Source organism: Bradyrhizobium sp. WSM1253 (genome assembly GCF_000244935.1).
Classification (GTDB): Bacteria; Pseudomonadota; Alphaproteobacteria; order Rhizobiales; family Xanthobacteraceae; genus Bradyrhizobium; species Bradyrhizobium canariense.
In genome coordinates this window covers 481,794-595,305 of record NZ_JH600073.1, presented here as the reverse complement: position 1 = coordinate 595,305, position 113,512 = coordinate 481,794, and the positions used below count along the sequence as shown (strand labels likewise).

The 113,512-nt window shown below is 64.1% G+C and carries 97 protein-coding genes (2 of these 97 only partly in view); 49 read left to right on the top strand and 48 right to left on the bottom strand.

Features of this window, described 5'->3' with window-relative positions; genetic code table 11:
* Positions 1-3,147 carry the 3' portion of an efflux RND transporter permease subunit gene (locus BRA1253DRAFT_RS04690; RefSeq protein WP_007591654.1) on the top strand. Its footprint begins 39 nt before the window's first position, so the window shows 3,147 of its 3,186 coding nt (coding positions 40-3,186); the start codon falls outside the window, past its left edge; its stop codon occupies positions 3,145-3,147.
* A 43-nt stretch (positions 3,148-3,190) separates the two neighbouring features.
* Here BRA1253DRAFT_RS04690 and BRA1253DRAFT_RS04685 read toward each other — a convergent pair whose 3' ends face one another.
* Together BRA1253DRAFT_RS04685 and BRA1253DRAFT_RS04680 are read right to left on the bottom strand one after the other, a co-directional pair.
* A complete protein-coding gene (locus BRA1253DRAFT_RS04685; protein ID WP_007591652.1) occupies positions 3,191-3,673 on the bottom strand; it encodes a DoxX family protein in 483 nt (160 codons plus the stop codon).
* A 220-nt stretch (positions 3,674-3,893) separates the two neighbouring features.
* Complete coding sequence (locus BRA1253DRAFT_RS04680; protein WP_007591650.1) at positions 3,894-4,865, bottom strand: tripartite tricarboxylate transporter substrate binding protein; 972 nt, start codon at positions 4,863-4,865, stop codon at positions 3,894-3,896.
* A 291-nt stretch (positions 4,866-5,156) separates the two neighbouring features.
* Here BRA1253DRAFT_RS04680 and BRA1253DRAFT_RS40400 point away from each other — a divergent pair, with 291 nt between their 5' ends.
* The gene (locus BRA1253DRAFT_RS40400) at positions 5,157-6,095 is read left to right on the top strand and encodes a LysR family transcriptional regulator (protein WP_157158544.1); all 939 of its coding nucleotides are present in this window, start codon (positions 5,157-5,159) and stop codon (positions 6,093-6,095) included.
* Positions 6,096-6,509: 414 nt separating this feature from the next.
* On the opposite strand, the gene BRA1253DRAFT_RS04670 is transcribed toward BRA1253DRAFT_RS40400, so the two are convergent.
* Together BRA1253DRAFT_RS04670 and BRA1253DRAFT_RS04665 are read right to left on the bottom strand one after the other, a co-directional pair.
* The gene (locus BRA1253DRAFT_RS04670) at positions 6,510-6,704 is read right to left on the bottom strand and encodes a hypothetical protein (RefSeq protein ID WP_007591646.1); all 195 of its coding nucleotides are present in this window, start codon (positions 6,702-6,704) and stop codon (positions 6,510-6,512) included.
* Between the two features lie 429 nt (positions 6,705-7,133).
* Positions 7,134-7,361, bottom strand: coding sequence for a hypothetical protein (locus BRA1253DRAFT_RS04665; protein WP_007591641.1), 228 nt, complete (start codon positions 7,359-7,361; stop codon positions 7,134-7,136).
* Between the two features lie 337 nt (positions 7,362-7,698).
* Here BRA1253DRAFT_RS04665 and BRA1253DRAFT_RS04660 point away from each other — a divergent pair, with 337 nt between their 5' ends.
* Positions 7,699-8,634 carry an arginase family protein gene (locus BRA1253DRAFT_RS04660; RefSeq protein ID WP_007591639.1) on the top strand — a complete coding sequence of 312 codons (936 nt, stop codon included), beginning with the start codon at positions 7,699-7,701 and terminating at the stop codon, positions 8,632-8,634.
* On the opposite strand, the gene BRA1253DRAFT_RS04655 is transcribed toward BRA1253DRAFT_RS04660, so the two are convergent.
* The 3 genes from BRA1253DRAFT_RS04655 to BRA1253DRAFT_RS04645 form a co-directional block, all read right to left on the bottom strand.
* Positions 8,631-10,883, bottom strand: coding sequence for a CHASE3 domain-containing protein (locus BRA1253DRAFT_RS04655; protein WP_007591638.1), 2,253 nt, complete (start codon positions 10,881-10,883; stop codon positions 8,631-8,633). The two genes, BRA1253DRAFT_RS04660 and BRA1253DRAFT_RS04655, sit on opposite strands and share 4 nt — an antisense overlap.
* Positions 10,880-11,302 (bottom strand): response regulator, encoded by a 423-nt coding sequence (locus tag BRA1253DRAFT_RS04650; RefSeq protein WP_007591637.1) that lies wholly within the window; start codon positions 11,300-11,302, stop codon positions 10,880-10,882. Before BRA1253DRAFT_RS04650 ends, BRA1253DRAFT_RS04655 begins: the two co-directional genes overlap by 4 nt.
* Before the next feature lie 239 nt (positions 11,303-11,541).
* On the bottom strand, positions 11,542-12,213 hold the full coding sequence (locus BRA1253DRAFT_RS04645; protein WP_007591636.1) for a BA14K family protein: 672 nt from the start codon (positions 12,211-12,213) through the stop codon (positions 11,542-11,544).
* 247 nt (positions 12,214-12,460) lie between these two features.
* Between BRA1253DRAFT_RS04645 and BRA1253DRAFT_RS04640 the strand changes: the two genes are divergently transcribed.
* Positions 12,461-12,868 (top strand): NADH:ubiquinone oxidoreductase subunit NDUFA12, encoded by a 408-nt coding sequence (locus tag BRA1253DRAFT_RS04640; protein WP_007591635.1) that lies wholly within the window; start codon positions 12,461-12,463, stop codon positions 12,866-12,868.
* A gap of 493 nt (positions 12,869-13,361) precedes the next feature.
* Here the strand turns inward: BRA1253DRAFT_RS04640 and BRA1253DRAFT_RS04635 are convergent, their stop codons facing one another.
* On the bottom strand, positions 13,362-14,048 hold the full coding sequence (locus BRA1253DRAFT_RS04635) for a DJ-1/PfpI family protein (protein ID WP_007591634.1): 687 nt from the start codon (positions 14,046-14,048) through the stop codon (positions 13,362-13,364).
* A 91-nt stretch (positions 14,049-14,139) separates the two neighbouring features.
* On the opposite strand from BRA1253DRAFT_RS04635, the gene BRA1253DRAFT_RS04630 reads away from it, so the two are divergent.
* Together BRA1253DRAFT_RS04630 and BRA1253DRAFT_RS44305 are read left to right on the top strand one after the other, a co-directional pair.
* Positions 14,140-15,081: a GlxA family transcriptional regulator gene (locus BRA1253DRAFT_RS04630; RefSeq protein WP_007591632.1), complete on the top strand. Its 942-nt coding sequence runs from the start codon at positions 14,140-14,142 to the stop codon at positions 15,079-15,081.
* 164 nt (positions 15,082-15,245) lie between these two features.
* Entirely contained in the window at positions 15,246-15,422 is a 177-nt protein-coding gene (locus BRA1253DRAFT_RS44305) for a hypothetical protein (protein WP_007591624.1), read from the top strand.
* Positions 15,423-15,500: 78 nt separating this feature from the next.
* On the opposite strand, the gene BRA1253DRAFT_RS04625 is transcribed toward BRA1253DRAFT_RS44305, so the two are convergent.
* Both BRA1253DRAFT_RS04625 and BRA1253DRAFT_RS04620 read right to left on the bottom strand, forming a co-directional pair.
* Positions 15,501-16,517, bottom strand: coding sequence for a hypothetical protein (locus BRA1253DRAFT_RS04625; RefSeq protein WP_007591623.1), 1,017 nt, complete (start codon positions 16,515-16,517; stop codon positions 15,501-15,503).
* A gap of 13 nt (positions 16,518-16,530) precedes the next feature.
* Positions 16,531-17,466, bottom strand: coding sequence for an alpha/beta hydrolase (locus BRA1253DRAFT_RS04620; RefSeq protein ID WP_007591622.1), 936 nt, complete (start codon positions 17,464-17,466; stop codon positions 16,531-16,533).
* Positions 17,467-17,672: 206 nt separating this feature from the next.
* Here BRA1253DRAFT_RS04620 and BRA1253DRAFT_RS04615 point away from each other — a divergent pair, with 206 nt between their 5' ends.
* A complete protein-coding gene (locus BRA1253DRAFT_RS04615; RefSeq protein WP_007591621.1) occupies positions 17,673-18,719 on the top strand; it encodes a DUF2155 domain-containing protein in 1,047 nt (348 codons plus the stop codon).
* Between the two features lie 61 nt (positions 18,720-18,780).
* Here the strand turns inward: BRA1253DRAFT_RS04615 and aat are convergent, their stop codons facing one another.
* The 10 genes from aat to BRA1253DRAFT_RS04565 form a co-directional block, all read right to left on the bottom strand.
* On the bottom strand, positions 18,781-19,461 hold the full coding sequence (gene aat, locus BRA1253DRAFT_RS04610) for a leucyl/phenylalanyl-tRNA--protein transferase (RefSeq protein WP_007591620.1): 681 nt from the start codon (positions 19,459-19,461) through the stop codon (positions 18,781-18,783).
* Positions 19,462-19,512: 51 nt separating this feature from the next.
* Positions 19,513-20,628 carry a sensor histidine kinase gene (locus BRA1253DRAFT_RS04605; protein ID WP_007591619.1) on the bottom strand — a complete coding sequence of 372 codons (1,116 nt, stop codon included), beginning with the start codon at positions 20,626-20,628 and terminating at the stop codon, positions 19,513-19,515.
* The gene (locus BRA1253DRAFT_RS04600) at positions 20,625-21,065 is read right to left on the bottom strand and encodes a response regulator (RefSeq protein WP_007591617.1); all 441 of its coding nucleotides are present in this window, start codon (positions 21,063-21,065) and stop codon (positions 20,625-20,627) included. Before BRA1253DRAFT_RS04600 ends, BRA1253DRAFT_RS04605 begins: the two co-directional genes overlap by 4 nt.
* A complete protein-coding gene (locus BRA1253DRAFT_RS04595; RefSeq protein WP_007591615.1) occupies positions 21,062-22,579 on the bottom strand; it encodes a CHASE3 domain-containing protein in 1,518 nt (505 codons plus the stop codon). The genes BRA1253DRAFT_RS04600 and BRA1253DRAFT_RS04595 overlap by 4 nt, the downstream gene beginning before the upstream one ends.
* A 105-nt stretch (positions 22,580-22,684) precedes the next feature.
* Positions 22,685-24,043, bottom strand: coding sequence for an acetyl-CoA carboxylase biotin carboxylase subunit (accC, locus tag BRA1253DRAFT_RS04590; protein WP_007591613.1), 1,359 nt, complete (start codon positions 24,041-24,043; stop codon positions 22,685-22,687).
* A gap of 60 nt (positions 24,044-24,103) precedes the next feature.
* The gene (gene accB, locus BRA1253DRAFT_RS04585) at positions 24,104-24,592 is read right to left on the bottom strand and encodes an acetyl-CoA carboxylase biotin carboxyl carrier protein (protein WP_007591611.1); all 489 of its coding nucleotides are present in this window, start codon (positions 24,590-24,592) and stop codon (positions 24,104-24,106) included.
* A 37-nt stretch (positions 24,593-24,629) separates the two neighbouring features.
* Positions 24,630-25,097 (bottom strand): type II 3-dehydroquinate dehydratase, encoded by a 468-nt coding sequence (aroQ, locus tag BRA1253DRAFT_RS04580; protein ID WP_007591609.1) that lies wholly within the window; start codon positions 25,095-25,097, stop codon positions 24,630-24,632.
* Between the two features lie 228 nt (positions 25,098-25,325).
* On the bottom strand, positions 25,326-26,201 hold the full coding sequence (locus tag BRA1253DRAFT_RS04575) for a DUF1236 domain-containing protein (protein ID WP_007591608.1): 876 nt from the start codon (positions 26,199-26,201) through the stop codon (positions 25,326-25,328).
* 248 nt (positions 26,202-26,449) lie between these two features.
* Positions 26,450-27,217 (bottom strand): DsbA family protein, encoded by a 768-nt coding sequence (locus tag BRA1253DRAFT_RS04570; RefSeq protein WP_007591607.1) that lies wholly within the window; start codon positions 27,215-27,217, stop codon positions 26,450-26,452.
* 108 nt (positions 27,218-27,325) lie between these two features.
* On the bottom strand, positions 27,326-28,729 hold the full coding sequence (locus BRA1253DRAFT_RS04565; RefSeq protein WP_007591606.1) for a M48 family metalloprotease: 1,404 nt from the start codon (positions 28,727-28,729) through the stop codon (positions 27,326-27,328).
* Between the two features lie 216 nt (positions 28,730-28,945).
* Between BRA1253DRAFT_RS04565 and BRA1253DRAFT_RS04560 the strand changes: the two genes are divergently transcribed.
* The 3 genes from BRA1253DRAFT_RS04560 to BRA1253DRAFT_RS04550 all read left to right on the top strand — a co-directional run bounded on the left by BRA1253DRAFT_RS04560 (position 28,946) and on the right by BRA1253DRAFT_RS04550 (position 32,194).
* Positions 28,946-30,133: a pyridoxal phosphate-dependent aminotransferase gene (locus BRA1253DRAFT_RS04560; RefSeq protein ID WP_007591605.1), complete on the top strand. Its 1,188-nt coding sequence runs from the start codon at positions 28,946-28,948 to the stop codon at positions 30,131-30,133.
* Between the two features lie 87 nt (positions 30,134-30,220).
* On the top strand, positions 30,221-30,775 hold the full coding sequence (locus BRA1253DRAFT_RS04555) for a biotin transporter BioY (RefSeq protein WP_035992783.1): 555 nt from the start codon (positions 30,221-30,223) through the stop codon (positions 30,773-30,775).
* An 84-nt stretch (positions 30,776-30,859) separates the two neighbouring features.
* Positions 30,860-32,194 (top strand): dicarboxylate/amino acid:cation symporter, encoded by a 1,335-nt coding sequence (locus tag BRA1253DRAFT_RS04550; protein ID WP_007591601.1) that lies wholly within the window; start codon positions 30,860-30,862, stop codon positions 32,192-32,194.
* A 26-nt stretch (positions 32,195-32,220) separates the two neighbouring features.
* Here BRA1253DRAFT_RS04550 and BRA1253DRAFT_RS04545 read toward each other — a convergent pair whose 3' ends face one another.
* The gene (locus BRA1253DRAFT_RS04545; protein WP_007591600.1) at positions 32,221-33,099 is read right to left on the bottom strand and encodes an SDR family oxidoreductase; all 879 of its coding nucleotides are present in this window, start codon (positions 33,097-33,099) and stop codon (positions 32,221-32,223) included.
* Between the two features lie 89 nt (positions 33,100-33,188).
* Here BRA1253DRAFT_RS04545 and BRA1253DRAFT_RS04540 point away from each other — a divergent pair, with 89 nt between their 5' ends.
* Positions 33,189-34,025: a helix-turn-helix transcriptional regulator gene (locus BRA1253DRAFT_RS04540; protein ID WP_007591599.1), complete on the top strand. Its 837-nt coding sequence runs from the start codon at positions 33,189-33,191 to the stop codon at positions 34,023-34,025.
* Positions 34,026-34,096: 71 nt separating this feature from the next.
* Here the strand turns inward: BRA1253DRAFT_RS04540 and BRA1253DRAFT_RS04535 are convergent, their stop codons facing one another.
* From BRA1253DRAFT_RS04535 to BRA1253DRAFT_RS04525, 3 genes are all read right to left on the bottom strand, one after another.
* Positions 34,097-35,329, bottom strand: coding sequence for an FAD-binding oxidoreductase (locus BRA1253DRAFT_RS04535; RefSeq protein ID WP_007591598.1), 1,233 nt, complete (start codon positions 35,327-35,329; stop codon positions 34,097-34,099).
* Positions 35,330-35,346: 17 nt separating this feature from the next.
* Positions 35,347-36,573, bottom strand: coding sequence for an MFS transporter (locus BRA1253DRAFT_RS04530; RefSeq protein ID WP_007591597.1), 1,227 nt, complete (start codon positions 36,571-36,573; stop codon positions 35,347-35,349).
* A gap of 84 nt (positions 36,574-36,657) precedes the next feature.
* Positions 36,658-38,154, bottom strand: a complete 1,497-nt coding sequence (locus BRA1253DRAFT_RS04525) for an amidase (RefSeq protein WP_007591596.1) — start codon at positions 38,152-38,154, stop codon at positions 36,658-36,660.
* Positions 38,155-38,363: 209 nt separating this feature from the next.
* On the opposite strand from BRA1253DRAFT_RS04525, the gene BRA1253DRAFT_RS04520 reads away from it, so the two are divergent.
* The gene (locus tag BRA1253DRAFT_RS04520; RefSeq protein WP_007591591.1) at positions 38,364-39,047 is read left to right on the top strand and encodes a helix-turn-helix domain-containing protein; all 684 of its coding nucleotides are present in this window, start codon (positions 38,364-38,366) and stop codon (positions 39,045-39,047) included.
* Positions 39,048-39,112: 65 nt separating this feature from the next.
* Here BRA1253DRAFT_RS04520 and BRA1253DRAFT_RS04515 read toward each other — a convergent pair whose 3' ends face one another.
* Positions 39,113-42,187, bottom strand: a complete 3,075-nt coding sequence (locus tag BRA1253DRAFT_RS04515; RefSeq protein WP_007591589.1) for a ribonuclease E/G — start codon at positions 42,185-42,187, stop codon at positions 39,113-39,115.
* A 705-nt stretch (positions 42,188-42,892) separates the two neighbouring features.
* Here BRA1253DRAFT_RS04515 and BRA1253DRAFT_RS04510 point away from each other — a divergent pair.
* From BRA1253DRAFT_RS04510 to BRA1253DRAFT_RS04485, 6 genes are all read left to right on the top strand, one after another.
* Positions 42,893-44,185, top strand: a complete 1,293-nt coding sequence (locus tag BRA1253DRAFT_RS04510; RefSeq protein WP_007591588.1) for an N-acetylmuramoyl-L-alanine amidase — start codon at positions 42,893-42,895, stop codon at positions 44,183-44,185.
* A 251-nt stretch (positions 44,186-44,436) separates the two neighbouring features.
* Positions 44,437-46,938: a penicillin-binding protein 1A gene (locus tag BRA1253DRAFT_RS04505; RefSeq protein ID WP_007591587.1), complete on the top strand. Its 2,502-nt coding sequence runs from the start codon at positions 44,437-44,439 to the stop codon at positions 46,936-46,938.
* Positions 46,939-47,049: 111 nt separating this feature from the next.
* A protein-coding gene (gene prfB / locus BRA1253DRAFT_RS04500; RefSeq protein WP_007591586.1) for a peptide chain release factor 2 occupies positions 47,050-48,181 on the top strand; the annotation gives its coding sequence in 2 pieces (ribosomal slippage) (positions 47,050-47,118 and positions 47,120-48,181; 1,131 coding nt in all).
* Positions 48,181-49,062: an NAD(P)-dependent oxidoreductase gene (locus BRA1253DRAFT_RS04495; protein ID WP_007591584.1), complete on the top strand. Its 882-nt coding sequence runs from the start codon at positions 48,181-48,183 to the stop codon at positions 49,060-49,062. Before prfB ends, BRA1253DRAFT_RS04495 begins: the two co-directional genes overlap by 1 nt.
* A gap of 138 nt (positions 49,063-49,200) precedes the next feature.
* On the top strand, positions 49,201-50,112 hold the full coding sequence (locus BRA1253DRAFT_RS04490) for a DMT family transporter (protein WP_007591582.1): 912 nt from the start codon (positions 49,201-49,203) through the stop codon (positions 50,110-50,112).
* Positions 50,113-50,218: 106 nt separating this feature from the next.
* On the top strand, positions 50,219-51,454 hold the full coding sequence (locus tag BRA1253DRAFT_RS04485; RefSeq protein ID WP_007591580.1) for an ABC transporter substrate-binding protein: 1,236 nt from the start codon (positions 50,219-50,221) through the stop codon (positions 51,452-51,454).
* A gap of 18 nt (positions 51,455-51,472) precedes the next feature.
* Here BRA1253DRAFT_RS04485 and BRA1253DRAFT_RS04480 read toward each other — a convergent pair whose 3' ends face one another.
* Both BRA1253DRAFT_RS04480 and BRA1253DRAFT_RS04475 read right to left on the bottom strand, forming a co-directional pair.
* On the bottom strand, positions 51,473-52,831 hold the full coding sequence (locus BRA1253DRAFT_RS04480; RefSeq protein WP_007591578.1) for a M23 family metallopeptidase: 1,359 nt from the start codon (positions 52,829-52,831) through the stop codon (positions 51,473-51,475).
* A gap of 110 nt (positions 52,832-52,941) precedes the next feature.
* Positions 52,942-53,634: a peroxiredoxin gene (locus BRA1253DRAFT_RS04475; RefSeq protein WP_007591576.1), complete on the bottom strand. Its 693-nt coding sequence runs from the start codon at positions 53,632-53,634 to the stop codon at positions 52,942-52,944.
* A gap of 204 nt (positions 53,635-53,838) precedes the next feature.
* On the opposite strand from BRA1253DRAFT_RS04475, the gene BRA1253DRAFT_RS04470 reads away from it, so the two are divergent.
* Entirely contained in the window at positions 53,839-57,642 is a 3,804-nt protein-coding gene (locus BRA1253DRAFT_RS04470; RefSeq protein WP_007591574.1) for a DUF3971 domain-containing protein, read from the top strand.
* 185 nt (positions 57,643-57,827) lie between these two features.
* On the opposite strand, the gene BRA1253DRAFT_RS04465 is transcribed toward BRA1253DRAFT_RS04470, so the two are convergent.
* From BRA1253DRAFT_RS04465 to tyrS, 4 genes are all read right to left on the bottom strand, one after another.
* On the bottom strand, positions 57,828-59,522 hold the full coding sequence (locus BRA1253DRAFT_RS04465; RefSeq protein ID WP_007591573.1) for a methyl-accepting chemotaxis protein: 1,695 nt from the start codon (positions 59,520-59,522) through the stop codon (positions 57,828-57,830).
* 399 nt (positions 59,523-59,921) lie between these two features.
* On the bottom strand, positions 59,922-60,326 hold the full coding sequence (locus tag BRA1253DRAFT_RS04460) for a DoxX family protein (RefSeq protein ID WP_007591572.1): 405 nt from the start codon (positions 60,324-60,326) through the stop codon (positions 59,922-59,924).
* Between the two features lie 220 nt (positions 60,327-60,546).
* Positions 60,547-61,818: an MFS transporter gene (locus BRA1253DRAFT_RS04455; RefSeq protein ID WP_007591571.1), complete on the bottom strand. Its 1,272-nt coding sequence runs from the start codon at positions 61,816-61,818 to the stop codon at positions 60,547-60,549.
* A gap of 57 nt (positions 61,819-61,875) precedes the next feature.
* Positions 61,876-63,129: a tyrosine--tRNA ligase gene (tyrS, locus tag BRA1253DRAFT_RS04450; protein ID WP_007591570.1), complete on the bottom strand. Its 1,254-nt coding sequence runs from the start codon at positions 63,127-63,129 to the stop codon at positions 61,876-61,878.
* 164 nt (positions 63,130-63,293) lie between these two features.
* Between tyrS and BRA1253DRAFT_RS04445 the strand changes: the two genes are divergently transcribed.
* From BRA1253DRAFT_RS04445 to BRA1253DRAFT_RS04435, 3 genes are all read left to right on the top strand, one after another.
* Entirely contained in the window at positions 63,294-64,397 is a 1,104-nt protein-coding gene (locus BRA1253DRAFT_RS04445) for an anhydro-N-acetylmuramic acid kinase (RefSeq protein WP_007591569.1), read from the top strand.
* Positions 64,398-64,505: 108 nt separating this feature from the next.
* Positions 64,506-65,183 carry a glutathione S-transferase family protein gene (locus BRA1253DRAFT_RS04440; RefSeq protein WP_007591568.1) on the top strand — a complete coding sequence of 226 codons (678 nt, stop codon included), beginning with the start codon at positions 64,506-64,508 and terminating at the stop codon, positions 65,181-65,183.
* A 10-nt stretch (positions 65,184-65,193) separates the two neighbouring features.
* A complete protein-coding gene (locus tag BRA1253DRAFT_RS04435) occupies positions 65,194-65,517 on the top strand; it encodes a multidrug efflux SMR transporter (protein ID WP_007591566.1) in 324 nt (107 codons plus the stop codon).
* Here the strand turns inward: BRA1253DRAFT_RS04435 and BRA1253DRAFT_RS04430 are convergent.
* Together BRA1253DRAFT_RS04430 and BRA1253DRAFT_RS04425 are read right to left on the bottom strand one after the other, a co-directional pair.
* The gene (locus BRA1253DRAFT_RS04430) at positions 65,514-66,026 is read right to left on the bottom strand and encodes a DUF1697 domain-containing protein (RefSeq protein WP_007591564.1); all 513 of its coding nucleotides are present in this window, start codon (positions 66,024-66,026) and stop codon (positions 65,514-65,516) included. The genes BRA1253DRAFT_RS04435 and BRA1253DRAFT_RS04430 overlap by 4 nt on opposite strands.
* A gap of 7 nt (positions 66,027-66,033) precedes the next feature.
* Positions 66,034-66,681 carry an alpha/beta hydrolase gene (locus BRA1253DRAFT_RS04425; protein WP_007591562.1) on the bottom strand — a complete coding sequence of 216 codons (648 nt, stop codon included), beginning with the start codon at positions 66,679-66,681 and terminating at the stop codon, positions 66,034-66,036.
* Between the two features lie 344 nt (positions 66,682-67,025).
* Here BRA1253DRAFT_RS04425 and BRA1253DRAFT_RS04420 point away from each other — a divergent pair, with 344 nt between their 5' ends.
* The 8 genes from BRA1253DRAFT_RS04420 (at position 67,026) to BRA1253DRAFT_RS04385 (ending at position 74,655) form a co-directional block, all read left to right on the top strand.
* Entirely contained in the window at positions 67,026-68,165 is a 1,140-nt protein-coding gene (locus BRA1253DRAFT_RS04420; protein WP_007591560.1) for a cysteine desulfurase family protein, read from the top strand.
* Positions 68,166-68,281: 116 nt separating this feature from the next.
* Entirely contained in the window at positions 68,282-69,778 is a 1,497-nt protein-coding gene (sufB, locus tag BRA1253DRAFT_RS04415) for a Fe-S cluster assembly protein SufB (RefSeq protein WP_007591558.1), read from the top strand.
* A gap of 131 nt (positions 69,779-69,909) precedes the next feature.
* Positions 69,910-70,662, top strand: coding sequence for a Fe-S cluster assembly ATPase SufC (gene sufC / locus BRA1253DRAFT_RS04410; RefSeq protein WP_007591556.1), 753 nt, complete (start codon positions 69,910-69,912; stop codon positions 70,660-70,662).
* Between the two features lie 11 nt (positions 70,663-70,673).
* Positions 70,674-71,996 carry a Fe-S cluster assembly protein SufD gene (sufD, locus tag BRA1253DRAFT_RS04405; RefSeq protein ID WP_007591553.1) on the top strand — a complete coding sequence of 441 codons (1,323 nt, stop codon included), beginning with the start codon at positions 70,674-70,676 and terminating at the stop codon, positions 71,994-71,996.
* Positions 71,993-73,240 carry a cysteine desulfurase gene (locus BRA1253DRAFT_RS04400; protein ID WP_007591552.1) on the top strand — a complete coding sequence of 416 codons (1,248 nt, stop codon included), beginning with the start codon at positions 71,993-71,995 and terminating at the stop codon, positions 73,238-73,240. The genes sufD and BRA1253DRAFT_RS04400 overlap by 4 nt, the downstream gene beginning before the upstream one ends.
* A complete protein-coding gene (locus BRA1253DRAFT_RS04395; protein WP_007591551.1) occupies positions 73,237-73,608 on the top strand; it encodes an SUF system Fe-S cluster assembly protein in 372 nt (123 codons plus the stop codon). Before BRA1253DRAFT_RS04400 ends, BRA1253DRAFT_RS04395 begins: the two co-directional genes overlap by 4 nt.
* 74 nt (positions 73,609-73,682) lie before the next feature.
* Positions 73,683-74,093 carry an iron-sulfur cluster assembly accessory protein gene (locus BRA1253DRAFT_RS04390; protein WP_081747958.1) on the top strand — a complete coding sequence of 137 codons (411 nt, stop codon included), beginning with the start codon at positions 73,683-73,685 and terminating at the stop codon, positions 74,091-74,093.
* 136 nt (positions 74,094-74,229) lie between these two features.
* Positions 74,230-74,655 (top strand): TfoX/Sxy family protein, encoded by a 426-nt coding sequence (locus BRA1253DRAFT_RS04385; protein ID WP_007591550.1) that lies wholly within the window; start codon positions 74,230-74,232, stop codon positions 74,653-74,655.
* A 74-nt stretch (positions 74,656-74,729) separates the two neighbouring features.
* Here BRA1253DRAFT_RS04385 and fabA read toward each other — a convergent pair whose 3' ends face one another.
* The 4 genes from fabA to BRA1253DRAFT_RS04365 all read right to left on the bottom strand — a co-directional run bounded on the left by fabA (position 74,730) and on the right by BRA1253DRAFT_RS04365 (position 79,460).
* Positions 74,730-75,260, bottom strand: a complete 531-nt coding sequence (gene fabA / locus BRA1253DRAFT_RS04380; protein ID WP_007591549.1) for a bifunctional 3-hydroxydecanoyl-ACP dehydratase/trans-2-decenoyl-ACP isomerase — start codon at positions 75,258-75,260, stop codon at positions 74,730-74,732.
* A 108-nt stretch (positions 75,261-75,368) separates the two neighbouring features.
* Positions 75,369-76,436 carry a GGDEF domain-containing protein gene (locus tag BRA1253DRAFT_RS04375; protein ID WP_007591548.1) on the bottom strand — a complete coding sequence of 356 codons (1,068 nt, stop codon included), beginning with the start codon at positions 76,434-76,436 and terminating at the stop codon, positions 75,369-75,371.
* Between the two features lie 173 nt (positions 76,437-76,609).
* Complete coding sequence (locus BRA1253DRAFT_RS04370) at positions 76,610-78,196, bottom strand: DEAD/DEAH box helicase (RefSeq protein ID WP_007591547.1); 1,587 nt, start codon at positions 78,194-78,196, stop codon at positions 76,610-76,612.
* Between the two features lie 298 nt (positions 78,197-78,494).
* Positions 78,495-79,460: a helix-turn-helix transcriptional regulator gene (locus tag BRA1253DRAFT_RS04365; RefSeq protein ID WP_007591546.1), complete on the bottom strand. Its 966-nt coding sequence runs from the start codon at positions 79,458-79,460 to the stop codon at positions 78,495-78,497.
* 211 nt (positions 79,461-79,671) lie between these two features.
* On the opposite strand from BRA1253DRAFT_RS04365, the gene BRA1253DRAFT_RS04360 reads away from it, so the two are divergent.
* Positions 79,672-81,186, top strand: a complete 1,515-nt coding sequence (locus BRA1253DRAFT_RS04360) for a caspase family protein (protein ID WP_007591545.1) — start codon at positions 79,672-79,674, stop codon at positions 81,184-81,186.
* Positions 81,187-81,328: 142 nt separating this feature from the next.
* Here BRA1253DRAFT_RS04360 and BRA1253DRAFT_RS45040 read toward each other — a convergent pair whose 3' ends face one another.
* On the bottom strand, positions 81,329-81,469 hold the full coding sequence (locus BRA1253DRAFT_RS45040; protein ID WP_245285860.1) for a hypothetical protein: 141 nt from the start codon (positions 81,467-81,469) through the stop codon (positions 81,329-81,331).
* A 113-nt stretch (positions 81,470-81,582) separates the two neighbouring features.
* On the opposite strand from BRA1253DRAFT_RS45040, the gene BRA1253DRAFT_RS04350 reads away from it, so the two are divergent.
* The gene (locus BRA1253DRAFT_RS04350; RefSeq protein WP_007591543.1) at positions 81,583-82,839 is read left to right on the top strand and encodes an FAD-dependent oxidoreductase; all 1,257 of its coding nucleotides are present in this window, start codon (positions 81,583-81,585) and stop codon (positions 82,837-82,839) included.
* Positions 82,840-83,018: 179 nt separating this feature from the next.
* Entirely contained in the window at positions 83,019-83,786 is a 768-nt protein-coding gene (locus BRA1253DRAFT_RS04345) for an outer membrane protein (RefSeq protein WP_007591542.1), read from the top strand.
* A gap of 109 nt (positions 83,787-83,895) precedes the next feature.
* Here the strand turns inward: BRA1253DRAFT_RS04345 and BRA1253DRAFT_RS04340 are convergent, their stop codons facing one another.
* The 4 genes from BRA1253DRAFT_RS04340 to parE form a co-directional block, all read right to left on the bottom strand.
* Positions 83,896-84,666 carry an SDR family NAD(P)-dependent oxidoreductase gene (locus BRA1253DRAFT_RS04340; protein ID WP_007591541.1) on the bottom strand — a complete coding sequence of 257 codons (771 nt, stop codon included), beginning with the start codon at positions 84,664-84,666 and terminating at the stop codon, positions 83,896-83,898.
* Between the two features lie 21 nt (positions 84,667-84,687).
* Positions 84,688-84,873 carry a hypothetical protein gene (locus tag BRA1253DRAFT_RS04335; protein WP_007591540.1) on the bottom strand — a complete coding sequence of 62 codons (186 nt, stop codon included), beginning with the start codon at positions 84,871-84,873 and terminating at the stop codon, positions 84,688-84,690.
* 222 nt (positions 84,874-85,095) lie between these two features.
* Complete coding sequence (locus tag BRA1253DRAFT_RS04330; RefSeq protein ID WP_007591537.1) at positions 85,096-85,878, bottom strand: outer membrane protein; 783 nt, start codon at positions 85,876-85,878, stop codon at positions 85,096-85,098.
* Positions 85,879-86,371: 493 nt separating this feature from the next.
* The gene (parE, locus tag BRA1253DRAFT_RS04325) at positions 86,372-88,414 is read right to left on the bottom strand and encodes a DNA topoisomerase IV subunit B (protein WP_007591536.1); all 2,043 of its coding nucleotides are present in this window, start codon (positions 88,412-88,414) and stop codon (positions 86,372-86,374) included.
* Between the two features lie 273 nt (positions 88,415-88,687).
* Between parE and BRA1253DRAFT_RS04320 the strand changes: the two genes are divergently transcribed.
* The 6 genes from BRA1253DRAFT_RS04320 (at position 88,688) to BRA1253DRAFT_RS04295 (ending at position 95,699) form a co-directional block, all read left to right on the top strand.
* A complete protein-coding gene (locus BRA1253DRAFT_RS04320) occupies positions 88,688-89,218 on the top strand; it encodes a DedA family protein (RefSeq protein ID WP_007591534.1) in 531 nt (176 codons plus the stop codon).
* A gap of 174 nt (positions 89,219-89,392) precedes the next feature.
* Positions 89,393-91,993, top strand: a complete 2,601-nt coding sequence (locus tag BRA1253DRAFT_RS04315; protein WP_007591533.1) for a DUF3857 domain-containing protein — start codon at positions 89,393-89,395, stop codon at positions 91,991-91,993.
* A gap of 294 nt (positions 91,994-92,287) precedes the next feature.
* Positions 92,288-92,956 carry an FMN-binding negative transcriptional regulator gene (locus tag BRA1253DRAFT_RS04310; RefSeq protein WP_007591532.1) on the top strand — a complete coding sequence of 223 codons (669 nt, stop codon included), beginning with the start codon at positions 92,288-92,290 and terminating at the stop codon, positions 92,954-92,956.
* A complete protein-coding gene (argC, locus tag BRA1253DRAFT_RS04305) occupies positions 92,953-93,951 on the top strand; it encodes an N-acetyl-gamma-glutamyl-phosphate reductase (RefSeq protein ID WP_007591530.1) in 999 nt (332 codons plus the stop codon). The genes BRA1253DRAFT_RS04310 and argC (BRA1253DRAFT_RS04305) overlap by 4 nt, the downstream gene beginning before the upstream one ends.
* Positions 93,952-94,050: 99 nt before the next feature.
* Positions 94,051-95,097: an N-acetyl-gamma-glutamyl-phosphate reductase gene (argC, locus tag BRA1253DRAFT_RS04300; protein WP_007591529.1), complete on the top strand. Its 1,047-nt coding sequence runs from the start codon at positions 94,051-94,053 to the stop codon at positions 95,095-95,097.
* 14 nt (positions 95,098-95,111) lie between these two features.
* Positions 95,112-95,699 carry a bifunctional 2-polyprenyl-6-hydroxyphenol methylase/3-demethylubiquinol 3-O-methyltransferase UbiG gene (locus tag BRA1253DRAFT_RS04295; RefSeq protein ID WP_007591528.1) on the top strand — a complete coding sequence of 196 codons (588 nt, stop codon included), beginning with the start codon at positions 95,112-95,114 and terminating at the stop codon, positions 95,697-95,699.
* Positions 95,700-95,721: 22 nt separating this feature from the next.
* Here BRA1253DRAFT_RS04295 and BRA1253DRAFT_RS04290 read toward each other — a convergent pair whose 3' ends face one another.
* Positions 95,722-96,120 (bottom strand): MAPEG family protein, encoded by a 399-nt coding sequence (locus BRA1253DRAFT_RS04290; RefSeq protein ID WP_007591527.1) that lies wholly within the window; start codon positions 96,118-96,120, stop codon positions 95,722-95,724.
* 65 nt (positions 96,121-96,185) lie between these two features.
* Positions 96,186-97,994 carry an alpha/beta hydrolase gene (locus BRA1253DRAFT_RS04285; protein WP_007591526.1) on the bottom strand — a complete coding sequence of 603 codons (1,809 nt, stop codon included), beginning with the start codon at positions 97,992-97,994 and terminating at the stop codon, positions 96,186-96,188.
* A gap of 255 nt (positions 97,995-98,249) precedes the next feature.
* Here BRA1253DRAFT_RS04285 and BRA1253DRAFT_RS04280 point away from each other — a divergent pair, with 255 nt between their 5' ends.
* From BRA1253DRAFT_RS04280 to glpX, 4 genes are all read left to right on the top strand, one after another.
* Positions 98,250-98,525: a hypothetical protein gene (locus tag BRA1253DRAFT_RS04280; protein ID WP_035992760.1), complete on the top strand. Its 276-nt coding sequence runs from the start codon at positions 98,250-98,252 to the stop codon at positions 98,523-98,525.
* Between the two features lie 214 nt (positions 98,526-98,739).
* The gene (locus BRA1253DRAFT_RS04275) at positions 98,740-99,960 is read left to right on the top strand and encodes an LL-diaminopimelate aminotransferase (RefSeq protein WP_007591524.1); all 1,221 of its coding nucleotides are present in this window, start codon (positions 98,740-98,742) and stop codon (positions 99,958-99,960) included.
* Positions 99,961-99,989: 29 nt separating this feature from the next.
* Positions 99,990-101,306, top strand: coding sequence for a homoserine dehydrogenase (locus BRA1253DRAFT_RS04270; RefSeq protein WP_007591523.1), 1,317 nt, complete (start codon positions 99,990-99,992; stop codon positions 101,304-101,306).
* Positions 101,307-101,444: 138 nt separating this feature from the next.
* On the top strand, positions 101,445-102,446 hold the full coding sequence (gene glpX, locus BRA1253DRAFT_RS04265; RefSeq protein ID WP_007591522.1) for a class II fructose-bisphosphatase: 1,002 nt from the start codon (positions 101,445-101,447) through the stop codon (positions 102,444-102,446).
* Positions 102,447-102,537: 91 nt separating this feature from the next.
* Here glpX and BRA1253DRAFT_RS04260 read toward each other — a convergent pair whose 3' ends face one another.
* Positions 102,538-103,434, bottom strand: coding sequence for a hypothetical protein (locus BRA1253DRAFT_RS04260; RefSeq protein ID WP_245285859.1), 897 nt, complete (start codon positions 103,432-103,434; stop codon positions 102,538-102,540).
* Positions 103,435-103,899: 465 nt separating this feature from the next.
* Here BRA1253DRAFT_RS04260 and BRA1253DRAFT_RS04255 point away from each other — a divergent pair, with 465 nt between their 5' ends.
* Positions 103,900-104,628 (top strand): haloacid dehalogenase type II, encoded by a 729-nt coding sequence (locus BRA1253DRAFT_RS04255; protein ID WP_007591521.1) that lies wholly within the window; start codon positions 103,900-103,902, stop codon positions 104,626-104,628.
* Positions 104,629-104,658: 30 nt separating this feature from the next.
* Here the strand turns inward: BRA1253DRAFT_RS04255 and BRA1253DRAFT_RS04250 are convergent, their stop codons facing one another.
* The 3 genes from BRA1253DRAFT_RS04250 to BRA1253DRAFT_RS04240 form a co-directional block, all read right to left on the bottom strand.
* Entirely contained in the window at positions 104,659-106,479 is a 1,821-nt protein-coding gene (locus BRA1253DRAFT_RS04250; RefSeq protein ID WP_007591520.1) for a peroxidase family protein, read from the bottom strand.
* A gap of 192 nt (positions 106,480-106,671) precedes the next feature.
* On the bottom strand, positions 106,672-107,643 hold the full coding sequence (locus BRA1253DRAFT_RS04245; RefSeq protein ID WP_007591519.1) for an MBL fold metallo-hydrolase: 972 nt from the start codon (positions 107,641-107,643) through the stop codon (positions 106,672-106,674).
* A 190-nt stretch (positions 107,644-107,833) separates the two neighbouring features.
* Positions 107,834-108,499 (bottom strand): GntR family transcriptional regulator, encoded by a 666-nt coding sequence (locus tag BRA1253DRAFT_RS04240; protein WP_088940849.1) that lies wholly within the window; start codon positions 108,497-108,499, stop codon positions 107,834-107,836.
* 117 nt (positions 108,500-108,616) lie between these two features.
* Between BRA1253DRAFT_RS04240 and BRA1253DRAFT_RS04235 the strand changes: the two genes are divergently transcribed.
* The 5 genes from BRA1253DRAFT_RS04235 to BRA1253DRAFT_RS04215 all read left to right on the top strand — a co-directional run.
* On the top strand, positions 108,617-109,411 hold the full coding sequence (locus BRA1253DRAFT_RS04235; RefSeq protein WP_007591517.1) for an enoyl-CoA hydratase/isomerase family protein: 795 nt from the start codon (positions 108,617-108,619) through the stop codon (positions 109,409-109,411).
* A 9-nt stretch (positions 109,412-109,420) separates the two neighbouring features.
* Positions 109,421-110,680 carry a CaiB/BaiF CoA-transferase family protein gene (locus BRA1253DRAFT_RS04230; protein WP_007591516.1) on the top strand — a complete coding sequence of 420 codons (1,260 nt, stop codon included), beginning with the start codon at positions 109,421-109,423 and terminating at the stop codon, positions 110,678-110,680.
* Positions 110,681-110,726: 46 nt separating this feature from the next.
* Entirely contained in the window at positions 110,727-111,719 is a 993-nt protein-coding gene (locus tag BRA1253DRAFT_RS04225; RefSeq protein WP_007591514.1) for a tripartite tricarboxylate transporter substrate binding protein, read from the top strand.
* Between the two features lie 193 nt (positions 111,720-111,912).
* Positions 111,913-112,395, top strand: coding sequence for a tripartite tricarboxylate transporter TctB family protein (locus BRA1253DRAFT_RS04220; RefSeq protein WP_035992756.1), 483 nt, complete (start codon positions 111,913-111,915; stop codon positions 112,393-112,395).
* 11 nt (positions 112,396-112,406) lie between these two features.
* On the top strand, positions 112,407-113,512 hold the 5' portion of the coding sequence (locus BRA1253DRAFT_RS04215) for a tripartite tricarboxylate transporter permease (protein ID WP_007591511.1). The gene runs 457 nt beyond the window's last position; only the first 1,106 of its 1,563 coding nucleotides appear in the window; the start codon lies at positions 112,407-112,409; its stop codon lies beyond the right edge, outside the window.

Here is a 113,512-nt window from a genome sequence, read left to right as displayed (position 1 = left end):
CTGCTGGTCCTGTTCGGGACCGGCTTCGCCGCCGCGGCGGGGCTGTACGCGCTTCTGCATCTGCCGCTCGATGCTATCCCGGATCTCTCGGACACCCAGGTCATCGTCTACACGGAGTACCCGGGCCAAGCCCCGCAGGTGATCGAGGACCAGGTCACCTATCCGTTGACGACGGCGATGCTGACCGTGCCGAAATCGAAGGTCGTGCGCGGCTTCTCTTTCTTCGGCGTCTCCTTCGTCTACGTCATCTTCGAGGACGGCACCGACATCTACTGGGCGCGCTCGCGCGTGCTGGAATTCCTCAACGGCGCCAGCGCGCGCCTGCCTGCCGGCGTGAGCCCCACGATCGGCCCCGACGCGACCGGCGTCGGCTGGGTCTACCAGTATGCCGTGATGTCGAAGGAGCTGAATCTCGCCGACACCCGCACCATCCAGGACTGGAATCTGAAGTTCGCCCTGGCGAAGGCCGAGGGTGTCGCCGAGGTTGCGAGCGTCGGCGGCTTCGTCAAGCAGTACAACGTGATCCTCGATCCGCAACGCATGCGCGACCGCGGCATCACCATGCAGAAGATGCGCGATGCCATCCGCGCCAGCAATGCCGACGTCGGCGGCCGGACCGTCGAACTGTCCGAGTTCGAGTACGTCATCCGCGGCAAGGGCTACATCAAGTCGACCAACGACCTCGGCGACATCGTGCTGAAGACGAACAACGGGACGCCGGTGCTGCTGCGCGACGTCGCGCGTGTCGAACTGGGCCCCGACGAGCGGCGCGGCATCACGGAGCTGAACGGCGAGGGCGAGGTCGCCAGCGGCATCGTACTACAGCGCTTCGGCGTCAATGCGCTGGAGGTGATTGAGAACGTCAAGAAGCGCTTCCGGGAGATCGCCTCCAGCCTTCCGAAGTCGGTCGAGATCGTGCCGGTCTACGATCGCTCCAACCTGATCTACGCGGCCATCGACACGCTCAAGCACACGCTGTTCGAGGAAAGCGTCGTGGTCGCGCTGGTCTGCATCGTGTTCCTGCTGCACGTCCGTAGCGCCCTTGTCGCGATCCTGATGCTGCCCATCGGGGTCTTGATGGCGTTCGGCGCCATGAAGCTGCTGGGCTTAGGCTCCAACATCATGAGCCTCGGCGGGATCGCGATCGCGATCGGCGCCATGGTCGACGCGGCCATCGTCATGATCGAGAACGCCCACAAGCACCTCGAACGCGCCGAGCCGGGAAAGCCCAGGATCGACGTCCTGATCGCCGCCGCCTCGGAGGTGGGGCCTGCACTTTTCTTCAGCCTGCTGATCATCACTGTGTCCTTCATGCCGATCTTCACGCTGGAATCGCAGGAGGGGCGGTTGTTCAGCCCGCTGGCGTTCACGAAGACGTTCTCGATGGCGGCCGCTGCGCTCCTGTCGGTGACGCTGGTGCCGGCTCTGATGGTGATCTTCGTGCGCGGGCGGATCGTTCCGGAGCACAGGAATCCGATCAACCGCGTCCTGATCTGGATCTACCGCCCGGTGATCAAGGGCGTCATGCGCGCCAAGACGCTGGTGGTGGTGCTCGCGCTCGCCATTCTGGCCGTGAGCATCTGGCCGGCGCGACAACTCGGTACCGAGTTCATGCCGAACCTCAACGAAGGCACGCTGCTCTACATGCCGACGACGCTGCCGGGCATCTCGGTCACGAAGGCCGGCGAACTGATGCAGACCCAGGACCGGATCATCCGCTCGTTTCCGGAAGTGGCCTCGGTCTACGGCAAGGCAGGGCGCGCCGCGACGGCGACCGATCCGGCACCGTCCGAGATGTTTGAGACGGTGGTCAACCTCAAGCCCAAGCAGGAGTGGCGGCCCGGTGTGACCATCGATGGACTGATCGCCGAAATGGACAAGGCACTGCAGTTTCCTGGGGTCTCCAACGCCTGGACCATGCCGATCAAGGCCCGCATCGACATGCTGTCCACGGGCATACGAACGCCGATCGGCGTCAAGGTGATCGGGACCGACCTGGTCGAGATCGATAAGCTCGCCAAGCAGATCGAGCAGGTCCTCAAGGCCGTGCCGGGCACCTCATCGGCCTACGCCGAGCGCGGTATCGGCGGCTACTATCTGGAAGTCACCCCGGACCGTGCCGCGCTGGCGCGTTACGGCATCATGGTCCAGGACGTTCAGGACACGATCGCGACTGCACTCGGCGGCCAGACCGTGACCACGACCGTGGAAGGGCGGCAGCGCTTTACCGTGAACATGCGCTATCCGCGCGATCTGCGCGACAATCCGCAGGCCATCGCCAACGATGTGTTGGTGCCGATGCCCGCCGGCGGCGCGGTACCGCTCGGCGAGGTCGCGAAGGTCGCGCCGGCGCGCGGGCCGACCTCGATCCGGACCGAGAACGGCCAGCTCGCGACCTACATCTACGTCGACATCCGCGATCGCGACCTCGGGGGCTACGTCGCGGACGCTAAAGCCTCTGTGCAGGCCAGCATCAAGTTTCCGCCGGGCTACTACGTGATGTGGAGTGGTCAATACGAATATCTGGAGCGCGCAACCGCGCGGCTGAAGATCGTCGTGCCCGTGACGTTGCTGATCATCTTCCTGCTGCTGTACCTGAACTTTCGTTCGATCGCGGAGACGATGATCGTGATGCTCTCGCTGCCGTTCGCGCTGGTCGGCGGGCTTTGGCTGATGTGGTGGTTGAGCTTCAACCTTTCAGTGGCGGTCGCCGTTGGCTTCATTGCGCTCGCTGGCGTCGCCGCAGAGACCGGCGTCGTCATGCTGATCTATCTCAATCAGGCGCTGGCTGAGACCGCGGCCAGGCGTGCCGCCGAGGGGCGGGCCCTGACCCGCCGCGACCTCTATGACGCCATCATGGATGGCGCGGTGGAGCGCGTACGCCCCAAGATGATGACAGTCGTCGCGATCATGGCGGGCCTGCTACCGATCATGTGGAGCACCGGGACGGGCTCGGAGATTATGCAGCGCATTGCGGTGCCAATGATCGGCGGGATGATTTCGTCGACCCTGCTCACGCTGATCGTCATCCCGGCCATATTCGGGCTTGTAAAGGGTATTGGCTTGCCAGGTGACGAACAGGGATGTTTTGGGCTGGCCAAGGTGACCGACAAACGAACAGGAGAGCGGGGCAGATTGCAGCACTGATCTTCACGCTGGCGGCGGTGGTGCTGGCGAGGCGGTGGGGCCATTACTCCGCGGCGACAATCCGCACCAGCTTGCCAGCCGGGGCGACGTCCTGCCGCCGGCCCAGCCAGACCTGCCAGGCCTGCGCGGCCAAAGCGAGGGAGCAGATGCCCCAGAACACCGGATATTCGTATCCGCCCGTGTTCCAGGTCCAGCCAAAGCCCTTCACAGTCTGGAGCGAATAGACCGCCACGGCCATCAGCCCGACCGAACCGAGCGCGGCGAAGCGCGTGCAGATGCCAAGCGTCAGCGCAATGGCGACCGACAATTCGGCCGCGGCGGCGACGTAGACCCAGGCCTCGGGCGGCGACAAGCCAGCAGACGCGAAGAACTTGACGATGGCCGGGTTGAGAACGCCGAAGCCGACGAACTTTCCGGCGACGTGAGGAAGATAGAAGGCGCCGCACGCGATGCGAATGACGTTGTCCATTCGCATGAGGTCGAAGTTGTCTGCTTTGATCCGGAAATCGTCGGGCGCTATGAACATGGCTGCTCTCCTTTCGAACAAGCCTAAACGTCGAAGCGGCAGACGTCCTTGATGCAACTCAAGTCGAGGCTTTCGCAAATGCCTGGGACGGACGCGAAGAAATCGCCGGCCAGGAAAGCTGCGCGATTAGCCTGGCCGAGCTGCGCAAGATCCGATGCGACTGGATCAGTCGAGAAGTGTGAGTGCTGCCGGTGACGACATCGTCGGGATCTCCTGCCTGTTATCTTGCGTCACGGATATCGACCAACTGACGTATTCCGGCGAGCCAACTCCGCTGCCGCTCGATTCCGGCCCTCAATTCGCTTGCGGTTCCGGCAAGCACGTTGTGCCCGCCGGCTTCGAGCTTGCGACGAACCTCGCTGTCTGCACAGATGGCGGCAACGTCGGCCGCAATCCGCGCCTTTACGATCTCCGGCATGTTGCGGCCGCCATAGATTCCGGCGAGACCATCGATCTCGAGTTCGGGGTAGCCAAGCTCGCGCACGGTTTTCACCTCAGGCAATAGCGCAGCTCTGCTTGGATTGATCACCGCCAAGAAGTGCGCCTTGCCGGTTTGCACGGGAGATTGGGATGCCGTCAGCGAGGTGACAAGCACCTGGATTCTGCCCTCTCCCAGATCGGCTTGCGGCTGAGCTCCGTCGCGATAGCTCACATAGTTCATCGAGAGCGAGTGACGCTTGAGAAAGCCCGCAAACACGTATCTCGGCAGCGTGGGAGCCGAAGCCCAGGCATAGTTGCCGGGCTGCGCCTTGAGGACGTCGATTAATTCCGGGATGGTACCGACGCCAATGCCGTTGCTAACCGTGAGAGTGAGAACGATCGATGTAGTGGAGGCGATCGGCAGCAGATCGCGATCCACATCATAAGGAAGCTTGTCGATCAGCAGCGGCGCGACCGTCACCGAACCGATTACAGTATAGAGCAGGGTGTGATCGTCCTGCGCTGAAACGAACGCGCCGACGCCGATTGTCCCTTCGGCACCCGTTCGATCTTCGACGATCACCGGTTTGCCCCACCGTTTGGACAACGCATCCGCGAAAATACGTGCTGCCGCGTCGTTGGCGCTGCCTGGAGGAAACGTCACCACGATCTTCACAGCCCGCTCGGGCCATTCGGCCATGGCTGCCTTTGGCAGGACAGGCGTCAGGCTGCAAAGCAGCAACATCAACAAAGTCCAGCGCTGACGACGCATGACATTCTCCTCAAGACACAGGATATGAGCCGGACCGCTTTGGTTACAAAACGAGGCAGCCGTCGACTGACGACTTCGAAACGCCTAGCCCGTCGGGAGCCCGGCGACATGTCGTTAAAGCTGGCTTCCTCATCACGCTTCCTCGACAATGCAAATTCTGGGATGCAGCGTAGGCACCAGGGCCGGTCGCGTCGAGAAGCTTTGACGAACTTCAGTCGTGAGTTAATATCACGAATACGGGTACCGCCAAGCTTGTGAGGTTTCGTCTTGAATCGCGGCCGTCGCCTCGAAATGCTGATCTGCGCCGCCGACAGCGGCAGCTTTGCTGCGGCGGCACGGATCATGGAGCTGACACCGTCGGCGGTCAGTCGCGGTATCGCCGAGCTGGAGCGCGAGCTTAAGGTCCCCTTGTTCAACCGGACGACGCGTCAGCTCAAGCTCACCCAGGAAGGGATCGACGTCTATCGCAGGGCCGTGGACATTGTTGCCCGCATTACCGAGCTAACAGAAGGCTACACGAAGAGGCATGGGCGGATCAGCGGAATTGTGCGGGTAGGCGTGCAGGCGCCTCTCGCTCGCTATGTCCTGATGCCGAGGCTGGCCAATCTGAACGATCGATACCCCGAGTTGCTCGTCGAGACGCGGCTGACCCAGGATCCCCGCGACATGCAGTCTGAAAACCTCGACGTTCTGCTGCATGTCGGCGAACCTCCGCCGTCCCGGCTGGTGGCGCAACGGCTCGGTCAGGGTAAGCCGGCCGCGTATGCCTCGCCGGACTACGTCCGTCGTTTCGGCGCACCGGAGCAGCCTGCCGACTTCGTCAATCATCGCTGTCTGCTGTTTCGTCCAGCTTGGTCGATTGGTTCCGTCGACCATTGGAAATTCGAACGCAATGGGATGCTCGAAACGATCCAAATCCGACCTTCGTTCGTCACACCGGATCGCGAAGGCCTGATCGTGGCGGCCTGTGCAGGCGTCGGCGTCATCTACATGGCCTGCTTCGATCCGGCTTTCCTGACGTCGGGTCGGCTCACGCGACTGCTGCCGGGATGGTCATGCCCGCCAAGCTTCGGCATTCATCTTTTATACCGGCGTGGCAGCGCCGGCATTCCGCGCGTGGCGGCATTCTTGCGCTTCATGCGCGAGGCGTTTGCCGAGTTCGATCCTCATGAGCTCACGGTGCTTCATGCCAACACGGGGCAAAACCCCGTGCATCGCCGCGGTTGGTAAGGACCTGAACTCTGGGGCTGAACCCGATCGGCATCGATCGACGGCCAGTTCTAGCTAACTCCTGCTGTCCGAAGCCGTTGCTCAGAGAGAAGCATCATACCAGAAGGCCACTCGCGCGGAGATCTCCTATGTTGCCGGCGGGCGCAGTGGACTTTCCGCCTTCTTCCGGTCAGTCGGGTCGTGCAGCGGGCCGGCCGACCGGCTTCGCCTCGGACGGGATTGCCAACCCTGCCCAAAGTCGATCCAGTCTGCACCAGAAAGCTGAACAGGCCATAGAACATTCCCGGCATTTGTTCACCGCTCCGACGCAGACCTGTACAGCGGAATGACCGCAAGGGTCCACAAGCGGGAATGCCAACGAGCAGCTCCTTGCTCGAGCCTCACAGCGCAAGGAACGGGTGGAGTTCTCTCGCTTCAGGCGCTTGGCAGGCACCGAGTAAGGAGCTGCCGGCGAGCCTTCTTCAGATCGGTCGCCAGTTTTATTTTCTCTCTCAAAACGAGGATTTCGGAATATTCCTTTTGGATCTCTGGGCGGGTGCGGAGTGCTTCAAGCTGCTGGGCGGTCAGTTTCAATATCGCGGCAATATGCGTACTCTGGATGTGGTGCATGGCAATCAAATCCGCTGTTGGAAAAACGGAACGATACAGCGAGCTGCGGTGCGGCGTCGCTGGAAATAAACAGCCAGCCTTACTGTCGTTTTTTGCAGCGCGGCACTGCCCTCGTCAGGTAGGGGGCTGCCGTCTGCTGAAAATGAATTTCTTGACTGCATCAATCGTGCGAGCAAGCTGTCGCGGCCGGCGCCTACGCGGCGGAGTGACTAGCACAACGAAGAGCACGTTCAGCAGCAGCCAGCAGCCGACCGCGATGAAAATGTACTTCATAACTCCTCAAGGGTGCCCTCGGAAGAGCACTGCAAGAAGAGCGGCAGCAACGACCGCCAGCCAGATCATCGAAACAACGAAGCCGGCGAAATGCCAATCTACGTCGCGGCGCCTGGGCTGCATTGTGTCTCCTTCCGGAGGCCGTGTGTCGTCGTCTCAGCGGCCTCTATCGTCCTTGCCGTTGGGGCTGCCGTCTCCGCCGCCGTTGCCCCAGCCGTTGTTACCGTGATGGTGATGGTCGTGGTGGACCGCGCCTGCGCCCGACTTCGCGATTGCATCCGATGTGAGGGATGTCGACAGGAGTAGGGTGATGGCTGGAGGCGTCACCGCCGCGAACCTTCCGCAGGTTTTTAAGAACTCGCGACGGTCGTCCTGATCCGGCATGCGTTTTCTCCGTCCAGAGGTAAGCCCAAAAATTAAATCACAATAACTAAATTAAATCAATTTAATTTGGTTCCAGAAGAAAGCGGCCCGCCGACTCGTCCACTCCTTTAGGGGCAGCTCGACGCGCGAGAGTCCGCTGTGGTCACAAGCCGCGGATCACGCCCAGGGTGGGAGCTTCCGCTTTGCCTTGGTAAGCCCGACGTTTACGAGGTCACGTCCTAGGCGAGAGCGGCTTCGACCGTTCGGCTCGGCGTCAGGCCAAGAGCAAGTCAGGAACTGGTCCAAGCGTTGCGGATTAGCTCTGTCGCCCGGACTGAGTGCCCCTATCGAGACGGTTATGGCGAGCGAGCGCAATACATTCCTCGGCGTCGCGGCGTGCGACCTTGCTCTGCCTGTTCCGCTGACTCTTGGCGAAGCCGACATTGTCATCTTCGGAGCTGCGGATGCCACGCCGCATTTGAAGGGCAGGACGAGCCATGCCGCGAACGGCCCAGCGGCCATTCGCAATGCGTTGCGCGTTTACCAGACCGACCTTGCCAGGTGGGATTTCGACCAGGACGGAATCCTGCTCGACCCGGAGCAAATCCGGGTCGTTGATGGCGGCGATCTTGCCACGTCACCCGATGCCTCCGAGCAAAACCGGAATGCAATCAGGACGGCCACCAAAAAGATCCTGAGGTCCGGCGCGGTACCCATGCTGCTGGGCGGAGATGATTCAGTGCCCATACCGTTCTTCGGGGCGTTCGAAGACATGGGCAAGCTGACCATCCTGCAGATCGACGCGCATCTGGATTGGAAGGACCGGCGCGACGGCTCAGCACATACTTTTTCCAGTACGATGCGGCGCGCCAGCGAGTTGCCTTGGGTCGAACGCATTGTGCAGGTTGGTTTACGGGGTATCGGCGGCTCGGGCTCGCAGGAGCTCAGTTGCGCGCGGAATTGGGGCTCCAGGATTTTTACAGCACGAGAGGTCAAAAGCCGGGGCGTTCATGTCGTCCTGAGTGCCATCGAGGAAAACGCGAATTGCCTGATCACGATCGACTGCGACGGCCTGGATCCGTCCGTCATTCCGGGTGTGCTTCTGCCGCAGCCTGGCGGCCTGTCCTATTTCGACGTCATAGACATGATCGCGGGCGTCGCCTCGAAGGCCAGAATTGTCGGTCTCGATCTGGTCGAATTGGTGCCGGAGCGTGATGTGCAGAATATTGGGGCGATCTGCGCAGCGCGGATCATCTGCAACGCCATTGGATGTGTTGCCAAGCACAAACGCTAGCCGGCCGGCATGTTTCCGAGCGCCTTCCTGATCATCTCGGCGAGTTGGTTGCGGCGGTAGGGTTTTGTCAGGAGCATGACGCCGTCGTCGAGCTTGCCATGGTGGACGATGGCGTTGTCGGTGTAGCCGGAGGTGTAGAGCACCTTCACGCCGGGGCGGATCGTCGCCACCTTGTCCGCGAGCGCGCGCCCGCTCATGCCGCCGGGGATGACGACGTCGGTGAACAGCAGGTCGAACGGCTGGCCGGCCTGGATCAACTCCAGCGCGGCCTTGCTGTCGGGCGCGGCGACGGTCCGGTAGCCGAGGCTCTGGAGCTGCACGGTGACGAAGTTGCGCACCAGCGGATCATCCTCGACCACGAAAATGGTCTCGGCGCCGCCTTCCGCCTGCGGAGTCGTGGTGGGGGCAACCTCGGCCATGCCTTCGCCCGGCGGCAGATAGAGCTTGATCGTGGTGCCGTGGCCTTCCTCGCTGTAGATCTTGATGTGGCCGCCGGACTGCTTGACGAAGCCGTAGACCATGGAGAGGCCGAGGCCGCTTCCCTTGCCGACCTCCTTGGTGGTGAAGAACGGCTCGAACGCCTGCTGCTGCACCTCGGCCGGCATGCCGGTGCCGGTGTCGCTGACGGCGAGCATCACGTAAGGGCCGGGCCGCACGTCGGGATTGTTTTGCGCATAGGCCTGGTCGAGCACGACGCGGTGGGCCTCGAGTAGCAGCTTGCCCCCGTTCGGCATGGCGTCGCGGGCGTTGATTGCCATGTTGAGCAGAGCATTGGTGAGGCGGGACGGATCGATGTGCGCGGTCATCTGCCCCTGTTCGAGCACGGTCTCGATCTCGATCTGCTCGCCGAGGGTGGGGCGCAGCAGTTTCGCGATGTCCGCGACCGCGGCGTTGATCTCGACGTTGCGCGGCTGCAGCGGCTGCCTGCGCGCAAAGGCGAGCAGATGCTGGATCAGCTCGGCGCAGCGTTCGGCGGCCTCGTCGATCAGGCGCGCCACGCGCTGGAGCTCGGGCTGCTGCTTCAGGCTTGCCACCAGCGTCTCGGTATTGCCGGAGATCACGGTCAGCATGTTGTTGAAGTCGTGCGCGACGCCGCCGGTGAGCTTGCCGATCGCATCCAGCTTCTGTGACTGGTACAATTGCCGCTCGGTCTCGCGCGACGTGGTCGCGTCGTGATAAACCAGCACCGCGCCGGAGACGTTGCCTTGCCCGTCCAGCATCGGCCGGCCGCTGATCATGAGATGGCGGGAAGGATTGCCGCTGTGCGGGCGGACGATCATCTCCATATTCTCGAACGGCTCGCCGCGCAGCACGCGTGCCGACGGCAGCTCGTCGGGCTTGAGCGGGGTGACGCCGTCGCCGTGAAACACGCTGGACAGCGCGCGCAGATTGCGCAGGTTCATGCCGGTCCGGTGCAGTAGCATGCGCTCCGCGGCGGGATTGGACAGAAGAACATTGCCTTCGGCATCGATGACCAGCACCGCCTCCGCCATGCTGTGAAACGTGCTCTGGAGCACGTTGACCGACAGACGCAGCTCGTCATGCGCGGTGACCAGATGCTCGGTGCGCTCGGCCACTGCGGCCTCGAGCTGCTGCTTGGCGGCCGTAGTCTCCAATAGCGTGCTCTTGAGTGCTCCCTCGGTGCGCCGGCTCTCACGCATCATCATCACGACCAGCAGCAGGATCACCAGCGCGCCGGCGACGTCGATGCCGAGCAGCACGATGCCGGTGCGGCGCGAATCCTGGGAGCGCGCCGCGAGCAGTCGTTCTTCCTCTGCGCTCAAATGATCGAAATTGCCCATCACCGTGTCCATGAGGCCACGGCCCTCGCCCTTGCCCTGGACCGCGGCAATCCCGGCCTGATCGTTTCCGGCGCGCAGGCGCATCACTTCGGCGGCGATCTCAATCCGGCGCAGCGCCAGCGGCTCGGTGCCCTCGAGCAGCGCGACATGTTCGGGAGTGTCGCGCACGCTGCGCTTGAGATCGGCGAGTGCCGGTGCGATCCGGGCGTGCACCGCCTGGAATTCTTCGCTGAAGCTCGGGTTGCGATAGATCTCGTAGCCGCGTGCGGCGCTCTCGGCACTGCGCATCAGCACGCGCAGGTCGGAGATCTTCTTCAGCACCTCGACTGTATGATTGACCCAGGCCGCATCGGACCGTGACTTGACGTCGAGGCCGATCGAGGCTGCGGTGATGATCAGGAGGATGGCAAGTCCAGCACCGAGAATGACGCGCTGCGTTGGGATCAAGGGGCTTCTTTCTTGTCCTTCGGCTGTGAGCCATCGCCCGGCTCGGCGATGCATTCCCGGATCGTGGTCAGCAGCGCGTCCGGCGTGAACGGCTTGCGCAGGCAGCGGGTCGCGCCGAGCTCCAGCGCCATCCGGAGGAAGTCGGGAGAGGGCGAGGCGGACGACGCGAAGGCGTAGCCGGACATCGCGATCAGCGGAACCGCCGGCGCGCGCTCGTGAAAGATGCGAATGGACTCGAAGCCGCGCATGTGCGGCATGAAGATGTCGACCAGCATCACGTCGAAATTCTGAGTTTCGAGCGCAGCCAAACCCGTTTCTCCGCCGTCAGTCAACGTGACGTCGAAGCCCTGACGTTGGAGGAGGACCTCGATGGTCGCGCCGACCATCGGATCGTCATCAACCACGAGAATGCGCGGCATGACACTTCCCAGTCATCGAAGTCCCCACAGCCAAGTTGATACAGGTGAATCGCGCGTCGGGTCAATTTGGGATTGGATAAGGGTGGATATGCACGGTGCGGTGAATAGAGGTCCACTCGCATCGATTGTGCGCGGCATCGCCGATGACGAAGACGAGGCGAGCGACACAGGTGACGTGCCTGAATGAAAAAAGCGCCGCATCGCTGCGACGCCTTCTTCTTCAAGTGCAGCAGGTCGTGTTACGGGCAGGGATGACGCTGGCCGTCATAGCCGAGATAGGTGCCCGACGCCGGATCGTAGGACTTGTAGCGCTGCGCGCAGTAGCCCGCGGAATCGCCACCGCTATCGGGCACGACTGCCACTGACGGTTCATCATAGTAGCTGTCGCCATAGTAGTAGGGATCGTCATAATACCCGCCGCCGTAATAGGCGTAGGAGCCGAGTCCGCCGATCGCAGCACCCGTTGCGAAGCCGGGCCAGAAGCCGCCGCCGTGACGGTGATGCCAGTGACGACCACTCCAATTGCCGCTACCGCCCTGCCAGTTGCCCGCAGTCGCGACGCTGCGTGTCCCGCTGTAGGACGGCGAGAAGGCCGGTCGGCTCGCCATGCCGCCTACGAAGCTGCCACCGCCGGGACGTACCGCTGCGCCGGCGGCGAAATTGCCACCGCCGCCACCGATCCGCGCGCCGCCGAAATTGCCGCCGCCCATGCGGGCGCCGCCACCACCAAAGTGAGCCCCGCCACCACCGAAGTGAGCGCCGCCGCCGCCGAAGTGGGCACCGCCGCCACCGCCGCCAAAGTGTGCTCCGCCTCCGACCGCTGCGGCCCGACTCTGGGCGAAGCTCGGCGTCGCCAACGGGAGAACCAACGCCACTGCCGCAGCCGCGCTCAAGACTTTCAGACTTTTCATGATCAAAACTCCTTTTCCCGGAAGCAAACCCCATGAAAGGGCCGGAGTTCCTGGGATCACGGGGGTTTGCGTGCGACGAAAAGTTCTCATGGCGACGCTGTATCCGGCATGAACGGATCGCGTCCGATTTGCGGCAGCGTTCCGTGCCGGTAGACCGCATCTGCAGCGGGGCACCGCCGCCCGCGCCGAACTGGACATTTCGCCGTCCGGATGGCATCAGGACCCGACGAAGCAGGGCCCTTGCCGCATGAAACAGTTCTTCCTCAAGTTTTTCACCTGGTGGAATGGCCAGACGTTTGGCACCCAACTCTGGACCAAGCGCTATGGCGAGCTGGTCGGCCAGGACGAGCAGGGCAACCTCTATTATCGCACCCGTGGCGGGGTGATCGACCCGACGCTCGGCTTCGAGCGGCGCTGGGTGGTCTATAACGGCTATGCCGAGGCCAGCCGTATCCCGCCGTCCTGGCACGGCTGGATGCATCACACCGTCGACGTGCCGCCGACGCAGGACAATTACCAGCCGCGCGAGTGGGAAAAGCCGCACCAGCCCAATCTCACCGGCACGGCCAACGCCTACCGTCCCTCGGGCTCGACGCTCGCCAGCGGCAAGCGGCCGAAGGCGACCGGCGACTATCAGCCCTGGACGCCGAGCTAGGCGTCTGATCCCGGTCTGAATTCTTGTCGTGGGAGTGGATGCACCCGCATCCGCCTCGCTTTGCTGTGGACAACGGGAACAGCGGGGATGAGTCCCGCGCGCTGATTGCAGCCACGCGAGCGATGCGGCTCAATGGTCGCATCTTACGGAGATGGGAGACCATCGCGTTCGGTTCGGGCAACAGCTCGCGACTGTCCCGAAATGCAGCGGCCGCCGACCAGGACTCGATCGGGAGATAGGCCCCCGGTCTGGAAGCTCCGAAATCGCCCGATGAAATGTGCAGCCGCCGTAAGACAGGAAAGGCCGCTCGGGAAACCGGGCGGCCTTTTTCTGTTGGGGCTTGTGGATGTCTCGTGCCCCGGACGCAGCGCAGCGCTTCTCCAGCGATGCGCTGCAGAGCCGGGGCCCATGCATCAGCACCCGCGTGGCTTCCTGGGTCCCCGCTCTGCGGAGCGTCACTGCGTGCCGCGCCGCGTCCGGGACACGCGAGCAACTACATCACCCGTTCCGCCGCCCGTTGGACGGCTTCGAGACGGCGGACCTGGTTCGGCGCGATCCGTTGCTTGACCTGCTCCAGCACGTCGGCTGACGCAGTATCCGGCGAACCGGAATTGAACGGAGGCGCCGGATTGTATTCGATCCCGAGCTGGATCGCTTCCGCCGTCGTGCGGTCGACCAGGATCGACACCAGCGTCAGCGCGAAATCGATTCCGGCGGTGACGCCGCCGCCCGTAACGCGATTGCGGTCGATGCAGACGCGCGTCTTGGTCGGCGTCGCGCCGAACTGGCCCAGCATCTCCATCGCGCTCCAATGCGTGGCGGCGCGGTAGCCCTTCAGGAGGCCGGCAGCGCCGAGCGCCAGCGATCCCGTGCAGACTGAGGTGACATACTTGGCGCCTTCGGCCTGCCTGCGCAGGAAGTTGAGCACCTCCTCGTCATTGAGCAGATCGTCGGTGCCGCGGCCGCCGGGCACGCAGATCACATCGAGCTGCGGGCAACCGGCGAACGTCATGGTCGGTGTCAGCGTCAGCACGGTATCGCTCGGCACCGGCTCGATCCGTTTCCAGATCAGATGCAGCTTCGCGCCCGGCAGAGACGAGAACACCTGCAAAGGACCCGTAAAATCGAGCTGGGTGACGCGCGGAAACACCAAGAGACCGATCTGGAACGGGGACGACATGAGAGCCTCCAATTATGAGCTTGACGGACGCAGCCTCTCATGATGCCCTTCCGTCCAAAATGGCGTATTTCCCTCGCTTTCGGACATGACCATGATCGGCATCCTGATCTTCCCGGACTTCCAGTTGCTCGATGCGGCCGGCCCGATCTCGGTGTTCGAGATCGCGGCGCGCTGCACGGGAAAGACGGTGACCGGGATCCGCGTGCTGGCGGTGAACGCGGGGCCCGTGCGCAGCTCGTCCGGCGTCGAGATGATGGCGCGCGACTTCAAGTCGGCGAATGCGATCACGACGCTGGTTGTGGCGGGAGGCGCGGGCGTGACGGATGCCGCGCGCTGCGAGGTCACGCGTGCCTTCGTGCAGCGGCTGGCGCGGCGCGGCGTGCGGGTCGCCAGCGTCTGCTCGGGTGCCTATGTGCTGGCCGAAGCGGGTCTGCTCGACGGCCGTCGCGCCACCACGCATTGGGGACGCACGCGGGATTTCGTCGCGCGCTATCCCAAGGTGAAGTTCGAGCCGGACCAGATTTTCACGCGCGATGGCAATGTGTGGACGTCGGCAGGCATCACGGCGGGCATCGACCTTGCGCTCGCGATGGTGACGGAGGATTATGGCGAAGAGATCGCGCAACAGGTCGCGCGGCAGCTCGTGCTGTATCATCGCCGCAGCGGCGGCCAGTCGCAATTCTCGTCACTTCTGGAATTGAAGACGCCGAACGGCCGCTTCGGTGCGCTGCTATCCTGGGCGCGCGAGAACCTCGACGCCCGCTTGACGGTGGAAGATCTCGCCGACCGCGCCGGCATGAGCGCGCGGCATTTTGCCCGCGCCTTTGCCGCCGAGACCGGCACGACGCCCTCGAAGGCCATCGAACGGCTGCGCATCGAGGTCGCGCGCGAGCGCGTCCAGTCCTCGCGCGAGGCGATCGAGCTCGTCGCGGAGGCGACCGGCTTCGGCGATCCCGAGCGCATGCGGCGCGCCTTCATCCGCGCCTTCGGTCAGCCGCCGCAAGCGCTGCGGCGCGCGGCAAGGGCCGGGTAGGGAGAATTGATCGAGTTAGAGAGCCCGCTTGAGCGGGTGAGCAGACTTGCATAATGCCCGGTCTTCCGCCTTTTGGCCCGGAACGGACCTCGTCAAGCGAATGCACCCGTTGTAGACGATGTCTACAACACGTACCGTCGCCGATACCGATGCAAGGAACTCCAATGACTGATCGAGAAAAGATTCTGATTGCCCTTCGCGAAAAGCCCCTGAAGACTTTCGAAGTCATGAAGCGCGTGAACATCAAGAACCAGGACGACTGTCAATCGCTCCTGTTGAAGATGCGTGACGAAGGCGCCGTGAAGTTCGACATTCACAAGGGACATTGGCGTCCTGCGTGACGACATTCGCCTGGTCACCAGCGGTTCGCGACGGCAGAGCGGGCATGACTTGCGTGTTGGCAAGACTTGCGTGTTGATTCAGCCCGATGCGGCCTTGCCGCCGGTTGCCGCGGCGCCCGAGGCCTGTGCGCGCGCCGTCAAGCGCCGCGCGATCGGCATCAGCATGTAGGGCGCCAGGTGAATGGGAAACTGCGTCATCGCGAAATAGAGCCAGGTGGTGGGCGGCAGCGCGCCGGCGGTCGCGGCGAGCATCAGGCCCAGATTGCGCTGTGACACCATCAGCCCGAGCGCCAGCGCGCGCTCGTAGCCGATGCGGCGGAACAGCAGCGTGGTGACGGCGAGCAGCGTGAAATAAATCGCGAAGGCGAGCGCGGCGAAGCCGATGGTGGAGACCGGCCGGGCGACGAGATCGCTCGCGACGTCGCCCATGATCGCGGTCGCGAAGACCAGCAGGATGACGATGTTGAAGCCGTCGATCGGCTGCCTGTGGCGCTGGATCGCGGCCGCACCGAAGATGTGTCGGATCACAGTCGCCGCCAGCAGCGATGCTGCGAGGATGCCGAGCAGCTTCAGCCCCAGCGCAGGCGGCGAGATGCTGAGCATGCCATCGAGGAACAGGCTTGCGAACAGCGATGCCGTGAACGGCACCAGCGCGGTCGCGATCACCAGCGTGACCAGCACCAGCGTGGCGTCGAGGCCCATCAGCGCGGCCAGCGCCGGCGCGGCCATCATCGGCGAGGCCATGCTCTGCAGCATCAAGGCCAGCGCAAGGTCGGGCGCGCGCGCCGTGAGCCCGGTGACGTGGACGATCAGCCCGACGATCACAGGCACGCCGATCATGGTCCAGACGGTCGCGGCCGCCACCAGCGCCGGCCGGCGGAGATGGCCGGTGAGCGCGGCGAGATCGACCCGCATGAAGGAGATGCAGAGCAGAACGAAGATCGCCTCGGTGACGTAGGGGCGCAGCAACGCCCCGAGCGGCGGCACGGCGAGCGCGATGAACACGACGGCCGCCACCGCGCGGGTGCCCTGACCGCCAAGCCATGTCAGCCCGCGCAGGGGGAGGGCGAAGATGCTTTGAAGAGCGGGCGTCATCGGGAATGGCGTCTCAGCCCAATCCTTTCGTCTCGCTCACGGCGACATTGGCCTCTCGCAGCAATTTTCCCATGGTGAAGAAGCCGTGGAACTGGCCGGGATAATGCTTGGTAGCCACGGGCACACCCGCTTGCCTCAGCCGCTCGGCATATTCGTTGCCTTCGTCGCGCAGGGGATCGGCACCGGCGGTGAGCACATAGGCCGGCGGCAGGCCGGCCAGGTTCGTCGCCCGTGCCGGCGAGGCGCGCCAGTCGTGGATATCGGCGGCGCCGTTGAGATAATGGTCGCGGAACCAGCGGATCACCGAATGTGTCAGCAGCACGCTGGTCTCGGCCTCGCTGTGGGAGCCGTGCGTCATCGCGAAATCGGTCGCCGGGTAGATCAGCAACTGGCCCGCGATGGCGGGACCGTTGCCATCGCGCGCGGCGAGCGCGACGACTGCGGCGAGATTGCCGCCGGCGCTGTCGCCACCGATCGAAAGCCGGGAGGCGTCGATGCCGAGTTCGCGCGCGTTGGCGGCGACCCATTTGGTCGCGGCGATCGCGTCATCGATGGCGGCGGGAAATTTGTGCTCGGGCGCGAGGCGGTAGTCCACCGAGATCACGATCAGCGCGCCGGCGTCGGCGAGCTGGCGGCAGACGACGTCATGGGAGTCGAGATCGCCGATCACCCAGCCGCCGCCGTGGAAGAACACCAGCGCTGGGGACAAGCCATCATGCCGGCGCGGCTCTTTCGGAACATAGAGGCGTGCGGGAATGGCGCCGTGCGGTGCCGGGATCGACAGCGGCGTGATGCGTGCGAGGTCCGGTGGCTCGGGATTGGTCGCAAAGCGCGCCTGCGCGTAATAGGCCCGCGCTTCCGGCGCGGTCAGGCTCTCGTAGGCGGGCCGGCCGGCCTCCTGGAAGGCCTTGTAGACGGCGGCGGCATCGGGATCGAGCACAACGGGCATGGGAAGCGACCTTGCGGGTTTCTGATTGTTCGTTGGACGTCGTTTTCGGGGGCGATGCCCGCCTGACCCCTGGGAGGAGTGCTCGACTATCCCATCCGGGGGCCGATCTGGCCAGACCGGGCCGGGAAGGGCAGGGGTGCCGCCCTTCCCCCGCCGTATTCGCCGTGTTAACCGGATGGCCTGCGAGCGGCGGTATCCCCTGTAGAATGTCCAGCAAGCCCGATTCGCTGTTGAAGCCGCGCGAGATGTTTCGAACATTTACTCTGACAGGTCTTGCGGCGCTTCTGGCCGCCACCGCACTGACGGCTGCGACGCCGGCGCAGGCGCAGATCGGCACGATCTTCTCCGATCCGCCGCCGCTGCGGCCGCCCGGTAACATTCCGCGTGGCCAGCCCCAGCCGCAGCCGCAGATTCCCGATGACGACGAAGAGGTGCCGGAGCTGCCGCCGCAGGGCCGTGTGCTGCCATCGCGTCCGATGGCGCCGCCGCCGGGTCGGCAGGGCAATGTGATGCCGGGGCCTGTCGAGACCCAGCCTCTGGCGCCGCCGCCCGGTTCTAGCGCCGCTCCGCCAAACCAGCCGCCGCCCGTCGCGGTCGCTCCGACCAATCCGCAAGGCGCCCCGGGTGCGCCCGGTCAACGCCAGCCCCAGCAGAAGGGCGGGCCGGGCGGCGCCGTCCCGCAGACGCCGGCGAGCCTTCAGCCGGGCGACGAGGTCGTCACCGAGCCGCCGGCCCAGAAGATCGTGAACAAGAAAGCGACCTTCTCCGGCCTCGACAAGATCACCGGGCGCATCATCAATTTCGACGAGGAGATTGGCGAGACGGTGCAGTTCGGTGCGCTGCGCGTCAAAACCGACGCCTGCTACACGCGGCCGGCGACCGAGGCCGCCAACACCGACGCCTTCGTCGAGGTTGACGAGATCACCTTGCAGGGTGAGGTGAAGCGCATCTTTTCGGGCTGGATGTACGCGGCAAGTCCGGGCCTGCACGGCGTCGAGCACCCGATCTACGATATCTGGCTCACCGACTGCAAAGAGCCGCAGCAAACGATTGCGACCGCGGCACCGGATCCCGGCACCAAGCCGGCAGCACCGCCGCCGCCCGCGCAGAAGAAGGCCGCGCCCAAGCAGGTGCAGCAGCGTCCGCCGCAGCAATTGCCGCCGATCCAGCAGCAGCAGCCGGCACCGCCGCCGCCACCTCCGCCGCCCGAGCAGCGGCCGGGTCTGTTCGGTATCCCCGGGTTTGGCCGCTAGGCCAAATCCCCAGCGTTTGGTCGCTAGGCCAATCGCCCCGGGTTTGGCAGGCAATTGCTGATTATTGCCGCGCGGCGATGATCTCGAGCGCGCGTGCACCCGGGATCGCTTCACCGGCGGAGAGCCTCAGGAAATCGCCGGGCTCGCCCGCGAGCGCCTTGTCGAGCAGCGCGGTGTAGCGCCGCCGCGAAATCTCGGCCGCGCCGAAACTCTTCAGGTGCTCGGTGACGTACTGGGTGTCGAGCAGCTCGAAGCCGCCATGGATGAGCCGCGCGACCAGATGCACCAGCGCGACCTTGGAGGCATCGCGCGCAGTGTGGAACATGCTCTCGCCGAAAAAAGCCCGGCCCAGGCTGACGCCGTAGAGCCCGCCGACGAGGTCTTCGCCCTGCCAGGCCTCGACGCTGTGGCAATGGCCGAGCTCGTACAGCCCGCCATAGAGGTCGCGGATGCGCTTGTTGATCCAGGTGTCCTCCCGCCCGGCCTGCGGCGCGGCGCAGCCGGCGATCGTGGCCTTGAAGGCGGTATTGACGGTCACACGAAATGAATCCGAACGCACGGTGCGCGAGAGCCGCGAGGCCACGCGAAATCCGTCGAGTGGGATGACGCCGCGCAACTCGGGCTCGACCCAGAACAGGGTCGGATCATCGGCGCTTTCGGCCATCGGAAAGATGCCGCAGGCATAGGCGCGCAGCAGCACGGCTGGCGTGATTTCAGATGGGGCAGAGTCGCGCGAAGTCATGGCTCGCGACAATAGCAGGATCGCAATGCGGTTGCGATGGGCGGGAGCAGATCAGTTCGCTGCGGCAGCAGCCGGCTTGTCGGCGGCAGCCGGGACACGGCGGAACCTCAACATGATTCGGGTTCCGGAATGGGTGGGGTCGCGCTCGACCGAAGCGTCGAGCTTGGTGGCCATGGCAGCGACGATGCGCTGGCCCATGCCGGTGGAGCGCGGATCGGCCTTGACGTTGTCGCCGACGCCATCGTCGCTGATCGACAGCAGGAGATCGTCGCCCTGCGAGGTCAGCTCGACATGGATCGGGCCGGCGCCGTCAGGGTAGGCGTATTTCACCGCGTTCATCACCAGCTCGTTGACAATGATGCCGACGGCGACCGCACGGTCCGGATCGATCTCGATCGGTTCGGCCTTCAGCGTCAGGCGCGACATCCGGTTGCCCTCGGCCGACCGCCTGAGATCCTCGAGCAGCGAGTCCAGATATTGGTTCAGGACCACGCTCTTCAGGTCCTGCGAGGTGTAGAGGCGGCGGTGCACCTGCGCGACCGCGGCGACGCGGCCCATCGCATTGGTCAACGCAGCCTTGACCTCGTCCTGCGCGGCGGAGCTGGCCTGCAGGTGCAGCAGGGAGGCGATGATCTGCAGCGAGTTGCCGACGCGGTGGTTGACCTCGCGCAGCAGCAGTTCGCGTTCGGCTGCAAGAGCAGCGTAGCGGTCGCGCGAGGCATGGATCTCGGCTTCGGCTTCCTCGCGCGCCTTCTGCAATTCGGCCTGGCGCAGCGCGCCCTCGGCCGCGACGTGAAGCAGGGGGATGAAGTCGCCCTTGACGTCCTTGACGAGATAATCGGCCGCGCCCGCCTTCAGCGCCGTCACCGCAATGCTGGAATCCTGCGACGCCGTGACGAACACCACCGGCGGCGCGCCTGGGATCGCCATGATCTGCTCCAGCGTCTCCAGTCCGTCGAGGCCTGGCATGTACTGATCGAGCGCCACGACGTCGATGCCGCCGTCAATGCTGTCCTGCGCACCCGCGCGGCGGATGAGCTCGAGGCCTTCCTCGCCGCTCGCGGCGTGAACGACCTTGAAGCCGCGCCGTGTCAGGCCGCGATCGACCAGGCGCGCAAGCGCCCCGTCGTCGTCGATGTAGAGCAATGTGGGCATGCGCTGGTTCATGAGGCGGCGGGCGGGACCTGGATGACCGAGAAGAACAAGCCGAGCTGCCGGATGGCATTGGCGAAATTCTCGTAGTTCACGGGCTTGGTGATGTAGACGTTGCAGCCGAGCTCGTAGCAGCGTTTGATTTCCTGGGAATCGTCGGTGGTGGTCAGCACCACCACGGGCGAGGCCTTCAGATATTTGTTCTCCTTGATCTGCTTCAGAATGTCGATCCCGGTCATGTCGGGGAGGTTGAGATCGAGCAGGATCAGGAGCGCATTGCCCTTCTGCACGAGCCCGCTGCCATCGGGGCCGAACAGATGTTTCATCGCGTCCGTGCCGTTGGCAAAGGAGATGATCTCGTTGTTGACGCCGGACCTACGGATGTTCCGCTCGATCAGCCGCGCGTGTCCTTCGTCGTCCTCGATCATGATGATGCTGACGGGTTGGGTCATTGATCCGCGTTCCGGTTGCTGGCGTTCCAGGTGATGGGCAGCGTGATGGTGAAGGTACTGCCCGTATTCAGTTCCGATGATACCGACATGGTGCCGCCGAGGCGACGCACAAGTGCACGCACATGCGCAAGACCGATGCCCTGACCGGGCTTGTCCTGGGTTCCGGCGCGGCGAAACAGGTCGAAGATCCGCTGGTGGTCCTTGGGGTCGATGCCGCGGCCGTTATCGCTGATCTCGAAGATAGCGTAGCCGAGCTTGGTGCGCCCGCGAATTCTGATCTCGCCGGCGACGCCGGGCTTGAGATATTTGATGGCGTTGTCGATCAGATTGGAGAAGATCTGCTCCAGCGCCAGGCGGTCGCTGACGAGATCCGGCAGCGGCGCGACATGGATGTCCGCCTGCGCCTCGGCGGCCTGATGCGCCAGCGTCGACACGATGGCTTCGATCAGCTCGCGCGTGTCGATCTTCTGCGGCTGGAACTCGCGCCGACCCTCGCGGGTGAGATTGAGGATCGCCGAGATCAGGCGGTCCATCTTGGCGATCGACGACTTGATGAAGCCCAGCGCTTCGGAAAAATCCTCTGACAGCTGCTTGTCCGGACCTTCGAGTGCGATCTCGCCGTCCGGCAACGGCGGCCCGTCGGCCGGGACATGGGTGAGGCTGCCGATACGGCGGAAAATGTCGCCGCCGAGCTCTTCGAGCTCGCTGGTAAAGCCCATGATGTTGACGAGTGGCGAGCGCAGATCGTGGCTGACGATATAGGCAAAGCGCTGGATCTCGTTGTTGGCTTCGCGCAGATCGCCCGTGCGTTCGTCTACCACGGCCTCCAGATTGACATTGGCATCGCGCAGGCGTCCCTCGGCATCGTCGCGGGCAAGGGCCGAGCGCCGCACCAGCCAGATCGAGATCAGGGCCAGCAGCACGACGAGGCCGGAGCCGATGCCGGTCATCGACGCGGCCAGGGTCTGGCTGTGGTCCGAATTGACCGTTCGGAGCCGGAACAGCCGTTCTTCTTCCTGGATCATCCCGGTCGCGACATTGGCGATCGCGGCCGTGGTGTCCGTGGAGGCGATCTCGCGGACCAGTGCTGCGGCCTTCTCCGGCTCGCCCTTCCGGATGAAATCCATCTCCTGCACGAACTGGCCGAGCCTGGTCTCGATCGCCGCGCTCAGCTTCTCGATGCTTTGGCGTTGCTCCGGATTGTCGCCGATCAGGCGCGTGAGCCTGTCGAGAGCCGGGATGATCGCTGCCACGGCCTTGTCATGGTCGACCTTGAAATCCTCGCCTTGTGTCAGAAGGTAGCCCCGGGCGGTGCTCTCGGCGCGGCGGATTTCCAGCAGGAGCGCGTTGATCTGGTTCTCCGCCTCGATGGTGTGAATCACCCATTTGCTGTCGTCTCTCGCCTTGTTGACGAGGTAGACGGAGCCGGCGCTGATCACGGTCAGCACCAGCAGTCCCGCTGCGAACAGCAGGATCTGCCAGAATGTACGCCGTCGCTGCGCGTCAGCGATCACGACGGTCTCGCTCGATCAGGATTGCGGACTTCAAAACGCCCCCTCGGAACTGTCCCCATCGTGCCAAACGCGATTGGGGCCAAAGAGTTCCATAGGCAGGGACGGCTACTTCGGGGCGGGTTCCGCCTTGCCGGCAAGATATTGTTCCAGCCAGTGGATGTGATAGTCGCCGTTGATGATGTCGTCTTCGCGCACCAGAGCGCGGAACAGCGGCAGGGTGGTCTCAATGCCCTCGACCACCATCTCGTCCAGCGCCCGGCGCAGCCGCATCAGGCACTCGCCGCGGGTCTTGCCGTGCACGATCAGCTTGCCGACCAGCGAGTCGTAATAAGGCGGGATCGTGTAGCCCTGATAGACCGCGGAATCGATCCGCACACCGAGCCCGCCGGGCGGGTGATATTGCGTGATGCGGCCGGGCGAAGGACGAAAGGTCTCCGGATTCTCGGCGTTGATGCGGCACTCGATCGCGTGGCCGATGACCTGGACCTCTTCCTGCTTCGCCGGCAGGTCGCCGCCGGCGGCGATGCGGATTTGCTCCAGCACGAGGTCGATGTCGGTGATGCTCTCGGTGACGGGATGCTCGACCTGGATGCGCGTGTTCATCTCGATGAAGTAGAACTCGCCGTCCTCGAACAGGAATTCAATCGTGCCGACGCCGAGATATTTCATCTCGCGCATCGCCTTGGCGCAGGTCTCGCCGATCTTGGCGCGTGCAGCCGCGGTCAGCACGGGCGAGGGGCCTTCCTCCCAGACCTTCTGGTGGCGTCGCTGCAGCGAGCAGTCGCGTTCGCCAAGGTGGATCGCGCCGCCGCGGCCGTCGCCGAGGATCTGAATCTCGATGTGACGCGGCTTCTGCAGATATTTCTCGAGGTAGACAGAGGCATCGCCGAAGGCGGATTTGGCCTCGTTGGCCGCCGTCGACAGCGCGACCTGAAGATCGGCCTCGCTCTCGGCCACCTTCATGCCGCGACCGCCGCCGCCTGCCGCGGCCTTGACCAGCACGGGGAAGCCGATCTTCCTGGCGATCGCCATCGCGTCGTCGTTGGGGCCGACCCCTCCGTCGGAGCCGGGCACCACGGGAATGCCGAGCTTCTTGGCCGTCCTCTTGGCCTCGATCTTGTCGCCCATCAGGCGGATGTGCTCGGCCTTCGGGCCGATGAAATGCAGATTATGCTCGGCGAGGATTTCGGCGAAGCGCGCGTTCTCCGACAGGAAGCCGTAGCCGGGATGCACGGCATCGGCACCGGTGATCTCGCAGGCCGCGAGCAGCGCGGGGACGTTGAGATAGCTGTCCTTGGACGCCGGCGGTCCGATGCACACGCTCTCGTCCGACAGGCGCACATGCATGGCATCGGCGTCGGCGGTGGAGTGCACGGCGACGGTCGCAATCCCGAGCTCCTTGCAGGCCCTGAGGATGCGAAGGGCGATCTCGCCGCGATTGGCTATGAGGATCTTGTCGAACATGGTGTCCTTATTGGACTGACGCGCGGAAAGCGGCGAGGGCGATGAGGTCGCCCTCGACCGTCACTCAATAATCACGAGCGGCTCGCCGTACTCGACCGGCTGACCGTCCTCGATCACGATCTGCGTCACCGTGCCGGCGCGCGGCGAGGGGATCTGGTTCATGGTCTTCATGGCTTCGATGATCAATAGCGTCTGGCCGACCGAGACCTTGCTGCCGACCTCGATGAACGGCTTGGCGCCGGGCTCCGGCGCCCAATAGGCGGTGCCGACCATCGGCGAGGTCACGGCGCCGGGATGCTTCGACAGGTCGGCAGCGGCAGGCGCGGCGGCAGCTGCGGCCGCCGGGAGGGCAGCGGGAGCGGCCGCCATCTGCATCGGCATGGTCGCGGCGACGCTGATGTTGCGGGCGACGCGCAGGCGCAGGCCGGCACGCTCGATCTCGATTTCGGTGAGGCTGGTCTCATCGAGCAGCAAGGCGAGCTCGCGGACGAGGGCGGAATCCTCGCTGGAAAACTTTGCGGCTGCTTTGTCGTCTGGCTGGCGCGCCATGTTGTTTGATCCGAATGTTCTGTGTGAAGGGGGAGCGTCAGGCTTTGGGCTTGATGCCGAGCTTGGCGGCAAGGCCCTGAATGGCAAGGCGGTAGCCCTCGATGCCGAAACCGCAGAGCGAGGCGAAGGCCGCGCGCGCGGTGTAGGAGTGATGACGGAAATTCTCGCGGGCGTGAATGTTGGTGACGTGCACTTCGACCGTCGGGATCTGCACCGCGAGGAGCGCGTCGTGCAGCGCGATCGATGTGTGCGAATAGCCGCCGGCATTGATGATGATGCCCTTCATCTTGCGGGCGTGTGCCTCGTGGATGAAGTCGATCAGCTCGCCTTCGCGGTTGGATTGCCGGCAGTCGGCCTTGAGGCCGAACGTGGCCGCCGTCTCCCGGCACAGCGCCTCAACGTCGGCCAGCGACGCATGCCCGTACTTCTCGGGCTCGCGCGTCCCCAACATGTTGAGGTTCGGCCCGTTCAGGACAAGGATCGTGTCGGTTGCTGGTTCGGCCATTCCAATCCCGCAAGAGGTGCTTCGGCGTGGCGGGGGTTATAGGTAACAAAGCGCGTGAGGGGAAGCCTTGAAGGACCTCCGAGGTGGCTTCAGATGCCTCATCCGGGGTGCAAAAATCTGTGCGCAAGCTACGGAAATTGCTTGTTAACCAGTCCGAAGCATGGCTGCCGGCCGAACGGCAAAGGGGCGGGCATTGCTGCCCGCCCCCGATGGTTGCCGGGTATCGTCTTACGTGTTCAGGACAGCCACGATCTCATAGGTGTCCGGATTGACGATCACGATCTCGTCCTTGACCAGGACGTAGCGATAGGTCCGCCATTCCGGATAGATCGTCACGACACGGGACGGCAGGGTGTGCAGCTCGACGCCCTCGCGCGGAATGCGAGTGCCGACCGAGATCGAGAAGTTCACGTTCGTCACCGGACGCACATGCTCCTCGCGGATCACCGAGGTGATCTGCGTGCGTTGCTCGGTCGAGAGCTTGGCGCCCGCGCCGGCCTGACCGACCGTCGTGTTGGTGCTGCTCTGACCCTGCGCATTCTGGTTGGTGCTGGTGCCGGTCTGGCCCTGAGCGTTCTGGTTGGTGCGCGTCTCGGTACCCTTCTGGTTCTCGGCATTGTTGGTGCTGCTGGTGCCGCTCTTGGCGCCCTCAGCCTTCATGTCCTTCTGGTCCTTGGCGCCGGTCTTGCTCGAGTCCTTGCTCGTGTCCTGACTCATGCTCTTGGACTTGTCCTGCTGACCCTGCGCGCGTTCGTCGGTGCGCTGGCCCTTGGTAGCGCCGGACTTGTCCTCAGCCGCGTTCTTGTTCATCTCGCGGCCGGAGTGCTCGTCCTTGGTCGCGCCGGAGGATTTGTCCTCGGCGGACGTGCCGGATTTCATGCTGCTGGAGCCACCAGCCTGGCCGACGGTGCCCTTCTCATGGGCGGATTCCTTACCCATCGAGCCGCCGCGTTCGGCGGCGCCGCCGGAAGGCTGCGAATGCTGCATCTGCGCACCACCGGCGCCGCCACCGCTGTCGCGGTTCATGGTGCCCTGTGCGTTCGCCAGACCGGTGCCCGCGACGAGCGCGAGTGTGGCAACCGAGATCATAAAGCGGTTAGACATGGAATTCTCCTCACGTGTTCAATTGCGTCATTGCCCGCGCCGACAACGAAAGGAGATTTGAGTTGTTCCGGAACTTCGGTGGTTCCGGGGCTTTTGTTTGTTGAATGCCAGATGAATGCGCGCGCCAGATTTCGGCGCAATGAAAAGGCCGGCGTTTCAGCCGGCCTTTTGCATGCGTGAGTTGTAGAGCAGATCGCTTATCAGCAAGTCGCCTTGTCAGCAGGTCGCCTTGTTAACAAGTCGGCTAATTAGCAAGTCGCTTTGCCGCAGCGGGCCACAGCGATCTTTTCCTTCAGGCTTTCGACACCGACGGCGCCGACAACGATCTGCTTGCCGATGACATAGCTCGGCGTGCCGTTCATCCCCATCGCTTCGGCGAGTTTGAAGTTCTCCTCGATGGTGGTGCGTACCTCGGCGCTGCCGATGTCCTTCTCGATCTTCGCGACGTCGAGGCCGGCTTCCTTGGCCGCCTGAAGTGCGCGCGCCTTGTCGGCCGCCCCACGACCGCCGAGCAGCTTCTGGTGGAAATCGAGATACTTCTTGCCGGAGGGATCTTGCATGCGCACCGCGACGGCGACCTGGGCTGCTTCGACCGAGCCCTGGCTCAGCACCGGAAACTCCTTCAGCACCACCTTCAGCTTCGGATCGGCCTTCATGAGGTCGAGCATGTCGCCCATCGCGCGCTTGCAGTAGCCGCAATTGTAGTCGAAGAACTCGACGAAGGTGACGTCGCCGTCCTTGTTGCCGAGCACGACCTGGCGCGGCGAATTGAAGATCGCATCGGAATTCTGGGCGACGCTGGCTTCGTGCTTCTGCGTCTCAGCCGCGGCCTGGCGCTTGGTGAGCTCGGTCATCGCTTCCTCGAGCACCTCGGGATGGGTGACGAGATAGTTCTTGACGATCGCCTCGATATCCGTGCGCTGGGCATCGGAGAAGCTGTCGGCCGACGCGGGCACGGCTGCGCCGAACATGGCGAGCGCAAACAGCGCGGGAGCAAGCAGGCGCAGCGAAGGCATAGGCAAATCCTCTTATCCAAAGCAGGTTTCGGAAAACGTCCCGGCGGACTTAAGCTCGGTGTCGTGACGTCGTTTCGTAAGGCGTCGTGGCGTAAGGCGTCGTTCTGGTCAGTTGCGCGGCGGTTTCGACGCCACGATGTCGTCGGCCTTGACCCATCCGGGTGTGCCGACGGCGAAACGGGTTTTCGCGCGCGTCGCAAGCTCGCGGGCGGTCTTGTTGTCGCCGCGCAGATAAGCGGCCTGCGCCGACGCCAGATCGGCCTCGGCATAGTCGCCCTTCCGGCCATAGGCCATCGCGAGCTGCATGTAGCCGAGCACGGCCTCCGGTTCCCGTGCCACCGCGGCCCGGAGAATCCGAACGGCGTCATCGGTGTAGGCCTTATTATCGGACCCAACCAGAGCCTGCCCAAGTAACATCTCGATGAGGGGCGCGTTGTTCGAAAGTGCGACAGCCTTGCGCAGGGCCGGAATCGCCTCGGCCGGCTTGCCGCCCTCCAGCAGGGCCTGGCCGCGCACCTCGTAAAAATACGCATTGTTGGGCTGGACCTGGATCAGCGCGTCAATCTGGGTGAGCGCGCTGCGCAAATCCCCATGCAAATAGGTGCTGATGGCGCGGGCGTAGCGCGCCGGCAGGCTGTCGTTGGTCAGGGGATAGCGGCGGTACACCGTCTCCGGCCGTTCCATGAAGGCGGAGATCTTGGCGCGCACCATGTCGTGGCGCAGCTGAAGCGCGGGATCGTCCTTCTTGTCCCAATAGGGGCTGGCGCTGGCGAACTCCTGCAGTGAAGCGACGCGCTCGGCGGGCATCGGGTGCGACTGGAGATAGGGATCGGCGCCCCGTGCTGCGAACAGGCTCTCGCTGGTGAAGCGCTTGAAGGTCTCGTACATGCCCTTCGGCGACTGCTGGGTCGCCGTCAGGAATTTCACGCCGGCGCGATCGGCGTTCTCCTCCTGCTGCCGCTGGTAGGACAGCAACGTACGGCGGATCATCTCCTGCGGGCCGGCGAGGGCGGCGGCTCCCGCATTGGCAAGGCCATTGTTGCCGGCGCTGCCGCTGCCGCGGGTGCTGCCCACGGCCATCGCGCCGGCGCCGAGCAGCATGGCGATGATCATCTGGGTCTGGGCATTGGCGAGCTGCTCGCGCAGCTTGGACAGATGTCCGCCGGCCAGATGCCCGGTCTCGTGCGCGAGCACGCCGATGATCTGGTTCGGCGTCTCCGACTGGAGGATCGCGCCGTAATTGACGAAGATGCGGCGGCCGTCGGCGACGAACGCGTTGAACGAGCCCTCGTTGACGATCACCATCTGGATGTTCTGCTTCTCCAGACCGGCGACGCGCAGGATCGGGCGGGTGTATTCGCGCAGCAGCTGCTCGGTCTCGGTGTCGCGCAGGACCGGCGGCCCCTTGGCCTGCGCATGCGCGGCCGAGAACGGCGTCAGCGCGATCGCAGCCGCCGCGAGGAGGGAGATGAGGGCGGTGGCCTTCTTGCGCAATGCGATCTGGAACAACATCAAGCGGTCTGGGTCAAAGGATCTTGTCAGCAGGCTGGTCAAGCATTCTTGGTCGAGCAGTTCAGTGATTGGTTTTGGCGATTGGCGGCGGACCGGATACGCGATATGCCCTTTTGAGCCGTTCCCCTTATGAGCCGTACAATGCGGCCAGTCTGGGGCGCAAGAACCCCGTTCTCAGGCCGGACGGATCAGTCCGCCAGCGAATAGCAGAAATCGATGCACGATGCGACCTTGAGGAACCGGTTGGGGCAGTGGCTTGAGCCCTCCCGCCGTAGCGATGTTCCCCCGTTCATGGTGATGGACGTGATGGCCGCGGCGGCCCGGATCGAGGCGGCCGGGGGCCATGTCATCCACATGGAGGTTGGCCAGCCCGCCGCCGGCGCGCCGAAGACCGCGATTGCGGCCGCCCATGCGGCGCTCGAGGCAGGGCGGATCGATTATACCTCCGCGCTGGGCATCCCCTCCTTGCGCGCGCGCATCGCGCGGCATTATCGCGATGCCTATGGCTGCGATGTCAGCCCCGAGCGAATCGTGGTGACCACCGGCTCCTCCGGCGGGTTCATTCTGGCTTTCCTGGCGATGTTCGAGCCGGGCGACCGCGTCGCCGTGACGGTGCCGGGTTATCCGCCGTACCGTCATATTCTCACCGCGCTCGGCTGCGAGCCGGTGCTGATCGAGACTACGAACGAGACGCGCCATGCGCTGACCGGCGAGGCGCTGCTGGTCGCCCATCGCAAGGCGCCGCTGAAGGGCGTGCTGGTCGGCAGCCCGGCCAATCCGACCGGGACCATGATGTCCCGCGAGGCGCTCGCAGGCCTGATCGCTGCGGCGCAAGACGCGGGCATCCGTTTCATCTCGGACGAGATCTATCACGGGCTCGACTACGCGTTTCCCGCGGTGACGGCTGCGGCGCTGTCGGACCACGCGCTCGTGATCAACTCGTTCTCGAAGTATTTCTGCATGACGGGCTGGCGCGTCGGCTGGATGGTCGTGCCCGAGATTCTGGTGCGGCCGATCGAGCGGCTGCAGCAGAACCTGTCGATCTCGGTGCCGTCGCTGTCGCAGATCGCGGCCGAAGCGGCCTTCGACGGCGCGGCCGAGATGGAGGAGATCAAGCACGGCTATCAGGAAAACCGGCGCATCCTGATCGAGGGATTGCCCAAGGCCGGCCTGACCAGGTTTCTGCCGGCCGACGGCGCGTTCTATCTCTATGCGGATGTCTCGGATTTCACCTCAGACAGTTTCGACTTCGCCAAGCAGATGCTCGAACAGGCCCATGTCGCGGTCACGCCGGGGCTCGATTTCGATCCCATCCATGGCCGTTCATTCATACGGCTCTCTTATGCGCGTTCGGCTGCGGAGATGCGGGAAGCAGTTGACCGGATCGCTCACTGGCTTAAATAGCCGCCAGTTTTCGACAGCCTTCTGGAGTGCAACTTGTCTGACCGTTCCGTCCCGTCTACCGCCACGCATTCTCCTCTCGCCGCATTGATGTGGCCAGTCCGGCCCGGTGAAACCGTCGGCGCCTTGCGCGCCGTCGTGCTGATTGCGCTCGGCACCGCCTTGATGGCGCTGTCAGCCAAGGTGAACCTGCCGCTGCCTTACGTGCCCATGACATTGCAGACGCTGGTCGCGTTGATGATCGGCGCCGCCTATGGCTGGCGGCTTGGCAGCGCAACCATGATTGCCTACCTCGCCGAGGGCGCAATGGGCCTGCCGGTGTTCGCCGGTCCCGTTGGTGGAATCGCACCGCTGGTCGGCCCGACCGCGGGCTATCTGTTCGGCTTCATTGGCGCCGCCTTCGTCACCGGCTGGCTCGCCGAGCGCGGCTGGGATCGCAGCGTCATGCTGCTGTTTGCGGCCATGGCCGTCGGCCACATCCTCATTCTGGCCGCGGGCTTTGGCTGGCTGGCCTTTGGCCTCGGCCTTGGCGCCGCAAAGGCTTGGCAGGTCGGCCTGATGCCGTTCGTTGCGGCGTCGTTGGTCAAGAACGCGCTGGGCGCGACGTTGATGCCGGCGATACGCCGGGTGGTCGATCGCGGGTAAAGCGCGCAATAACGAGCAGTTCCGATTGACAGGGCCGGCCAAGTTGATCTTGGCTGGCCCGGCGTTTTGAGGGGGAGTGAAACAATGACGACGACAACGATGGTGGGGGCGCCGGTCGCGCCGCCCGCCGCCAAGCCGTGGTACAAGGTACTTTATATCCAGGTGCTGATCGCGATCGTGCTCGGCGCCATCGTCGGCTGGCTCTGGCCGTCAGTCGCCACCAATGAGTGGATCAAGGCACTCGGCGATGGCTTCATCAAGCTGATCAAGATGGTGATCGCGCCGATCATCTTCTGCACCGTGGTCTCGGGCATCGCCCATATCCAGGATGCCAAGAAGGTCGGCCGCATCGGCGTCAAGGCGCTGGTCTATTTCGAGATCGTCTCGACCTTCGCGCTGGTGATCGGACTCATCATCGGCAATCTGGTGAAGCCGGGTGCGGGCTTCGGCGGCGCCGCCGCCAACGCGCAGGCCGTCGCCAACTACGCCAAGCAGGCCGAAGGCCAGAGGTCGGTCGACTTCGTGCTGCACATCATTCCGGACACCGTCGTCGGCGCTTTCGCGCAAGGCGAGATCCTGCAGGTGCTGCTGTTCTCGGTGCTGTTCGGCTTCGCCATCATGGGGCTCGGCGAACGCGGCCACACCATCCGCAGTTTCATCGACGACGCCGCGCATGCGGTGTTCGGCGTCATCTCCATCGTGATGCGCGCGGCGCCGATCGGCGCCTTCGGCGCGATGGCCTACACCATCGGCAAGTTCGGCACCGGGGCGATCCTCAACCTGATCGGCCTGATAGCGACATTCTACCTGACTGCGGCGCTGTTCGTGTTCGTCGTGCTCGGTATCATCGCGCGCTTCGCGGGCTTCTCCATCTTCAAGTTCCTCGCCTACATCAAGGACGAGCTGCTGATTGTGCTCGGCACCTCGTCCTCGGAAAGCGCGTTGCCGTCCTTGATGGAAAAGCTTGAGCGCCTGGGCTGCTCCAAATCGGTGGTCGGCCTCGTGGTGCCCACGGGCTATTCGTTCAATCTCGACGGCACCAACATCTACATGACGCTGGCGACCTTGTTCATCGCGCAGGCGCTGGGCTTCGATCTCACCTTCGGCCAGCAGCTCACCATTCTGGTGGTGGCGATGCTGACCTCGAAGGGCGCCTCCGGTATCACGGGCGCGGGCTTCATCACGCTGGCGGCGACGCTCGCCGTGGTCGATCCGCGCCTCGTGCCGGGCATGGCGATCGTGCTCGGCATCGACAAGTTCATGAGTGAGTGCCGCGCGCTGACCAATCTGTGCGGCAACGGCGTTGCCTGCGTGATCGTCGCCTGGTGGGAGGGCGAACTCGATCGCGACAAGCTCAACGCCAACCTCGCCAGGCAGATCGATCCGACCGACATGGAAACGGCTGTCACGACGGACTGATCTGCATTTGACGGTGCCGGGCGCCGTCAGATCTTGAAGTAATAGGGCTGGTCGAGATCCTCGATCAGCCCTTTTTCTTGCGGCGACCAGCCGAGAGCAGCACGCGTCTTCGCGCTCGAGGTCGGAACGTCGGCGCCCGCGAACTGTGCGAACCAGCCGAAATGCGCGGTCGCTTCCTCGGGCGATTGGGACACCACGGGCACGCCGAGCCGCCGGCCGATCACTTCCGCAATCGCCTTGAACGGCACGCCTTCCTCGGCGATCGCGTGATAGTGCTTCGCGGTTGCGCCTTGCTCCAGCGCCAGCCGGTAGACGCGCGCGGCATCGAAGCGGTGCGCGGCGGGCCAGCGGTTGCTGCCATCGCCGACATAGACCGATACGCCTTTCTGGCGCGCGAGGTTGATCAGGATCGGAACGAAGCCGTGGTCGCCCTCGCCATGCGTGGAGGGCGGAAGACGCACAACGGCGGCGCGGACGCCGGCCAGCGACAGCGCGGTCGCTTCCGACACGCGCGGAAAGCGCTGCGCCGACACATCGTCCTCGGTGGCGAGGCGGCCGGGCGCAAGCAGCGCGACGCCGGAGGTGACGATGAGAGGGCGACCGGAGCCCTTGAGCTCCTCGCCGATCGCCAGGATCGCGTGGCGGTCGAGCTCGCAATTGTCCAGAAACTTCGAGAAGTCGTGGTTGAAGCCGAGGTGCAGGACGCCGTCGGAGGCGGCCGCGCCGCTGCGCAAGGACGCGTGATCCTCCAGCGAGCCGCGGTGGATCTCGGCGCCCATCGCGGCGAGCGTCGCGGCTCCCGCGTCGGAGCGGGCGAGGCCCGTGACCCGGTGGCCGGCAGCGATCAGGTCGCGAACGACGGCGGAGCCGACGAAGCCGGTGGCGCCAGTGACGAAAACACGCATGAGTATCTCCAGGGTTGGTGGAGACGACCATCCGCGCTAGGATTATCCGGGTAAAGTAGTGACATTATCGGGGTATAATAGCTAACAGGATGAGCGAGACCGCTTCAGCCGAAAACCTGCTCGGGGCCTACCTCAAGGACCGCCGCACCCGGCTCGATGCCACCGCGTTCGGCTTCGCGGGTAGCCGCAGGCGTACGCCGGGACTCCGCCGCGAGGAGGTGGCGCAGCGCGCCAATATCAGCCCGACCTGGTACACTTGGCTCGAGCAGGGCCGCGGCGGCGCGCCGTCGCCCGATGTGCTCGACCGCATCGCGCGAGCGCTGATGCTGACCGATGTCGAGCGCGAGCACCTGTTCCTGATCGGCCTCGGCCGTCCGCCCGAGGTGCGCTACCAGGCGAGCGAAGGCGTCTCGCCGCGGTTGCAGCGGGTGCTCGATGCGTTCGCGTTCAGCCCGGCGCTGGTGCGGACCGCGACCTGGGACGTCGTCGCCTGGAATCGTGCCGCAAGCGCCGTGCTGACCGACTACGGCGCGATCCCGCCGGGACAGCGCAACATCCTGCGCTTCATCTTCTGCGATCCGCGCGTGCGCGCCGCGCAATACGATTGGGACAGCGTGGCGCGCTTCGTGGTCGCGGCTTTCCGGGCGGACGCCGCGCGGGCCGGCGCAGTCTCGCATGTCGCCAATTTTGTCGACGAGCTGTGCCGGACCAGCCCGGAATTCGCCGCGCTCTGGCGCGACAATGACGTGCGTTACCACGGCGACGGCACCAAGCGGCTGCGGCACCCCGTTCACGGCACGATGTCGTTCGAATATTCGAGCTTTATCGTCGAGGGACGCTCCGATCTCAGCATGATCGTCTACAACCCCGCGACTCCCGACGACGCCGAACGCATCAGGACACTGCTCGCCGAGCGCGCCGACTGACGGAAGTTGCGAACTCGCGCGTTCAACCTGCATCTGGCGACGCGCACGCGGTGCTTGCCGTCAACCCTGATCTAGAATCGCTCCGGCCGGTACGGCGTCGGATCGATCGCCGGTGTTTCGCCGCTCATCATCTCGGCGAGGAGGCGCCCGGTCGCGGGTCCCAGCGTAAAGCCCTGGTGGCCGTGGCCGAAGTTCATCCAGAGGCCGGGATGGCGTGGGGCGGGGCCGAGCACCGGCAGCATATCGGGCGTGCAGGGGCGGGTGCCGAACCATGGGTCGGGCTCGACCCGCTTGCCGAGGTCGATCAGCTCGCGCGCGGAGGCTTCCGCGCTGGCGAGCTGCACGGGCGTTGCGAGCGCGTCCAGGCCCGTCAACTCCGCGCCGGTGGTGATGCGGATACCCTTCGCCATCGGACCCATGGCGTAGCCACCGGCCTTGTCGACCAGCGGCAGATCGAGCGAGGCGCCACCGCTGTAATGCATGTGGTAGCCGCGCTTGCGCACCAGCGGAATGCGATATCCGAATTTGAGCAGGAGATCGGGCGACCACGGCCCGAGCGTCACCACGGCGTTGGCGGCGTCGACCCGCCCATGGTCTGTCTTGACCGACCAGCCGGTGGCGGTCTGCTGCAGGCTTTGGGCATCACCGAGCACGATGGCGCCGCCGAGGCGCTCAAACAGATTGGCATAGGCCGTGACCAGCGCGCCGGGATCAGACACGGTCCAGGTGTCGAGCCAATGGATCGCGCCGGGCAGGTCGTCGCGCAGGACAGGTTCGGCCTTGGCGAGCTCGGCGCCCGAGAGCGCACGAAACCTCACGCCGAATTCGCGCTGGTCCTCTTCCGCCGCCTTGACGGCAAGATCGAACGAGGCAGCGTCGCGATGCAGGTGCCGGTATCCCGCGCGGCGGATCAGATTGTCGGCATGGGCTTCGCGAATGAGGATGTCGTGCTCCGCCGTCGCGTAGGCGATCAGCCGTGCCCAGGCGTCGATCGCCTCACGATGTCGCTTCGGCGCCGAATGCCACCAATAGCGGAGCAGGGGTTCGATATGAAGATGAAGAGATGACAGGCTGTAACGCACGTCGTTGGTGCGGCCGGTCGCGATCTTCAGGAGCGTGGCGAGGTCGCGCGGCATCGGATAGGGGCGCACCGCTTCCGCCTGGATCATGCCGGCATTGCCGTAGCTGGTCTCACGGCCCGGCTCCCTGCGGTCGATCAGCGTGACGGACCAGCCGCGCTGCTGGAGGTGCAGCGCCGCGCTGACGCCGATCATGCCGCCGCCGAGGACGATCGCGCTTTGCATCGGAAGAAATTCTCCTGTCAGGCCGTCTGCGGCATGAGCTTCGGCTGGGCCGTGTTGATGGTTGCGGCGACCACGACTGATAACGCCGTCATCGCCACGAGAAAGCCGAAGGCGGCATCGAACGATCCGGTTCCGGTCACGATGAAGCCGATGGCCACGGGTGCGACGAAGCCCGCGCTCTGGCCGCCGAGATTGACCATGCCGATGCCGGATCCGATCTGGTCGTCGCGGAGCAGCTTGGTCGGAAGCGCAATCACCGAGGCCAGTACGAAGGATTTGAAGAAATAGACCACCGACTGGTAGGTGATCAGCATCGCGATCGTCTCCGCCTTGTACATGGCGTAGAGGAAGATGCCGGTCAATGCGGAGGCGCCGATCAGCAGATATTTTTCGCGCTCGGCGAAGAAGGTCGTCATCACCCAGCCGCCGATCGCGGTCGCGATCGTCGCCATCACGAACGGGATCGGCGCCACGATGCCGACGGTCTTGAGGTCGAGCCCGCGCTGCTGGAGCAGATAGAGCGGCATCCAGGAATCCAGGCCCTTGTTGACGCAGCTGAGGCCGAACCACACCACCATCAGCTGCCACAGCAGCGGATTCTTCATGAGCTCGCGCATCGGCGCACGGCTCTCGGCCTTCGCCCCCGACAGGTTCGGATCGTTCGCGCCCAGGCGGCCCAGATACGGGACGAAGACGAAATAGGCGACCGCAAAGACGATGCCTGCAATGCCGATCGCGTTGAAGGCATGGCGCCAGCCGAGCCAGAGGATCAACGGCGCCATGATCAGCGGCGCGATCATGCTGCCGGCATAGTTGGACGACAGCAGCAGCGCCGACATCTTCGGCCGGCTGTCCTTGTTGAACACCTCCGCGACTGCGCGGATGCTCGCCGGCGGGAAGCCGCCCTCGGCGATACCGAATAGGAAGCGGATCGCGATCAGTGAGGTGAGCGACCAAGCAAGGCTCGTGAACGCCGTGAACAGCGACCACATCACGATGGTGATGATCACCACATATTTCGATCCGAAGCGGTCGGAGAGCCATCCGCCCGGCACCTGCATCGCGGCGTAGCCGAGGAAGAACGCGCTGATGACAATGCCGAGATCTGCGGCCTGGAGGTTGAAGTCCTTGCCGATCTGCGCCAGCGCCAGCGAGATCGCCGCGCGGTCGACATAGGAGATGCAGTAGGCGACGTAGAGCAGGACGAATGCGATGACGCTGGTCTTCCTCGGCAATTCCGTCATCCTCGTCTCCATCGCGCCGCCAGGGCTGGTTTCGGTCGTTGCCGAGTTCAGGTCATGCCCGAGTTCTGATCATTCCCACGTTCTTCATTCCCAACTCAGGAAGCCGGGTGCAGCCGAGAGCGGCGGCGCCACGGCAAGCCGGGCCAGATCGGGCGCCGGCCGGCACAATTGCGCGTCGCCGGCGAACGCTGCTTCGAGGCTCGCGGCCACCGCGAGCACGGCGGCGTCGCCGCCACGCTGACCGACGATCTGCAGGCCGAAAGGCAGCCCGGCTTCATCGAGGCCGAGAGGAATGCTGATGGCGGGATGGCCGGGAAGCGTCACGGCATAAGCGAGCGCCAGCCAATGGAAGTAGGATTTCGTTGGCACCCCGTCGATCTCCGCGGGATGGGGCTCCGACCACGGCCGCGGACTGAGCGTGATGGTGGGGCTGATCAGCACGTCGCAGCTTTCGAAGAAGCTTTGCCAGGCGCGATAGATCCGCGTCTGCGTCGTTGCGGCGCGCGCGTGATCTTCGAGCGTGTAGCCGAGGCCTTCCTCGACATTGGCGCGGACATTGGGCCCGAGCATCTCGGGCCGCTCCTTGTAGTTCTTACCATGCGTCGCCAGGAACATGCCGGCACGCAGCACGGCGAAGGCGTCATCGGCGCCGGAGCAATCCGGCGTCGCCTCGCGGCATTCGGCGAAGAGAGGTGCAAGCTTGCTCACGCGCTGACGGAACACGCGCCGGATGGTCTGCTCGGTCGGGGCGAAGCCGAAGTCTTCGGTGAAGGCCAGGCGCAGCCTGCCGAGTTCTGCGGGGCGCGGCGCGGCCCAGCGTTCGGCATGCCCGCGCACAGGCTCGCCGGGCAGCGTATAGGCGAGCGGATCGCGGGCATCGTCGCTCGCCATCACCGACAGCATCAGCGCGGTGTCGGCGACATTGCGCGCCATCGGCCCGTCGGTCGACAAATTGGACCAGCCGAACACGCGCTTCTCGCTGGCGACGAGGCCGAAGGACGGGCGCATGCCGACAATGCCGGCGAAGCCGGCCGGATTGCGCAAGGAGCCGCCGGTGTCCGAGCCCGAGGCGAGCGGAGCCATGCCGCAGGCGAGCGCCACCGCCGAGCCGCCGGAGGAGCCGGCCGCCGAGCGCATCGGATCGAACGGATTGCCGGTCGCCCCGAACACGGGGTTGCGGGTGTTGCCGCCGGCCGCCCATTCCGGTGTGTTGGTCTTGCCGAAGATGATGGCGCCAGCCGCGCGCAGCCGTGCCACCGAGCCCTGGTCAGCGAGTGGGACGTTGTCCCTCAGCAACGGACTGCCATAGGTGGTGCGCAGTCGAGCGGTGTCCTGGGTGTCCTTGATGAGAACGGGGAGCCCGTGGAGGGCGCCATGATCCTCACCGCGCAGGATGGCAGCCTCGGCTTCCTTGGCAGCGGCGCGAGCGCCAGGCTCGTCCAGTGTCACGACGGCATTGACGGCGGGATTGACGGTGGCGATCCGCGACAGGCACGACTCCAGCAGCTCGACGGGCGAGATGTCCCGGGCGGACAGGCGGCGGCGCAGCTCAACGGCGCTGGAATCGCAAAGGTCGGACAATGCCAATCCCTTTCAAAATTTGAAAACGATTTAGCATATCGGAAAGTGGAGGCCGCGCACCAATATTCGTCAGAACCGGCCATTTCATGCACAAATGCTGGTTTGCCTGCCCAAACGGCGGCCAGATGCGGAACCCAGGGCCGGCTTCAGTCGAAAAGATTAGGTGGATCGATCAAACAATTTTTCGGCCGCCGTGATAACCTTGCTGGATGAGCGAGATCGTGACGACGCCGGAGGGCGCCAACTCCCAGCTGGGCCAATGCCTCAAGGCTGCCCGCCAGGCGCGGGGGCTGACGCTCAAGCAGGTGGCGGAGCGGACCGGCATGGCGCTGTCGACCCTGTCCAAGGTCGAGAACGGTCTGATGTCGCTGACCTACGACAAGCTGCTCCAGCTCACCTCCGGCTTGAAGATGGAGATCGCCGAGCTGTTCAATCCGGTGCCCCCGCGTCCCGAGCAGAGCAGACCGGTCACGGCGCGACGGAGCATCAGCCGTGCCGGGCAGGGGCAGGTGATCACGACCGGATTCTACACCTACACCTATCAATGCACCGATCTGATCGGCAAACGCATGGTGCCGATCCTGGCCGAAGTCAGGGCGCGCTCGCTGGAGGAGTTCGGTCCGCTGCTGCGCCACGCCGGCGAGGAATATTTCGTGGTGACGAGCGGACGCGTTGCCGTCCACACCGAGTTCTACGCGCCGGAGATCCTGGGCGAGGGCGACGGCATTTATCTCGACAGCACCATGGGCCACGCCTACCTCAACGCCGGCGAAGGGCCTGCTGCGACAGGCGTCTGCCTTTGCACCAGCGAAGCGCCTGACCTCTACGATCAGCTCCGCCGGATCGCATCGCGCGACGTGGCGCCGATCGAAGGCGATCCACCGTCGCTCTGAACAGCAAAGAGAGCGTGGAACGAAAAACGCCCGGCCGAAGCCGGGCGTTTTTGATTGGGGCTCGTCTATTCGCCGCCGCCGAAGCGGCGCGACCACCAGCCGGCGCGACGCGGTGCGGCCGAGGTTTCGCTTGCCGCTGCGGGCGCGGGCTCCGGAGCCGGTGCGGGCGGGGCAACCGGCTCGGCCGCCTGCGCGATCGGTGCCGGTTCACTCTGGCTGCTCGACAGGAAGCTCACCTTTTCCCGAACCGTCGAACGGCGTCGTGCGGCCTTGTCGTCGGCGTGCTCTTCGTCCGCGGCAGCAGGAGCCGGCTCAGGCCTGGCCGTTGCCTCAATCCGTGCTTCGGCCCGCGGCTCAGGCTGGGTGACCTGAGGTTCCGACGTGTGCTCGGCCTGCGCGATCGAGGGCGCAGCCTCGCCGCTAAAACCGTCGAAATCGGCGACTGCATCGGTCGCTTCCGACGGCGCACTGGCCGCGAGCTCGTCGCCGATGGAGCCGGCGAGACCTTCCTCGCCAGGACCACGACGCCGACGTCCGCCACGGCGACCACGCCGGCGACGGCGATCGGCGCTGCCCTGCTGCTCGCCACGGGCTCCCTGTTCCTCGCCTTCCTCGCCATCCGGCTCGGCCTCGGCATCCTCTTCGCCTTCGCCGGCCGCCACGGCCGTCTCGGCAAGAGCGGGAGCGCCATCCTCGCGCGTCTCCTCGTCGCGCGGGCCACCGCGACCGCGGCGGCGACGGCGACGCTTGCGGCGCTGGCCGTCCTGCTCGGTAGCGGCGTCGCCTGCGGTCTGCTCCTCGGCGAGACCTTCGGTTTCTTCGGTCTCGACCTCGGATTCGGTCTCCGGATCGAACTCCTCGTCGTCATAGGCCTCTTCGACCAGGGGCGGCGGGCTTGCGGCCGCCTGCGCCGCCAGCAGAGCCTTGGCGGCTTCCAGCGTATGCACCTGCTCGCCGCGGTCGATGACATAGGCCTGCGGCCCGTTGACGCTCGGGTCGGCGATGACCGACAACGTGACCTTGAAGCCGTTCTCGAGGTCGCGCAGATGGCCGCGCTTGTGGTTCAGCACATAGAGCGCGACGTCGGTGCGGGTGCGGACCACCAGATTGTGGGTTGCGCCCTTCATCAGGATCTCTTCGAGGCCGCGCAGCAATTGGAGCGCAACCGAGGACACCGAGCGCACATGGCCGGTGCCACCGCAATGCGTGCAGGGATCGGTCGAGGACTCCAACACGCTGGCGCGGATGCGCTGGCGTGACATTTCGAGCAGGCCGAAATGCGAGATGCGTCCGACCTGGATCCGCGCGCGGTCCTGCCGGAGGCAATCGGACAGCTTGCGCTCGACCGCGCGGTTGTTGCGCTTCTCGTCCATGTCGATGAAGTCGATGACGATCAGGCCGGCGAGATCGCGCAGCCGAAGCTGACGCGCGACCTCCTCGGAGGCTTCGAGATTGGTCTTGAGCGCGGTGTCCTCGATATGATGCTCGCGCGTCGAACGACCGGAGTTGACGTCGATCGAGACCAGCGCTTCGGTCTGGTTGATGACGATGTAGCCGCCGGAGCGCAGTTGCACGGTCGGGGAGAACATCGCATCCAGCTGGCTTTCGACGCCCATGCGCGAGAACAGCGGCTGGCCGTCGCGATACTGCTTCACCGCGCTCACATTGGCGGGCATCAGCATCTTCATGAAGTCGCGCGCTTCACGGTAACCGGATTCACCGGCAACTGAGATCTCGTCGATCTCCTTGTTGTAGAGGTCGCGCAGCGAGCGCTTGATCAGCGAGCCTTCCTCGTAGACGAGGGTCGGGGCCTGCGACTTCAGCGTCATGTCGCGCACCGTCTCCCACATCCGGATCAGGTACTCGAAATCGCGCTTGATCTCGGGCTTGGTGCGGGCGGCGCCAGCGGTGCGCAGAATGATCCCCATGCCCTCGGGCACGTCGAGATCCTGCACCACTTCCTTTAGGCGCGAACGGTCCTGCGCGCTCGTGATCTTGCGGCTGATGCCGCCGCCGCGCGCGGTGTTCGGCATCAAGACGGCATAGCGGCCGGCGAGCGAGAGGTAGGTCGTCAGCGCCGCGCCCTTGTTGCCGCGCTCTTCCTTGACGACCTGCACCAGCATCACCTGGCGGCGCTTGATGACTTCCTGGATCTTGTACTGGCGGCGGGGACGGAAGGTGCGCTCCGGCACTTCTTCCAGCACATCGTCGCCGCCGACGGATTCAACGACGTCCTCTTCGGCTTCCTCGTCGTCCTCGTCTTCGTCGTCATCCTCGGCCGTCGCTTCGGATTCGTGATGCGGAGCCTGCGTGCTCTCGCCGGGGGCGTACACGGCGTCGGCAGGCTCAGTAGCCGACGTCACGGCCTCGGCAAGATCGTCGGCGTGTACGTCGGAGGCAACCTCCTGCGGCTCGGCAACGGCCTCTGTGGCGACCGCGGGCTCGGCGCCGATCGCTGCGACAGGCGCCGGTGTCTCGTCGGCATGATCATGGTCGTGATGGTCGTGCTCGCCATGATGATCGTGGTCGCCATGGTCGTGGGCGTGATGATCGTCACCATGGGCATGATGATGGTCGTCGTGGTCATGCCCTTCGTGGTCATGTGCTTCGTGGCCGTGATGATCGTGGCCTTCGTGCTCGCCGTGATGCTCTGCGCCGGCGTGCAGGTGCTCGCCCTCGTGCGAAGCGCCTTCGGGCAGGGCCTCGCCCTGGACCTGCCGGGCCGCGGGATCGCTGCCTTCGACGACGTCGCTGCGGACGCGCTCGCCATGGCTACGGCGGCGGGAATTGCGGTGGCGGGAGCGGCGGCGGCCCTGGGAGCGGTTCTCGCTCTCTTCCTCGGCCTCGCGATGGGCCTGCTCCTCGGCTTCGATCAGCGCCTGCCGGTCGGCAACCGGGATCTGGTAGTAGTCGGGATGGATTTCGCTGAAGGCGAGGAAGCCGTGGCGGTTGCCGCCATATTCGACGAAAGCGGCCTGGAGCGAGGGTTCGACCCTTGTGACCTTGGCGAGGTAGATATTCCCGCGCAGTTGCTTGCGTTGCGCGGTCTCGAAATCAAACTCTTCGACGCGATTGCCGCGGACCACGACGACCCGGGTCTCTTCCGGGTGGGTGGCATCGATCAACATCTTGTTGGGCATGTCTTAACTCTTGGCGGCGGCGGGCGCGATTCACCGTGGGCGCCATCAGCGCTGCCGGGTGACGCGACGGTCCACCTGATTCGGGGGTGAGGGGAAGGCCGAAACGCCGTCTCTCGCGCCTTGCCGAACCGGACGCCGGAGGACCAAAGTGGCGCGCGGAATTTTCACTCCGCAGCGTCGCGAATGGTCCTTCAGAATTGGTCGGCACAGTCTGGCGCATCAAGCGTCGGCCCGTATGAAACATTGGGCGGCGGGGCCGCCCCTCAATCAGTTGCTGTTGGCCAGGCATGGCGCGAGCGCGCTCGCCTTGGGTATTACGAACCGCTCCCTTGGGATTTAAGGGATCGGGTAACGGGTTGCGCCGCTGTCAGAACCGTCCCGGAAACGTGGTGGTAACCGGGAACCGTCCGCCGCCGGGGCTTGCCCCGCTCCACCTTGCTGCCGCGCACCGCGCTGGACTTAGAGGGGAACGGAAAAACGCTGGAATTCCCAAACCTTGAGAGTTCCGGCGCTGCACCGGGAGGCTGAATGCGACACAACCGGAAATATCGGCCGTCAGCATTCCGTACATACGTGGATTGGGCCATCCGTGCAAGGAGCGTCGCACGGCGGTCACAGTCAGCGAGTTTCGCGTCTCTGTCATTAAGGATCGTTTAACCGTGTGGTTCTATTGCGTTAAAGAGGCTGCTCGGAGGCACGGAATCGGTGGCGAGCCGCGCAAATCAAAGGATCTTGCTAGGATGCGTGCTGCTCTGCGCGGCAGCATTGCCCTGTGCCGATTCCTCGCGCCTGAAGGCTGCGGAAAGTCAGCCTCAACCCGCTGTTGCATCAGTGAATTTCCCGACGGCTTCGGCCGCCCGGCTGGCCGGTGACGGCAGGCAAACCCGCTTTGTCCTCGACATCGACCAGACCGTTAGCTTCCGCGCCGTCACCTTGGCCGACCCGTATCGGGTGGTGGTCGACGTCCCCCAGGTCAATTTTCAACTTCCCGCCGGCACCGGGTCCGGCGGACGCGGACTGGTCAAGGCCTTCCGCTATGGGCTGGTGATGCCCGGCGGCTCCCGAATCGTGTTCGACCTGACGGGCCCGGCCAAGATCGCCAATTCCTACGTGGTGGAGGCCGCCAACGGTCAGCCCGCGCGGCTGGTGCTCGAACTGGAGGAGGTCGAGCGCACCGCCTTCGTGCCGTCGCTGGCTCCGGAAAATCGTCCTGAGCTGCGGCCGGCAATTGCCGATCCGCCGCCCGCGACGGTTCCCGCATCTGCACATCCTGAAGCCGGGCAGAAGGCCGATGGCCGCGCGGTGGTTGTCATCGATCCCGGCCATGGCGGCATCGACAATGGCACCCAGTCGAGCGGCGAGAGCGAGAAGAATCTGGTGCTGGCCTTTGGCCTGGCTCTGCGCGAACGGCTGGAAAAGACCGGCAAATTTCGCGTGGTGATGACACGCGACGACGACACCTTCATCCCGCTCAACGACCGGGTCAAAGTCGCCCGCAGCCTCAAGGCGGCGTTGTTCGTCTCGATCCATGCCGACGCGCTGCCGCGCGCCGAGGGCGATGCCCAGGGCGCGACCATCTACACGTTGTCCGACAAGGCCTCCGACGCCGAGGCGCAGCGGCTGGCGGATGCGGAAAACCGGGCGGACGCCATCGCCGGCTTCAACCTCGCGGAGGAGCCGACCGATGTCGCCGACATCCTGATCGATCTCACCCAGCGGGAAACCCGCACCTTTTCAAGTCGTTTTGCCCACCTGTTGATGGGCGAAATGAAGTCGACCGTGCGGATGCACAAGCATCCCCTGAAATCGGCCGGCTTCCGGGTGCTGAAGGCGCCCGACGTGCCGTCGGTCCTGGTCGAGATCGGCTATGTCTCCAACAAGGGCGACCTCGAGCATCTGGTCTCGGAAGGATGGCGTTCGCGTGCCGTGGGCTCGATGGCACAGGCGATCGACGGGTTTTTGGCCAAGCGGATGGCCACGGCCGGATCGTCAAATTGACGACCGGAGGATCGTCGAATTGAGAAGGGATTTTCCGTCCCGCCGCAAAAGCCCTAGTTTGGCCACAGCGGGCGCTTTATAAAAACGCCGCAGGGGGTTCCGGAATCGGCGAGAATCCCGCTCGGCAAGCGTCTTGGGTCCGGCACCGATAGTATTGAGTAAGGCCGGTGAATTCGCGATGGTTTGGCGCCTGTTTCGGGTGCCAGGGCTGATCTTTGGGCTGATCCAGAGTTTGAACGGATAAACAGATAATGCGCTTGCTGGTGCGGTTCATGGGCTTCCTGTTCGCCGCGGGAACGGTGTTGTTCCTTGTCGGGGTCGGTGCCGTCGCAGGCCTGATCTGGCATTTCTCCAAGGACTTGCCGGACTACTCTCAGCTTCAGGATTACGAGCCGCCGGTGATGACCCGCGTGCACGCGACCGACGGCTCGCTGCTCGGCGAATACGCCAAGGAGCGGCGGCTTTACCTGCCGATCCAGGCGGTGCCGAAACTCGTGATCAACGCCTTCCTCGCGGCCGAGGACAAGAATTTCTACGAGCATGGCGGCATCGACTACACCGGCATGGCGCGCGCCGGCGTGGTCTACATCCAGAACTACGGCTCCAACCGCCGGCCGCAGGGCGCTTCGACGATCACCCAGCAGGTCGCCAAGAACTTCCTTCTGACCAACGAGGTCTCCTTCGCGCGCAAGATCAAGGAAGCCTTGCTGGCCATGCGGATCGAGAAGACCTACTCGAAGGACAAGATCCTCGAGCTGTATCTGAATGAAATCTATCTGGGTCTCGGCGCCTACGGAATCGCGGCTGCGTCGCTGGTTTATTTCGACAAGTCGGTGAACGAGCTGACGGTGGCGGAAGCGTCCTATCTCGCGGCGCTGCCGAAGATGCCTGCGACGCTGCATCCCGTCCGCAACCGCGACCGCGCCATCGAGCGCCGTAACTACGTGATCGATCGTCTCGTTGAGAACGGCTGGGTCAAGCAGGCCGACGCCGACAAGGCGCGCAAGGAGCCGCTGGTCGTTACCAGCCGCTCCAATGGCGCCCACACCTTCGCCGGCGAATATTTCGCCGAGGAAGTGCGCCGCGACATCTTCGAGCGCTATGGCGAGAAGAAACTTTACGAGGGCGGCCTCTCGGTTCGCACTACGCTCGATCCCAAGATTCAGGTCATGGCGCGCAAGACCATGGTCGCCGGTCTCGTCAACTATGACGAGCAGCAGGGCTATCGCGGCGCCATCAGCAAGCTCGACATTTCGGGCGACTGGGGCGTGAAGCTCGCCGAGATCAAGTCTCTGTCCGATATCTCGCCATGGCGCATGGCCGTGGTGCTGGAGACCAGCGATCAGTCGGCGCGCATCGGCTTCCAGCCGAGCCGCGAGCTCGGCGGCGCCATCAGCAAGCAGCGCGAGACCGGCCTCATCACGCTCGACGGCATCAAATGGGCAAGAGCGGCCTCCGGGGCTGCGAAGGGTAGGGCGGCAAGCGCAGTGTCGCAGGTGCTCCAGCCCGGCGACGTGATCTACGCCGATCCGCTGTACAAGGACGCCCAGCCCGTCGAAGGTCAGTACCGGCTGCGCCAGATCCCCGAAGTGTCCGGCGCGATGGTGGTGATGGACCCCTGGACCGGTCGCGTGCTGGCGATGGTCGGCGGCTTCTCGTTCGACCAGAGCCAATTCAACCGCGCCACGCAGGCCTATCGGCAGCCCGGTTCGTCGTTCAAGCCGATCGTCTACTCGGCCGCGCTCGACAACGGCTATACGCCTTCGACTGTCGTGCTCGACGCCCCGATCGAAATCGACCAGGGCCAGGGCGCGGGCGTGTGGCGGCCTGAAAACTTCTCCTCGGGCAAGTTCCAGGGGCCGGTGACGCTGCGCAACGCGCTGCGGCAGTCGCTCAACACGGTGACGGTGCGCCTCGCCCAGGACATCGGCATGCCCCTGATCGGCGAATATGCCCGCCGCTTTGGCGTCTATGACGAACTGCCGAACTATCTGTCCTACGCGCTCGGCGCCGGCGAGACCACGGCGATGCGCATGGTCACGGCATATTCGATGCTCGCCAATGGTGGCCGCCGGGTGAAGCCGACCCTGATCGACCGCATCCAGGATCGCTACGGCCACACCATCTTCAAGCACGACCAGCGCGAATGCCGCGGCTGCGACGCGCCGGGTGGTTGGAAGAACCAGAACGAGCCGCAGCTGATTGACCGCCGCGAGCAGGTGCTGGATTCCATGACCGCCTATCAGATCACCGAGCTGATGGAAGGCGTGGTCCAGGCCGGTACCGCGACCGTGGTCAAGCAGGTCGGCAAGCCGATCGCCGGCAAGACCGGCACCACCAACGAGGCCAAGGACGCCTGGTTCGTCGGTTTCTCGCCCGACGTCGCCGTCGCCATCTACATGGGCTACGACAAGCCGCGTCCGCTCGGCAAGGGTAACGCCGCGACCGGCGGTCATCTCGCAGCTCCCATCGCACGCGACTTCCTCCAGCTCGCGCTCGCCGACAAGCCCGCGGTCCCGTTCAAGGTGCCGGCCGGCATCAAGCTGGTGCGCGTCGTCGCCAAGACCGGCATGCGCGCCGGTCCGGGCGAGACCGGCGGAACCATCCTCGAAGCCTTCAAGCCGGGCACGGCGCCGCCGGATAATTATTCGGTCATCGGCGTTGCCGATGCCGACGGCCGGACGCCGGCGTCGCAGCAGCAGCAGCCGGATTCCGGTTTCTTCATGCGGCCGGGCACCGGCGGGCTGTACTAAGGCTTAGGACAAGACAGACGTTCGTCGCCGCGGCGGTTGCGCTTTTCAGCCGCCGCCGCTACATCCCGTTGTCATTAGACGCGGAACAATTCCGCGAGACCAGAGAACCACATGCGCGCCGAAATCGAACGGTTGGTAGAAGAGATCAAGCAGTCGGTCGGGCTGCTGAGGAGGCATCTTTGACGTCGAGAAATCGACGGCGCGCCTCGCTGAGCTGAACAAGCTCGCAGAAGATCCCAACCTCTGGAACGATCCCCAGAAAGCCCAGAAATTGATGCAGGAGCGCACCTCGCTTGAGGACTCGCTCTCCGGCATCGGTAAGGTCGAGCAGGAGCTCGAAGACGACATCGGCATGATCGAGCTCGGCGAAGCCGAGGGCGATGAGGGCGTCGTCAAGGAAGCCGAAGCCGCACTGAAGAGCCTCAAGAAGGAAGTCGCCCGGCGCGAGCTCGAGGCGCTGCTGTCGGGAGAGGCCGACGGTTTCGATTCCTATCTCGAAGTGCATGCCGGCGCCGGTGGCACCGAGAGCCAGGACTGGGCGCAGATGCTGCTCCGCATGTACTCGCGCTGGGCCGAAACCCACGGCTTCAAGGTCGAGGTGCTGGAAGAGTCCGAGGGCGAAGAGGCCGGCATCAAGTCCGCGACGATCCAGGTCTCCGGCCACAATGCCTATGGCTGGCTCAAGACCGAGGCGGGCGTGCACCGCCTGGTGCGGATCTCGCCATTCGATTCCAACGCGCGGCGGCACACCTCGTTCTCGTCCGTCGCTGTGTTTCCGGTGATCGACGACACCATCAAGATCGACATCAAGGAATCGGACGTCCGCGTCGACACCATGCGCTCAGGCGGCGCCGGCGGCCAGCACGTCAACAAGACCGAGTCCGCGGTGCGGCTGACGCATATCCCGACCGGCGTCGCCGTGGTCTGCCAGGCCGGCCGCTCGCAGCACAAGAACAAGGCGCAGGCCTGGGACATGCTGCGCGCACGGCTTTATCAGATCGAGCTGAAGCGGCGTGAAGAGAAGGCCGCCGCCGACCAGGCCGCCAAGACCGACATCGGCTGGGGCCACCAGATCCGCTCCTACGTGCTCCAGCCCTACCAGATGGTGAAGGATCTGCGCACCGGTGTGCAGACCTCCGATACATCAGGCGTTCTCGGTGGCGATCTCGACGACTTCATGGCCGCGACCCTGGCGCAGCGCGCCTTCGGCACTCCCGGCGCCGACATCGAGGACGTCGACTGATGCCCCGGATCGCCTTCATCGGGCTTGGGCGGATGGGCCATGGCATGGCCGGCCGCTATCTCGATGCCGGCTTCACGGTGACGGTTTGGAATCGCAGCAAAACAAAAGCGGAAGACCTGATCGCGCGCGGCGCGCTGTGGGCGACCTCGCCTGAGGACGCGGCGATCGACGCCGACGCGGTCGTGACGATGGTCGCCGATGACGAGGCCTCGCGCGCGGTCTGGCTCGGGCCCGAGGGCGCAGCCAAGACGGCGAAATCAGGCACCATCGCGATCGAATGCTCCACCGTTTCCTATGACCACGCCCGCGAGATGGGCCGCGAAATGAATGCGCGCGGGCTAATCTATATCGATTGCCCCGTGACGGGATTGCCGGATGCGGCAGCGAGCGGAAAGCTGACGCTGCTCGTTGGTGCCGATCCCGCCGATCTCGAACGCGCGCGGCCCTATCTGACACCGATCGGCTCGACCATCCGCCATTTCGGCGCGGTCGGTGCCGGCACCGTCTACAAGCTGATCAATAATCTGATGGGCGCGATCCAGATCGCCGGCCTCGCTGAGGGACTCGCCATCGCCGAGCAGGCCGGGCTCGACATGAATCTGGTGCTGGAATCAATTCAGGCGGGCGTCGCCGCAAGCCCGCAGGTGCAGCGCCACTCCAAGCGCATGGTCGCCCGCGATTTTTCCGGCGCAACGTTCACGGCGGCGCTGCGGCACAAGGATGCCGCCTACGCAGTGAAGCTCGCCGAGAGCCTGCTGGCCGACAAGCCGCTGGTCGCGCGCGCCGCCGTCGAGGCCTACGCGCAGGCGAAGGCTGCGATGCCTGACGACGATGAAGGCAAGATGATCGAGCTGGTGTCGCGGCCGAAGAAGCCGTCCTAGCGGATCACATCGACATGGGGCAGCGTCGTTTGCCTCGTTCGCACGTTGGTCTTGTAAACGGATGCGTCATCGGAAATCGGGTGGCGCTGTTCGCAGGATCGTCCTAGGCGGCTGTCTCGCCTAGCGACATGAGACGCCATGCCCCTGAATCACAGCCGGATCGACGCGCGCGACTGGTCGCTGCTCGCTGTGCTCTCGGTGCTCTGGGGCGGGTCGTTCTTCTTCAACGGCGCGGCGCTGCGGGAATTGCCGCCGCTCACGCTGGTGCTTTTGCGCGTTGCACTTGGCGCGGCCATTCTACTGCCGCTGCTCCGTGTCCAGGGCATTGGCTTTCCCAAGGGCATCGCCGGCTGGAAACCGTTCGTCGCGATTGGGCTCCTCAACAACGTCATCCCGTTCTCGCTGATCGTGGTCGGCCAGACCTTCATTCCAAGCGGGCTGGCGTCGATCCTGAATGCCACCACGCCGCTGTTCACGGTGATCGTAATGGCGGCGGCAGGCGAAGAGGCCTTACGGCTGCGTCGCGTCGCCGGCGTGGCACTGGGCCTCGCCGGCGTGATCATCCTGCGCGGATGGGGCGCTGAAACACGGGCGGGGCAGGGGCTCGGTATCCTGCTCTGCCTCGGCGGCGCCTTCAGCTATGGCTTTGCGGCGCTGGCAGCGCGCCGGTTGTTGAAGGACTCCCCGCCGCTGGTGACGGCAGCCTATCAACTGATGGCTTCCACGGTGATGATGGTGATCGTCGCGGGCGCAGCGGAGCAGCCGTGGCGTCTGCCGATGCCGGGCATGACGACGTGGCTTGCAGTGCTTGGCCTTGCCGGCCTGTCGACGACGCTCGCCTATATCGTCTTCTTCCAGATCCTGCGGCGGTCGGGTGCGACCAACGTGATGCTGGTGACGCTGCTCATTCCCGTCACCGCCGTTCTTCTGGGATGGCTGGTGCTGGGCGAACCGATCTCGATGCGAGAGATCGCGGGCGCGATCGTGATCGGCAGCGCGTTGCTGGTGATCGATGGGCGCGTTCTGGACCTGCTTCGGCGCGGCACATAGTTCCAGAGTCGTCGTTTCACCTCACGGAAAATCGCGGCGCTTGCCAGCCGCCGCTCCCCTTGCGACACTCTCGGCAAAACAAGACTACAAAACAGGGGAGAGAACGATGCCGGGTCGTCGCGAAAACCTTGCTGCCCTCGCCATTCTTGCTGCCGCAGTGTTGGCCACAACACCGGCCCTGGCGCAGAAGAAATACGATCCCGGCGCCACCGATACCGAAATCAAGCTCGGCAACATCATGCCCTATAGCGGGCCGGCGTCGTCCTATGGCGTGATCGGCAAGACCGAGGCCGCGTTCTTCAAGATGATCAACGACCAGGGCGGCATCAACGGGCGCAAGATCAATTTCATCAGCTATGACGACGCCTATTCGCCGCCAAAGGCGATCGAGCAGGCGCGCAAGCTGGTCGAGAGCGACGAGGTGTTGCTGATCTTCCAGCCGCTCGGCACGCCTTCGAACTCCGCGATCATGAAATACATGAACGCCAAGAAGGTACCGCAGCTCTTCGTCGCCTCCGGCGGCACCAAGTTCGGCGACCCCAAGAATTTCCCATGGACCATGGGATTTCAGCCGAACTACCAGAGCGAGGGGCGGATCTACGCAAAATATATCCGTGACAACTTTCCAAACAGCAAGATCGCGGTGTTCTGGCAGAACGACGACGCCGGCAAGGACCAGTTCAAGGGCCTGAAGGATGGGCTCGGCGACAAGGCCAATATGATCATCGCCGACAAATCCTATGAGGTCAGCGATCCCTCGATCGACTCGCAGATCGTTGCGCTTCACGATTCCGGTGCCGACATCTTCTTCTCCTGGGCTGCGCCAAAGGGATCGGCACAGGCGATCCGGAAGGTCGGCGAGCTCGGCTGGAAGCCAAAATTCTTCCTCGCCAATACGGCTACGTCGATCGCCTCGGTGCTCAAGCCCGCCGGACTCGACTATTCCAAGGACATCATCTCGACCGCATATTTGAAGGATCCGACCGACCCGACCTGGGACAAGGACCCAGCGGTCATCGCGTGGCGTACCTTTATGGACAAGTACTATCCCGAAGGGGACAAGACCAACGCCAACAACCTTTATGGCTACGTTCAGGCGGAGGCGATGGCGCAGGTGCTGAAGCAGTGCGGCGATAATCTCACGCGTGACAACGTGATGAAGCAGGCCTCGAACCTGAAGGATTTCCACACCGACCTGATGCTGCCCGGCATCATGGTCAACACCTCGGCCGACGATTATTTCCCGATCGAGCAGATGCAGCTGATGCGCTTCAACGGGCAGGCCTGGGAGCTGTTCGGCGACGTCATCACAGGAGAGGTCGGCCACGAGCGCGGCCAGTAGAATGCGAGAAGCGCGGGCCTAGCCCGCGCTGAGCCGCACGCCGGCGCGCAGGAATTTCTGCGGATCGACCGCTTCGCCGTCGATCCGGGTTTCATAGTGCAGATGCGGGCCGGTGGAACGGCCGGTCGAGCCGACGAGTCCGACGACCTGGCCGATTCTCACGATCTCGCCGACCCTGACGTTGATCTCGGAGAGATGGCCGTAGCGAGTCGCAAGGCCATTGCCGTGATCGACCTCGATCATGCGGCCGTAGCCGCCGGACCAGCCGGCGGAGACGACCTTGCCGTTGGCGGTGACGCGAACGGGATCGCCGCTCGCCGCGCGGAAGTCGAGCCCGGTGTGCATCGCGGGCCGGCCGAGGAACGGATCGCTGCGCACGCCGAAACCGGAGGTGAACTCGACCTCGCCGATGACGGGCTTGCGATAGGGCACGAGTGCGAGGGTGCGATTGAGCCGGTCCATCTCGGCGCGGGTGCTGTTGATGCGATAGAGCTGCTTTTCGAACGGCCCCGAACTGGCGGTGAGTTTTACGGGTACGAAAGGCCCGCCCATCGCCGTGCGCGGCACGGCGGCTTCGAGATTTGCGAGGTTCAGGCCGAGATCGCTGACGACGCCGCGCATCCGGCGCATGCGTGAGTCCATGCCTTCCTCGACGGCGTTGAGCGCCGCCATCTGGCGACGCTCGACTTGGTCAAGCGAGGTCGTGAGCCGAACGACGACGTTGTCGAACCCTTGATTCTTGGCGAATTGATTGACGGGCGGAGCTGCGAGGGTCGGCGCGCGCGATTCGAGCCGCGCTTCGCGATCCGGCGGCGCCACGAAGATCACGGTGTCGCCGATCGGCGAGGGTTTTGGCGTGCCCTGCGTCGTCTGGCTGGCGTCGCCACGCTGCGGGGTGGACCGGGGAATCGATCCGGTCACGTCCGGCATGGACCCGAGCGCCGTGGCACGGGACTCCAGCGCCGTCTGGCGCTTCATGATCTGGTCGAGCTTCTGGTCGAACTGCTCCTGGTCGAGCAGTTGCCGGCTGGTGGTGCGGTCGACCTTGGCGCGCAGCTCGGCGATGCGGTCCTCATAGGCGTATTGCATCTCGGCCTGCCGGGCGATCAGCCGGGTGAGGACGTCGTCGCGGAAGGCGAAATAGGTCGCGGTTGCGGCCGACCAGAGCCCGAGCAACACGACGGTGCCGACCACGATCCAGAACACCACAGGTCCCAGGCGAACCTGCTTGCCGTGATGCACGATGGTGTAGGCGTCGTCGGTATCCGGAAGGGGAAGCGCTGTTGCCACAGCGGCGGCACGGCGATGAAAGGCTCGTCCGTGGTCGTGGGGGTGATGTTGGGGGTACTGCGAGAATTGGGCAGAACTTTTCGACATCGGCACTCCCGCGCCGGTCGGATGAGTCCGTACGGCCTAATTGCCGCGGCAATCTGGGCCAGTCATGGTTAATTTTCCGGAAACGGAACCGCTTGAATTTAAAGGATTGGTTAAAGCCTTCTTGCGGCCTCCAGCACCTCGTCGGCGTGGCCGTCGACCCGGACATTGCGCCAGATCCGGGCGATCTTGCCGTCGGCGCCAAGCAGCATCGTGGTACGAAGAACTCCCAGGAAGCTCTTGCCATACATGGACTTTTCGCCCCAGACGCCGTAGGCTTCCAGCATCTCGTGTGTCTCGTCCGAGATGAGGGGCACTCCGAGACCATGCTTGTCGCGGAACTTGTCCTGAGCCTTGACTGGATCAGCGGAGATACCGAGCACGGCGGTGCCAGCCGTGGCGAAGGCGCCGGTCAGCCGGGTGAAATCGATGGCCTCCCTGGTGCAGCCCGGCGTGTCGGCGCGGGGGTAGAAGAACAGGACCAGCTTCTGGCCGGTATAATCCGACAGCGCGACGACACCGCCACCGTCGCGGGGCAGGCGGAAGGCGGGAGCCTTCTGACCCTCGACCAAGCCGGCCTTCGCCGCCGTTTTGGGGGCGGATGCCGATTTGGAAGAATTTAACCGTTTCGATGCGTCCTTATGCGATGCTGTCTTTGCTATGGTCCCAGTTGATTTGCTCGCCGGTGTCCGCTGTGTTTTCGCGGACTTGGTTTGAGTCGCAGCCCGCGCTTTCACGGGCGTCTTTTTAGCCGTCGGACTACCGGAGGGCGTTTTGGACGATTTCTTTCGGGATTTCTTGGACATACGCCTTCCTTTCGTCGCTTTCGGCGGGTCAACCAAAGCGGTATTGCAGCCCTCTTCCGGTCTACCGGAATCGTGCCCTCGGCTGGGCGAGTCTGACGACGCCGGAGTCTGGTTACAAGGAATTCCACGCACCACCCCACTGCTCGTTGAACGCGCTCCCGGGGCGACATGACGAACAGAAGGAATATTCGAGGTATGGCGGCAATGCCGGCGCAGGGAGCTTCGCTTCCCGTCGACGGCTGCGGCCCCGGCGGCGCTCAATCCCACGACGGGCGCCTGTATCGAGAGGCAATGGCAAGGAATACGTCGCCCCAGGATTACAATCGGGATTTGGATCGGCGCGGCAGCCAACCAGAGCAGCAGCAATGGGACGACGCCGATTGGGATCCGGATCAGGAAGCGGCGGCGGGCTATCGGGCACGCCGGCTGTTGTCGCGTTCCAATTCGGGCTTCCATCGGTTCGCTGACGGGTTTGGGCCGCTGCGCCGCTGGATGGGCGGCGGTCGCTGGCTGAAGCGCGTGGCCGTGGTCGTCGGTGCCCTGGTTGTCATCTTCGTCGGCTGTTTCGGCGCACTGTGGTGGCGGCTCGGTGCCGGTCCCATCAATCTCGACATTGCGACGCCGTGGCTCGCCGCCGCGATCGAGGACAATATCGGTCACGGCAACACCGTGGAGGTCGGCGGCACGCAGATCGAACGGGCCGGGCGGATCCGCATCGCCGTGCGTATCCGTGATATCGTCGTGCGCGACCACGATCACGTCATTGTCGCCACCGCACCGAAGGCCGAGGTGAAGCTGTCGGGTGCAGGCCTGCTGATGGGGCATCTGCGCGCCGAAAGCCTCAACCTCGTCGATGCCGAGCTCGCGATCCGGATCGCGCCTGACGGGACGGTCACAGTGTCGGCTGGCGACACCGCAAAGCCGCTCGCCACCGGCGTCGCCTCCAAGAAGGACGCGGGGCTGCCGCCGACTTTCCCGCGCAACGGTGTCCCACCGCCGCCATTCGCAACCGAGCCTGCGACCCCCGACACATCGCAAGCCGCGACCCAGGTCACGGCCCCGACCGGCATTCTTCAGGGCCTCGACTGGCTCGACAGTCTGAGCATGACCGGCCTCGACGGCCAGAATCTCAACGAGATCGGCCTGAAGAACGGCAATCTGATCGTCGACGACCAGCAGCGCGGCAGCAAATGGACGTTCGAGAACATCACGCTCAGCCTGCGCCGACCGAGCCATGGCGGCGTCGCGCTCAGCCTCGGCGAGGAGGGCGCGCGTCCGTGGTCGTTGCGTGCCACGATCGGACCCACCGAGAACGGCGTGCGCTCGGTCGATATCCGCGCCGACAAGGTCTCGACCGCCAACATCCTGCTGGCGTTGCGGGTGAAGGACCTCACCTACACCGCCGACCTGCCGCTGACCGGCGAGCTCAAGGGCGAGCTCGGCCGCGACGGCGTGCCGACCTTCTTTCGCGGCAAGATCACGGTCGGTGCGGGCAACATCATCGACACCGATACGCCCGACTATCCGATGGCGATCGACTCGGCCGAGATCAATGTCGAGTGGGACGCCAACCGGCGGGTGCTGGTCGCTCCGTTCAAGATCCTCTCGGGCGCGAACCGCCTGACGCTGCTGGCTCATGTCGAGCCGCCCAACGGCAACGTCAATGACTGGCAGCTCGGTTTCAGCGGCGGCTCGATCCTGCTCGGCGGCATCGACAACGAGCCGCCGCTGGTCTTCAACCGTATTGCGATCGGCTTCCGCTTCGATACCGACCACAAGAGGCTGCTGTTGACGCAGGCCGATATCTCCAACGGAGAGATCGGCGTCGCCGGCACCGGTGCCATCGACTATTCGGGCGAGCCGCGGCTGACATTGGGCTTTGCGGGAACGCCGATGTCGGCCTCCGCGCTCAAGCGGATGTGGCCGACGCTTGTGGTTCCCGAGTTGCGCGAATGGGTAATCGAGCGGATCGAGCGTGGAACGCTCCAGCGCATCGAGATCGGCGTTAATTCGCCGACGAAGAATCTTCCGCGCAAGGGCCCACCCATTCCCGACGACGGCCTGTCGGTCAATATCGTGGCGAGCGGTGTCACGGTTCGTCCCGTCGATGGCCTGCCGGTGGTGCACGATGCCGATTTGAAGGCGCGCGTGACCGGGCGCACCGCGACGGTGAATATCGGGCAGGGCACTGCCGATACGCCAGCGGGCCGCAAGATCACGATTTCCGACTTCGTCTTCGAGGTGCCCGATATGGCGCCCAAGCCGTCGCCGTCGCGGACCAGGTTCCGTGTCGAAGGTCCGGTGCCTGCTGCCGCCGAAATGCTTTCCAACGATCGCCTGAGCGATCTGTCGTCGACCGTCATCGATCCCAATACGAGCAAGGGGACGTTCTCGGCGAACGTCCAGCTTGGGCTGCCAGTCAAGGGCGAGCTGACCAAAGCCGACACCACCTACAGCGTTACCGCCGATCTCAACGGTTTTGGTGCCGACAAGCTGGTGATGAACCAGAAGCTGGAGGCCAACAACCTCAAGATCGTCGCGAGCAACCAGGGCTATCAGGTCAAGGGCGACGTCAAGATCAACGGGCAGGCGGCCTCGCTCGACTACCGCAAACCGGCCGAGGGCGATGCGGACGTCAAATTGCAGGCTACGCTGGACGATGCGAGCCGCGCGCGCCTCGGGTTCGATCTGGGTCCCGCCGTCAGCGGATCGGTGCCGATCAAGCTCTCGGGCAAGATCGCCGGGGGGCCCGACCAGACGACGAAGCTCGGCATCGAGGCCGACCTGACCTCGGTCAAGCTCGACAACATCCTGCCCGGCTGGGTCAAGCTGCCGGGCAGAGCGGGCAAGGCCAGCTTCAAGGTGGTGCCGACGGCGCAATCGACGCGTCTGGAGGACATCGTCATCGAAGGCGGCGGCGCCTCGATCAAGGGGGCGCTCGAGGTCGATCCGAACGGCGACCTCATGAACGCGAACTTCCCGACCTACGCGCCGTCCGACGGCGACAAGGCGTCGCTGAAGGTGGAGCGCGGCCAGGACGGCGTGATCAAGGGCACGATGCGCGGCGACGTATTCGACGGCCGCGGTTTCCTGAAATCGGCAATCTCAGGCAGTTCCAAGGACGATGCCAAGAGCAAGACGAAGAACGTCGATTTCGACATGGACGTGAAGCTCGGCGCCGTCATGGGATTCAATGGCGAGGCGATGCGCAGCGTTGAGGCCAAGATGTCGCGGCGCAATGGTGCGGTCAAAGCCTTCACGCTGAGCGGCAGGATCGGAAAAGACACGCCTGTGGCAGCCGATTTGCGCGGAGGCCGCGCCCAGGGCAACCGCGAGGTGATCTATCTCCAGACCAGCGATGCCGGCGCGCTCCTGCGCTTCACCGACACCACCAACAAGGTCTTCGGCGGCCAGATGGTGGTGGCGATGGAGCCGCCGACGTCAGAGCCTACGACCAGGGAAGGCCTGATCAACGTGCGCGACTTCTCGGTCAAGGGAATGGATCAGCTCGATCGAGTCGCGGCAGGCGGTCCCAACGGTGCGCAGAGCGGCGTCGCCTTCACGGCGCTGCGAGCGGAGTTCACCCGGCAGAACGGCGCGCTCACGATCCGCGACGGCGTCGTCCAGGGGCCGATGATCGGCGGCACCATCGAAGGCTCGATCGACTATCCCGGCAACCAGGTCTGCATGAGCGGCACCTTCGTGCCGATGTACGGGCTCAACAATATCCCCGCTAAGATTCCACTCGTCGGCCTGTTGCTCGGCGGCGGTAGCAATGAAGGCGTGATCGGCGTCACGTATGAGGTCGTGGGCACGCCGGCCGCGCCGGTGATGCGCGTCAATCCGATCTCGGCGATGATGCCGGGTCTGTTCCGTAAGATCTTCGAGTTCAACACCGGCAAGCAGAACTCGCCGTTCGACGAGCAATTGCCGTCGGCACAATCCGGCGAGAGCCCGACCGGATCAGCAAGGCCGCTGTCGAGCGGCTGCAGCCTCGCGCGGCGATAGCCGCGGGCTACCCGCTTCTCGTGTCCGAGAATGAATGCGGATGGTGGTTTGCGCGCGGCCATCCTTCGAGACGCCCGCTCCGCGGGCTCCTCAGGATGAGGTCCTGTTCCAAGGATAAATCTTAGATCCTCATGGTGAGGAGCCCGCGGAGCGGGCGTCTCGAACCACGAGGCCCGTGCGCCGCCTTACGCCGCGCGCACGCCCGCGAGGAACGTCCCGACTTCGCCAGAGAGCTGCTCTGCCTGCTTGGAGAGGTTCGAGGCTGCGGCGAGCACCATGCCTGCGGCATTGCCGGTCTCGTTCGCTGCCGTGCTGACGCCGCCGATATTGGTGGTGACCTCCTGGGTCGCCTCGGCCGTCTGCGAGACACTGCGGGCGATCTCGGCGGTGGCGGCGCCTTGCTCCTCGATCGCGGTGCCGATCGAGGTGGCGATCCGGCTGACCTCCTCGATGGTGGCGGTGATGCCGCCGATGGCGTCCACCGCTTCCTTGGTCGCGCCTTGGATCTGGGCGATCTTGTCGCCGATCTCGCGGGTGGCTTCCGCAGTCTGGCTCGCCAGCGACTTCACCTCGGAGGCGACGACGGCAAAGCCGCGGCCGGCTTCACCGGCGCGCGCGGCCTCGATGGTGGCGTTGAGCGCGAGCAGATTGGTCTGCGCCGCGATGCTGGAAATCAGCTCGGCGACGTGCTCGATCTGCTGGGCGCCGTCCGAAAGGGCCCGCACGATCGTGTCGGTGCGGCGTGCGCTGTCCACGGCGCGTCCGGTGACCACGGCGGACTGCGCGACCTGACGGCTGATCTCGGTGATGGAGGAGGACAGCTCCTCGGCGGCGGCCGCGACCGTCTGGACGCGCTGGCTGGCTTCGGTGGCGGCCGAGCCGACGACGGCGGCGCGGCGGTTGGTGCCTTCCGCGGTCGACGACATCGACTTGGCGGTGACCTCCAGCTCGCCGGAGCCCGAGGCCATCAGCCCGACGAGCTGGCCGACCGAGGCATCGAACCGGTCGGCAAGCGAGATCAGCGCGTCGCGCTTCTCCTGCTCGCTGCGGGTCTTGGTGGCGACCTGCTCGGCCTCCAGCTTGCGCGCCGTCAGCGCGGTCTGCCTGAGCACTTCGAGGGTCTCCGCCATGCGGCCGATCTCGTCGCCGCGACCGGTCTCCTCGACCGCGGTGTCGATGGCGCCTTCGGAAATGGCCTGCATGCGGTTCTTCTGGCGGTCGAGTGCGCCGAGCACGTCGCGGGCGATCAGCCAGGACAGTGTCGCCATCAGCAGCATCAGGCCGATGCCTATCGCACCCAATTCCAGCGTCAAGGCTCGCACGTCGGCATCGATGTCGTCGACATAGAGGCCGTAGCTGATCGTCGCGTTCCAGGGCGCGAATTTGCGCGCGAACACGGTCTTGCGGACGGGCTCCGTCTGGCCGGGGCGGGGATAGAGATAGGAGGTCACGCCGCCCTGTGCGGTCTCAGCGCCGGCCTTGATAATGGCGTCGGCGATCGGGACGCCATTGGAGTCCTTCGCACCGGTGATCTTGCCTTCGAGCTGCTGGTTGGCGCCGTTGACGATGAGGGATGTATCGGCGTTGTAGACCACCGGATAGCCTTGGCCGCCATTGAAGCTCATGCGGCGGCCCCGCAGATGGAACTGGACCTTCGCTTCGGCCTGCGTCAGCTTGCCGGCGCCGACCTCCTCTTCGAGTGATTGGGCGAGGTTGTGGAGCATATCGACCGCGGTCCGCATCTGCTGGACACGGTCCTCCAGCATGCGGCTCTTGCCGAGCACGGAGGACACCCCGATGATGGCCGTGACCGTGAGCGCCGAAAGACAGACCATGCTGGCGAGCTTGGTGCGGATCTTGAGGTGACTCAGCAGCTTCATCACGGCCTCGACGGAATGATTATTGTTGCTCGCGTCGGTAGCATGAATTTCTTACCAATCATGAATGGACGTGTGCGACGAGCTGCCGCGCAAGCGGCGTCCGCGAGCTGCATGCGCAAACATCCATGCGGAAATGCGCCGCGTGGGCACACGGCGCGTCAACTGGGAGACAAAAATTGTGTGGGTCTATAGTCCCGACCGAATCCGGTGGGAGCGGACATGAACCGATTCGTCCACCGCCTCATCATGTCGATGCTGCTGGTCGCGGTCCTCGTCCTCGTCTGGAACGTGCTGGGCTCGCGCTGAGATGGCACCCGCAAATGTACGGGTGCCATCTCTTTATTCGCGGATCAATTGCTGACGCCTCAGCGCCGCGCGAACGCGCCGCCGGTTGTGCCGCTAGTCCTTGCCTATCGCCGCATCGGCGCTGACCGAGCCGCCGCCGGCTGCCGAGAGGTAGAGGCAGGCGAAGCAGAACAGGATCGCCGCGGTGCCACCATTGAGCAGCGGCAGGAACACCGGCGTTTCGCCCTTGAACATGTGCCCCATGAAATAGGCGAAGGCCATCTCACCCGAGAGGATGAATGCCGCGAGGCGGGTGAACAGGCCGATCATCAGCAGCGCGCCAAGCACGAGCTCAAGCGTACCGGCTGCGTAGATAATCGGCGGGATGTTTGCGAAGTAGGGAAGCACCGGAAACTTGAACAGCTTGGCGATGCCGTACTGGAACAGCAGCAGGCCGGTGACGAAACGAAACAGGCTCAAGAGAACCGGTTGAAAGCGAACGAGATAGGGAAAGTTCATTGGTTTGTGCCCTCCATCCAATGCTGCGACTAGGACCGCATTCAGTTCTGCGCTGCAAGCCGCCCAAGGGCAATTTGCGCTGACATTTTTGTCATGTCGGACAAAACACCGCGGGAGGGACTTTCAGCCGCGCGCCATCCACATCTTTTGCAGCTGTTCGCGCCGTGCCCATCCGTAATTTCCCGGTGACGCGAATGCCCGCAGGTTACCTCTGAGACACCTAATGCCGCAAGGCGGGCACGACCAGGAACGGGATCATCCCGAGCACCACGCTCGCAAGCGCGAAGGCGAGCAGCGCGTTGTAGCCGTGGGTCGCGTCGTGGATCAGGCCGCCGCTCCAGGAGCCGAACGCCGAGCCGAGTCCGCTGCCGATCGAGATGGTGCCGTAGATGGTGCCGACGCGCTTGCCCCCGAAGATCTTCATCGCGGTCGCCGTGATCAGCGGTCCACGTGAGCCCATCATGCTGCCGAAGCAGACCACGAATCCGGTGAGCAGGAGGAGATTGGCGGAGTATTGCAACAGCCACAGCAGGAAGATGCCGAGGATCGAGATCGCGTAGCTGAGCAGCACCGACGGCCGGCGTCCGATCAGGCCGTCGAGCGCTGACACGCCGAGCATGCCGAACACCAGGACGACGCCGGAGAAGCCCCAGGCCGTCGCGGCCTGCAGCGGCGGAAAGCCGGCATCGATCAGATAGGCCACGATCTGGGCGGCGATCGCGTACATGCCGACCGCGGTGAAGAAGAAGGTCGAGAACAGCGCCCAGAAGGCGTGATGGCGCATCGCGCTCGGAAGGGTCCAGCCGTGATCGACGAAATCGGGATCGGTCTTCTTGGCGATATGCGGCGAGCCCGAGGCGAACAGCCGCCATGGCAGCAGCATCAGCGGCACCAGCAGGCCGAGCGCGGCGAAGCCGAACAGCTGGTAGGTTTCGCGCCAGCCGAGATGATCGATCAAAAGCTGCGAGGCCGGCAGCAGCGCCAGCACGCCGCCCCCCATGGCCGAGTAGACCACCGCCATCGCGGTCGGCAGCTTTGGGCCGAACCAGCGGCCGAGCAGGATCGAGTTCGGCACATTGCCGATGAAGGCGACGCCGATGCCGACGCAGAGTCCGATCGAGAGCTGGAATTGCCAGAGTGACTGCGCGTGGCTTGCGATCAGGAAGGCCGAGCCGAGCAGCAACAGCCCGAGTGCATAGACGATGCGCGGTCCGGAATGATCGAACAGGCGCCCGACCAATGGCGCCATCAGTCCGCTGACGAGCCAGGTCAGCGAATAGATCGAGACCACCTGGGCGCGATCCCAGCCAAAGTTTTCCGAGATCGGCTTCAGGAAGACGGTGAAGCTTTCGCTGAGGCCGCGGCCGAGCACGGCGAGTGTGAAGCAGAGCGCGAGCACCACCAGCGCGGTGCGCACGACGCCCTGCGGCGTCGCCGTGACGCGTTCCCGGGGCGTTTGCTTGGACTGTTCCTCTAGCGTGTTCTGGTCCATTGCCGATCAGGGAGCGCGCTTCAGCGCGCCCTGACAAGCAGCGAAAAGCTCATACGCCTATGCAGGCCTGAGGAGGATGTGCTTCTTCTTGCCGAACGACAGTTTGACCACGCCTTCCGGCGTCAGGTTGGCCGCCGACAACGCCATCTTCTCGTCCGTGACAGGCTCGTCATTGACGCGCAGGCCGCCGCCCTTGATCTGGCGCCGTGCTTCGCCATTGGAGGCAACGAGGCCCGCCTTGACGAAGGCATTGAGCACGCCGAGGCCGGCGTCGAACTCGCCGCGCGGAATTTCCACGGTCGGGAGACTCTCGGCCAGCGCGCCTTCCTCGAAGGTGCGGCGCGCGGTCTCGGCCGCCTCGTTCGCGGCGTCGCGGCCATGCAGGAGCGCGGTCGCCTCGGTGGCGAGTACCTTCTTGGCCTCGTTGATCTCGGAGCCTCCGAGCGCCTCGAGCTTCCTGATCTCGCTCATCGGCAGCGTCGTGAACAGCTTGAGGAATTTGCCGACGTCGGCATCCTCGGTGTTGCGCCAGTACTGCCAGAAATCATACGGCGAGAATTGGTCGGCGTTGAGCCAGACCGCGCCTTGCGCGGTCTTGCCCATCTTGACCCCCGATGCCGTCGTCAGCAGCGGCGTCGTCAGCGCGAACAGCTGATGGGTGCCCATGCGGCGGCCGAGATCGACGCCCATGATGATGTTGCCCCACTGGTCGGAGCCGCCCATCTGCAAGTTGCAGCCGGTCCGCCTGGCGAGTTCGACATAGTCGTAGGCCTGGCAGATCATGTAGTTGAACTCGATGAAGCTCATCTCCTGCTCGCGTTCGAGGCGCAGGCGCACGGAGTCCATGGTCAGCATACGGTTGACCGAGAAGTGCCGGCCGACGTCGCGCAGCATCTCGATGTAGTTGAGCTTTGTCAGCCACTCGGCATTGTCGAGCATGATGGCGTCGCTCTTGCCGTCGCCATAACGCAGCACTTTTGCGAACACGCCGCGGATCGATTCCTTGTTGGCCTCGATCTCGGCGACAGAGCGGATTGCACGCGTCTCGTCCTTGCCGGAGGGATCGCCGACCATGGTGGTGCCGCCGCCCATCAGGGTGATCGGCTTGTTGCCGGACTGCTGCAGCCAGTGCAGCATCATCATGGTCAGGTAGTTGCCGATATGCAGCGAGCGGGCGGTGCAATCGTAGCCGACATAGCCGGTCACCTCGCCCTTGGCGGCGAGTGCGTCCAGCCCCTCGAAATCGGAGCACTGATGGACGAATCCACGTTCCTGCAGCGTGTTGAGGAAATCCGATTTGAATGCAGTCATTTGTCGGCGCGCCTGACAATTCTTGGTTTACTGTTTTGGGAGCAATTTAAGGGTCTTCTATGGGAACTCGATTGCTGCCCGCCACTTTGGCCTGTGGCATTATAAGATGTGTCCCTCTGGCACAAGATCGGCATGCCGGAAGGGTCTCTTGAGGACGCTGATCCATGATGTTGACGGCACTCGGTTTGATGAGCGGCACCTCGCTGGACGGGGTGGATGTTGCGCTGATCGAAACCGACGGAAAGCAGGTGAAGGCGTTCGGGCCGTCCGGCTACCGGCCGTATAGCCCGGCGGAGCGCAACCTGCTGCGCCAGGCGCTGAGCGAGGCGGTGCACCTGCCGCAGCGCGATGCCCGGCCGGGGATTTTGGCCGAGGCCGAGCGCGCGGTGACCCAGGCGCATGCTGAGGCGGTCGCCGCCTTTGTCGCCCAGAATCGGATGAGGCCGGAAGACATCGACATCGTCGGCTTCCACGGCCAGACCGTGCTGCATCGCCCCGAGAAACGGCTGACGGTGCAGATCGGCGATGCGCCGGCGCTGGCCAAGGCGATCCACATCCCCGTGATGCATGATTTCCGCGCCGCCGACGTCGAAGCTGGCGGGCAGGGCGCGCCATTCGTGCCGGTCTACCACCGGGCGCTCGTCCAGTCGCTGGAGCGCGAAGGGCCGATCGTTGTCGTCAATATCGGCGGCGTCTCCAACATCACCTATATCGACGGCAACGACACGCTGATCGCCTGCGATACCGGGCCCGGCAACGCGCTGCTCGACGATTTCATGTACCGCACCATGAACCAGGCGTTCGACGCGGACGGAAAGTTCGCCGCCCTCGGCAAGGCGGACGAAGCCTGGATCGCGCGGGCGCTGGAGTTGCCGTTCTTCGCAAGCCCGCCGCCGAAATCGCTCGACCGCAACGATTTTGCCGCACTAAAGCTCGGCGAGGTGCAGCCGGCCGACGGCGCCGCGACTCTGACCGCCTTCACCGCGGCGGCCATCGCCCGCATCATCCCGCTGCTGCCACGCAGGCCGCGAAGCTGGATCGTCTGCGGCGGTGGCGCCCGCAACCGGACCATGCTCCAGATGCTGCGGGAGCGCGTTGGGTCCGCCACTGTCGAGGCCGCCGAGGCAGTCGGCTGGGCCTCCGACGCCATCGAGGCGCAGGCCTTCGGCTTCCTTGCCGCGCGCGGCCTGAAGGGCCTGCCGCTGTCGTATCCCGCGACCACGGGCGTGCCAATGCCAATGACGGGCGGGGTGATCGCGCGGCCTTGAGGTGATCCCCAGATCGATACCGGTCGATGCAAATGCATTGAACTTGACGAATGCATGCAAATGCATCTATCTTGGATGCAGTTGCATCCAACTGCCGGGATCTTTGCCATGACCGCTTCACTCAGACTGATCAGCCACAAGCTTTGTCCATACGTGCAGCGCGCGGTGATCGCGCTCAAGGAGAAGGGCGTTCCGTTCGAGCGGGTCGACATCGAGCTCGCCAACAAGCCGGACTGGTTTCTCAAACTGTCGCCGCTTGGCAAAGTGCCGGTGCTGGTCGTGACGACCGACAAGGGCGAGGTCGCGCTGTTCGAGAGCAACGTGATCTGCGAGTACATCGAGGAGACGCAAGGCGGTGTGAAGCTGCATCCGGCGGATGCCTTGAAGCGTGCCGAGCACCGGGCGTGGATGGAGTTTGGTTCAGCAGTGCTCGGCGATCTCTGGGGCCTGGAGACCACGACCGATCCGGCGACGTTCGAGAGCAAGCGCCAGGCGCTCGTTGCAAAATTCGCGCGGGTCGAGGCGGCGCTCGGCGCCGGTCCTTATTTTGCCGGCGAAGCGTTCAGTTTGGTCGACGCAGTGTTCGCGCCCGTCTTCCGCTATTTCGATCTGTTCGACGAGCTGACCGAGCACGGCATTTTCCGCGATGTGCCGAAGGTCCGCGCATGGCGCGCCGAACTGGCGAAGCGTCCGAGCGTCCGCACCGCGGTCGGCGCGGACTATCCGCAATTGCTGCGCGCCTTCCTGGTGCGGCATGACGCGCATCTGCTCAAGCTCGCGGCTTGAGCCCTCGCCGATGTCGCAATCCATGGCCTGGCTGATGCTGGTGGTCGCCGGCGTGCTTGATGTCGGCTGGGCGATCTCGATGAAATACGCGGAGGGCTACACGCGTGTGAGCTGGAGTATCGTCTCGCTGGTGCTGCTCGCCGCCTTTGTGTTCCTGCTCGGACGCGCCTTGAAGGTGCTCGAGGTCGGCGTCGCCTATTCGGTGTGGACGGGCATTGGCGCCGCCGGCAACTTCATCATGGGCGTCGTGCTATTCGGCGAGACCCTGAGCGCGATGAAGATCGCGGGGATCGTGCTGGTGCTGACGGGGATCGCGGCGCTCAAGCTGGCCTAGAGCTCTGCGGCCATTTTCGCGAGCGTCGCGATCGTGTTCATGTTGCGCGCGGTGCCGGTCTTGGCGGCGGGGATGACCAGCTTCGACGTGCCCATGCCGTCGCCGTAATGCACGTAGATCTCGCGGTGGCCGAGGCGGACCTCCTCCTTGTTCTGGCCGCGAATGCCGGCGAGCGCATCCGCCGGCGGCGCCTTGTCGAGGAAGATCGCGACGGTGCGGTTGGGCGCGGCCTTTGGAAACGGATTATCGGCCAAGACCCGCGCCATCTCGGTGGCGCTGCGCACGAGCACGCCGACCGGCGCGCCGGCATAGGCGTGCAACCGCTTTTCGAGTGCGGTCTTGATCGCAGATTGCGACTTGCGGCTTGTGAAGACGACGTTGCCGCTTGCAATATAGGTGCGCACAGCGGCGTAGCCGAGCTCCTCGCAAATGGCCTTGAGTTCGCTCATCGGCAGTTTGCCGGTGCCGCCGACATTCACGGCACGCAGCAATGCGATGAACGCGCCCACGGAAAGCTCAGCGCACGTTGGCGAGGCGCATGTCGAGATAGGCGGTGATGGTTTCCATCAGCGGCTCGAGCTTGGCGTCGAAGAAGTGGTTGGCGCCGGGGATGACCTGCTGGTCGATCACGATGCCCTTTTGCGTCTTCAGCTTCTCGACCAGCGTGTTGACGTCCTTGGGCGGCACCACCGCGTCCTTCTCGCCATGCACGATCAGGCCAGAGGACGGGCAGGGCGCGAGGAACGAGAAGTCGTAGAGGTTGGCGGGCGGCGCGATCGAGATGAAGCCCTCGACCTCCGGGCGGCGCATCAGCAACTGCATGCCGATCCAGGCGCCGAAGGAGAAGCCGGCAACCCAGCAGGCGCGCGCTTCGGGATTGATGGTCTGCGCCCAGTCGAGCGCCGCGGCCGCGTCCGACAATTCGCCAGTGCCGTGGTCGAACGAGCCCTGGCTGCGGCCGACGCCGCGGAAATTGAACCGCAGCACGGAGAAGCCGCGATGCGCGAACGCATAGTAGCACTGGTAGATGATCTGATGATTCATCGTGCCGTGGAACTGCGGATGCGGATGCAGGACCATCGCGATCGGCGCGTTCTTCTGCTTGGCCGGATGGTAGCGGCCTTCGAGACGGCCGGCGGGGCCGGTGAAAATAACTTCAGGCATGATGATCTCTTGATTGATCCCTTGAAGACGCTCTTCAACAATCAACCGATTGTGCGGATTTCATCGGCTGCTGGGCCGATCAAGCCGCGAATGGAAGGGTGGAGCGGCGCCCTCGGATGATGCGCGAGCGGCGCGCGGCGAACTGACGCGCGCGTTCTAACATGAGGCGAGGGTCAAAAAGCAAGCATCTTGAACATCCCGCAATCGGCTCAAGATGTTAGCGTCATGGCCGTTCCGTCGCGCGATGGGGAATCCGGAATCGAGATTGCCAAGTGCTCCAGGGGAGCCCATGTCGGGTACCAGCGCTGGCGCAACAACCACGATCGCAGGTAATATAGTAGTCTATGCCGAGCCGCATCTATCTCGACTGGAATGCGACCACGCCGCTTCGTCCCGAGGCCCGAAGCGCAATGCTCGCAGCCTCCGAGCTCATCGGCAATCCCTCCTCGGTTCATGCCGAGGGGCGCGAGGCGCGACGGCTTGTCGAGGACGCGCGGGCCCTGCTTGCGACCTCCGTCGGCGCGTTGCCGCGGAACGTGGTTTTCACCTCCGCGGGAACCGAAGCCAACGCGCTGGCGCTGTCGCCGGGCCTTCGAGGGCCTTCTGGCGGGCCTGTTGAGCGGCTCCTAGTCTCGGCGGTCGAGCATGCGTCGGTGCTGGCGGGCGGCCGGTTCCCGGCCGATAGGATCGGTCAGGTCAGGGTTACGCGCTCCGGCGTGATCGACCTCGACGATTTGAAGGCGCTGCTCGGCGACGGCCCGCCGGCGCTGGTCTCCATCATGGCGGCCAACAATGAGACGGGCGCGCTGCAGCCTATCGCCGAGGCCGCGGCAATCGTTCACGCGGCTGGCGGCCTCCTGCACGTCGATGCAATCCAGGCGTTTGGAAAAATCCCTTTCGATATCAAAGCTATCGGCGCAGACCTTGCGACCTTTTCTGCACACAAGATCGGCGGTCCCAAGGGTGTTGGCGCGCTGGTCGCGGCCGAGGGCGTGGCCGGGCTTGAGCCGTTGCTGCGGGGCGGCGGGCAGGAGATGAACCGGCGCGCGGGAACCGAGAATGTCGCCGGCATTGCCGGCTTCGGGGCAGCGGTGCGGGTCGCCCTTCAGGCTTTGTCGGAGGATGCAGCGCGGATGGCAAGTCTCAGAGATCGCTTGGAAAATGGCATTCGCTCCATGGCCGGCGCAACGGTCTTCTCAAGTGACGTCAAGCGGTTGCCAAATACCGTTCTGTTCACCGCCCCCGGCCTTAAGGCCGAGACCGCGGTGATCGGCTTCGACCTCGAAGGCGTCGCCGTGTCCTCAGGCTCTGCCTGTTCCTCGGGCAAGGTTCAGCCGTCCCACGTGTTGTCGGCAATGGGGTATGATCCGACCGTCGCCCAAGGAGCGGTGCGTCTTAGTCTGGGCTGGTCCACGGAGCCGGATGACATCAACAGGGCGTTAGAGGCTTGGCGAAAGCTCGGTAATACCCTACTTAAGGGATAAGCGATGAAACACGGCTTGAACGGTTCTAAGCGCGTGCTTCCCGCCAAGAAACATCGTAATAGTCGTCCGAGTTTGATGATCCACCGCGGTCCTTGAAACCGCGAGCGGAGGATAGAATGCCAGCCGTGCAAGAGACGGTCGAGCGCGTGAAGCGCATCGACGTCGATCAGTATCGTTATGGGTTTGAGACCCTGATCGAGTCCGACAAGGCCCCAAAGGGGCTGTCGGAAGAGACCGTCAAGTTCATCTCCGAGAAGAAGAACGAACCCGCCTGGATGCTCCAGTGGCGGCTCGAAGCCTATCGGCGCTGGCTAACCATGACCGAGCCGACCTGGGCGCGCGTCGATTATCCCAAGATCGACTTCCAGGACCTCTATTATTATTCGGCGCCGAAGCCGAAGAAGACGATCACCTCGCTCGACGAGATCGATCCAGAGATTCTGAAGACCTACGAGAAGCTCGGCATTCCCTTGCGGGAAGTCGCCATGCTCGAAGGCGTCGAGCCGAAGCCCGGCGAGGAAGATCCCACGCGTCGCAAGATCGCGGTCGATGCCGTCTTCGATTCGGTTTCGGTTGCGACCACCTTTAAGGCGGAGCTGAAGAAGGCCGGCGTGATCTTCATGCCGATCTCGGAGGCGATCCGCGAGCATCCCGAGCTGGTGCAGAAATATCTGGGATCCGTGGTGCCGACCTCGGACAATTTCTACGCGACGCTGAACTCGGCGGTGTTTTCGGACGGTTCGTTCGTCTACGTGCCGCCGGGCGTGCGCTGCCCGATGGAGCTGTCGACGTACTTCCGCATCAACGAGCGCAACACCGGCCAGTTCGAGCGCACGCTGATCATCGCCGACAAGGGCTCCTACGTCTCCTATCTCGAGGGCTGCACCGCGCCGCAGCGCGACGAGAACCAACTGCACGCAGCCGTGGTCGAGCTCGTCACGCATGACGACGCCGAGATCAAATATTCGACGGTGCAGAACTGGTATCCCGGCAATTCGGAAGGCAAGGGCGGCATCTACAATTTCGTCACCAAGCGTGGCGATTGCCGCGGCAACAATTCCAAGATCTCCTGGACCCAGGTCGAGACCGGTTCGGCGATCACCTGGAAATATCCGAGCTGCATCCTGCGCGGCGACAATTCGCGTGGCGAATTCTACTCGATCGCGATCTCGAACGGCTATCAGCAGGTCGACTCGGGCACCAAGATGATCCATCTCGGCAAGAACACGTCGAGCCGGATCATCTCCAAGGGCATCGCCGCCGGCAAGTCGCAGAACACCTATCGCGGCCTCGTCACGGCGCATCGTAAGGCGACCGGCGCGCGCAACTTCACCGCCTGCGATTCGCTGTTGATCGGCGACAAATGCGGCGCGCACACCGTTCCCTACATCGAAGCCAAGAACTCGTCGGCGACGTTCGAGCACGAGGCCACCACGTCGAAGATCTCCGAGGACGTGCTGTTCTACTGCATCCAGCGCGGCCTCACGCAGGAGGAGGCGGTCGGCCTCGTGGTCAACGGCTTCGTCAAGGACGTGCTGCAGCAACTGCCGATGGAGTTCGCGGTGGAAGCGCAGAAGCTGATCTCGATCTCGCTTGAAGGATCGGTCGGCTAGCGCCGACCTCATCCTGAGGAGGCCGCGTAAGCGGCCGTCTCGAAGGATGGATACGAAAAGATTGTTGGCCTTAATCCTTCGAGACGCGCCTGCGGCGCTCCTCAGGATGAGGAGATAGATGGAAACAAGATATGGCTTTGCTCGAAGTGAAAGACCTCAAGGTTCGTGTTGAGGAACGTGAGATCCTCCACGGGTTGACGCTGACCGTGAACGAGGGCGAGATCCACGCGATCATGGGGCCGAACGGCTCCGGCAAGTCGACGCTGTCCCACGTCATCGCCGGCAAGCCGGGTTACGAGGTGACCGACGGCGAGATCCTGTTCAAGGGCGAAGATTTGCTCGCGATGGCCCCCAACGAGCGCGCCGCCAAGGGCGTGTTCCTGGCGTTCCAGTATCCGGTCGAGATCCCCGGCGTCTCCACCATGAATTTCCTGCGTACCGCGCTGAACGCGCAGCGCAAGGCGCGCGGCGAGAGCGAATATTCGACGCCCGACTTTTTGAAGAAAGTCCGCGAAGTCTCGAAGTCGCTGAACATCCCGCAGGACATGCTCAAGCGCGGCGTCAATGTCGGTTTTTCCGGCGGCGAGAAGAAGCGCAACGAGGTGCTGCAGATGGCGCTGTTTGAGCCGAGCCTGTGCATCCTCGACGAGATGGATTCCGGCCTCGACATCGACGCGTTGCGCATTGCGGCCGATGGTGTCAACGCGCTGCATTCGCCCAAGCGCGCGATGGTCGTTATCACCCACTATCAGCGGTTGCTGAACTACATCGTCCCCGACATCGTGCACGTGATGTCGAAGGGCCGTGTCGTGAAGAGCGGCGGCAAGGAACTGGCGCTGGAGCTGGAAGCGTCCGGCTACGCCCAGTTCGAGGACGCCGCGTAAGGAATTTTGCGATGAACGTTGCTGTGGCAAAGACCGGAAATGGCCGCGCGGTGAGCGATCTCTTCGCCAGCGCCGCAGGCCGTCTGCCGGGTTCGCCTTCCGTGATCGCGGTGCGTCGCGAGGCGTTCGAGACCTATGAGCGTCTCGGCCTGCCGCACCGCCGGATCGAGGAATGGAAATACACCGATCTGCGCGCGCTGGTCGGCGAGGTGCTGCCGCTGGCGGCTGCACCCGATGCGGCTGCGTTGAAGCGTGCCGCGGACGCCGTGAAGGCGCATGCGATCGCGGGCGCCCGCAAGCTGGTGCTGGTCGACGGCGTGTTCGCGGCCGATTTGTCGGACCTGAAGGCGCTTGGCTCCGAGGTGAGCGTCAAGACGTTGCGTGAGGTGCTGGAGAACAAGGCCAATCCCGCCGCCGCCGATCTCCTGCAGACCATTTCAAGCGACGCCGTGATCTCGCTCAATGCGGCGATGGCGACCGACGGCGTGGTGATCTCGGTCGCTGATGGCGCGCAGCCGTCCGCCCCGGTCCAACTTATTCATGTCGCGACCGCATCTTCGGCCTCGTCGTTCACGCGCTCGCATCTGCGTATCGGCAAGGGCGCCCGGGCGACGATCATCGAAAGCTTCGTCGCGGCTGGAAAGACGAGCGCCTATCAAGTCAACGACGCCGTCATCCTCTGGGTCGGCGACAACGCCGATGTCGCGCATATCCGCCTGATGGACGATTCGCCGGATGCGGTGAACATTACCTCGCAGTTCGTCACGGTCGGTGCGAACACGAAGCTCAATTTCTTCAACATGACCACCGGTGCTGCGGTCAGCCGCCTGCAAGGCTTCATCACGCTGGCGGGCGAGGGCAGCGAGCTCTCCGTTAACGGCGTGAACCTGTTGCAGAAGACCGAACATGGCGACACCACCCTGGTGGTCGACCACGCCGTGCCGAACTGCGTCAGCCGGGAAGTCTTCCGCGCCGTGATCGACGACCGTGCGCACTCGGTGTTTCAGGGCCGTATCATCGTTCGTCCCGACGCACAGAAGACCGACGGCAAGATGATGATCCGCGCGCTGCTGCTCTCGGACGAAGCGGAAGCCGACAACAAGCCCGAGCTCGAGATTTTCGCTGACGACGTCTCTTGCGGCCATGGCGCCACCGCCGGCGCGCTCGACGACAGCCTGCTGTTCTACCTGAAGGCGCGCGGCCTGCCGGAGAAGCAGGCCCAGGCGCTGCTGATCCAGGCTTTCGTCGGCGAGGCGATCGAGCAGATCGCCGACGATGATCTGCGCGAGCACGTGATCGGCATTGCCGAGCGCTGGCTGGAGCGGCGCCAATGAGCATGCATCCGGCAGTCAAGAACGGCTCTTACGACGTTGCGCGCGTGCGCGAAGATTTTCCGGCGCTGGCCATGCAGATCTACGGCAAGCCGCTGGTCTATCTCGATAACGCGGCTTCTGCACAGAAGCCGAGCGCCGTGCTCGATCGCATGACGCAGGCCTATACCTCCGAATACGCCAACGTGCATCGCGGCCTGCATTATCTCGCCAATGCCGCGACCGAGGCCTATGAGGGCGGCCGCATCAAGGTGGCGCAGTTCATTAACGCGCCGCGACCTGAGGAAGTGATCTTCACCCGCAACGCGACCGAGGCGATCAACCTCGTCGCCTCGTCCTGGGGCGAGCCGAACATCAAAGAAGGCGACGAGATCGTTATCTCGATCATGGAGCACCACTCCAACATCGTGCCCTGGCATTTTCTCAGAGAACGCCATGGTGCCGTGATCAAATGGGCCCCGGTCGACGACGAGGGCAATTTCCTCATCGACGAATTCGAAAAGCTGCTGACCTCGAAGACCAGGCTGGTCGCGATCACGCAGATGTCGAACGCGCTCGGCACCATCGTTCCGGTCAAGGACGTCGTGAAGATCGCCCATGCCCGCGGCATTCCCGTGCTGGTCGACGGCAGCCAGGGCGCGGTGCATATCCCAGTCGACGTCCAGGACCTCGGCTGCGACTTCTACGTCTTCACCGGCCACAAGGTCTACGGTCCGACCGGCATCGGCGTGCTCTGGGCCAAGTACGACCACCTGGTCGCGATGCGCCCGTTTAACGGCGGCGGCGAGATGATCCGCGAGGTCTCGCGCGACGTCGTCACCTACGGCGATCCCCCGCACAAATTCGAGGCCGGCACGCCGGCGATCGTCGAGGCGGTCGGGCTTGGCGCCGCCATCGACTACGTCAATTCGATCGGCAAGGAGCGCATCGCCGCGCACGAGCACGATCTCGTCACCTACGCCCAGGACAAGCTGCGCGAGATCAACTCGCTGCGGCTGATCGGGACGGCGCGGGGCAAGGGCCCGGTGATCTCCTTCGAGCTCAAGGGCGCGCACGCCCATGACGTCGCCACCGTGATCGACCGCCAGGGCATCGCGGTGCGCGCCGGCACCCATTGCGTGATGCCGCTTTTAGAGCGGTTCAACGTCACGGCCACATGCCGGGCGTCGTTCGGCATGTATAATACGCGAGAAGAAGTCGATCATCTGGCACAGGCGCTGTTGAAGGCGCGGGATTTGTTCGCATGAGTGACACGGCCGAAATCAAAGCCAATCCGATGGAAACCCAGTCGGCGCTGCCGCCTGAGGAGACCGAGCGTCTCACCACCGAGATCATCGCCGGGCTGAAGACCGTGTTCGACCCGGAAATCCCGGCTGACATCTACGAGCTCGGCCTGATCTACAAGGTCGAGATCAAGGACGATCGCTCGGTCGACGTGCAAATGACGCTGACGACGCCGAACTGCCCGGCTGCCGGCGAGCTGCCGACCATGGTCGAGAACGCGGTCGCCAGCGTTCCCGGCGTCGGCGTGGTCGACGTCAAGGTGGTCTGGGAGCCGGCCTGGACGCCGGAACGCATGAGCGACGAGGCCCGCCTCGTGCTCAACATGTGGTGACGCGTAACCCTGGCTTTAGATACTCGTTAGATCCTTGGCATTGAATTCGCTCGGCAACGGACCACATCATTGACATGACACAGATATCGTCGGGCTCGACACCAGCATCCACTCCGAAACCGCGGCGGCCGCGCCCACAAGTGATGCGGCTGACGGATGCTGCTGCCCAGCGCATCAACGAGCTGACCCAGCGCGCCGATTCCGAGATTGTGGGCCTGCGCGTCGGCGTCAAGAACGGCGGCTGCGCCGGCCAGTCCTACACGGTCGAATACGCCCATGATGTTCGCCCGACCGACGAGGTCGTCGAGGACAAGGGCGTCAAGATCCTGGTCGATCCGAAGGCCGTGCTGTTCCTGCTCGGTACCGAGATGGACTACAAGGCCGACAAGATGCAGGCCCAGTTCGTCTTCAACAACCCCAACCAGATCTCCGCCTGCGGCTGCGGCGAGTCGGTCGAGCTGCGCCCGGCGCAGATCGACGGGTAGTTTTTCCGTCATTGCGAGGAGCACTTGCGACGAAGCAATCCAGGCTGTCTCCGCGTCGACAGCCTGGATTGCTTCGCTTCGCTCGCAATGACGGCGGTGGTATGAACGCTGGGCTGCTCGCCCCGGGAAGCCTGCCATGAACCGCGAATTCCTGATCGACCTGTTCGCCGATTTCGGCCCCGTCGCCATCCGAAAAATGTTCTCCGGCTACGGCATCTCCGCCGACGGCGTCAATTTCGCGCTGGCCTTGCGCGCGGGCCTGTTTTTCCGCGCCGACGAGGTGACCATCCCGGATTTTGAAGCGGAAGGCTCGAAGCCGTTCCAATACGCGACCCGCGCCAAGACCGTGGTGGTGAACTCCTATTGGGAGCTGCCGGCTCGGCTGTTCGACGATTCCGAGGAGCTTTCGCAATGGGCGAGGGCCGCGCTCGCCGCCGCCCAGCGCGCCAAGGTGAAGAAGCGGCCCAAGCTCAAGAAGGCGGCGAAGAAGGTTGCGAAGAAGCCGCCGGCGAATAAACGAACAATCAAGAAGGCGGTTCGTAGGGTGGGCAAAGGCGCTTAGCGCCGTGCCCACCATCTTCCCGCGATTGCGACCTGTAATGGTGGGCACGCTTCGCTTTGCCTCACCCTGCGACTTCACTCCACGGTCTTGGTCAGACCAACCCGCATGTCCGTGGCGGTGAAGACGCAGATGCCGTCGGCCAGCACGCGACCGTCGGCAATTCCGAGCACCAGCTTGCCGCGCCGGACCATCCTCATGGAGACTTCGTAGCGCACGCGTTGCGCGTTCGGCGTGACCTCGCCCGTGCACGCGACCTCGCCGACGCCGATGGCGCGGCCCTTGCCCGGGGAGCCCGACCATCCCAGCCAATAGCCGACCATCTGCCACATGGCATCCAGCCCCAGAGAGGCCGGCATCGTGGCATCGCCGCGATAGTGGCAATCGAAGAACCAATGGCCCGGCGCGATGTCGAACTCGCCGACGATATGGCCCTTGCCGAACTCGCCGCCGTCCAGGCTGATCTCCGTGATGCGATCCATCATCAGCATCGGCGGCGCCGGTAATTGCGCATTGCCCGGGCCGAAATAGCCGCCCTCGCTCGATCTCAGCAGCTCATCCCTCGTGTAGGACGGTTGCGGCGTGTGAAAATCATGCGGGTTGGGCAAGACGACAAGTCCTCCGGATGCTCGCGGGCGGACCCCTCAAGGCGGCGAGAGAGATGTCGTTTGTCCGGTCAGAATGTCAAGCGCGGGTGGCGGTGCGTGGCTTCGGCGTCACGCCACCCGGTTGTGTGTCTCGACTGCGAATTCCGGATCGGCCTCGCAGATCACGCAGTTGCGGCCGTTGCGTTTGGCGGCGTAGAGGCAGGCATCCGCGCGTTCGATCAGCGCATCGGTGTCGTCGCCCGGCTTGAGCATGGAGACGCCGACCGAGATGGTGACGCGGCCGAGGATTTCGCCGGTGGACTTCTTTTTCAATTCCTTGGCCATCACCGCGCGGCGGATGTGATCGGCCACCGTGAGGGCCTGGCGCAGCGCGGTGTTGGGCAGCACGACCGCGAATTCCTCGCCGCCATAGCGGGCGGTGATGTCCTGGCCCTTGATGGTCTGCTTCAGCGACAGGCCGACCAGCCGCAGCACCTGGTCGCCGGTGAGATGACCGTAGGAATCGTTGAACGACTTGAAATGATCGATGTCGACCAGCAGCAGCGACAGCGGCTCACCGGAGGCGAGCGCGCCTTCCACGGCCATGTCGATCATGCGATCGAAATATTTGCGGTTGCCGAGCCCCGTCAGCGGATCGGTGAGGCTCTCTGCGCGGATCGCCTCCAGGCTCTGCTGGAGGTTGCTGATCTCGCTCTTCGACAGCGTCAGCCGGTCTTCCAGCGCCTTGTTGGTCTCGCGCATCTCGCGGGTCGAATGCAGCAGCGTCTCGACGATCGACTTGAGCTGCTCGCGGCTCTTGGCCGATGACAGCTTTTCGGTCGCGCCCGACAGGCTGGCATCGTAGGAGCCGGTCATCCCGAGCGCGTCGCCGAGGACCTTCATCACGTCGTCGATCTCGCCGATGACGCGCGCGCCGACCTTGTCGATGCGGTCGGTAGTCTTGATGTGGGAGAGGTAGGTCTCGTAGATCTGATCGAGATCGGCTTCGGTGAGCTTGCCGCTCCGCGCCAGCGTCTCGTTGATGATCTTGTTGAGTGGAGCGTTGTAGCCGGTGGCGTAGACGTACCAGATCTCGTAATTGCGGGGAATTGCCGTCTGCCGTAGCGATCGGATCTGACCGAGCGCTACCTCGGCGAACGCCATCGTGCGTTCGTGTTCGTCGAGCACCTTGACCACGGAACATACCCCACAGCGATCAGCGTGCCGGCGACCGCAGCAATACTTAAATTATGAATTATGTTCGTAGGCTAACGGACGATCGTGAACGCCCCGTAAATATACGTCCACGAATGCATCCGAAAAAGTGCGCGCCAGCTTGGTTTCAACCAAAGCCGGGCGCGTATCGTGCTTCAGGCGCCGGCGGGGGAGCGAACCGGACGCAGCAGAAATGCCGGCAGATGCGAGTGGTCGCCCGGCTCGCTGTCGGCCTCGCGTTGGCGGCGCGGCTCGGGACGGCCGATCGACGGCACATGCGACGGATTGGCCTGCTGGCGCGCACCGTCACGCGGCTCGGATGCTGGCCTGGCTTCGCGCGGAGGTCTTGCCTCACGCGAAGGTCTGGCTTCACGCGAAGGTCTTGCTTCACGCGAAGGTCTTGCCTCGCGCGCGGGCTTTGCTTCGGAAGCGGGCCTTGCCTCGGGAACGGACCGTGCTTCGGCAGAAGGCTGTGCCTCGCCACGTGGTTCGCGCGGCTCATGGCTGCGTTCACGATCGCGACCGCGCTGCGGCTTGCCGCGTCCGCCGCGTGAACGTTCACGGCCGCGCTGCTCGCGCGGACGCTCGCTCGCATCGGATGCATCGGTGCGGACTTCGAAATCGCCTTCGGCGCGCGGAATGCTCTGGCCGATCAGCTTCTCGATCGCCACCATCGACTTCTGGTCGAGCGGCGTAACGAGCGAGATCGCCATGCCGGACCGGCCTGCGCGACCGGTGCGGCCGACGCGATGGACATAGTCGTCGGGATGGTGGGGAACGTCGAAATTGAAGACGTGGCTGACCTCGGGGATGTCGAGGCCGCGGGCGGCGACGTCGGACGCGACCAGGAGGGGCAGCTCGCCCTTGCGGAACTGCTCGAGTGCCGCCGTGCGGGCCGACTGGTCCATGTCGCCATGAAGCGCACCGACGCTGAAGCCGTGCTTTTGCAGCGATTTGTGAACGACGGCGACGTCGCGTTTGCGATTGCAGAAGATGATCGCGTTCTGGAGATCCTTGGCCTCGCGCAGCAGTCGGCGAAGCAGCTCGCGCTTCTCGTGCGCCTCGCGCCCGGCCGGGACCTGGCACTGCGTAACGGTGACAGCGGTCGTGGCGGGCTTCGATACCTCGACCTTCTGCGGATTGTGCAGGAAGGTTTCGGTGATGCGCCGGATCTCCGGCGGCATGGTCGCGGTGAAGAACAGGGTCTGCCGCGTGAACGGGACGAGCTTGCAGACGCGCTCGATGTCGGGAATGAAGCCCATGTCCAGCATGCGGTCGGCTTCGTCGATGACGAGCAGCTCGACGCCGGTGAGCAGCAGGCCGCCGCGCTCCGTGTGGTCGAGCAGGCGGCCGGGAGTTGCGATCAGCACGTCGACGCCGCGCGTCAGCTTGGCATCCTGGTCGCCGAAGGAAACGCCGCCGATCAGGAGGGCGACGTTGAGTTTCTGGCCCGCGCCGTAGCGGTCGAAGTTTTCCTTCACCTGCGCCGCGAGTTCGCGGGTCGGCTCGAGGATCAGGGTGCGCGGCATGCGCGCCCGGGCGCGGCCCTTTTCGAGAATGGTGAGCATCGGCAGCACGAAGGCCGCGGTCTTGCCGGTGCCGGTCTGGGCGATGCCGAGCACGTCCTTGCGAGCGAGGACGTGAGGGATCGCCTGTTCCTGAATGGGGGTGGGGGTGGTGTAACCGGTGGCCGCCACTGCGGCGAGGACTTTTTCGGATAGTCCGAGATGGGTAAAAGACATTGAGCCTCTGGTCGAAACCGCCGTTCGGAATCGAGGGTAATAAGGCTGTCGCGTTCCACCCCGAAACGGCGCGCTCTCAAAGAAGCTGGGGGTGCTGACTCACGCGAACAAAGCGCCAGGCTCAGGAATCGCTCTTCGATCTGAGCCGCGTCGCCACGGAACATAGGCGGGAATCGGCCAAAGTCAATGGAGCAGGCGCGGGAAGGCCCTAAAAAACCTGAGGTTTTCGCCCAAATAGCGGGCGAGGCTGCGGTTTTCCGCCCAATCCGGCGATCGGCCGGAGCTGTCCAAACGTCGGCTAACGCCCTTCCGAACCTTGGGCCCGGAAGTCGCCGGGGGCCATCCCGTAGGCGGCGTTGAAGACCCGGTAATAGGTCGCGAGGCTGTCGAAGCCGCAGGAGGTCGCGATGTCGGCGATCAACCGGTCCGGGGCTTCGCGCATCAAGCGGCGGCTCCGGTTCAGGCGTTCCTCCGTCACGGTTTGCGAGAAACTCTTGGCCGCGCTTTCGAACAGCATGTGCAGGTGACGCACGGAGATGCCGAGCAGGTCGGCCACCATGGTCGGCGCCAGATTTGGGTCTTGCAGGTGGCGCGCGATCAGGCGCCGTGCGTGCGAGAGCCGGGCGGTCCGCAGCGCGGCCTGCCCGAGGCGGCCGCTGGACCGCAGGATGCCGCGCTCGATCAACGCCAGATGGGCTAAAGCCTGGACGAGGGAAGCGGCATCGGCGGCGCCGTCGTCACCTGCGGCAACCGCACCGAGATCGGCGAAGCAGGCGCCAAGCAGGGGCGCCAGGGTGGAATCGTCGAACGTCCGGGGCGCCAGCTCGCGCATGCGCTTGTCCTGCGTGGAGAGGCCGATCACGGGAATCTTCAGGATCCGCAGGTGGAAGCCTCCTGCGCCGAGGGGCGTCGTGCGATAGGGCAGGTCCGTATGGCTGGTGGCGAAGCTGCCATTGGCGATCGTGAAATCGCTGCCGCGCATGCCGCCGAACCAGCCGCCGCTGCCAAGCTGCTGATAGACGCAGATGCTGTCGCCCGGCGCGTGAGCGATGTCGGTCAGGCTGCGCTCGACCGTGTAGTGCGAGGCCTTCAGTTCGACGAGGCCGGCTCCGCCAAGCTGGCGCAGCGAGAATTCGCCGAAGAAGTCCGCGCGGCGTTCGCGCTCGAGTTCGGCGGTGACGCCGAACAGGCCCTTGGCGCGCACCTCGCGCCAAAAGTCGAAGCGGTCGTGCGGCTCGACCTCGTCGGTGCACCAGCGATACACGGCGGCCCCTCGCTTCCAGCGGAATTGCCCACAAGAATTGATTGAGAAAAAGCAGATTCCAGCGGGATCTGCCATAGGCTAGACGACAGAACCTGAGTCCTCAGGGCTGTTGAACCAGCGCTATGGCTGGGCCGACTATCACATCAACGACGCGGTTCCCATGAACCGCTGTTCGAAGGAACCGGCGTGGGCTGTTCTTGAGGGATTTTCGATGACGCGTCGGCTTTTCAGAGTACTGGCAGCGCTTGGCCTCGCGGCCGGCCTCAGCGGTTTCGCGCTTCCCGCCTGTGCCGAGAAGCGCGTTGCGCTCGTCGTCGGCAACAACGACTACAGGAACGTTCCGAAGCTGCTCAAGGCGGTCAACGACGCCCGCACCATGGGCGATACGCTAAAGCAGCTCGGCTTCTCGGTGATGGTCGCCGAAAACCAGAGCCGGCAGCAATTTTCGGAGACGCTGCTCGCGTTCGATCGGACGATCGAGCCCGGCGACACCGCGTTCTTCTTCTATGCCGGCCACGGCTTCGAAATCGCAGGCCAGAACTACCTGTTGCCGACGGACGTGCCGGCGGCCACGGAAGGGCAGGAAGAGCTGGTGCGTGACGCCTCCATCCTGGCCGATCGCATCGTCGAGCGCCTCCAGAACAAGAAGGCGCGAACCTCGATCCTGGTGTTCGACGCCTGCCGCAACAACCCGTTCGAGCGCAAGGGTACCCGCGCCGTCGCCGGTGGCGGCGGGCTTGCCCCGATGGTGCAGCTGCCCGAAGGCGTGTTCTCGGTCTTCTCCGCGGGCCCGCGCCAGACCGCGCTCGACCGTCTCTCCAATGACGACGCCAATCCCAATTCGGTGTTTACGCGCACCTTCGCCAAGGAACTGCTCCAGCCCGGCGAGAACCTGGTGCAAGTGGCGCAGCGTACGCGCCGTCTCGTCAGCGAGATGGCCGACACCGTCAAGCACAGGCAAGTGCCGGTCTATTTCGATCAGATGGTCGATGACGTCTTCCTCGGCGGCGTCGCGAAGGATGCCGCCGCGCGCCCGGCCGATCCGCCGGCGCAGAAGCTCGCGGCGCTGCCACCGGTCTCGGTGCCGCGCGTGCCGAAGGAGGAGACCACCAACGCGCCGATCGCGAGCTTCTCGCGCCACAATGGCGGCTGGAGCGTGGTGTTCTCCTTTGCCGATCCGACCCTCGGCGTTTCCTGGCGCATGGCCGGCAATGGCGACTTCCGCGAAACCGGCTTCATCGATACGCTCGACCCGCGCACGCGCAAGAGAATGCCGAACCCGTCGATCGAATTGCCGCCGGACGCGCAAGCCGGCACCATCGAGGTCCGCTATGTCGACCAGTCCGGTGACATGCAGGGCCCGTTCCCGATCAGGTTCGATCCCGAAGCCGCGCTGATCCGCGACCAGCGCAAGATCCTCGACATGACCGCGACGAGCTGGCTGTCATTCCGCGAGTTCAACGGGCTGCTGGTCTACTACACGCACCTCGTGTCCTACCGCTGCGCCATCCGCGAGGTGCGCATCGGCATCGACACCGCCGTTCCGAACCAGGTCTTGAAGATGCCGGGCTGCGACATGCGCGATCCCAGCGCGATCAGCGCCGGCATGCCGCTCTACATGAAGCTCGCGCCGGCAACGCAGTTCATCTCGGTGGAGCTGACCTATCGCGACGGCAGCGTGTCGGAGATCAAGAGCTTCCGCAGCGCGAACCGCAGCAACAATTGAGGTGTCGAGCAGGACGCGTCCGCCGTAGCTATTCGCGGCGCTTCCTGATGAAGCGCTTGACGGCCTCGATCAAGGGCGGAGTCGGCAAGAAGAACGCGCCCATCGCGATCGAGATGATGACGCGGCGCAGCAGGAACTTCTCCTACTCCTCGTACGGATAACCGTTCTGTTCGATGCGCACCGGCGCAAGCGGCGGCCTGCGCGGTGCGATCATGATCAAGACGAAAAGCACGTTGATCAGGATCCAGACGCCGAGCAGTATGAGGATTGTCTGCACTGCCATGTCCTGAATCAGTCGGAATTGGTGGCAAGGCTAACGGCCATTCACAATCGCGGCAAATGAATCTTGCTTGCTGCACTGCACAGAAACCTTGACCCGTAAATGAGGGCCCGGCCGTGAAACCCGATACCTCGCAGCATCCCCAGGGCTCTTCGTTGAAAGTGCGGTGCTGCATCGTCGGCGGCGGACCGGCCGGCATGATGCTCGGCTATCTCCTCGGGCGCGCCGGCATCGATGTTGTGGTGCTGGAGAAGCATGCGGATTTCTTCCGCGACTTCCGCGGCGACACCGTGCATCCCTCGACACTCCAGGTGATGGACGAGCTCGGCTTGATCGACGGATTTCTGAAGCTGCCGCATCAGCGCTTGCAGAAGATGGACGGCCTGTTCGGCGGTACCCCCGTTCGCATCGCCGATCTCAGCCGCCTCCGCACCAAGTACCCGTTCATCGCTTTCATGCCGCAATGGGATTTCCTGAATTTCCTGCGCGAGGCCGGCCAGCGCTTCGCTTCGCTGAAGGTGATGATGAACACGGAGGCCGTCGATCTGATCCGCCACGGCGAGACCATCGCCGGCGTGCGGGCGAACACGCCTGACGGCATCGTGGACGTCGAAGCCGATCTCACCATCGCCTGTGACGGCCGGCATTCGACCGTGCGACAGCATTCCGGCCTCGAGGTCGAGGAGATCGGCGCGCCAATGGACGTGCTGTGGTTTCGCGTCGGCCGCAAGGCGAACGAGACCGAGAACGTGTTCGCGCGCGTCGAGCCCGGCAAGATGATGATCACCTTCGACCGCGGCGACTATTGGCAGTGCGCCTATGTCATCGCCAAGGGACAATACGACGCGGTGAAGGCGAGGGGATTGCAGGCGCTGCTTGACGAGGTCGTCCGCATGGCGCCGATCCTGAAGAACGGCATTGCCGACGTGAAGAGCTTCGACGATTTCAAGCTGCTGACCGTTGCGATCAACCGCCTGAAGCGCTGGACGCAGCCGGGCCTGCTTCTCATCGGCGACGCCGCCCATGCGATGTCGCCAGTCGGCGGCGTCGGCGTCAATCTCGCCGTGCAGGATGCGGTCGCGACCGCAAATTTGCTGGCGGACAAGCTGCAGCACGGCTGTCCGTCGGAGAACGAGCTCGACGCCGTGCGCCGTCGCCGCGAATTCCCGGTGAAGATGACGCAGCGAATGCAGATGATCGTGCAGAACAACATCATCAGCGGCGCCTTGCGAGGCGGCGACCGGCCGTTGAAAGTGCCGCTGATCGTGCGCCTGATCACCGCGCTGCCGTGGCTCCAGGGCATTCCGGCGCGCCTGATCGCGCTTGGCGTCCGGCCCGAGCACGTGCAGTCGAAGGCTGCGGCGGCACGGTAGCGCAAGGACCCGGTAGGGATAACGCGGCGTTAAATCGCGCTCAGGGCGTTGCCTGCGTACAACAGTTCAGATGGATTGAAGGCGCGCTGCTTGCCAATCCGGCGTCTTAACTGTCTTGATTCAAATTTGAGTAAGACCTGCGTGTGAGCGTGCACCCATCAAAGGACACGGGGTGTACCATGCGTACCAAGTTGATTGCCGCCTTCGCCTGCACGACCGCTCTGGTTTCGACGGGCGCCGCTTCCGCCGCCGATCTCGGCGCGCGCTACACGAAGGCGCCGGCCTATATGGAGTCGATGTTCAACTGGACCGGCTTCTATGTCGGCGGCCACATCGGCGGCGCATGGACCAACGAGCAGTTCATCAACAACGGGACCGGCGCGCCGTTCGGCGATCTGACCCTGGGGCAGGGCTACCGTCAGCGCAGCGCCGGCATCATGGGCGGCGCCCAGATCGGCTACAACTGGCAGGCCAACAATTACGTCTTCGGTATGGAAGGCACGATCTCCGGCCTCGACAACAAGGGCACGGTCGTGAACACGGCATTTGCTCCGGGCGGCAACGTCTTTGATTGGCGCGCCAATGTGCTTGCCACCGTCGTCGGTCGCGCGGGCTTCGCCGTGCAGAACAACCTGTTCTACATCAAAGGCGGCTATGCCGGCGTGAACAACCGTCTGTCGGTCACCGATACGGTCGGTCCGGCCACCGGTTCCGGCGGTCAAACCCATTGGGCCAACGGCTGGACCGTCGGTGCCGGCTGGGAATACGGCATCACCCGCAACTGGATCGTCGGCCTCGAATACAACTACGCAGCCTTCGCCAGCCAGACCTATCAACTTGGCGGCACGTCGGGCAACTACAGCTTCGATGCCAAGCCGCGCGACATCCAGTGGGCCGTCGTGCGCGCCAGCTACAAGTTCGACGCGCCAGTCATCGCCCGCTACTGAGTGGGTCAACGAACGACCAAGCAGCCATAAAAGACGATCACTACCCAAATTCAAAAGCCCCGGCATTGTCCGGGGCTTCTTTTTTGTGTGCAGGTTTATCGCGTACGATCTACGCCATCACCGAGAACCCGCCATCGACGGGGATCGCGGTGCCGGTGACGAAGTTAGAGGCGGACGAGGCAAGGAACACGGTAATGCCGGCGAAATCGTCGATGTCGCCCCACCGCCCCGCAGGCGTGCGTGCCAGCACCCGCTCGTGCAATCCCGATACCTGCTGCCGCGCACCGCGGGTCAGGTCAGTGTCGATCCAGCCCGGCAGGATGGCATTGACCTGGATGTTGTCGGGCGCCCATGCGTTGGCGCAGGCGCGCGTGTACTGAACGATGCCGCCCTTGCTCGCCGCGTAGGCCGTCGCGAAGCTCGCGCCGAAGATCGACATCATCGAGCCGATGTTGATCACCTTGCCGTTGCCGGACGCCTTCAGCGCCGGATAGGCCAGCTTCGAGCACAGGAAGGCGCTGGTGAGGTTGGTGTTGATCACCGTATTCCACTCGTCGAGCTCGAGCTCGTGCGGCGGCTTGCGGATGCTCATGCCGGCATTGTTGATGAGGATATCGATGCGGCCGAGGTCCCCGACGACACGCTCGACCATCGCGGCGATGGCCGCCTTGTCGGTGACGTCGGTGGGAACACTGATCGCCTTCACGCCGCGTTGACTGAGATCGGCAACGGCGGCGGTAGATTTGGCTTCGTTGCGTCCGACCACGGCGATGTTGGCGCCGGCGTCGGCGAGGCCACGGGCCATGCCGAGCCCGATGCCGCCATTGCCTCCCGTGACGATCGCGACCTTGCCGCGGAGATCGAACCGACTGGATGTCATGCTGCTATTCCCTGGTTTCTTTTATTGGTTGCTCTGCCAGATCAGCACCAGCCCGAAGCCGGCCATGGCTGCGCCATAGCCGGCCCATTGCAACTGGTTGACCATGAAGCTCGATCGCGGCCACGCGACGGTGCCCGTGCCCTGTCCGATCCAGAGCAGCCCGACGGCAAGGGCAAACAGGCCTGCTACAAGCAGAAATCTGCGCATGCATTCCTCCCCATTGGTCCGCTCTGTCGTGCCGCAGCATGACGATGGCCGCGGCCCGAAAACTTGCCGGGAGACTAGCCGTAGCCGTGGTCGGGATACAATGGCTGCTGATGCAGGCCGCAGGGTGAATGCATGTCCACGCAAGGTCCGCTGAAGCACCGTACAACGAAAAAGCCCCGGCGATGCCGGGGCTTTGACGTCTGAAGATTAGGTCAGATCAGATCAGTACTTCGCGACGACCGGGCCGGTCCAGTTGAAGCGGTAGACCAGCGAAGTCGAGATCGTCTGGTTCCAGGTGTTGGCGCGGATGTCGCGGCCCACAAGGACGTTGCCAGCATCGAACAGTTCGTTCTGGGTCTTGGCGTTGTAGAAGGCCGAGCGATATTCGGTCTTCATGAACCAGCCGGGCGACTGGATGCCGAAGATGTTCAGGTTGTTCTCGACGCCGCCGCCGACGAACCAGCCATTGCGGTTGTAGCTGTTGAGATGGATACCGGCGGGCACGCCGGCCAGGGTCATGAAGTTGGTCTGGCCGAAGTGAGCGCCCGAGTAACCGCCGTTGACGTAGGAGAGAACGTTCGGAGCGACCAGCCAGCCGAGGCGGACACCAGCGGCCCAGGAATCTTCCAGCTTCTGGTTGCCAGTGATGCCAGCGATCGGATCCTGGATGGTAGCACGGATGCTGCCGAACTGACCGTCAGCGAATACGCCGGCGACCCAGGTGCCGCTGAACTGCCAGTCGTAGCCGAGACCGACGGTGCCGAACCAGCCCGAGCCACCCTGGCGCTGATCGATCGTCAGGGGAACTGCGCCGACCGTGGTCTGCACGCGCTGGTCAGCGGCCGAGAGGCCGCCGCCGGCGCCGCCGAAGAGATAGAAGCCGGTCCAGCTGGCGACAGGCGCTGCCATCGGGGCCTTCACGTAGGGACGGGCGCCAAGGTCAGCGGCCGAGGCCGAACCGGTCATCGCGGCAACCGCGGTCAGTGCGAGCAAAATCTTCTTCATCTTAAAATCCCCAAGCTTTGGTCTGTCTGGCAGGCGCGAGCGCACTGAAGTCCGTGTCATCTGATGTCCCGGACTATACCTGCTTCTCTCCGAAATGCTGTTGCAGAGCAGGCACAGTTGCCGGGAAACGCCGCACGGCAAGGATTCCGAGTGTCGCTGTCGAAGTATACAATAATCCTGCATTATCAAAGTGATACGCCGAATTTTGCGATTTGTATCTTGGTAACTTCTCGTTAGTGAATCCGGCTTTGTCCGAAACGGAGGCAATCCTGCATCAGCCTGACTGGGTGAGTCGTTGGCCGAGTCGCGATGCGACGAGGCAGGGAATCACCGAAATCGAGGCGGACCGTTGGCAGGATGGTCGGGCAGGATCGGCGGGCAGGATCGGCGGGCAGGATCGGCGGGAAAGAGCGGTTGTCGTCCCCAAAAACAAAAGAGCCCCGGGCTTCATGCCGGGGCTCTGGATGGGATACGACCGGGTAGCGCTTGCGGATCAGACGTCCAGCAAATCGTCATTGGCGAATTCGGCCTTGTCCGAGATGAACGCGAAGCGCGCTTCGGCCTTGGTGCCCATCAAGCGCTCCACCGAATCCGCCGTGGTGTCGCGGTCGTCGGCGAGCAGAACCACTTTCAGCATGGTCCGCTTTGCCGGATCCATGGTGGTTTCCTTGAGCTGTGCCGGCATCATTTCGCCGAGGCCTTTGAAGCGATTGACCTCGACCTTGGCGTTGGCGTTGAACTCGCTCTTGATCAGCGCCGCCTTGTGCGCGTCATCGCGGGCGTAGACCGACTTCGTGCCGTTGGTCAGCTTGTAGAGCGGCGGCACGGCGAGGAAGAGGTGGCCTTCGTCGATCAGCCGCGGCATCTGCCGATAGAAGAAGGTGATCAGCAGCGAAGCGATGTGGGCACCGTCGACATCGGCGTCCGTCATGATGATGATGCGCTGGTAGCGCAAATCCTCTTCGCGATACTGCGCGAGCATCCCGCAGCCGATCGCCTGCACGAGGTCGGCGAGCTGCGTGTTTGCCGTCAGCTTGTCCTTGCCGGCGGACGCGACGTTGAGGATCTTGCCGCGCAGCGGCAGCACAGCCTGGGTCTTGCGGTCGCGCGCCTGCTTGGCGCTGCCACCGGCCGAGTCTCCCTCGACGATGAAGAGTTCCGAGCCGTCCAGACCGGCATCGCTGCAATCGGCGAGCTTCCCGGGCAGACGCAGCTTCTTGCCGGCGGTCTTGCGCGCGGTCTCCTTCTCTTGCCGGCGGCGCAGCCGCTCCTCGGCGCGGTCGACCACGAAGTCGAGCAGCCTGTTGGCCTGGTTCGGATTGCCCGACAGCCAATGGTCGAACGGATCCTTCATCGCCTGTTCGACGATGCGCTGCGCTTCGGCGGTGGCGAGACGGTCCTTGGTCTGGCCCTGGAATTCAGGCTCGCGCACGAACACCGAGAGCATCACGGCTGCACCCACCATCACGTCTTCAGACGTAATGGACGACGCGCGCTTGCCCTGGCCGACGCGTTCGGCGTGGTCCTTGAGGCCGCGCAGCAGCGCGCTGCGCAGGCCGGATTCGTGCGTGCCGCCGTCAGGCGTCGGCACGGTGTTGGTGTAGGAGGAGAGGAAGCCGTCGGCATCCGCGGTCCAGGCCACCGCCCATTCGCAGGCGCCATGCGCGCCGTTGCGGCCCGACTTGCCGGAGAAGATGTCGGGATGCACCAGCGTGTCGGCATGGATCGCCGCCGCCAGATAGTCCTTGAGGCCACCGGGAAAGTGGAACGTCGCTTCCGCCGGCACGTCGTCGACGCCCTTGAGCAGTTCGGGCGCACAATTCCAGCGGATCTCGACGCCGCCGAACAGATACGCCTTCGAACGCGTCATCTTGAACAGGCGCTGCGGCTTGAACGCGGCCTTGGCACCGAAGATGTCGGTGTCCGGCTTGAAGCGCACGCGGGTTCCGCGGCGGTTGTTGATCTTGCCGAGATCCTCGAGCTTGCCCTTCGGGTGCCCGCGCTCGAACGTCATGCGATACAGTTTCTGGCTGCGCGCGACCTCGACCTCGAGCAGCGAGGAGAGGGCGTTCACCACGGAGATGCCGACGCCGTGCAGGCCGCCCGAGGTCTCGTAGACCTTGGAGTCGAACTTGCCGCCCGAGTGCAGCGTGCACATGATGACTTCGAGCGCCGACTTCTTCGGAAATTTTGGATGCGGATCGACCGGGATGCCGCGGCCGTTGTCTGTGACGGTCAAAAAGCCGTCCGCGCTCAACTCGACTCCGATGAAGGTCGCGTGCCCCGCCAGCGCCTCGTCCATCGAGTTGTCGATAACTTCGGCGAAGAGGTGATGCAGCGCCTTCTCGTCGGTGCCGCCGATATACATGCCGGGCCGGCGGCGCACCGGTTCCAGACCTTCGAGGACCTCGATGTCGGCTGCCGTGTAGTCGGCCTCGGCGCCGCCCGCGCGCGGGGCTGCCTTGGCGGCGCGGGGCTTCGGCTCATCGCCGCCGAAAAAATCGTCTTTTGCTTTGGGCTTCAACTGCTTGGACATATATCTTTATGCGCTTTGAGGGCCGCATGAGCGGCGAATCGGTTGGGCCGACTATGCCACTTCTGACCTTGAAAGGTTATCGCAGGGCGGGCCGGGCGGTGTGGTTGGGAGCCAATCCCGGCAATTTTACGCCGCAGCCCCACCAGTTCCCGGCAATGTGACGGTCCGGTCCGGTCTGGACCGGACTTTGTGACTTGATGTCACACAAGTCCTTGGCTTACCAGTCCTTTTCATCGAGCAGCACCTTCGGGCAGGGCGGAAAGGCTATTTTGAATGGAGCAGTTTGCGCACGCGCTGGCCGATTTCGTGCGCGCTCATCAGACGTGGGCAGCTCCCATCGTGTTCGTGCTCGCCTTCGGGGAGTCACTCGCGTTCATCTCGCTGCTGATCCCGGCCTGGGGCGCGCTGGTCGCGATCGGCGCGCTGATCGGGGTGAGCGGCATCAGCTTCTACCCGGTCTGGATCGCCGGCGGCATCGGCGCAGCACTCGGGGACTGGGTCTCCTACTGGTTCGGCTATCGCTACAAGGAGCATGTCGCCCAGATGTGGCCGCTCTCGCGCTATCCGGAACTCCTGCCCAGGGGTGAGGCTTTCGTGCGCAGCTGGGGCGTGCCGAGCATTTTCATCGGACGCTTCTTCGGCCCCTTGCGTGCCTCCGTGCCACTTGCAGCCGGCATTTTCGAGATGCCCTATTGGAGCTTCCAGGCCGCCAATTTCGTCTCGGCGCTGATCTGGTCGGCGGCGCTGCTGCTGTTCGGCGACGTGATCGCGAAGATCATGGAATGGCTCTGGCGCGTGGTGTGACAAAGCGCGCGGCTTGGAAGGTCGTGGAGAAACTTAAAAGTTGTTCTTTCCGAGAGTGCGGCTGGTAATTTTCACCTGCTAGTTGAGCTGCCGACCTGACGGCCGAGCGCTCAGCATATGATCGTACGAATTTGTTCAGCTTTTCTGGCAGCATCGCTACTCTCGTCGCCGTGCATGAAACTGCGTGCCGCCGAGTCACCGGATAGCGACGGTAGGCCCGGCTGGATCGACCCGGGCTGGCGCCGAACGGTGGCCCGCGATGCCGTTAGCTTCGATGAGAACGGGCTCAGCACCGAGGTCTTCGAGTTCGAAATCAAGGCGCTCGACGAGAAGGGCGCAGCAGCCATCGCGCAGCAACGTTTTCAATACAACAGCTATTTTGACGATTTGACGTCAATCGAGCTTGCCACTCTCAAGGCAGACGGCGGCGTGGTCGCGGTGGATCAGCGCGCCATTCGCGATCAACCGGCATCGACAGATTCCTCATCTCCCTATTTCGACGAGGTGCGCGACAGGATCATCGCCTTTCCGCATGTTGCTCCCGGCGACAGCATCCGCGGGCGTCTGGTCTACAAGGCCAAGCAGCCGAGATTTCCGGGTGAGTTTGCGCGCTTTTGGAGCGAGCCGGCTAACCAGCCACCCGAGTTACTCGAAGTGACCGTTGACGGACCGGCATCCAGGCCGCTGCGGATCGCATTGCGCAACGTCGAGCACCATGAAGAGAGAGTGAACGATCGGATCATCCATCGGGTGCGTTTCCGGCGAGACGCGCCGAGACCCCGGCAGATCGACGAGGAGACTCTCGCGGGTGCAGAGCGTTTCGAGGTGAGCACGTTTGCTGACTATTCCGCTTTCGCGGCGACGCTGAACTCCCGCAACGCCCCCATGGCGCGACCGGATGAGAGGATTACACGACTTTCGCAGGAGATCGTCGGCGACGCCATCGGCGCACGCGCGAAGATCGAGCGCATCTACAATTGGGTGGCCCGTAATATCCGCTACGTCGGCATTGGCCTCGAGGACGGCGGCTGGACGTCTCAGCCCGCCTCGGCCGTGCTTGCGTCGCGCTATGGCGACTGCAAGGCGCACGCGACACTGTTCAAGGCGCTGCTCGCCGCCCAGGGCATAGAAGCCAATCTGGTCGCGGTGAACTCGGACGCAAGGTACATGCTCACCGAAGTGGCGACGCCAAATTTTGACCACGCGATCGCTTACGTCCCGGAGATTGACCAGTACCTCGATCCGACAGCCTCTCTCTTTGCCTTCGGATCGCTGCCGCCGGAGCTTGCGGGCAAGCCGGTCCTCAACATCGACAGAGGTGCCTTGGGCCGCATCCCCATGACCGAGCCGGCGCGCTTCCGGCTGGCCGCGGAAACGGACTACGTCCTTGGCAAGGACGGGAAGCGCGAGGTCCGGTCGATCCTGTCCGGGACAGGCGTCGGTGCACAATTAGGACGCGTGGTCGCGCAGGGCTTGGATGATGCGGATCGGCGGATGGCCGCCAGCCGGCTGATCGAGCAGGCCGGCCTGACCGGCACCGGTGATTATACTTACCCCAATCCGCGCGAGCTGACGGACAACTACGCCATCACGTCAACATTTCAGATCAGCAAAGCCCTCGAAGTTGATCGGCCCACGCGCGTCAGGATGTTGCCTTTGACGGATCCAAGGCAATCGCTCTTGCGGTTGGTTGCGCGCCAGGCGAGCGGGCGGCCGTTTGTTTGTCGGCCGATGGAATACCGCGAGGCCGCTTCGCTCACGATTCCCGAAAACACTTTCTTCTACGAAAAACCGGCGCCGGTCGTCTATTCGGCGACTTTCGAGGGCAGGACAGGCTACGGAGACGTTCACGGCCGGATTGACGTAAGTGGTACCATTGACCTCGATGGCCGAACCATTCGTTCCAACGCAGTTCTTCGCCTTACACTCGATGCGCCGGTCTGTCCGGCAGAGTTTGCTCCGGCAATCGAGAAAGGGTTCGATAAGCTTGACGAGTTCAAGTACGGGCTGATCGGCGTGACCTCGAAAGGCGGATCCTCGGTCATCGACGTCAGCGCCGACTTCAAGGACGGCGTGAGCGCATATCTTGCGCATGATTTTGAACGCGCGATGGAGCGCTTGAAGCCGCTGGCTGAAATCGGAAGCGCACGTGCGCAATTCTATCTGGGAGCGATGTACCGGAACGGAAGTGGGACTAAGCGCAATAGCGCGGAGGCCATCAAATGGTTTCGCCTGTCTGCCGAACAGGGCGATGCCTACGGCCAGGAGAATCTTGCGTACGTCTATGAGATGGGCCTGGGTACAGCTCGCGACGAGAAGCAGGCGGCCGACTGGTACGCCAAGGCGGCGGATCAGGGGAACGCTTTTAGCCAATCCCGACTTGCAGCTATGTACTGGGACGGACGCGGCGTTCCCCAAGACTTCTCTTTGGCTTTCGATCTGTTTTCGAAGGCGGCTGACCAGGGCTTGACGTTCGCGCAAACACGTCTGGGCCTCTTGCACATCAAAGGCGAAGGCGTGCCGCAGGATCTCGCCAAGGGTATATCCTTGCTGCGCAAGGCCGCTGATCAGAACGACGGGTTGGCCCAATACAATCTGGGGTGGGCGTATGAGAGCGGCACGGGCGTGTCCAAGGACACCCGGCAGGCGATCAAGTGGTACAGCAAGGCGTCCAATCTTGGAAACGGCCAGGCAAGCGCCCATTTATACGAGCTAACCCGCGCAGGTTCCTTTTGGGAGATTCTCTTCAGCCAGCTCGGCATGGCCAGGTGGTAGCGACGGCGAGTGCAGGCCAGCCGATCGAGCGCACCGGCCCCCTCTCTTGGCTACGGCAGCCCGGAATGACCGGTTCCAATACCTTGACGGCTCGCCGATCTGGCCTTATAGCCGCCCGCCATGATCAACGCCGCGACCATTTTGTTCGCCCGCCGCCGCCGCTCTTTAGCGGTTTGGGCGGTCGATCGCGTTTGAGATCATCGTCTTTGCCGCTGGATCCGATCCGCGGCATTCTCTCTCCTGTCAGCGCGATCTGATCCGGCGGCCCCCAAGGAGGCCCAGCAGGAGACAACGATGTACACGCCACCCTTTTTCAAGCAAGACCGCGCCGCGAGCCTGAAATTTGCGGACACGCGCGGCTTCGGCACCGTGTGCGCCTTCGACGGCCACAAGCCGGTCGCCTCGCCAATTCCGTTCTATCTGACCTATGCCGCGGACGGCACGCCGCAGGCTGCCTTTCATGTCGCCCGTCACAATCCCCTGCTAAAGCTTGCGGACGGGACGAGCTCCTGGCTGCTCGCGGTCAACGGCCCCGATGCCTACGTGTCGCCGGACTGGTACGTCTCGCCGGATCAGGTGCCGACCTGGCTGTACCAGTCGGTGCATCTCAGCGGGCCGGTGCGGCTTCTGTCGGATGACGAGCTGGCGGTGCAGATCGACACGCTCAGGGAGAAGTTCGAAAACTGGCTGTTGCCGAAGACGCCATGGACGTCGGGCAAGATGACGGCGGGGCGGCTCGAGGCGATGAAGAAGGCGATCGTGGGTCTGGTCATGGCGGTTGAAGAGGTCGAAGGCAGCTTCAAGCTCAACCAGCACAAGTCCGACGCCGACTATACGGCGATCGCCAACGCTCTTGGCGCGCAAGCCCATGCCGACGCCAGGGAGATTGCGCAACTGATGCAGGACGTAAGGCCGGAAGCCTTCGCATCCGAGACCAACATGCTCGAAAGGAGCGCGCCATGACCTTTTCTGAAGCCAGCCTCGTTGACACCAAAAACGCCCCGAAGACGGGCGCTGCGACGAAGCCCGCCACCGTCTTCGTCGACGGCGGCTCCGGCACCACCGGGCTCGGCATCAACGAGCGGCTGAAGCTGCAGAACGACGTGGTCGTGAAGACGATCGCCGAGGACAAGCGCAAGGATCCCGCCGCGAAGAAGGCACTGATGGAGGAGGTCGACCTCGTCATCCTCTGCCTGCCGGACGATGCTGCCAGGGAAACGGTTGCGCTGATCGACAGCATGGGGCCGTCGGGGCCGAGGGTGCTGGATGCCTCGACCGCGTACCGGGTCGCGCCCGACTGGGCCTATGGCTTTCCGGAACTGACGCCGGATCAGGCTGGCAAGATCAAGGCTGCGAAGAAGGTCTCCAATCCCGGCTGCTATCCGACCGGCGCGATCGCGCTGCTGCGACCGATCGTCGATGCCGGCCTGCTGCCTGCGGACTATCCCGTCACCGTCAATGCGGTGAGCGGCTATTCCGGCGGCGGCAAGTCGATGATCGCGACTTTCGAGGACGGCAGCGCGCCGTCCTTCGAACTCTACGGCCTCGGCTTCGAGCACAAGCATCTGCCGGAGATGCAGCTCTATTCGAACCTGACCCGGCGGCCGATCTTCATCCCTTCCGTCGGCAATTTCCGGCAGGGCATGCTGGTCTCGGTGCCGCTCCAGCTCGACACGCTGCCCGGCAAGCCCAGCGGCGCCGATCTCCACGCCGCGCTGGCAAAGCGTTACGCCGGCTCGAAATACGTCTCGGCGATGCCGCTTCAGAACGAAGCGACCAAGGGCGGCAAGCTTGAGCCGGAAGCGCTCAACGAGACCAATATGCTCGAGCTCTACGTCTTCGCCAGCGACAAACATCACCAAGCGGTGCTGGTCGCCCGGCTCGACAATCTCGGCAAGGGCGCCTCCGGCGCGGCCGTGCAGAACATGCGACTGATGTTGGGCCTTGCCGACGAGTAGCCGATCGAGCGTTGCTCGCGAGGCCAGCCCGGCGGACGAAGCGATGCTGCAACTTTCGGCCCGGCAAGACGATCCAGTGACGCCTGAAAGGAACGCGTGATGAGCTCGAAGAAGATCGGCATTCTCGGCGCCTCCGGTTACACCGGGGCCGATGCGGTGCGCCTGTTGGCGCGGCATCCGAATGCCGAGATCGTCGCGCTCACCGCCAACACCCACGCCGGCAAGTCGATGGGCGAGGTGTTTCCGCATTTCTTCATGCTGGATTTGCCCCAACTCGTGGAATGGGAAGAGGTCGACTGGAGCAAGCTCGATGCGGTGTTCTGCGGGCTGCCGCACGGCACCACGCAGCAGATCATCGCGGCCGTGCTGAAGGCCAACCCGAAGATCAAGGTCCTCGACATGTCCGCCGATTTCCGGCTGCGCGACAAGGACACCTACGCGCAGTGGTACGGCCACGAACATCAGGCACTCGAGTTGCAGGGCGAAGCCGTTTACGGCCTGACCGAATTCTATCGGGAGAAGATTGCCGCGGCGCGGCTGGTCGCCTGTCCCGGCTGCTATCCGACGGCAGCGTTGTTGGCGCTGGTGCCGCTGGCGAAAGCAAATCTGATCGACGTCGATGACATCCTGATCGACGCCAAGTCAGGCGTCACCGGCGCCGGACGCGGCCTGAAACAGAACACGCTATTCAGCGAGGCGGGCGAGGGGATTTCGCCGTATTCGGTCGGCACGCACCGGCATGCGCCGGAGATCGAACAAGAGATCGGCGTCGCGGCGGGCGCGAGCGTGACCGTCAATTTCACGCCGCATCTCATACCGATGTCGCGGGGCGAGCTCTGCACGTCCTACGTCAAGCTCAATGGCGCGACGCCGGACGATTTGCGGGCCGCCCTCGAGAAAGCCTACGCGAACGAGCCGTTCGTGCATGTCGTCAAGAAGGGCGTGCTACCGCAGACCCAGAACGTACGCGGCTCGAACTATGTCCAGATCGGTGTCATCGCCGACCGGATCAAGAACCGCGCCATCGTGATTTCGGTGCTTGATAATCTGGTGAAGGGCTCGGCCGGTCAGGCGATCCAGAACATGAACCTGATGTTCGGATTTCCCGAGACCGCTGGACTGGAGCAGATCGCGCTGTTTCCCTGATCGGAGTGGCCGCCGTGGACCAAGGGACTCTGCAATTCTATCGGAGCAACGCCAGGTCCTATGCGGACTGGGCGAAGGCGCCCTCGACGCGGCTGCGAGGCTTTCTCGCTCTGCTGCCGTCCGGCGGCTCGATCCTCGAGCTCGGCTGTGGCGCCGGCAATCATTCGGCGGTGATGCTGGCCGAAGGTTTTTCGGTGCGCGCCACCGACGGCTCGCCTGAAATGGCCGAGATCGCGTCGCAGCGGCTCGGTCATGCCGTCGAGGCGATGCGGTTCGACCAGCTTGACGCGCACGAGGCCTATGACGGCGTCTGGGCCAGCGCCTGTCTCCTGCACGTACCGCGCGACGAACTCGCCGGCATCCTGGCGCAGATTCGTCGCGCGCTCAGGCCGTCAGGCGTGTTCTACGCCAGCTACAAGATGGGCGAGGGCGATGGCCGGGACAGTCTCGGGCGCTATTACAATTATGCGTCGCCGGAATGGCTCGAGGCGACCTACGCCAGCGCAGGTCCATGGATCACGCTGTCGTCGGACAGGAACGTGATCCAGAGCTTCGACGAGACGCCGGCGAACATGCTGCATCTCGTCGTTCGCAAGGCCTGATTTCAGACTACAAGGCCTGATCTCAAACCACCTTGAAGATCGCGACGGCCAGCACGGCCTGCGCGATGAAGCCGACGGTGAAGGCCAATGTGCGGAACACCGGGATCCCGAGCGCATAGACGATCAGATGCGCGACGCGGGACCAGAAATAGACGGCGCAAGCAAGCACCGTCCATTTCGAGGAATAGTCGATGGCGTTCAGGATCAGCACCAGCGGCGCGAACAGCACGAGGTTCTCGACGGCATTGTCATGCGCGAACATCAGGCGGTTCGCCCATTCCGACTGCGGCTTGTCGGTGCGCGAGGGATTGGCCATCGCGCCACCGAGGCCGCGAATCTGGCAGCGGTTGATGGTGTAGGGAATCCAGAGGATTCCGGTCAGGACCACCGTCAGTGTCAGCCAGAACAATTCACGCGTCATAACCCGGTCCCCTCATCAATTTCTGCCGCAGGCGTGGAGCTTATACGAAAGCGCGGAAGATTCTGCTATGCGCGAACCCTGACATAGCTGCCGGGCGCGTCCTCGATCGGGGGAAACGCCTCGCTGCCGACCGTGCGGGCCGGGACTTCCTCGGGATCGAGTGCGCCCAGCCATTGCCGCCAGTCCGGCCACCACGAGCCCTTGTGCTCGACCGCGCCCTTCATCCACTCGGCGACATTGGCGGACTTCACGTTGTCGTTGGTCCAGTACTGGTATTTGTTCGAGGCGGGCGGATTGACCACGCCGGCGATGTGGCCCGAGCCGGACAATACGTATTTCACCGGACCGCCGAAGAACTGGGAGCCGTACAGCACCGATTCTGCCGGCGCGATATGGTCCTCGCGGGTTGCGAGATTGTAGATCGGCACCATGACCTTGGAGAGATCGAGCAAGGTGTTGTCCAGCACCAACGTGCCGGTCGAGAGCCGGTTCTCAAGATAGCAATTGCGCAGATAGTACGAATGGTTCGACGCGGTCATGCGCGTCGCGTCCGAATTCCAGTGCAGCAGGTCGAACGCGCTCGGCTGTTGGCCCTTGAGGTAATTGCTGATGACATAGGACCAGATCAAATCGTTGGAGCGCAGCATGTTGAAGGCCATCGCCATCTTCGAGCCTTCGAGCACGCCGGCCGCCTTCATGTCCTGCTCGAGGGATGCGATCTGCTCCTCGTCGACGAACACGAGCAAATCACCGGCATGGGTGAAGTCGACCTGTGCCGCGAAGAATGTCGCGGACGCCACACGCTGGCGGCGCTTCTCGGCGAGCCAGGCCAGCGTGGTCGCGAGCATGGTGCCGCCGACGCAATAGCCGGCGGTGTGCACCTTCATCTCGCCGGTGACCTTCTCGATCACGTCCATCGCCGTGAGCGGGCCTTCCTTCATGTAGTCTTCCCAGCTCTTGGCACCGAGCCGCTTGTCGGGATTGACCCATGAGATCACGAACACGGTGATGCCCTGATCGACGCACCACTTGATGTAGGATTTCTCCGGCTTGAGGTCGAGGATGTAGAACTTGTTGATCCAGGGCGGGATGATCAGGAGCGGCGTCCGCAGCACGTTCTCCGTCGCCGGCGCATACTGGATCAGCTGCATCATCTCGTTCTGGTAGATCACCTTGCCGGGCGTCGTCGCCATGTTCACGCCGACGACGAGATTGTCCGGGTCGGACTGACGGATCTTCAGCGTGCCCTTGCCGGCGGCGATGTCCTCGGCCAGCATCTTCAGCCCGCGCGCGAGATTTTCGCCGCTGCTGGCCACCGTCGCGCGCAGCACTTCCGGATTCGTTAGCACGAAGTTGGACGGCGACATCGCGTTGGTGAGCTGCTGGACGTAGAACTCGGCCTTGCGGCGTGTCTGCGGATCGAGCCCCTCGGCGTCGCGCACAAGCTCCTGCGCAAATTTGGTCGTGAGCAGATAAAGCTGCATCACGAAATCGAAGAACTGGTTCGACTTCCATTCCGGATCGGCAAAGCGCTTGTCGCGCGGCGAGGGCGCGATCGCGGGCGGGGCGTCCTGACCGGCCATGCGGCGCGCCGCCGAGCCCCAGAGGTCGAGATAGTCCTTGGCGAGCTTGGTCTGGAGTGCGGAAGACCGCGACGTATCCGACAGCCAGTATTCGGCGACGGCGGTGAAGGTCTTGACGACCTCGGCTAGCTCGGCCGGCGGACGATCCTGCACCTCGCCGCTTTCGCGCGGCTTCAGGTACGCGGCGAGCGCCTTGCCGCCGCTCTCCATCGCCCGCGCGACATTCATCGCGAAGGCTTCCGCATCGAACTTCGTCTCGGGTTTGGGCGTATCGATCGTGGCCATACTCATGAGCAGAACAGTAACGATTCATTCCGTATTCGTCACCGCGAAGCTCGCATGTTTGGCGTTAAACACTCGCGAAGATGTGTTGCAGTGCGACAAATTTTCTTGGTTCCGTCACAATCGAGCCGCACCGCTCGGCTTGGTGGGTATCTGGGCTATTTTCTCGCTCGCACCATTTGGGCAGCAATGGTTTGAGCTTGGGCGCGGGCTTGGGTAAGGTTGCCCGGGGCCGTGCTTTGGGACGAAGTGGGGATTTCCCTAGTGTTGGCGTTGAGGGACCTGCAAAAGTCGCGGCGGATCTGTGGCGCGCTGCTGATGGTGGCGCTCGCCCTAGGCGGCTGCTCGAGTCAGCTTGCGGATATGACGCCTTCCGATGCGCAAGCGCATCCCAGGGAGGCCGGGAGCTATCTGCCGGTGCACGATCTGCCTCCGGATCGCGATCAGGCGGTCATCCCGCCGGACCAACGCGCCAAGATCGAGGCCGAGCTTGCTGCCGCGCGCGACCGTCAGGCGGTCGCCACCAAGGACGCGAAATAGGGCCCTGCAAGGTAATCGCTGGCGCCTCCGCCTCGCCGTGCTAAAAGACCTTAGTTCAGCCGAGAGTCAGGGCGAACGACTTCAGTCAACGTCGTCGATAATTGCTCTAAGTATTTGATCTTGAGTAATTTTCGCGAAGGACGCAGGCGCCTTCCGCCTGGTCTTTATGTCCTGTCGATTCTGTCCTGACCGGTTGCCCGGAGCCGAGAGAGCCATGGAAGAGTTTTACCGCATCCGCCGCCTTCCGCCTTACGTATTCGAACAGGTCAACCGGGCCAAGGCAGCCGCGCGGAATGCCGGCGCCGACATCATCGACCTCGGCATGGGCAATCCGGACCTGCCGGCGCCGGCGCATGTGCTGGAGAAGCTGAAGGAGACGCTGGGCAAGCCGCGCACCGACCGCTACTCGGCCTCCCGCGGCATCCCCGGGCTGCGCCGGGCCCAGGCCGGCTACTACGCCCGCCGTTTCGGCGTGAAGCTCAATCCCGACACCCAGGTGGTGGCGACGCTCGGCTCCAAGGAGGGCTTTGCCAACGTGGCGCAGGCGATCACCGCGCCCGGCGACGTCATCCTTTGTCCCAATCCGAGCTACCCGATTCACGCCTTCGGCTTCTTGATGGCGGGCGGCGTGATCCGCTCGGTGCCCTCAGAGCCGACGCCGCAATTCTTCGAGGCGGTCGAGCGAGCGATCGTGCATTCGATCCCGAAGCCGCTGGCGCTCGTCGTCTGCTATCCTTCGAACCCGACCGCCTATGTTGCGAGCCTCGACTTCTACAAGGACCTGGTCGCGTTCGCGAAGAAGCACGAGATCCTGATCCTGTCCGATCTCGCTTATGCCGAGGTTTATTTCGACGAAAGCAACCCGCCGCCCTCGGTGCTCCAGGTGCCGGGCGCGATGGACGTCGCCGTCGAGTTCACCTCGATGTCGAAGACCTATTCGATGGCTGGCTGGCGCATGGGCTTCGCGGTCGGCAACGAGCGCGTGATTGCGGCACTCGGCCGCGTCAAATCCTATCTCGACTACGGTGCGTTCACGCCGATCCAGGTCGCAGCGACCGCCGCGCTGAACGGACCGGACGATTGCATCAAGGAGATGCGCGACACCTACCGCAAGCGGCGCGACACGCTGGTGGAATCGTTCGGCCGTGCCGGCTGGGAGATCCCGCCGCCGGAGGCGTCGATGTTCGCCTGGGTGCCGCTGCCGGAAGCCTTCCGCAGCGTCGGCAGCATGCAGTTCGCGACCCTGATGGTGGAGAAATCCGGTGTCGCGGTCTCGCCCGGCGTCGGCTTCGGCGAGCATGGTGAAGGATATGTCCGTATCGCCATGGTGGAAAACGAGCAACGGATCAGGCAGGCCGCGCGCGGCGTGCGCCGCTTCCTTGAAAGCGGCATCGAAACGTTGCACAACGTCGTTCCGCTCGCCACTCGGCGTTAAGTTCTCTTCCGCAGGTTTTCCAAGGCATCATGGTTGCACCCCTGAAAGTGGGCATAGCGGGGCTCGGCACCGTGGGCGCCGAAGTTGTCCGTCTGATTGAAACGCAGGCGCGCGTGCTTGCCGGCCGCAGCGGCCGCGGCATCCGCGTCGTCGCCGTCACCGCGCGCTCGAAGGCCAAGAAACGCGGCGTCGATCTGCGCGGCGTCGAGTGGGTCAAGGATCCGCTTGCCCTCGCCACGCATCCCGGCATCGACTGCTTCGTCGAACTGATGGGGGGCTCCGGCGATCCCGCCTTGTCGGCGGTCGAGGCCGCGCTCGCTGCCGGTAAATCCGTCGTCACCGCCAACAAGGCGTTGCTGGCAAAGCACGGCCTCAAGCTGGCAAAGGCCGCCGAAAAGCACGGCGGCGCGCTGAATTTCGAGGCAGCCGTCGGCGCTGCGATCCCTGTCATCAAGACGTTACGCGAAGGCCTTGCCGGAACCGGCATCAACCGGGTCTACGGCATCCTCAACGGCACCTGCAATTACATCTTGACCCGGATGGAGCAGGAGGGCCTGTCCTTCGCCGAATGCCTGAAGGACGCGCAACGGCTCGGCTATGCCGAGGCCAATCCGTCCTTCGACGTCGACGGCCACGATACCGCGCAAAAGCTCGCCATTCTCGCCAGCCTCGCTTTCGGCACGAAAGTTGCTCAAAGCGCGGTGTATGTCGAAGGTATCTCCTCCATCGCGCCGGAAGATCTCCGTGCCGCTGACGATCTCGGTTACCGGCTCAAGCTCCTCGGCGTCGCGGTTCGCACCGCCAAGGGCATCGAGCAGCGCGTGCATCCGACCATGGTTCCGAAATCCTCGTCGATCGCACAGGTGATGGGTGTCACCAATGCGGTCACGATTGATGGCGAGGGCATCCCGCCGATCACGCTGGTCGGCCCCGGTGCCGGCGGCGCTGCGACCGCATCCGCCGTCGTGGCCGACATCGCCGACGTCGCGCGCGGCATTCGCGCCAATCCGTTCGGCCGGCCGATTTCGCAGCTGCGCGATACCAAGAAGGCGCCGATGGAGCGCCATGAGGGCGGCTACTACATCCGACTTCTGGCACGCGATTTCCCGGGCACCGCGGCTGCGATCGCGACGCGGCTTGCGGAGCAGAAGATTTCGATCGAGTCGATCGTGCAGCGCCATCCCAATGGCGGCGCTGCGCCGGCAGACGGCAAGGCGGTCCCGGTGCCCGTCATCCTCATCACCTATGCCACGCACGAGGACGCCGTGCGCCGCGCGCTCGCGGCCGTGCAGAAGGACAAGGTGATCAGTGGGCGACCCCAGGTCATCAGGATCGAGAAGAACTGAGCATGACCTGGAAAAGTGTGAAGCGGTTTTCCGGAAAGGTCATGCTCCAAGAATAAGACACGGTTCGAACGAACTGTGGGTGTTACGAGTTGATGCGACGGAGATGTCCGTCCAAAACTGTTTCGAAGGAGTGAGCCGATGTCGACCCATATTTCAGTCCCGCCGCAAGCGTTGCTCGAGCGCATTCTCACGCTGGAGATCGTGCGTGTGACGGAGCGGGCGGCGGTGTCTTCGGCGCGTCTGCGCGGGCACGGCAACGAGAAGGCGGCCGACCAGGCCGCGGTGGACGCGATGCGGCGCGAGCTCAACAAGCTCCCGATCGAGGGCACCATCGTCATTGGCGAGGGTGAGCGCGACGAGGCGCCGATGCTCTTCATCGGCGAGAAGGTCGGCATGAACGCCGGCCCGCAGGTCGACATCGCCGTCGATCCGCTCGAAGGCACCACGCTGTGCGCCAAGAACATGCCGGGCTCGATCGCCACCATGGCGATGGCCGACGGCGGCACGCTGCTGCACGCGCCCGACGTCTACATGCAGAAGCTCGCGATCGGTCCCGGCTATGACAAGGGCGTCGTCGAGCTCGATGCGACACCGGCCGAAAACGTCCACCGCCTCGCCAAGGCCAAGGGCGTCAAGCCTGACGGCATCACCGTTCTCGTGCTCGACCGGCCGCGCCATGCCAGCATCATCGAGAGCGTACGCTCGACCGGCGCCGCCGTGCGCCTGATCACCGACGGCGACGTCGCCGGCGTGATCCACTGCGCCGACCCCGACAATACCGGCGTCGACATGTATCTCGGCACCGGCGGCGCGCCGGAAGGCGTGCTCGCGGCCGTGGCGCTGCGCTGCATCGGCGGCCAGATGCAGTGCCGTCTCATCCTCGACTCCGAAGAGAAGCGCGAACGCGCCGCCAAGATGGGCGTCAACGATCCCAAGATGATCTACGGCATCGAGGACATGGCGCGCGGCGACTGCCTGTTTGCCGCCACCGGCGTCACCACGGGCTCGCTGCTGTCAGGCGTCAAATTCCGCAAGGACGGCGTGATCGAGACCGAGACGGTGGTGATGCGTTCCGTCACCGGCACCGTGCGCTACATCAAGGCCGAGCATCGCGAACTGGCGAAGTTCCATTTGGACTAGTGTCAGCGACGTCCGCCTGCGTTCGTTCGGCGAATTTAGCCGGACGTCGTCGCATACAGCACCAGGATGGACATGATCCATCGCCTGTCTACTAAGGGCTGCGCGGCGCGGCCGGCATGAACAAGAACGCATCGCGCAAGGTCAGAGCGAGTTGGAGCGCTTTTTGGAGCTCACCAACTTCCTCAGCCCGAGGCAGCAAAAAAGCCCTCGCTGACGCAATGTCTCCGCTCGCGAGCGCGCGGCGCGCATTCGTGTCCGCCTCGGCATAGGCGTCGGTCGCGAGCATTTTGGACAGCTCTTGCGATACGCCGCCATCGAGGATTTCCAGGCGAGCTTCCGATACGTAGTGATCTGGCCGCAGCTCTATCAGGTTCTCTGACTTCGCCGGATCGAAAAGCCCGACCTTGCCCAGCATGATCAGAAGCGGGTGATTTCGCGCGAGAGATGACGGAATGATCTGGTAGGTCTTGAGCCTTCCAGCTCGTTCCTGAAGAGAAAAGAACGAAATGACCGGCCCGATCCGAAAGCGCGAGTTGCGGTGGAGCACCGCAACGTGACCGATGTTCTCGTCATCGTCTTTGTACACCGTCCCGCTCTCGATGTTTTTGTCGAGGCCATTTGCAATCAAATAGGACGAAGCGTTGGCAACACGAAGCGTGACGCCGCGTTGGTCGAGTCCGTCCACCTCAAATTCGATCTCGCGTCCGATGAATGCGGACAGTCCGACCGTATAGGCTCCGACGGTCTCTCCGGAACGGAAGGGAATGATTTCCATCCACAATCCGAACGGATGATCCGGAAACGGCTCGAACGAGCGGCGTGACTGCTCGAGCCACATCTCGGGCGAGCGGCCCACATTGCCGCGCCAGACGACGCCGAGACAGCCGGGAAGTGCTTCAAGCATGGCGCCGACAAAGGCAGTCGTAAGGCGCACACTCTCGGCGAACCCAAGCGCTTTCGGTTCTGAGTTGTCTTCGGCGGAGCCCATTGTCGCGACGACGAGGTGCGCGCGGTGGCGGCCGGCGGCGTGGAAAGCCTCCGGGCCATACCCAGGAGGCTCGCTGCCACAGCTGCTGATCGTAGGGCATGGGTGCGGGCATCAAGAGGATGGTCATGAGATGATCGCCGACGCGGATGAACATCGGACCGTCGGTATCGTTACTTGGTGCGACTGGGCTGCGGTCCCACCGCAAGCCAGGATGACGAACGCGTAACGTCTCGATTAAAGATGCCTCGTCCGGAAGGCGGGCATCCTCAAGCAATATACATGCAACAGGGATGGTGGTCATGACAGATGCGCTGCACCCCGACTGGTTGAGACCCGTCACTTTGTTCATCTTGCGCGTGTTTGATGTGCGGGACTAGCGCTATTGTTGCACGGAAAGGATCATGCTTTAAAGCCTTTCATCTGAGACGAAGCCAGCTGGGGCGCGGAAAATCCGCGAAGCGAAACATGACCACGACATCCGATCTCTCCGCCGTCAAAGCCCTCGTCTTCGACGTGTTCGGCACAGTCGTCGACTGGCGCACCAGCCTGATCACGGACTTCATGTGGTGGGCGAAGGGCCGCGGCATCTCCGCCGACTGGACCGCACTCGTCGACGGCTGGCGCGGCATGTACATGGCCTCGACGGATGACGTGCGCAAACATCCCGAGCGCGGCTATGTCATGCTCGATGATCTGCATCGCCGCTCGCTGGAAAAGCTGGTCGCGCAATTTTCGATTCCAGGCCTGACCGAAGCCGATCTCGATCACCTCACCAGGGGCTGGCACCGCCTGTATCCGTGGCCCGACAGTGTCGCGGGCCTGACGCGGCTGAAGACGAAATTCGTGATCTCGCCGCTGTCAAACGGCAATGTCGCGCTGCTCACCAACATGGCGAAGTTCGCAGGGCTTCCCTGGGACCTCATCATGTCGGCCGAGCTGTTCGAGCACTACAAGCCCGATCCCGAAACCTATCTCGGCGCCGCGCGCCTGCTCGGCCTCAAGCCGGAAGAGGTGATGATGGTCGCCGCCCACAACGGCGATCTCGCTGCCGCGCAGAAGAACGGGCTGAAGACGGCTTTCGTGGCGCGACCGACCGAATACGGTCCGCTCCAGAAGGTCGATTTCGAGGCCACCGGCAATTGGGACATCGTCGCCAGGGATTTTGGCGGAATCGCCGACAAGCTCGGGTGCTAAGGTGGCTGCGACTTTGCAGAGGGCCAAGGCTCAGCCTCGCAGCACGTTCCACGGGGCGAAGGCGTTGTTGACGCCCTCGAGCGCCGGTCCGAGTTGCGGCACATGCCGCAGCAGCACCGATTTCATTCCGTTGTTGTGGATCCAGTCCAGACCGAAATTGGTGTAGACTTCCGCCCGGTAGTCATCGGTGAAGAACCGGTCGCTCTTGAGACGCCGCGATGCCATCAGGATGAAAATGCGGAAGGCGGTATCGCTGAAGCCAAAACCATCCGGCAGGTCCTCGGCCAATAGTCCGACCATCAGATCAACGCGATCGACGTCGCCCTTGTAGATCGCGCGCATCTTCCTGGCCGCGCCGGGGATGCTGGTGATTTCCTCGAATGTGTTGACCCGCTTCTTGCCGACCAGTTCGCGAAACCGATTGTAGCGCGGCACGCCGCGCTCGCGATCGCGCATGATATCGATGGCGGCCACGTCCAGCAACGGCTGGCCGTCTTTGGTGAACTGGCGCAGGAAGTTCGGATAATTGTGCAGGCGAATGGCGCCGGGATGGGCGGTGCCGAACGAGTACAGCAGGTCGACGAAGCCGTGAGTCTGCATGAACTCGCGGGAGGCGGGGCCCTGCATATCGACCAGGTCGCTAAGGGTAACCTGTGTGCTATCGAGCCGCCGTACATCCATCTTTTCGGGGATCAGCGGGTGCAGGCGGTACACGGCGGTGAATTCCTCCGTCATCGCGTACGGCGCGCTGTGCTGATCCGTCGGAGAGCCGATGATACCAAAGGCGGCTTCGCTGTCCTTGCCGAGCACCGCGCGCAGCACCCGGCACGGGATCCCCGACCAGTTGGCGTGCATGCTGAAGTCCAGTGCGGGATGGCCGAGGATGCCTGGCGTCCATTCGACGGTGTGGATCTTGGCGATCAGGGCTGCGTTGATCAGGCGCGCATGCTGGAATAGCGCCTCGTCGTTCCAGGTCGGATACCGCGTCTTCAAGCCGTCGCAGATGACATTGTGCTCGCGTGCAAAGAGGTTGTGCAGCAGGCTGAGCCCCACCCACCAATTGTCATTGAAGCCGGTGAGATCGGCGCCCGGATGGACTGGATCGGCTGGAAGCATCCCATCATCGCCGACAGCGATCTTCCCATCTGCCCCGGAACGGATCTGCATCTGCCTCGCGCGGTCGCTGCCGTATATCTGTCCGGCGTCCCACCAGTGCGAGTTGAGGTTGCGGAACGTGGGGGTCGCGCCGAGCCATGGTTCACGTGGCGTCTCGTCGCAAACGGTCCGACGGATCTTCATGCAGCCGTCGATCCGCTCATCCGCAGGCCATTCGTCGTTTGGCTTCAGCGGAATTTTGAACTCGTTTCCCGACTTAGGGGCCCCATGGCTGAACCAATTATGGGTTTCGAACTGGATCCAGGCGGCGGCCAGCAGATTGAGGCTGGTCGCGGGAATGAATTCGCGGCGCGCCAGCAATTCCTCCGAGATCAAGCGCGGACTGGGTTCGAGCAGGTCGTCCAGGCTGGCCGGTACACATTCGGGCAGCGCGAAATTGCGTCCGAACCGGGCGCCAGCCATCCCCATGCGCGGATGGTCGAGGCTGTTGAACGAGCCGTCGGCGGAACGCCAGCGGTCATTGCCCGTGCTCCAGCGAGGCGATGTCGTGCCGTAGCGGGTATGGTGCAGATTGTGCTCACGCAGCCGGTCGCGGAACGCCGAGAGATTGGCAGCTCCGAGCAGGGTCGGCAGTTTGTCCCATGTGACAAAGAAGTTGACGGCCCGATAGACAACATCCGGGACCCATTGGAGCCGGTCACGATGGAAGACAAAACCATCGTTCTCGCGGGACATTGACGCTCCCAAACAATTCACGTCAATAAATGCGATCTGCAATTAGTAGCTGTAGTTCAATAACACCAAAATGTCCGCCTGCCAACGCCGCCGGAGACATTGCGGATTGCAATTGCTTGCCGGTCAGCCGGACAGCGGTGATCGTTCGGACGGCCCGGGCGGCGCGTGCGCCACCCGGACCTGATCCGCCGATTACAACGTCATCTGCATCGGTTCGGGATAATAGTGGAATCCTTCGCCGGCCTTGGCAACATGGCCATAGCCCGGCCAGGCGAAGTGATAGGACATCACGGGCGTCTTGTTCGCCGCAAGCATAGTCAGCAGCTTGACGCGCGACTCGGCCGCCTGCTTCGGGTCGGTGTCGTAGGAGAATTCCATCCGCGGCCGCTCGAGCAGCAGAACGGGATGGTGCGAGAGGTCGCCCATGAAGGCGAAGGACTTGCCGGCCGACGAGACCATGAAGATGGTATGGCCGACGGTGTGACCGGGCGCTGCGATCGCCTGAACGCCGGGCAGGAATTCCTGGCCATCCTTGAAGAACACGATGCGGTCGCGCACCGGCAGCAGGTTCTTGCGGGCGTGAACGACGAAATCCTTGGCGTCGCTGCCGAGCTTGCCTTCGTCGGTCCAGAAGTCGAAATCGGTCTGCGAGATGTAGATCTGCGCGTTCGGAAACAGCGGCTTGCCGCCGTCGTCCACGATGCCGCCGATGTGGTCGATATGCGCATGCGAGCAGACCACCGCATCGATGTCCCCAGGCTTGATGCCTGCCTCGGTCATGCTCTTCTGCTGCCGGCCGGTGGTGGCGCCGAACATCTTCGAGCTGCCCATGCCGGTATCGAACAGAATGAGCTTGTCGCCGGTGTTGACGATCGGCGAGTTCTGTTCGAGCACGACATTGTCCGGCGACAGGAAATTGTCGACAAGCATCTTCTTCACCTCTTCCTTGGGAACGCCGGTGAAGGTCCCGGAGGGGTCGCCGAGCGGCAGCGGTCCGTCGGAGACGATGGTGACTTCGGCATCGCCGAGAACGAAGCGGTGCCAGTAAGGCGTCTGGGTGCCGAGCTTGGGAGCGCGCGCCATCGCGCTGCTGCCGAGCATTGCGCTGGCACCAAGGCCAGCCCCGAGAGCGAACAAGGATCGACGTGAGACATCGATTGTCATGCGTTTCCTCCGCTTTTGTCTTTTGTTTTGCGCAATTGTTTGCGCGTTACATTCGGCCCGCGCCGATCGCCTCGCGTCAGCACGATCCGACCGCACGGCTGAATGCAATCAATGATTGTGTCGCGATTGTGTCTCTTGACCGCGCGTTGTAGGGGGGCCGCGAGTTTCTTTCTGCGTCGCGAATGCCGTCTCACGCAATCCGCGGCACCAGGTCACTGCCTTCCGTTTCAGCAAAGCCCGCCTGCAAAACCTCTTCGCGCTTGTGGCGTAGATGCGCGCGCAGGATATGGGCGAGGCCGACGCCGTCGCGCCTCTGCAGTGCGTTCAGGATGGCATCGTGCTCCTTCACGGCGACCGCCCAGCGCTCGGGCGTCATCGGCGTGACATAACGCGCGCGCCGGATGCGCGCGGTCACGGACGTGTACAGCCCTGCAAGCACCGGGTTTCCGGCCGCAGCGACGATGCCTTCGTGAATGGCGCGGTTGCCGCGATAGTACCGGATCAGGTCGCCCTCGCGATGATGATGCACCATCTCCGCATGCGCGGCGGCGATCGCGTCGATCTCGGGATCGGTGATGCGTTCGCAGGCGAGTTCGCCGGCGAGCGCTTCGAGACCCTGGCAGACCTCGAAGAGGTCGCGCATGTCCTTGTCGGTCAGTTTTGCGGCGCGCGAACCGCGATGCGGCAAAAGCTGCACGAGCCCTTCGGCGGCGAGCACCTTGAGCGCCTCGCGTAGCGGCGTGCGCGATATCTGAAGCCGCTCGCACAGCTCGCGCTCGGGAATCCGCGCGCCGGGCGGGATTTCGCCGTCGAGCAGGATGGCCCGGATGCGGCCGACGACTTCCTCATGGAGCATGGGTCTGAAGTCCATTTGAATGCAAAAAAGAGGCTATATGCGAATTAATGCAAGTTCCAGCTTGTAAATCGATCATTTTGCATTCAAAAATGTAGAAAAGCAGAAGGACATGAGGAAATGGACCAGCAGGTGGTGGCGGAAGACCTCGTTTTCGAGCGCCAGGACGGTATCGGGCGGATCACCTTCAACCGCCCGCAGGCGCGCAATGCCTTCACCTTCGCGATGTATGAGCGGCTTGCCGCGATCTGCGAGGAAATCAACGACGATCACGCGATCAAGGTGCTGGTGCTGCGCGGGGCCGGCGACAAGGCGTTTGCCGCGGGCACCGACATCAATCAGTTCCGCGATTTCAAGTCGCCGCAGGACGCGATCGACTACGAAAACCGCATCGATCGGGTCCTGACCACGCTCGAGCAATGCCGCGTGCCGACGATAGCAGCGATCAACGGGTTCTGCACCGGCGGCGGCGCGGGCATCGCCGCGGCCTGTGATCTCCGCATCGGCACCCAAAGCGCGAAAATCGGCTTTCCTATTGCCCGCACGCTCGGCAATTGCCTGTCGATGTCCAATGTCAGTCGTCTCACCGCGCTGATCGGCGCTGCCCGCGTCAAGGATCTGATCTTCACCGCGCGCCTCGTCGACGCGACGGAGGCGGCCAGTGTCGGGCTGCTCGGCGAGGTCGTCGAGGATCTTACCGCGCTCGACAGGCGCGCCGACGAGGTTGCCCGATTGCTCGCCAGCCACGCGCCGCTGACGCTGAATGCGACCAAACAGGCCGTGGCGCGCCTGCAAAGGCGGCTGATGCCGGACGAGGGCGAGGACCTCATCCTGATGTGCTACACGAGCCAGGATTTTCGCGAAGGGCTCGATGCTTTCCTCACCAAGCGCGCGCCGCAATGGCGCGGCCAATAGGACGCCCCGATGCAAAGCGATCGCTCGCAATCAACCTCCGGCCGCTCGGGGCCGCTTGCCGGCCTCAAGGTCATCGATCTCACCCATGTCATGGCAGGGCCGACCTGCACTTTGATGCTGGCCGACATGGGCGCCGACGTGATCAAGATCGAGAAATCGCCGAACGGTGACGACACCCGCCATTCGGTGCCGCCGAAGATTGGCGACGAGGCGGCCTCCTTCCTGATGATGAACCGCAACAAGCGTGGCATCGTGCTGGATCTGAAGACCGAGGGCGGCAAGCAGGTGCTGCGGCGGCTGATCGCGGGCGCCGATGTGCTGGTCGAGAATTTTGCGCCGGGCGCCATGGAGCGCCTCGGCTTCGGCTACGACGACCTGCACAAGCAGCATCCAGCGCTGATCTATTGCTCGCTGTCGGGCTTCGGCCGCACCGGGCCCTACAAGCATCGCCGCGGCTTCGATCTGGTCGCCCAGGCCATGAGCGGCATCATGAGCTTTACCGGCGAACGTCCCGATGGTCCGCCGGTGAAATGCGGCCCGCCGCTGTCCGACATCACCGCCGGCCTGCTGGCGAGCATGGGCATCCTCGCGGCCTACACGCACCGTCTCAAGACCGGCGAAGGGCAGTGGGTCGAAACCTCGCTCTACGAGGCCGCGCTGGTGCAGACCTACTGGCAATCGACCATCGCGCTCGCAGCGGGCACCGCACCGCGCGCGATGGGTTCGGCCCATCCGCTCAACGCGCCGTACCAGGCCTTCGAGGCCTCGGACGGCTGGCTGGTGGTCGGCGGCGCCAACAAGAAGCACTGGCTGTTGATGCTGGAAGCCCTCGGTGCGAGCGAACTCGCCTCCGATCCGCGCTTCGTCACCGGGGCCGACCGCATGGCCAATCTGAAGGAGCTCGAAGCTGTCCTGAGCGAGCGCTTTCGCACCCGGACGCGGGCGCACTGGCTCGCTGCGCTGGACGAGAAGGGCGTGCCGTGCGGACCCGTGCACGACATGCTGGAGGCGCTTCGCGATCCGCAGACGCTGGCGCGCGAGATGGTCGTCGAGGTCGAGCATTCCACGCTCGGACCCGTGAAGACGATCGGCTTGCCGGTCAAGTTTTCGCAGACCCCGGGCAAAGTACGCACGGGCGCGCCGGTCTACGGTGAGCATACAAGCGAGGTGCTGGTCGAGCACGGGTTCGACCAGAAGCAGATCGAAGCGCTCGAAAAAGAAGGCGCAATCGTCCTGGCATCAGGAAGACGCGAGGAACGCGTCGCCTGACCGGACGCCGAAAACAACAAGATACAAAAATCAGCTGGAGGACATCATGGGTCGGACGTCAACACTTCTGCTCTCCGCCGCCGCAATTGTGCTCGCCGGCACGATGCCGGCGCTCAGTGCCTGGCAACCGCAAAAGCCGATCGAGTTCGTAGCGACCGCCGGGCCCGGCGGCGGCACCGACAATCTCGCGCGCGCCGTGCAGAACATCATCACCAAGCACAAGCTGGTGGAGCAGCCGATCGTCGTCGTCAACAAAGGGGGCGGCAGCGGCGCGGAAGGCTATGTCTACGGCAAGGCGTCCGCCGGCGATCCCTACAAGGTGATCTTCGGCACGTCGAATGCCTGGCAGCAGCCGCTCGTCTCCAAGGTCGCCTTCAACTACACCGATCTCACTGCGATCGCGGCGATGGCGCAGGACGAGTTCCTGCTCTGGGTCAAGCAGGACGCGCCCTACAAGACGGCGGGCGACTATCTGAAGGCGGCCGCCTCGGGCGAATTCAAGATGGGTGGCGCGCAGTCGAAGGATACCGACGAGGTGCTGACCCGCATGATCGAGAAAGCCGGCCACATCAAACTGACCTACATCCCCTTCAAGAGCGGCGCAGAGACTGCCGTGCAGCTCGCCGGCGGACACCTCGACTCCCACGTCAACAATCCCAGCGAAAGTCTCGGGCAATGGCGCGGTGGAACGCAACGACCGCTTTGCGTTTTCAGCCCGAAGCGGCTGCCGCAGGGCGCCAAGGTCACCGCGACCGAAGGCTGGGGCGACGTTCCGACCTGCGTCGAGCAGGGCCTCGACATCAAGCAATATGAGCAACCGCGGACGGTGTGGCTCCCCGGCAAGGTCACCCCGGACCAGGCCGCGTTCTATGTCGACCTCATGAAGAAGGTGCAGGCGACGCCGGACTGGAAGGACTACATCGAGAAAACCTCCCAGGTCGACACGTTCCTGACTGGCGCCGAACTCGACAAGTTCATCAAGGAGGACCTCGAGCACGTCAAGCAGGTCGCGGGCGAGCAGGGCTGGTTGGTCAAGTGAGGCGGCCGATGGCGTTCGATCGCGCAGCCGAGTTCAACCACCGTCCTCATCCTGAGGAGCCCGCCGCAGGCGGGCGTCTCGAAGGATGGCCGGGGATGGGATGTCGTCCGGAGCCGTCCTTCGAGACGCGCGCCAAAGCGCGCTCCTCAGGACGAGGACTGAGCAAACATCTGGCGCTTCGCTGGAGCGGCCCATGATCTCGCGCCGCGCCCTCGAACTTGCGACCGCCGTTCTCACCGGCAGCTTTGGTGTGGCCGTCGTCGTCTCCAGTCTCGATAACGGCATCGGCTGGTCAAGCGCGGGCGTGGACGCCGGCACGTTCCCGTTCCTGACCGGGATCATCATCGTGCTCGGGAGCTTCTACAACCTGGTGCGCGGTTTGATGCCGGTTGCGTCACTGGCGAACGTCCCCATCGCCATCACATCGATCGAGCTGCGCCGGCTTGCCGGCCTGTTCGTGCCGGCCGCGATTTTCGTGGCTGCGATTCCGTTGGCCGGGATGTACGTCGCCTCAGCCCTGTACATCTTCGCGGTGCTGGCGATCCCCAGACAACAATCCGTGCCGCGCGCGCTTGGCATGGCGGCGGCGACAGCGCTCGCGCTCTACGTCGTGTTCGAGCGCATGTTCCAGGTGAGCTTGCCGCACGGCGCGCTCGCCGCGGCGTTCGGCTTCTGACGGAGAGGCCGATGGACAATCTCGGAGAACTCCTTCACGGCTTTGGCATCGCGATCACGCTGCCGCATCTGGCGCTGATGGTGATCGGCGTGCTGCTCGGCATTCTCGTCGGCGTGCTGCCTGGGCTGGGTGCTCCGAACGGGGTGTCGCTGCTGCTGCCGCTGACCTTCGGCATGCAGCCGGTCTCTGCCATCATCCTGCTCTCCAGCATGTATTGGGGCGCGCTGTTCGGCGGGTCCGTGACCTCGATCCTGTTCAACATCCCGGGCGAGCCGTCGTCTGTCGCCACCACCTTCGACGGCTACCCGATGGCGCGCGATGGACGTCCGACGACAGCGCTCGCCACCGCCTTTGGCTCGGCGGCATTCGGCGCGCTGATCGGCGTCATCCTGATCACCTTCCTCGCATCGTGGGTCGCGCAGGTCGCACTCGCCTTCGGGCCGGCGGAATATTTTGCAGTCTATTTCCTGGCCTTCGCCAGCTTCGTCGGCATGGGCGGGGCGGCGCCGATCAAGACCGTCGTCGCACTGGCGATCGGCTTCGCCATTGCCGCCATCGGCATCGACACTGTCTCCGGCAGCGTGCGCCTCACGATGGGCGTCGACGAGCTGGTCAAGGGCGTGAACTTCGTCGTCGCGGTGATGGGCCTGTTCGGCATCGGCGAGCTGCTCGTCGCCGTCGAGGAAGAGTTTCATGCCCGCGCAGTCTCGTCGAAGATAGAGTGGCGCGAGGTGTTTCGTGCCGTCGGCCGCCTGCCGCGACATAGCGTTGCGCTGCTGCGGAGCGCGGCCATCGGATGCTGGATGGGGATCACGCCTGGCGGCCCGACTGCGGCGTCGTTCATGAGCTACGGCATCGCCCGACGCTTCTCGCGCCGTGGCCGATACTTCGGCACGGGAGAGGTCGAAGGCATCATCTCGCCGGAGACGGCCGATCATGCCGCCGGCACCAGCGCGCTTTTGCCCATGCTCTCGCTCGGCATTCCCGGCTCGGCCACCGCGGCCGTCATGATGGGCGGGCTCATGATCTGGGGCCTCAATCCCGGGCCGATGCTGTTCGTCGACCAAAAGGACTTTGTTTGGGGCCTGATTGCGTCGATGTATGTCGGCAACATCGT

Coding starts and splice junctions, on each gene's coding strand:
- BRA1253DRAFT_RS04460 (WP_007591572.1), bottom strand. CDS start 60,326: ATGAACTTTCCCTATCTCGTTCGCTTTCAACCGGTTCTCTTGAGCCTG.
- BRA1253DRAFT_RS04440 (WP_007591568.1), top strand. CDS start 64,506: ATGACCGCTTCACTCAGACTGATCAGCCACAAGCTTTGTCCATACGTG.
- BRA1253DRAFT_RS04485 (WP_007591580.1), top strand. CDS start 50,219: ATGCCGGGTCGTCGCGAAAACCTTGCTGCCCTCGCCATTCTTGCTGCC.
- tyrS (WP_007591570.1), bottom strand. CDS start 63,129: ATGACTGCATTCAAATCGGATTTCCTCAACACGCTGCAGGAACGTGGA.
- argC (WP_007591530.1), top strand. CDS start 92,953: ATGACCTTTTCTGAAGCCAGCCTCGTTGACACCAAAAACGCCCCGAAG.
- BRA1253DRAFT_RS04315 (WP_007591533.1), top strand. CDS start 89,393: ATGAAACTGCGTGCCGCCGAGTCACCGGATAGCGACGGTAGGCCCGGC.
- BRA1253DRAFT_RS04275 (WP_007591524.1), top strand. CDS start 98,740: ATGGAAGAGTTTTACCGCATCCGCCGCCTTCCGCCTTACGTATTCGAA.
- BRA1253DRAFT_RS04340 (WP_007591541.1), bottom strand. CDS start 84,666: ATGACATCCAGTCGGTTCGATCTCCGCGGCAAGGTCGCGATCGTCACG.
- BRA1253DRAFT_RS04345 (WP_007591542.1), top strand. CDS start 83,019: ATGCGTACCAAGTTGATTGCCGCCTTCGCCTGCACGACCGCTCTGGTT.
- BRA1253DRAFT_RS04360 (WP_007591545.1), top strand. CDS start 79,672: ATGACGCGTCGGCTTTTCAGAGTACTGGCAGCGCTTGGCCTCGCGGCC.
- BRA1253DRAFT_RS04570 (WP_007591607.1), bottom strand. CDS start 27,217: ATGCCTTCGCTGCGCCTGCTTGCTCCCGCGCTGTTTGCGCTCGCCATG.
- BRA1253DRAFT_RS04600 (WP_007591617.1), bottom strand. CDS start 21,065: ATGACCCAACCCGTCAGCATCATCATGATCGAGGACGACGAAGGACAC.
- BRA1253DRAFT_RS04650 (WP_007591637.1), bottom strand. CDS start 11,302: ATGCCGCGCATTCTCGTGGTTGATGACGATCCGATGGTCGGCGCGACC.
- BRA1253DRAFT_RS04480 (WP_007591578.1), bottom strand. CDS start 52,831: ATGTCGAAAAGTTCTGCCCAATTCTCGCAGTACCCCCAACATCACCCC.
- sufC (WP_007591556.1), top strand. CDS start 69,910: ATGGCTTTGCTCGAAGTGAAAGACCTCAAGGTTCGTGTTGAGGAACGT.
- accB (WP_007591611.1), bottom strand. CDS start 24,592: ATGGCGCGCCAGCCAGACGACAAAGCAGCCGCAAAGTTTTCCAGCGAG.
- BRA1253DRAFT_RS04685 (WP_007591652.1), bottom strand. CDS start 3,673: ATGTTCATAGCGCCCGACGATTTCCGGATCAAAGCAGACAACTTCGAC.
- BRA1253DRAFT_RS04470 (WP_007591574.1), top strand. CDS start 53,839: ATGCCGGCGCAGGGAGCTTCGCTTCCCGTCGACGGCTGCGGCCCCGGC.
- BRA1253DRAFT_RS04505 (WP_007591587.1), top strand. CDS start 44,437: ATGCGCTTGCTGGTGCGGTTCATGGGCTTCCTGTTCGCCGCGGGAACG.
- BRA1253DRAFT_RS04445 (WP_007591569.1), top strand. CDS start 63,294: ATGATGTTGACGGCACTCGGTTTGATGAGCGGCACCTCGCTGGACGGG.
- BRA1253DRAFT_RS04260 (WP_245285859.1), bottom strand. CDS start 103,434: ATGGGCTCCGCCGAAGACAACTCAGAACCGAAAGCGCTTGGGTTCGCC.
- BRA1253DRAFT_RS04640 (WP_007591635.1), top strand. CDS start 12,461: ATGAAACAGTTCTTCCTCAAGTTTTTCACCTGGTGGAATGGCCAGACG.
- BRA1253DRAFT_RS04645 (WP_007591636.1), bottom strand. CDS start 12,213: ATGAAAAGTCTGAAAGTCTTGAGCGCGGCTGCGGCAGTGGCGTTGGTT.
- BRA1253DRAFT_RS04630 (WP_007591632.1), top strand. CDS start 14,140: ATGATCGGCATCCTGATCTTCCCGGACTTCCAGTTGCTCGATGCGGCC.
- BRA1253DRAFT_RS04475 (WP_007591576.1), bottom strand. CDS start 53,634: ATGTCCAAGAAATCCCGAAAGAAATCGTCCAAAACGCCCTCCGGTAGT.
- BRA1253DRAFT_RS04490 (WP_007591582.1), top strand. CDS start 49,201: ATGCCCCTGAATCACAGCCGGATCGACGCGCGCGACTGGTCGCTGCTC.
- sufB (WP_007591558.1), top strand. CDS start 68,282: ATGCCAGCCGTGCAAGAGACGGTCGAGCGCGTGAAGCGCATCGACGTC.
- BRA1253DRAFT_RS04220 (WP_035992756.1), top strand. CDS start 111,913: ATGATCTCGCGCCGCGCCCTCGAACTTGCGACCGCCGTTCTCACCGGC.
- BRA1253DRAFT_RS04545 (WP_007591600.1), bottom strand. CDS start 33,099: ATGCGTGTTTTCGTCACTGGCGCCACCGGCTTCGTCGGCTCCGCCGTC.
- BRA1253DRAFT_RS04520 (WP_007591591.1), top strand. CDS start 38,364: ATGAGCGAGATCGTGACGACGCCGGAGGGCGCCAACTCCCAGCTGGGC.
- BRA1253DRAFT_RS04230 (WP_007591516.1), top strand. CDS start 109,421: ATGCAAAGCGATCGCTCGCAATCAACCTCCGGCCGCTCGGGGCCGCTT.
- BRA1253DRAFT_RS04420 (WP_007591560.1), top strand. CDS start 67,026: ATGCCGAGCCGCATCTATCTCGACTGGAATGCGACCACGCCGCTTCGT.
- BRA1253DRAFT_RS04290 (WP_007591527.1), bottom strand. CDS start 96,120: ATGACGCGTGAATTGTTCTGGCTGACACTGACGGTGGTCCTGACCGGA.
- BRA1253DRAFT_RS04250 (WP_007591520.1), bottom strand. CDS start 106,479: ATGTCCCGCGAGAACGATGGTTTTGTCTTCCATCGTGACCGGCTCCAA.
- BRA1253DRAFT_RS04285 (WP_007591526.1), bottom strand. CDS start 97,994: ATGAGTATGGCCACGATCGATACGCCCAAACCCGAGACGAAGTTCGAT.
- BRA1253DRAFT_RS04245 (WP_007591519.1), bottom strand. CDS start 107,643: ATGACAATCGATGTCTCACGTCGATCCTTGTTCGCTCTCGGGGCTGGC.
- BRA1253DRAFT_RS04515 (WP_007591589.1), bottom strand. CDS start 42,187: ATGCCCAACAAGATGTTGATCGATGCCACCCACCCGGAAGAGACCCGG.
- aroQ (WP_007591609.1), bottom strand. CDS start 25,097: ATGGCCGAACCAGCAACCGACACGATCCTTGTCCTGAACGGGCCGAAC.
- BRA1253DRAFT_RS04310 (WP_007591532.1), top strand. CDS start 92,288: ATGTACACGCCACCCTTTTTCAAGCAAGACCGCGCCGCGAGCCTGAAA.
- parE (WP_007591536.1), bottom strand. CDS start 88,414: ATGTCCAAGCAGTTGAAGCCCAAAGCAAAAGACGATTTTTTCGGCGGC.
- BRA1253DRAFT_RS04620 (WP_007591622.1), bottom strand. CDS start 17,466: ATGCCCGTTGTGCTCGATCCCGATGCCGCCGCCGTCTACAAGGCCTTC.
- BRA1253DRAFT_RS04550 (WP_007591601.1), top strand. CDS start 30,860: ATGACGACGACAACGATGGTGGGGGCGCCGGTCGCGCCGCCCGCCGCC.
- BRA1253DRAFT_RS04395 (WP_007591551.1), top strand. CDS start 73,237: ATGAGTGACACGGCCGAAATCAAAGCCAATCCGATGGAAACCCAGTCG.
- BRA1253DRAFT_RS04435 (WP_007591566.1), top strand. CDS start 65,194: ATGTCGCAATCCATGGCCTGGCTGATGCTGGTGGTCGCCGGCGTGCTT.
- BRA1253DRAFT_RS04370 (WP_007591547.1), bottom strand. CDS start 78,196: ATGTCTTTTACCCATCTCGGACTATCCGAAAAAGTCCTCGCCGCAGTG.
- BRA1253DRAFT_RS04255 (WP_007591521.1), top strand. CDS start 103,900: ATGACCACGACATCCGATCTCTCCGCCGTCAAAGCCCTCGTCTTCGAC.
- BRA1253DRAFT_RS04535 (WP_007591598.1), bottom strand. CDS start 35,329: ATGCAAAGCGCGATCGTCCTCGGCGGCGGCATGATCGGCGTCAGCGCG.
- BRA1253DRAFT_RS04540 (WP_007591599.1), top strand. CDS start 33,189: ATGAGCGAGACCGCTTCAGCCGAAAACCTGCTCGGGGCCTACCTCAAG.
- BRA1253DRAFT_RS04270 (WP_007591523.1), top strand. CDS start 99,990: ATGGTTGCACCCCTGAAAGTGGGCATAGCGGGGCTCGGCACCGTGGGC.
- BRA1253DRAFT_RS04320 (WP_007591534.1), top strand. CDS start 88,688: ATGGAGCAGTTTGCGCACGCGCTGGCCGATTTCGTGCGCGCTCATCAG.
- BRA1253DRAFT_RS04225 (WP_007591514.1), top strand. CDS start 110,727: ATGGGTCGGACGTCAACACTTCTGCTCTCCGCCGCCGCAATTGTGCTC.
- BRA1253DRAFT_RS44305 (WP_007591624.1), top strand. CDS start 15,246: ATGACTGATCGAGAAAAGATTCTGATTGCCCTTCGCGAAAAGCCCCTG.
- BRA1253DRAFT_RS45040 (WP_245285860.1), bottom strand. CDS start 81,469: ATGGCAGTGCAGACAATCCTCATACTGCTCGGCGTCTGGATCCTGATC.
- BRA1253DRAFT_RS04670 (WP_007591646.1), bottom strand. CDS start 6,704: ATGCACCACATCCAGAGTACGCATATTGCCGCGATATTGAAACTGACC.
- BRA1253DRAFT_RS04385 (WP_007591550.1), top strand. CDS start 74,230: ATGAACCGCGAATTCCTGATCGACCTGTTCGCCGATTTCGGCCCCGTC.
- BRA1253DRAFT_RS04240 (WP_088940849.1), bottom strand. CDS start 108,499: ATGCTCCATGAGGAAGTCGTCGGCCGCATCCGGGCCATCCTGCTCGAC.
- BRA1253DRAFT_RS04560 (WP_007591605.1), top strand. CDS start 28,946: ATGCACGATGCGACCTTGAGGAACCGGTTGGGGCAGTGGCTTGAGCCC.
- BRA1253DRAFT_RS04605 (WP_007591619.1), bottom strand. CDS start 20,628: ATGAACCAGCGCATGCCCACATTGCTCTACATCGACGACGACGGGGCG.
- argC (WP_007591529.1), top strand. CDS start 94,051: ATGAGCTCGAAGAAGATCGGCATTCTCGGCGCCTCCGGTTACACCGGG.
- BRA1253DRAFT_RS40400 (WP_157158544.1), top strand. CDS start 5,157: ATGCTGATCTGCGCCGCCGACAGCGGCAGCTTTGCTGCGGCGGCACGG.
- BRA1253DRAFT_RS04235 (WP_007591517.1), top strand. CDS start 108,617: ATGGACCAGCAGGTGGTGGCGGAAGACCTCGTTTTCGAGCGCCAGGAC.
- sufD (WP_007591553.1), top strand. CDS start 70,674: ATGAACGTTGCTGTGGCAAAGACCGGAAATGGCCGCGCGGTGAGCGAT.
- BRA1253DRAFT_RS04495 (WP_007591584.1), top strand. CDS start 48,181: ATGCCCCGGATCGCCTTCATCGGGCTTGGGCGGATGGGCCATGGCATG.
- BRA1253DRAFT_RS04465 (WP_007591573.1), bottom strand. CDS start 59,522: ATGAAGCTGCTGAGTCACCTCAAGATCCGCACCAAGCTCGCCAGCATG.
- BRA1253DRAFT_RS04625 (WP_007591623.1), bottom strand. CDS start 16,517: ATGACGCCCGCTCTTCAAAGCATCTTCGCCCTCCCCCTGCGCGGGCTG.
- accC (WP_007591613.1), bottom strand. CDS start 24,043: ATGTTCGACAAGATCCTCATAGCCAATCGCGGCGAGATCGCCCTTCGC.
- BRA1253DRAFT_RS04575 (WP_007591608.1), bottom strand. CDS start 26,201: ATGTCTAACCGCTTTATGATCTCGGTTGCCACACTCGCGCTCGTCGCG.
- BRA1253DRAFT_RS04615 (WP_007591621.1), top strand. CDS start 17,673: ATGTCCAGCAAGCCCGATTCGCTGTTGAAGCCGCGCGAGATGTTTCGA.
- glpX (WP_007591522.1), top strand. CDS start 101,445: ATGTCGACCCATATTTCAGTCCCGCCGCAAGCGTTGCTCGAGCGCATT.
- BRA1253DRAFT_RS04455 (WP_007591571.1), bottom strand. CDS start 61,818: ATGGACCAGAACACGCTAGAGGAACAGTCCAAGCAAACGCCCCGGGAA.
- BRA1253DRAFT_RS04335 (WP_007591540.1), bottom strand. CDS start 84,873: ATGCGCAGATTTCTGCTTGTAGCAGGCCTGTTTGCCCTTGCCGTCGGG.
- BRA1253DRAFT_RS04400 (WP_007591552.1), top strand. CDS start 71,993: ATGAGCATGCATCCGGCAGTCAAGAACGGCTCTTACGACGTTGCGCGC.
- BRA1253DRAFT_RS04660 (WP_007591639.1), top strand. CDS start 7,699: ATGGCGAGCGAGCGCAATACATTCCTCGGCGTCGCGGCGTGCGACCTT.
- BRA1253DRAFT_RS04665 (WP_007591641.1), bottom strand. CDS start 7,361: ATGCCGGATCAGGACGACCGTCGCGAGTTCTTAAAAACCTGCGGAAGG.
- BRA1253DRAFT_RS04530 (WP_007591597.1), bottom strand. CDS start 36,573: ATGACGGAATTGCCGAGGAAGACCAGCGTCATCGCATTCGTCCTGCTC.
- BRA1253DRAFT_RS04555 (WP_035992783.1), top strand. CDS start 30,221: ATGTGGCCAGTCCGGCCCGGTGAAACCGTCGGCGCCTTGCGCGCCGTC.
- BRA1253DRAFT_RS04680 (WP_007591650.1), bottom strand. CDS start 4,865: ATGCGTCGTCAGCGCTGGACTTTGTTGATGTTGCTGCTTTGCAGCCTG.
- aat (WP_007591620.1), bottom strand. CDS start 19,461: ATGACTTCGCGCGACTCTGCCCCATCTGAAATCACGCCAGCCGTGCTG.
- BRA1253DRAFT_RS04565 (WP_007591606.1), bottom strand. CDS start 28,729: ATGTTGTTCCAGATCGCATTGCGCAAGAAGGCCACCGCCCTCATCTCC.
- BRA1253DRAFT_RS04390 (WP_081747958.1), top strand. CDS start 73,683: ATGACACAGATATCGTCGGGCTCGACACCAGCATCCACTCCGAAACCG.
- BRA1253DRAFT_RS04425 (WP_007591562.1), bottom strand. CDS start 66,681: ATGCCTGAAGTTATTTTCACCGGCCCCGCCGGCCGTCTCGAAGGCCGC.
- BRA1253DRAFT_RS04330 (WP_007591537.1), bottom strand. CDS start 85,878: ATGAAGAAGATTTTGCTCGCACTGACCGCGGTTGCCGCGATGACCGGT.
- BRA1253DRAFT_RS04635 (WP_007591634.1), bottom strand. CDS start 14,048: ATGTCGTCCCCGTTCCAGATCGGTCTCTTGGTGTTTCCGCGCGTCACC.